104 protein-coding genes, 4 tRNA genes, 1 pseudogene and 1 riboswitch (2 of these 110 only partly in view) are annotated in these 114350 nt (G+C 59.7%); of the genes and pseudogenes, 67 read left to right on the top strand and 42 right to left on the bottom strand.

What is annotated here, in order from left to right; translation table 11 throughout:
• Both AC06G5_RS23830 and AC06G5_RS23825 read right to left on the bottom strand, forming a co-directional pair.
• On the bottom strand, nt 1-466 hold the 5' portion of the coding sequence (locus AC06G5_RS23830; protein WP_413704106.1) for an aminotransferase class V-fold PLP-dependent enzyme. Its footprint begins 716 nt before the window's first position; the window shows 466 of its 1182 coding nt (coding positions 1-466); it begins with the start codon at nt 464-466; the stop codon falls past the left edge of the window.
• 19 nt (nt 467-485) lie between these two features.
• Nucleotides 486-722 (bottom strand): DUF3820 family protein, encoded by a 237-nt coding sequence (locus AC06G5_RS23825; RefSeq protein WP_003227425.1) that lies wholly within the window; start codon nt 720-722, stop codon nt 486-488.
• 203 nt (nt 723-925) lie between these two features.
• Here AC06G5_RS23825 and AC06G5_RS23820 point away from each other — a divergent pair, with 203 nt between their 5' ends.
• Nucleotides 926-1393: a ferritin-like domain-containing protein gene (locus tag AC06G5_RS23820; RefSeq protein ID WP_413427434.1), complete on the top strand. Its 468-nt coding sequence runs from the start codon at nt 926-928 to the stop codon at nt 1391-1393.
• A gap of 122 nt (nt 1394-1515) precedes the next feature.
• Here AC06G5_RS23820 and AC06G5_RS23815 read toward each other — a convergent pair whose 3' ends face one another.
• Both AC06G5_RS23815 and AC06G5_RS23810 read right to left on the bottom strand, forming a co-directional pair.
• The gene (locus tag AC06G5_RS23815) at nt 1516-1986 is read right to left on the bottom strand and encodes a MaoC family dehydratase (RefSeq protein ID WP_096509380.1); all 471 of its coding nucleotides are present in this window, start codon (nt 1984-1986) and stop codon (nt 1516-1518) included.
• A gap of 42 nt (nt 1987-2028) precedes the next feature.
• Nucleotides 2029-2973 (bottom strand): alpha/beta hydrolase, encoded by a 945-nt coding sequence (locus AC06G5_RS23810; protein ID WP_413428726.1) that lies wholly within the window; start codon nt 2971-2973, stop codon nt 2029-2031.
• Nucleotides 2974-3218: 245 nt separating this feature from the next.
• Between AC06G5_RS23810 and fadD2 the strand changes: the two genes are divergently transcribed.
• Together fadD2 and fadD1 are read left to right on the top strand one after the other, a co-directional pair.
• Complete coding sequence (gene fadD2 / locus AC06G5_RS23805; RefSeq protein WP_413428725.1) at nt 3219-4907, top strand: long-chain-fatty-acid--CoA ligase FadD2; 1689 nt, start codon at nt 3219-3221, stop codon at nt 4905-4907.
• Between the two features lie 380 nt (nt 4908-5287).
• The gene (gene fadD1 / locus AC06G5_RS23800; RefSeq protein ID WP_057399018.1) at nt 5288-6988 is read left to right on the top strand and encodes a long-chain-fatty-acid--CoA ligase FadD1; all 1701 of its coding nucleotides are present in this window, start codon (nt 5288-5290) and stop codon (nt 6986-6988) included.
• A 170-nt stretch (nt 6989-7158) separates the two neighbouring features.
• Here the strand turns inward: fadD1 and AC06G5_RS23795 are convergent, their stop codons facing one another.
• Nucleotides 7159-7536, bottom strand: coding sequence for a hypothetical protein (locus AC06G5_RS23795; protein WP_008019269.1), 378 nt, complete (start codon nt 7534-7536; stop codon nt 7159-7161).
• Between the two features lie 356 nt (nt 7537-7892).
• Here AC06G5_RS23795 and AC06G5_RS23790 point away from each other — a divergent pair, with 356 nt between their 5' ends.
• Together AC06G5_RS23790 and def are read left to right on the top strand one after the other, a co-directional pair.
• Nucleotides 7893-8849, top strand: a complete 957-nt coding sequence (locus AC06G5_RS23790; RefSeq protein ID WP_008019270.1) for a YihY/virulence factor BrkB family protein — start codon at nt 7893-7895, stop codon at nt 8847-8849.
• Nucleotides 8850-8851: 2 nt separating this feature from the next.
• Entirely contained in the window at nt 8852-9391 is a 540-nt protein-coding gene (gene def / locus AC06G5_RS23785) for a peptide deformylase (protein WP_413428722.1), read from the top strand.
• A gap of 117 nt (nt 9392-9508) precedes the next feature.
• Here the strand turns inward: def and AC06G5_RS23780 are convergent, their stop codons facing one another.
• Nucleotides 9509-9922, bottom strand: coding sequence for a GNAT family N-acetyltransferase (locus AC06G5_RS23780; RefSeq protein WP_480458447.1), 414 nt, complete (start codon nt 9920-9922; stop codon nt 9509-9511).
• A gap of 328 nt (nt 9923-10250) precedes the next feature.
• Between AC06G5_RS23780 and AC06G5_RS23775 the strand changes: the two genes are divergently transcribed.
• The 7 genes and pseudogenes from AC06G5_RS23775 (at nt 10251) to AC06G5_RS23745 (ending at nt 16349) form a co-directional block, all read left to right on the top strand.
• Entirely contained in the window at nt 10251-11192 is a 942-nt protein-coding gene (locus AC06G5_RS23775; RefSeq protein ID WP_480458446.1) for a fatty acid desaturase, read from the top strand.
• Between the two features lie 157 nt (nt 11193-11349).
• Nucleotides 11350-12141 (top strand): phosphate/phosphite/phosphonate ABC transporter substrate-binding protein, encoded by a 792-nt coding sequence (locus tag AC06G5_RS23770; protein ID WP_413704110.1) that lies wholly within the window; start codon nt 11350-11352, stop codon nt 12139-12141.
• Nucleotides 12142-12281: 140 nt separating this feature from the next.
• Nucleotides 12282-12830 carry a sigma-70 family RNA polymerase sigma factor gene (locus AC06G5_RS23765; protein WP_413704111.1) on the top strand — a complete coding sequence of 183 codons (549 nt, stop codon included), beginning with the start codon at nt 12282-12284 and terminating at the stop codon, nt 12828-12830.
• Complete coding sequence (locus AC06G5_RS23760) at nt 12827-13840, top strand: ABC transporter substrate-binding protein (protein ID WP_480458445.1); 1014 nt, start codon at nt 12827-12829, stop codon at nt 13838-13840. Before AC06G5_RS23765 ends, AC06G5_RS23760 begins: the two co-directional genes overlap by 4 nt.
• Nucleotides 13841-13979: 139 nt before the next feature.
• The gene (locus AC06G5_RS23755; protein WP_480458443.1) at nt 13980-14621 is read left to right on the top strand and encodes a peptidase inhibitor family I36 protein; all 642 of its coding nucleotides are present in this window, start codon (nt 13980-13982) and stop codon (nt 14619-14621) included.
• Between the two features lie 408 nt (nt 14622-15029).
• Nucleotides 15030-15800: pseudogene (locus AC06G5_RS23750) on the top strand (PAS domain-containing protein); the annotation flags it as partial.
• A 9-nt stretch (nt 15801-15809) separates the two neighbouring features.
• Nucleotides 15810-16349, top strand: coding sequence for a methyl-accepting chemotaxis protein (locus AC06G5_RS23745; protein WP_480459922.1), 540 nt, complete (start codon nt 15810-15812; stop codon nt 16347-16349).
• A 604-nt stretch (nt 16350-16953) separates the two neighbouring features.
• On the opposite strand, the gene AC06G5_RS23740 is transcribed toward AC06G5_RS23745, so the two are convergent.
• Nucleotides 16954-17592 carry a glutathione S-transferase family protein gene (locus AC06G5_RS23740; protein WP_413428851.1) on the bottom strand — a complete coding sequence of 213 codons (639 nt, stop codon included), beginning with the start codon at nt 17590-17592 and terminating at the stop codon, nt 16954-16956.
• 374 nt (nt 17593-17966) lie between these two features.
• Between AC06G5_RS23740 and AC06G5_RS23735 the strand changes: the two genes are divergently transcribed.
• The gene (locus AC06G5_RS23735; RefSeq protein ID WP_057713571.1) at nt 17967-18215 is read left to right on the top strand and encodes a DUF6124 family protein; all 249 of its coding nucleotides are present in this window, start codon (nt 17967-17969) and stop codon (nt 18213-18215) included.
• 57 nt (nt 18216-18272) lie between these two features.
• Here AC06G5_RS23735 and gntR read toward each other — a convergent pair whose 3' ends face one another.
• Nucleotides 18273-19304 (bottom strand): HTH-type transcriptional regulator GntR, encoded by a 1032-nt coding sequence (gntR, locus tag AC06G5_RS23730; protein ID WP_413428852.1) that lies wholly within the window; start codon nt 19302-19304, stop codon nt 18273-18275.
• A gap of 215 nt (nt 19305-19519) precedes the next feature.
• On the opposite strand from gntR, the gene AC06G5_RS23725 reads away from it, so the two are divergent.
• Together AC06G5_RS23725 and AC06G5_RS23720 are read left to right on the top strand one after the other, a co-directional pair.
• Nucleotides 19520-20053 carry a gluconokinase gene (locus tag AC06G5_RS23725; RefSeq protein ID WP_480458440.1) on the top strand — a complete coding sequence of 178 codons (534 nt, stop codon included), beginning with the start codon at nt 19520-19522 and terminating at the stop codon, nt 20051-20053.
• Between the two features lie 81 nt (nt 20054-20134).
• Nucleotides 20135-21487, top strand: a complete 1353-nt coding sequence (locus AC06G5_RS23720; RefSeq protein ID WP_413428853.1) for a GntP family permease — start codon at nt 20135-20137, stop codon at nt 21485-21487.
• 126 nt (nt 21488-21613) lie between these two features.
• Here AC06G5_RS23720 and alaC read toward each other — a convergent pair whose 3' ends face one another.
• A complete protein-coding gene (gene alaC / locus AC06G5_RS23715) occupies nt 21614-22825 on the bottom strand; it encodes an alanine transaminase (RefSeq protein WP_413427326.1) in 1212 nt (403 codons plus the stop codon).
• Nucleotides 22826-22962: 137 nt separating this feature from the next.
• Here alaC and AC06G5_RS23710 point away from each other — a divergent pair, with 137 nt between their 5' ends.
• The 3 genes from AC06G5_RS23710 (at nt 22963) to AC06G5_RS23700 (ending at nt 24765) form a co-directional block, all read left to right on the top strand.
• Nucleotides 22963-23625: a LysE family translocator gene (locus AC06G5_RS23710; RefSeq protein WP_413427327.1), complete on the top strand. Its 663-nt coding sequence runs from the start codon at nt 22963-22965 to the stop codon at nt 23623-23625.
• Nucleotides 23626-23692: 67 nt separating this feature from the next.
• Nucleotides 23693-24178 carry a GyrI-like domain-containing protein gene (locus tag AC06G5_RS23705; protein ID WP_413427328.1) on the top strand — a complete coding sequence of 162 codons (486 nt, stop codon included), beginning with the start codon at nt 23693-23695 and terminating at the stop codon, nt 24176-24178.
• A gap of 98 nt (nt 24179-24276) precedes the next feature.
• Nucleotides 24277-24765 (top strand): GNAT family N-acetyltransferase, encoded by a 489-nt coding sequence (locus tag AC06G5_RS23700; RefSeq protein ID WP_413427329.1) that lies wholly within the window; start codon nt 24277-24279, stop codon nt 24763-24765.
• Between the two features lie 146 nt (nt 24766-24911).
• On the opposite strand, the gene AC06G5_RS23695 is transcribed toward AC06G5_RS23700, so the two are convergent.
• A complete protein-coding gene (locus AC06G5_RS23695) occupies nt 24912-25397 on the bottom strand; it encodes a GNAT family N-acetyltransferase (protein ID WP_413427330.1) in 486 nt (161 codons plus the stop codon).
• A gap of 141 nt (nt 25398-25538) precedes the next feature.
• Between AC06G5_RS23695 and AC06G5_RS23690 the strand changes: the two genes are divergently transcribed.
• The 3 genes from AC06G5_RS23690 (at nt 25539) to AC06G5_RS23680 (ending at nt 27611) form a co-directional block, all read left to right on the top strand.
• Complete coding sequence (locus AC06G5_RS23690; RefSeq protein ID WP_085717123.1) at nt 25539-25964, top strand: YybH family protein; 426 nt, start codon at nt 25539-25541, stop codon at nt 25962-25964.
• A 66-nt stretch (nt 25965-26030) separates the two neighbouring features.
• Nucleotides 26031-26375, top strand: coding sequence for a YciI family protein (locus AC06G5_RS23685; RefSeq protein ID WP_007985194.1), 345 nt, complete (start codon nt 26031-26033; stop codon nt 26373-26375).
• Nucleotides 26376-27611 (top strand): RNA polymerase sigma factor, encoded by a 1236-nt coding sequence (locus AC06G5_RS23680; protein ID WP_480458436.1) that lies wholly within the window; start codon nt 26376-26378, stop codon nt 27609-27611.
• Between the two features lie 92 nt (nt 27612-27703).
• Here the strand turns inward: AC06G5_RS23680 and AC06G5_RS23675 are convergent, their stop codons facing one another.
• Nucleotides 27704-28558, bottom strand: a complete 855-nt coding sequence (locus AC06G5_RS23675) for a LysR family transcriptional regulator (protein ID WP_413427334.1) — start codon at nt 28556-28558, stop codon at nt 27704-27706.
• Between the two features lie 90 nt (nt 28559-28648).
• Between AC06G5_RS23675 and AC06G5_RS23670 the strand changes: the two genes are divergently transcribed.
• On the top strand, nt 28649-29083 hold the full coding sequence (locus AC06G5_RS23670) for a multidrug/biocide efflux PACE transporter (RefSeq protein WP_413427335.1): 435 nt from the start codon (nt 28649-28651) through the stop codon (nt 29081-29083).
• Between the two features lie 58 nt (nt 29084-29141).
• Here AC06G5_RS23670 and AC06G5_RS23665 read toward each other — a convergent pair whose 3' ends face one another.
• The gene (locus AC06G5_RS23665) at nt 29142-29900 is read right to left on the bottom strand and encodes an SDR family NAD(P)-dependent oxidoreductase (RefSeq protein ID WP_413427336.1); all 759 of its coding nucleotides are present in this window, start codon (nt 29898-29900) and stop codon (nt 29142-29144) included.
• A gap of 121 nt (nt 29901-30021) precedes the next feature.
• Between AC06G5_RS23665 and AC06G5_RS23660 the strand changes: the two genes are divergently transcribed.
• Entirely contained in the window at nt 30022-30918 is an 897-nt protein-coding gene (locus AC06G5_RS23660; RefSeq protein WP_480458434.1) for a LysR family transcriptional regulator, read from the top strand.
• 131 nt (nt 30919-31049) lie between these two features.
• Here the strand turns inward: AC06G5_RS23660 and AC06G5_RS23655 are convergent, their stop codons facing one another.
• The 6 genes from AC06G5_RS23655 to AC06G5_RS23630 form a co-directional block, all read right to left on the bottom strand.
• Nucleotides 31050-31772: a TylF/MycF/NovP-related O-methyltransferase gene (locus AC06G5_RS23655; RefSeq protein WP_085717129.1), complete on the bottom strand. Its 723-nt coding sequence runs from the start codon at nt 31770-31772 to the stop codon at nt 31050-31052.
• Entirely contained in the window at nt 31769-32635 is an 867-nt protein-coding gene (locus AC06G5_RS23650; protein WP_480458433.1) for a hypothetical protein, read from the bottom strand. The genes AC06G5_RS23655 and AC06G5_RS23650 overlap by 4 nt, the downstream gene beginning before the upstream one ends.
• Before the next feature lie 301 nt (nt 32636-32936).
• Complete coding sequence (locus tag AC06G5_RS23645; protein ID WP_413427339.1) at nt 32937-34550, bottom strand: inorganic phosphate transporter; 1614 nt, start codon at nt 34548-34550, stop codon at nt 32937-32939.
• Between the two features lie 248 nt (nt 34551-34798).
• Nucleotides 34799-35821 (bottom strand): transporter, encoded by a 1023-nt coding sequence (locus AC06G5_RS23640; RefSeq protein WP_480458431.1) that lies wholly within the window; start codon nt 35819-35821, stop codon nt 34799-34801.
• Between the two features lie 318 nt (nt 35822-36139).
• Nucleotides 36140-36445: a PepSY domain-containing protein gene (locus tag AC06G5_RS23635; protein ID WP_413427340.1), complete on the bottom strand. Its 306-nt coding sequence runs from the start codon at nt 36443-36445 to the stop codon at nt 36140-36142.
• Nucleotides 36446-36698: 253 nt separating this feature from the next.
• Complete coding sequence (locus tag AC06G5_RS23630; RefSeq protein ID WP_413427341.1) at nt 36699-37823, bottom strand: glycerophosphodiester phosphodiesterase; 1125 nt, start codon at nt 37821-37823, stop codon at nt 36699-36701.
• Nucleotides 37824-38056: 233 nt separating this feature from the next.
• Here AC06G5_RS23630 and AC06G5_RS23625 point away from each other — a divergent pair, with 233 nt between their 5' ends.
• Nucleotides 38057-38383, top strand: a complete 327-nt coding sequence (locus tag AC06G5_RS23625; protein WP_413704119.1) for a DUF2025 family protein — start codon at nt 38057-38059, stop codon at nt 38381-38383.
• A gap of 123 nt (nt 38384-38506) precedes the next feature.
• Here the strand turns inward: AC06G5_RS23625 and AC06G5_RS23620 are convergent, their stop codons facing one another.
• Both AC06G5_RS23620 and AC06G5_RS23615 read right to left on the bottom strand, forming a co-directional pair.
• The gene (locus tag AC06G5_RS23620; protein WP_085717136.1) at nt 38507-38830 is read right to left on the bottom strand and encodes an antibiotic biosynthesis monooxygenase family protein; all 324 of its coding nucleotides are present in this window, start codon (nt 38828-38830) and stop codon (nt 38507-38509) included.
• Nucleotides 38827-39534, bottom strand: a complete 708-nt coding sequence (locus AC06G5_RS23615) for a CTP synthase C-terminal region-related (seleno)protein (protein WP_480458428.1) — start codon at nt 39532-39534, stop codon at nt 38827-38829. Before AC06G5_RS23615 ends, AC06G5_RS23620 begins: the two co-directional genes overlap by 4 nt.
• A gap of 15 nt (nt 39535-39549) precedes the next feature.
• On the opposite strand from AC06G5_RS23615, the gene AC06G5_RS23610 reads away from it, so the two are divergent.
• Complete coding sequence (locus AC06G5_RS23610; protein WP_480458427.1) at nt 39550-40491, top strand: LysR family transcriptional regulator; 942 nt, start codon at nt 39550-39552, stop codon at nt 40489-40491.
• 6 nt (nt 40492-40497) lie between these two features.
• Here the strand turns inward: AC06G5_RS23610 and AC06G5_RS23605 are convergent, their stop codons facing one another.
• Entirely contained in the window at nt 40498-41031 is a 534-nt protein-coding gene (locus AC06G5_RS23605; RefSeq protein ID WP_413427344.1) for a DUF1003 domain-containing protein, read from the bottom strand.
• A gap of 124 nt (nt 41032-41155) precedes the next feature.
• Complete coding sequence (locus tag AC06G5_RS23600) at nt 41156-41767, bottom strand: TetR/AcrR family transcriptional regulator (protein WP_413427345.1); 612 nt, start codon at nt 41765-41767, stop codon at nt 41156-41158.
• Between the two features lie 216 nt (nt 41768-41983).
• On the opposite strand from AC06G5_RS23600, the gene AC06G5_RS23595 reads away from it, so the two are divergent.
• The gene (locus AC06G5_RS23595) at nt 41984-43042 is read left to right on the top strand and encodes an MBL fold metallo-hydrolase (protein ID WP_413704121.1); all 1059 of its coding nucleotides are present in this window, start codon (nt 41984-41986) and stop codon (nt 43040-43042) included.
• Nucleotides 43043-43188: 146 nt separating this feature from the next.
• Here the strand turns inward: AC06G5_RS23595 and AC06G5_RS23590 are convergent, their stop codons facing one another.
• Both AC06G5_RS23590 and AC06G5_RS23585 read right to left on the bottom strand, forming a co-directional pair.
• Complete coding sequence (locus tag AC06G5_RS23590) at nt 43189-43506, bottom strand: helix-turn-helix domain-containing protein (RefSeq protein ID WP_413427347.1); 318 nt, start codon at nt 43504-43506, stop codon at nt 43189-43191.
• Nucleotides 43507-43626: 120 nt separating this feature from the next.
• Nucleotides 43627-44592, bottom strand: a complete 966-nt coding sequence (locus AC06G5_RS23585; protein WP_413427348.1) for a hypothetical protein — start codon at nt 44590-44592, stop codon at nt 43627-43629.
• A gap of 119 nt (nt 44593-44711) precedes the next feature.
• On the opposite strand from AC06G5_RS23585, the gene AC06G5_RS23580 reads away from it, so the two are divergent.
• The 3 genes from AC06G5_RS23580 to AC06G5_RS23570 all read left to right on the top strand — a co-directional run bounded on the left by AC06G5_RS23580 (nt 44712) and on the right by AC06G5_RS23570 (nt 51344).
• Nucleotides 44712-46502 (top strand): SulP family inorganic anion transporter, encoded by a 1791-nt coding sequence (locus AC06G5_RS23580; protein ID WP_480458424.1) that lies wholly within the window; start codon nt 44712-44714, stop codon nt 46500-46502.
• Between the two features lie 44 nt (nt 46503-46546).
• Nucleotides 46547-50050 (top strand): alkaline phosphatase family protein, encoded by a 3504-nt coding sequence (locus AC06G5_RS23575; protein WP_480458423.1) that lies wholly within the window; start codon nt 46547-46549, stop codon nt 50048-50050.
• A 196-nt stretch (nt 50051-50246) separates the two neighbouring features.
• The gene (locus AC06G5_RS23570) at nt 50247-51344 is read left to right on the top strand and encodes an SRA domain-containing endonuclease (RefSeq protein ID WP_413427351.1); all 1098 of its coding nucleotides are present in this window, start codon (nt 50247-50249) and stop codon (nt 51342-51344) included.
• 138 nt (nt 51345-51482) lie between these two features.
• On the opposite strand, the gene AC06G5_RS23565 is transcribed toward AC06G5_RS23570, so the two are convergent.
• The 4 genes from AC06G5_RS23565 to AC06G5_RS23550 all read right to left on the bottom strand — a co-directional run bounded on the left by AC06G5_RS23565 (nt 51483) and on the right by AC06G5_RS23550 (nt 54910).
• A complete protein-coding gene (locus tag AC06G5_RS23565) occupies nt 51483-52046 on the bottom strand; it encodes a BRO-N domain-containing protein (RefSeq protein ID WP_480458421.1) in 564 nt (187 codons plus the stop codon).
• Between the two features lie 358 nt (nt 52047-52404).
• Nucleotides 52405-53652 carry a ribonucleotide-diphosphate reductase subunit beta gene (locus AC06G5_RS23560; protein WP_008022799.1) on the bottom strand — a complete coding sequence of 416 codons (1248 nt, stop codon included), beginning with the start codon at nt 53650-53652 and terminating at the stop codon, nt 52405-52407.
• A 529-nt stretch (nt 53653-54181) separates the two neighbouring features.
• Nucleotides 54182-54457 (bottom strand): hypothetical protein, encoded by a 276-nt coding sequence (locus tag AC06G5_RS23555; RefSeq protein WP_480458420.1) that lies wholly within the window; start codon nt 54455-54457, stop codon nt 54182-54184.
• Nucleotides 54458-54646: 189 nt separating this feature from the next.
• The gene (locus AC06G5_RS23550; protein ID WP_413428873.1) at nt 54647-54910 is read right to left on the bottom strand and encodes a DUF2790 domain-containing protein; all 264 of its coding nucleotides are present in this window, start codon (nt 54908-54910) and stop codon (nt 54647-54649) included.
• 471 nt (nt 54911-55381) lie between these two features.
• On the opposite strand from AC06G5_RS23550, the gene acs reads away from it, so the two are divergent.
• The 14 genes from acs to astE all read left to right on the top strand — a co-directional run bounded on the left by acs (nt 55382) and on the right by astE (nt 71707).
• Nucleotides 55382-57337: an acetate--CoA ligase gene (acs, locus tag AC06G5_RS23545; protein ID WP_111279962.1), complete on the top strand. Its 1956-nt coding sequence runs from the start codon at nt 55382-55384 to the stop codon at nt 57335-57337.
• A 670-nt stretch (nt 57338-58007) separates the two neighbouring features.
• Entirely contained in the window at nt 58008-58784 is a 777-nt protein-coding gene (locus tag AC06G5_RS23540; RefSeq protein WP_008022793.1) for an ABC transporter substrate-binding protein, read from the top strand.
• A gap of 91 nt (nt 58785-58875) precedes the next feature.
• A complete protein-coding gene (locus tag AC06G5_RS23535) occupies nt 58876-59565 on the top strand; it encodes an ABC transporter permease (protein ID WP_008022791.1) in 690 nt (229 codons plus the stop codon).
• Entirely contained in the window at nt 59562-60260 is a 699-nt protein-coding gene (locus AC06G5_RS23530) for an ABC transporter permease (protein ID WP_413704126.1), read from the top strand. Before AC06G5_RS23535 ends, AC06G5_RS23530 begins: the two co-directional genes overlap by 4 nt.
• 1 nt (nt 60261) lies before the next feature.
• On the top strand, nt 60262-61374 hold the full coding sequence (locus AC06G5_RS23525; protein ID WP_480458418.1) for a M14 family metallopeptidase: 1113 nt from the start codon (nt 60262-60264) through the stop codon (nt 61372-61374).
• A 27-nt stretch (nt 61375-61401) separates the two neighbouring features.
• A complete protein-coding gene (locus tag AC06G5_RS23520) occupies nt 61402-62166 on the top strand; it encodes an ABC transporter ATP-binding protein (RefSeq protein WP_007971015.1) in 765 nt (254 codons plus the stop codon).
• A gap of 248 nt (nt 62167-62414) precedes the next feature.
• The gene (argR, locus tag AC06G5_RS23515; protein ID WP_413428735.1) at nt 62415-63395 is read left to right on the top strand and encodes a transcriptional regulator ArgR; all 981 of its coding nucleotides are present in this window, start codon (nt 62415-62417) and stop codon (nt 63393-63395) included.
• Nucleotides 63396-63782: 387 nt separating this feature from the next.
• Nucleotides 63783-65003, top strand: coding sequence for an aspartate aminotransferase family protein (locus tag AC06G5_RS23510; protein WP_480458415.1), 1221 nt, complete (start codon nt 63783-63785; stop codon nt 65001-65003).
• A gap of 225 nt (nt 65004-65228) precedes the next feature.
• Nucleotides 65229-66248 (top strand): arginine/ornithine succinyltransferase subunit alpha, encoded by a 1020-nt coding sequence (gene aruF, locus AC06G5_RS23505; RefSeq protein ID WP_008022780.1) that lies wholly within the window; start codon nt 65229-65231, stop codon nt 66246-66248.
• A gap of 84 nt (nt 66249-66332) precedes the next feature.
• Nucleotides 66333-67358 carry an arginine N-succinyltransferase gene (gene astA / locus AC06G5_RS23500; protein WP_008004226.1) on the top strand — a complete coding sequence of 342 codons (1026 nt, stop codon included), beginning with the start codon at nt 66333-66335 and terminating at the stop codon, nt 67356-67358.
• Complete coding sequence (gene astD / locus AC06G5_RS23495; protein ID WP_480459921.1) at nt 67355-68824, top strand: succinylglutamate-semialdehyde dehydrogenase; 1470 nt, start codon at nt 67355-67357, stop codon at nt 68822-68824. The genes astA and astD overlap by 4 nt, the downstream gene beginning before the upstream one ends.
• A 164-nt stretch (nt 68825-68988) precedes the next feature.
• Nucleotides 68989-70335: an N-succinylarginine dihydrolase gene (astB, locus tag AC06G5_RS23490; protein WP_413428475.1), complete on the top strand. Its 1347-nt coding sequence runs from the start codon at nt 68989-68991 to the stop codon at nt 70333-70335.
• Between the two features lie 61 nt (nt 70336-70396).
• Nucleotides 70397-70684, top strand: coding sequence for a hypothetical protein (locus AC06G5_RS23485; protein ID WP_057399070.1), 288 nt, complete (start codon nt 70397-70399; stop codon nt 70682-70684).
• A 12-nt stretch (nt 70685-70696) separates the two neighbouring features.
• Nucleotides 70697-71707 carry a succinylglutamate desuccinylase gene (gene astE / locus AC06G5_RS23480; RefSeq protein WP_413428476.1) on the top strand — a complete coding sequence of 337 codons (1011 nt, stop codon included), beginning with the start codon at nt 70697-70699 and terminating at the stop codon, nt 71705-71707.
• 134 nt (nt 71708-71841) lie between these two features.
• On the opposite strand, the gene AC06G5_RS23475 is transcribed toward astE, so the two are convergent.
• Nucleotides 71842-72351, bottom strand: coding sequence for a 6,7-dimethyl-8-ribityllumazine synthase (locus tag AC06G5_RS23475; protein ID WP_413428477.1), 510 nt, complete (start codon nt 72349-72351; stop codon nt 71842-71844).
• A 103-nt stretch (nt 72352-72454) separates the two neighbouring features.
• A riboswitch (FMN riboswitch) is annotated at nt 72455-72625 on the bottom strand.
• Between the two features lie 196 nt (nt 72626-72821).
• Here AC06G5_RS23475 and ltaE point away from each other — a divergent pair.
• The 7 genes from ltaE (at nt 72822) to AC06G5_RS23440 (ending at nt 78791) form a co-directional block, all read left to right on the top strand.
• Entirely contained in the window at nt 72822-73826 is a 1005-nt protein-coding gene (ltaE, locus tag AC06G5_RS23470; protein WP_480458413.1) for a low-specificity L-threonine aldolase, read from the top strand.
• 146 nt (nt 73827-73972) lie between these two features.
• Nucleotides 73973-76594, top strand: coding sequence for an alanine--tRNA ligase (gene alaS, locus AC06G5_RS23465; RefSeq protein WP_085717169.1), 2622 nt, complete (start codon nt 73973-73975; stop codon nt 76592-76594).
• Nucleotides 76595-76685: 91 nt separating this feature from the next.
• Nucleotides 76686-77927 carry an aspartate kinase gene (locus AC06G5_RS23460; RefSeq protein WP_057399075.1) on the top strand — a complete coding sequence of 414 codons (1242 nt, stop codon included), beginning with the start codon at nt 76686-76688 and terminating at the stop codon, nt 77925-77927.
• A gap of 189 nt (nt 77928-78116) precedes the next feature.
• A complete protein-coding gene (gene csrA, locus AC06G5_RS23455; RefSeq protein WP_002554426.1) occupies nt 78117-78305 on the top strand; it encodes a carbon storage regulator CsrA in 189 nt (62 codons plus the stop codon).
• Between the two features lie 62 nt (nt 78306-78367).
• Nucleotides 78368-78458, top strand: a tRNA-Ser gene (locus tag AC06G5_RS23450).
• A 107-nt stretch (nt 78459-78565) separates the two neighbouring features.
• Nucleotides 78566-78642: transfer RNA gene (locus AC06G5_RS23445), tRNA-Arg, on the top strand.
• A gap of 72 nt (nt 78643-78714) precedes the next feature.
• A tRNA-Arg gene (locus AC06G5_RS23440) sits at nt 78715-78791 on the top strand.
• A gap of 20 nt (nt 78792-78811) precedes the next feature.
• On the opposite strand, the gene AC06G5_RS23435 is transcribed toward AC06G5_RS23440, so the two are convergent.
• Nucleotides 78812-79330: a cell envelope protein SmpA gene (locus tag AC06G5_RS23435; RefSeq protein ID WP_480458411.1), complete on the bottom strand. Its 519-nt coding sequence runs from the start codon at nt 79328-79330 to the stop codon at nt 78812-78814.
• A 320-nt stretch (nt 79331-79650) separates the two neighbouring features.
• Here AC06G5_RS23435 and mgtE point away from each other — a divergent pair, with 320 nt between their 5' ends.
• Entirely contained in the window at nt 79651-81093 is a 1443-nt protein-coding gene (gene mgtE / locus AC06G5_RS23430) for a magnesium transporter (protein ID WP_413704130.1), read from the top strand.
• Between the two features lie 224 nt (nt 81094-81317).
• On the opposite strand, the gene AC06G5_RS23425 is transcribed toward mgtE, so the two are convergent.
• Nucleotides 81318-81644 (bottom strand): Arc family DNA-binding protein, encoded by a 327-nt coding sequence (locus AC06G5_RS23425; protein WP_003178899.1) that lies wholly within the window; start codon nt 81642-81644, stop codon nt 81318-81320.
• 110 nt (nt 81645-81754) lie between these two features.
• On the opposite strand from AC06G5_RS23425, the gene AC06G5_RS23420 reads away from it, so the two are divergent.
• The gene (locus AC06G5_RS23420) at nt 81755-81985 is read left to right on the top strand and encodes a hypothetical protein (protein WP_413705532.1); all 231 of its coding nucleotides are present in this window, start codon (nt 81755-81757) and stop codon (nt 81983-81985) included.
• Nucleotides 81986-82055: 70 nt separating this feature from the next.
• Here AC06G5_RS23420 and AC06G5_RS23415 read toward each other — a convergent pair whose 3' ends face one another.
• Both AC06G5_RS23415 and AC06G5_RS23410 read right to left on the bottom strand, forming a co-directional pair.
• Nucleotides 82056-82235 carry a PA3371 family protein gene (locus AC06G5_RS23415; RefSeq protein ID WP_085717172.1) on the bottom strand — a complete coding sequence of 60 codons (180 nt, stop codon included), beginning with the start codon at nt 82233-82235 and terminating at the stop codon, nt 82056-82058.
• A 21-nt stretch (nt 82236-82256) separates the two neighbouring features.
• Nucleotides 82257-82490, bottom strand: coding sequence for a hypothetical protein (locus tag AC06G5_RS23410; RefSeq protein WP_413704131.1), 234 nt, complete (start codon nt 82488-82490; stop codon nt 82257-82259).
• Between the two features lie 292 nt (nt 82491-82782).
• Between AC06G5_RS23410 and AC06G5_RS23405 the strand changes: the two genes are divergently transcribed.
• Both AC06G5_RS23405 and AC06G5_RS23400 read left to right on the top strand, forming a co-directional pair.
• Nucleotides 82783-82859, top strand: a tRNA-Arg gene (locus tag AC06G5_RS23405).
• Nucleotides 82860-83126: 267 nt separating this feature from the next.
• Complete coding sequence (locus AC06G5_RS23400) at nt 83127-89591, top strand: DUF5801 repeats-in-toxin domain-containing protein (protein ID WP_480458409.1); 6465 nt, start codon at nt 83127-83129, stop codon at nt 89589-89591.
• Between the two features lie 273 nt (nt 89592-89864).
• On the opposite strand, the gene AC06G5_RS23395 is transcribed toward AC06G5_RS23400, so the two are convergent.
• Nucleotides 89865-90584: a response regulator transcription factor gene (locus AC06G5_RS23395; RefSeq protein ID WP_480458408.1), complete on the bottom strand. Its 720-nt coding sequence runs from the start codon at nt 90582-90584 to the stop codon at nt 89865-89867.
• The gene (locus AC06G5_RS23390) at nt 90581-90844 is read right to left on the bottom strand and encodes a hypothetical protein (RefSeq protein ID WP_413427702.1); all 264 of its coding nucleotides are present in this window, start codon (nt 90842-90844) and stop codon (nt 90581-90583) included. Before AC06G5_RS23390 ends, AC06G5_RS23395 begins: the two co-directional genes overlap by 4 nt.
• Before the next feature lie 692 nt (nt 90845-91536).
• On the opposite strand from AC06G5_RS23390, the gene AC06G5_RS23385 reads away from it, so the two are divergent.
• The 4 genes from AC06G5_RS23385 to AC06G5_RS23370 all read left to right on the top strand — a co-directional run bounded on the left by AC06G5_RS23385 (nt 91537) and on the right by AC06G5_RS23370 (nt 96729).
• Nucleotides 91537-93141: a tetratricopeptide repeat-containing response regulator gene (locus AC06G5_RS23385; RefSeq protein ID WP_057399081.1), complete on the top strand. Its 1605-nt coding sequence runs from the start codon at nt 91537-91539 to the stop codon at nt 93139-93141.
• Nucleotides 93138-93830: a sensor histidine kinase gene (locus AC06G5_RS23380; protein WP_413704133.1), complete on the top strand. Its 693-nt coding sequence runs from the start codon at nt 93138-93140 to the stop codon at nt 93828-93830. The genes AC06G5_RS23385 and AC06G5_RS23380 overlap by 4 nt, the downstream gene beginning before the upstream one ends.
• Before the next feature lie 201 nt (nt 93831-94031).
• Nucleotides 94032-95276, top strand: a complete 1245-nt coding sequence (locus AC06G5_RS23375; RefSeq protein ID WP_413705523.1) for a glutamine synthetase family protein — start codon at nt 94032-94034, stop codon at nt 95274-95276.
• 70 nt (nt 95277-95346) lie between these two features.
• Complete coding sequence (locus AC06G5_RS23370) at nt 95347-96729, top strand: MFS transporter (protein WP_413427704.1); 1383 nt, start codon at nt 95347-95349, stop codon at nt 96727-96729.
• Nucleotides 96730-96789: 60 nt separating this feature from the next.
• Here AC06G5_RS23370 and AC06G5_RS23365 read toward each other — a convergent pair whose 3' ends face one another.
• From AC06G5_RS23365 to flgA, 4 genes are all read right to left on the bottom strand, one after another.
• Nucleotides 96790-97536, bottom strand: a complete 747-nt coding sequence (locus AC06G5_RS23365; RefSeq protein ID WP_480458406.1) for a flagellar brake protein — start codon at nt 97534-97536, stop codon at nt 96790-96792.
• A gap of 93 nt (nt 97537-97629) precedes the next feature.
• On the bottom strand, nt 97630-98097 hold the full coding sequence (locus tag AC06G5_RS23360) for a flagella synthesis protein FlgN (RefSeq protein ID WP_413427706.1): 468 nt from the start codon (nt 98095-98097) through the stop codon (nt 97630-97632).
• Between the two features lie 48 nt (nt 98098-98145).
• Nucleotides 98146-98472, bottom strand: coding sequence for a flagellar biosynthesis anti-sigma factor FlgM (gene flgM / locus AC06G5_RS23355; protein ID WP_413427707.1), 327 nt, complete (start codon nt 98470-98472; stop codon nt 98146-98148).
• A 167-nt stretch (nt 98473-98639) separates the two neighbouring features.
• The gene (gene flgA / locus AC06G5_RS23350) at nt 98640-99398 is read right to left on the bottom strand and encodes a flagellar basal body P-ring formation chaperone FlgA (protein ID WP_413427708.1); all 759 of its coding nucleotides are present in this window, start codon (nt 99396-99398) and stop codon (nt 98640-98642) included.
• 83 nt (nt 99399-99481) lie between these two features.
• Between flgA and AC06G5_RS23345 the strand changes: the two genes are divergently transcribed.
• The 6 genes from AC06G5_RS23345 (at nt 99482) to flgE (ending at nt 104613) form a co-directional block, all read left to right on the top strand.
• A complete protein-coding gene (locus tag AC06G5_RS23345) occupies nt 99482-100414 on the top strand; it encodes a chemotaxis protein CheV (protein ID WP_015096472.1) in 933 nt (310 codons plus the stop codon).
• Between the two features lie 45 nt (nt 100415-100459).
• Nucleotides 100460-101287: a protein-glutamate O-methyltransferase CheR gene (gene cheR / locus AC06G5_RS23340; RefSeq protein WP_057399089.1), complete on the top strand. Its 828-nt coding sequence runs from the start codon at nt 100460-100462 to the stop codon at nt 101285-101287.
• A 359-nt stretch (nt 101288-101646) separates the two neighbouring features.
• On the top strand, nt 101647-102054 hold the full coding sequence (gene flgB, locus AC06G5_RS23335; protein ID WP_007988729.1) for a flagellar basal body rod protein FlgB: 408 nt from the start codon (nt 101647-101649) through the stop codon (nt 102052-102054).
• A gap of 3 nt (nt 102055-102057) precedes the next feature.
• Complete coding sequence (gene flgC / locus AC06G5_RS23330) at nt 102058-102501, top strand: flagellar basal body rod protein FlgC (RefSeq protein ID WP_007980123.1); 444 nt, start codon at nt 102058-102060, stop codon at nt 102499-102501.
• Between the two features lie 15 nt (nt 102502-102516).
• Nucleotides 102517-103239, top strand: coding sequence for a flagellar hook assembly protein FlgD (gene flgD, locus AC06G5_RS23325; RefSeq protein WP_413427709.1), 723 nt, complete (start codon nt 102517-102519; stop codon nt 103237-103239).
• Nucleotides 103240-103269: 30 nt separating this feature from the next.
• Entirely contained in the window at nt 103270-104613 is a 1344-nt protein-coding gene (flgE, locus tag AC06G5_RS23320; RefSeq protein ID WP_413427710.1) for a flagellar hook protein FlgE, read from the top strand.
• 1329 nt (nt 104614-105942) lie between these two features.
• Here the strand turns inward: flgE and AC06G5_RS23315 are convergent.
• The gene (locus AC06G5_RS23315) at nt 105943-108837 is read right to left on the bottom strand and encodes a ribonucleoside-diphosphate reductase subunit alpha (protein ID WP_413428118.1); all 2895 of its coding nucleotides are present in this window, start codon (nt 108835-108837) and stop codon (nt 105943-105945) included.
• Nucleotides 108838-109577: 740 nt separating this feature from the next.
• On the opposite strand from AC06G5_RS23315, the gene AC06G5_RS23310 reads away from it, so the two are divergent.
• The gene (locus tag AC06G5_RS23310; protein ID WP_413428119.1) at nt 109578-110300 is read left to right on the top strand and encodes a response regulator; all 723 of its coding nucleotides are present in this window, start codon (nt 109578-109580) and stop codon (nt 110298-110300) included.
• A complete protein-coding gene (locus AC06G5_RS23305) occupies nt 110297-111907 on the top strand; it encodes an ATP-binding protein (RefSeq protein ID WP_413428120.1) in 1611 nt (536 codons plus the stop codon). Before AC06G5_RS23310 ends, AC06G5_RS23305 begins: the two co-directional genes overlap by 4 nt.
• Before the next feature lie 126 nt (nt 111908-112033).
• On the opposite strand, the gene AC06G5_RS23300 is transcribed toward AC06G5_RS23305, so the two are convergent.
• Together AC06G5_RS23300 and AC06G5_RS23295 are read right to left on the bottom strand one after the other, a co-directional pair.
• On the bottom strand, nt 112034-112759 hold the full coding sequence (locus AC06G5_RS23300; protein WP_413704136.1) for a 4'-phosphopantetheinyl transferase family protein: 726 nt from the start codon (nt 112757-112759) through the stop codon (nt 112034-112036).
• Between the two features lie 91 nt (nt 112760-112850).
• Entirely contained in the window at nt 112851-113642 is a 792-nt protein-coding gene (locus AC06G5_RS23295; protein WP_413428122.1) for a dienelactone hydrolase family protein, read from the bottom strand.
• 145 nt (nt 113643-113787) lie between these two features.
• Here AC06G5_RS23295 and AC06G5_RS23290 point away from each other — a divergent pair, with 145 nt between their 5' ends.
• A protein-coding gene (locus AC06G5_RS23290; RefSeq protein ID WP_480458399.1) for a hypothetical protein crosses the window boundary here: on the top strand, nt 113788-114350 show its 5' portion. Its footprint extends 40 nt past the window's final position; 563 of the gene's 603 nt are visible here — the first part of the coding sequence; it begins with the start codon at nt 113788-113790; its stop codon lies off the right edge, out of view.

Below are 114350 nucleotides of genomic sequence, written 5' to 3'. Positions count from 1 at the left end.
TGTTGAGCAGGCTGTCGAAGGTTGCCGGGTGGGTGTGTTCGATCTCGATCACTTCGACACCACGATTGCGTGCCAGCCAGCGCATGGCGCCTTTGACCGTGTCGTATTCCAGATCGCAGACCAGTACCTGATCGCCGGGCTGCAGCCGGTTGTAGTTGCGGATCAGCGACTGCAAACCTTCCGACGCGTTACGGGTCAGGGCGATGCTGTCGGCGGGTGCGCCTGTCAACCTCGCCAATTGCGCGCGGATCTTCAGGCTGTCGCCCTGTTCGAAGCGCTGGCGCACGTAGACCGAATTGCTGCGATTGATGAGCTCGATGTTGCGCTGGTATTCCTCGACCACCGTGCGCGACATGCGACCGAAGTAACCGTTCTCCAGGTTGAGCGGGCCGGGTTCGACATCGTAGCGGTCGGCAAAGGTTTGCCAGAAGGCTTCATCACGGGCACGGCGGGTGTTGTCGGGCATGGGCTACTCGGTAGGTGATTCAGTGGCGCGGGGCAGGTTTGCCGTGTTTGGCGCGTAGCGGTTCGAGCAGGTCCGACAAGCCGTTGTGATCGATTTCCTGCATCAGGGCCAACAGGCCGCCCAACTCGCCGTGAGGGAAACCTTCCCGGGCGAACCAGTTCAGGTAAGGGCCGGGCAGGTCGGCAATGATTCGGCCCTTGTACTTGCCGAAAGGCATTTCGCGGGTGATCAGCAGTTCGAGCTTTTCAGGATTCATCGGTCGGTCGTCTTGATTCAGTCAGTCTGGAAAATACAGGCATTCTGCATGCAGGCCAATTGACAGATCATGCAAATAAAACGGATACAGATTTTTTGATAATGGATAAGCGTTTGAAAAATAACGGATAAGTAAGCAGTTCCAGGCTGGCATGCAGGGTGCACCACTCATTGCATCTTTCATCAATCGTGAGGAACTGAAAAATGACCGACATGAATAAAGAAGCGATTTCCGTACTCAACGACCTGATCGAAACCAGCAAGGACGGTCAGGCCGGGTTCAAGACTTGCGCTGAAGACATCAAGCACCCTGAACTCAAAAACCTGTTCATCGCGCGTTCCGCCGATTGTGCTACGGCCGCTACGGAACTGCAGTCCGCCGTGCGTTCGATGGGCGGCGATCCGCAAACCTCCACCAGTGTCCGCGGTGACTTGCACCGTCGCTGGGTCGACGTGAAGTCGATGTTCACCGGCAAGGGCGAGGAGGCCGTACTCAATGAAGCCGAGCGTGGTGAAGACCATGCGTTGAAGGCTTACCGGGACGCCATGGAGAAAATCAACAAGCACAACCTGGTGGGCATTCGTGACCTGGTTGAGCGCCAGTACCACGGCGTGCAACGCAATCACGATCAGGTCAAGGCCCTGCGTAACCAGGCGCGTGCGCGTTCGTAATGTCTGGTTGAAACAACTGTGGGAGCGGGCTTGCTCGCGAAGGCGGCGTATCAGTCACCATTGATAGTGACTGATACGCCGCCTTCGCGAGCAAGCCCGCTCCCACAGGTATATGCGGTGAATCAACCGATGCTGATGGCCGGCAGTTCCGTCAGCGTCACGCTCTGTTGCTTGCGTGGTGCGAGGATTTCCGCCTCGCCATCCACCACCAGTTCATCGCGCTGGTTGAACACGCGAGTGGCAATGCGCACGCGAAACTTCGGCAGTTTTTCGAGAATTTCCAGGCGTACGGTCAGCGTGTCGCCGATCTTCACCGGTTTCTGAAAGCTCATCTGCTGGCCGATGTAGATAGTCCCCGGTCCAGGCAACTCGCAGGCTACCGCCGCGCTGATCAACGCACCGCTGAACATGCCGTGGGCGATGCGCTCCTTGAACATGGTGCTGGCGGCGTATTCGGCATCCAGGTGCACCGGGTTGTGATCGCCGGACATCGCGGCGAACAACTGGATGTCGCGCTCTTCGACGGTCTTGCTGAAGCTGGCGGTCTGGCCGATTTCGAGGGCTTCGTAAGGGGTGTTGGTAACCTGGGTCATCTGTCTCAATTCCTGTGACGAATTAAAAAATTCACAAAAAAACTATTCGGATCGGTGCGGCCGAGGCGTACTCAAGGCCTGTGCGATCCAGTTCAGCACATCGGCGATGATTTCATCGCGGTTGCTCTCGTTGAACAGTTCGTGCCGTGCCTGCGGGTAAACGGTCAGTTGCAGGTGCTGGCTGCCGGCCGCGCGCAGCGCGTCGGCCAGATCCTTGAGACGCTTGCCTTCGCTCACCGGATCACATTCACCGCCAATCACCAGCAACGGCAGGCCCGGGTCGATCTGCGCGAGATTGGACGCTTTGCTGATTTGCTGCAAGCCACCGAGCAAGTCGATCCACAGTTGATTGGTGCAACGGAAACCGCAGAGCGGGTCGTTGACGTACAGATCGACCTGCGCCGGATCACGGCTGAGCCAGTCGAACGGCGTACGTGCCGGTTTGAACTTGTTGTTGAACGAGCCGAACGACAGCCATTCGATCAATGCGCTGCGCCCTTGGCGGCCTTGGCGCAGGCGTTCGAAACGGGCGATTTGCCGTGCCGCACGATAAAGCGCCACAGGCTGGAAGTTCGAGCCGCTGAGGATCGCCCCGTGCAGGCTGGCGCTGTGGTGCAGCAGATAAGCCTGGGCAACGTAACTGCCCATGCTGTGACCGAGCAGTACGATCGGTATGCCAGGGTGCTGTTGGCCGATGTGCTGGTTGAGGCAGGCCAGGTCGCTCACGACCTTGGACCAGCCATGGTCATCGGCGAAATGCCCGAGTGTCCCGTTTTCGGCAGTTTTGCCATGTCCACGCAGGTCCGGCGCGCACACGCCATAGCCCTGGTCACAGAGTTTTTGCGCAAGGGGGCCATAGCGACCGCTGTGCTCGGCCATGCCGTGGGCCAGCAGAATCATTGCCTTGAGGCTGCCCTCGGGTAGCCACTGGTTGACGAAGAGGCGGCTGTGGTCGCTCGTGGTCAGCCAGAAAGTGTCATGGATCATGGCGGTTCCTTTGCATGAGGCTGCCTGGTCGCAATTAGCTCGTTGCAGTTTATAGCGCATCCTTGGCCGGGCGTCTGATCAGCTTGCGCCACGGCAAGAAGATTCATGGGATCAATGACAGCGGTGGGCATATTTGCCTGCTACGTCATAACTGCTAGTGTCCGTGAAGCTCCGCTTTTTGCATTTTTTTTGAAAAATGACAGAAAAGTGGCCCCGGATAGATTCAGGTAAAGAGGACAACAACAATGCAACCTGATTTCTGGAATGACAAACGCCCGGCCGGTGTACCCCTGGATATCGATCTGGGAGCCTACAAGTCGGTGATCGAGGTGTTCGAGCGTTCCTGCAAGAAGTTTGCTGACCGCCCGGCGTTCAGCAACATGGGCGTGACCCTGACCTACGCGGAGCTGGAACGCCAAAGCGCGGCCTTCGCCGGTTATCTGCAAGCCCACACCGACCTGGTGGCGGGGGACCGCATCGCGGTGCAGATGCCCAACGTCCTGCATTACCCGATTGCCGTGTTCGGGGCCTTGCGCGCCGGGTTGATCGTGGTCAACACCAACCCGTTGTACACCGCGCGGGAAATGCGTCATCAGTTCAAGGATTCCGGTGCCCGGGCGCTGGTGTACCTGAACGTGTTCGGCCAGAAAGTCCAGGAAGTGCTCCCCGACACCGATATCCAGTACCTGATCGAAGCGAAGATGGGCGACCTGATGCCCACCGCCAAGGGTTGGCTGGTCAACACGATGGTGAGCAAGGTCAAGAAGATGGTCCCGGACTATTCCTTGCCCCAGGCCGTTTCTTTCAAGAGCGCATTGCGCATGGGCCGTGGCCTGGGTATCAAGCCGCTGAACGTCGGCCTCGACGACATCGCCGTGCTGCAATACACCGGCGGCACCACGGGCCTGGCCAAGGGCGCGATGCTGAGCCACGGCAACCTGGTGGCGAACATGCAACAGGCACGGGCCTGTCTGGGACAGTTCGGCCGCGACGGGCAACCGCTGTTGCGCGAAGGGCAGGAGGTGATGATCGCGCCGCTGCCGCTGTACCACATCTATGCCTTCACGGCGAACTGCATGTGCATGATGGTGACGGGCAACCACAACGTGCTGATCACCAACCCGCGCGACATTGGCGGCTTCATCAAGGAACTGAAGAACTGGCGGTTCTCGGCGCTGCTGGGGCTCAACACGCTGTTCGTCGCGCTGATGGATCATCCGGACTTCAAGACCCTGGACTTCTCCAGCCTCAAGCTCACCAACTCCGGCGGCACTGCGCTGGTCAAGGCGACAGCCGAACGTTGGGAACAACTGACCGGTTGCCGCATCACCGAAGGTTACGGCCTGACCGAAACTTCGCCGGTGGCCTGTACCAACCCGTATGGCGACCAGTCGCGGATCGGCACGGTCGGCCTGCCGGTGCCGGGCACTGCGCTGAAAGTCATCAGCGATGACGGTGTCGAACAACCTTTGGGCGAACGTGGCGAGCTGTGCATCAAGGGCCCGCAGATCATGAAGGGCTACTGGCAGAAACCCGAGGCCACGGCCGAAGTGCTGGATGCCGAGGGCTGGTTCAAGTCCGGTGATATCGCGGTGATCGACCCGGACGGTTTCGTGCGTATCGTTGACCGCAAGAAGGACATGATCATTGTCTCGGGTTTCAACGTGTACCCGAACGAGATCGAAGACGTGGTGATGGCACACCCGAAAGTCGCCAACTGTGCGGTCATCGGTGTACCCGACGAGCGGTCGGGGGAGGCGGTGAAGCTGTTCGTGGTGGCCCGTGAAGCGGGCGTCAGCCTTGAAGAGCTGAAGGCTTACTGCAAGGAGAACTTCACGGCGTACAAGGTACCCAAGCACATCGTGCTGCGCGAATCGCTGCCGATGACCCCGGTGGGCAAGATCCTGCGGCGGGAGTTGCGAGATATCGCCTGATCGGTGAATAGCTGACCCCTGTAGGAGCGAGCACGCTCGCGATGGACGTCAACGATAACGCGCCCTGTCTGAATGATCGCGTTGCCCGGACGTTTTTCGCGAGCAAGCTCGCTCCTACAGGTTTAAGCGAAAGCCCCGAATTTCGGGGCTTTCAGCGACATATAGGTTTTTTGCTCTAAAATGACCGCTTGTAAGTCTTGAGTCATAAAAGTGACCGTAGAGGCCGCTTTTGGCTCTAGTCGACCCTTTGCAAAGCTGCTACTCTCGGCGCGCTTTGTGACTTCTCGGCCTTCTATCAGCCAGATTTACCAATGGCCAAACACCAATAATAATCGCATCAAATGCGGTGCTGAATTCGCGTTGCTGAGGAGTGGGCTTCCATGATCGAAGACTTTTGGAAGGATAAGTACCCAGCCGGGATTGCTGCCGACATCAATCCCGACGAGTACCCGAATATTCAGGCAGTGTTGAAGCAATCCTGCCAACGCTTCGCCAACAAGCCGGCATTCAGCAACCTGGGCAAGACACTCACCTACGGTGAACTGTACGAATTGTCCGGTGCGTTTGCCGCTTACCTGCAACAGCATACCGACTTGCAGCCTGGCGATCGAATCGCCGTGCAACTGCCCAACGTGTTGCAGTACCCGGTTGCCGTCTTCGGCGCGATCCGCGCCGGGCTGATCGTAGTCAACACCAACCCGCTGTACACCGCGCGGGAAATGGAACACCAATTCAACGACTCCGGTGCCAAGGCCCTGGTCTGCCTGGCCAACATGGCGCACCTGGCTGAAACCGTGGTGCCGAAAACCGGCGTCAAGCACGTGATCGTCACCGAAGTCGCCGACCTGCTGCCGCCGCTCAAGCGCTTGCTGGTCAACAGCGTCATCAAGTACGTGAAGAAGATGGTGCCGGCCTATCACTTGCCAAAAGCCGTCAAGTTCAATGACGTGCTGAGCAAAGGCCTGGGCCAGCCAGTGGCGGAAGCCAACCCGGCCAGTGGCGATGTCGCGGTGCTGCAATACACCGGCGGTACCACCGGCGTGGCCAAGGGCGCGATGCTGACCCACCGCAACCTGGTGGCGAACATGCTGCAGTGCAAGGCGCTGATGGGGTCCAACCTCAATGAAGGTTGCGAGATCCTGATCACACCGCTGCCGCTGTACCACATCTATGCGTTCACCTTTCACTGCATGGCGATGATGCTGGCGGGCAACCACAACATCCTGATCAGCAACCCGCGCGACTTGCCGGCGATGGTCAAGGAACTGTCGAAGTGGAAGTTCAGCGGCTTTGTCGGTTTGAACACACTGTTCGTAGCCCTGTGCAACAACGAAGGTTTCCGCAAGCTGGATTTCTCCGCGCTGAAAGTTACCTTGTCGGGCGGCATGGCCCTGCAACTGGCGGCGGCCGAACGCTGGAAAGCGGTGACCGGTTGCGCCATCTGCGAAGGTTACGGCATGACCGAAACCAGCCCGGTGGCGACGGTGAACCCGATCCAGCACATCCAGGTCGGCACCATTGGCATTCCGGTGCCGTCGACCCTGTGCAAAGTCATCAACGATGCCGGTGTCGAGCAGCCGCTGGGTGAAATCGGCGAACTGTGCGTGAAGGGCCCGCAAGTCATGAAGGGTTACTGGCAGCGCCAGGAAGCCACCGACGAGATCCTCGACAGCGAAGGCTGGTTGAAGACCGGTGACATTGCGCTGATCCAGCCCGATGGCTTCATGCGCATTGTCGATCGCAAGAAAGACATGATCCTGGTTTCCGGTTTCAACGTGTACCCGAACGAGCTCGAAGACGTGTTGGCTACCCTGCCGGGCGTGCTGCAATGCGCGGCCATCGGCGTGCCGGACGAAAAGTCGGGCGAGGCGATCAAGATTTTCATCGTTGCCAAGCCGGGCGTGACCCTGACCAAGGAACAGGTGATGGAGCACATGCGCGCCAACGTCACCGGCTACAAGGTCCCGCGCTCCGTGGAGTTCCGTGACGCACTGCCGACCACCAACGTCGGCAAGATCCTGCGCCGTGAATTGCGCGATGAAGAACTGAAGAAGATCAACGCGAAGAAAGCCACCGCGTAATCAACAAAAAGCCCCGCCGATGCGGGGCTTTTTGTTGGTCGGCTGGCAACACCGATCCTCTGTAGGAGCGAGCATGCTCGCGAAAAAGGTACAGACAACGCGTTCATTCAGACAGCCCGCGTCATCGTTGACGTCCATCGCGAGCCAGCTCGCTCCTACAGGAATGACGGTTATTGACGGAACGGCGCGAAGTTGACGTTGGTGCCCGCCGGGCGCATGTCCTGCAGGAAGGAGTCCTTGTCGGCGCTCAGTTCCAGGCTCAATGCAGCCTTGCGCTTGCCTTCATTGCGTACCACCAGGCCTTCGAGCTTCTCGCGCAGGAACACGGTCGGCACTTTCAGGTGCAGCAGCTCGTCGGTGTCCGGCGTGTGCATCAGCAGGTGAATCCACTCGTACTGACCCACGGCCAGGCGCGATACCGGGATGTCGAACCACCAGATATTGCGGTTGCGGTTCAATTCGGTGAAGTGGCAGTTGTTGACGCCAAGCACAGCACCGCCGAGTTCCTGGTTTCTGCGGGCAATGGCCTGCTTTTTATCGAGTTTCATAACATTCCTACGGGATTGGATCTTCAGCGCCATGGCCTGAATGTGTTGCGCATTCTCAGGGGTTGGCCGGCAAACATAAAGCGCAACCTGCACTGAACGATGAAATGTCGTGGTGCAAATAAATGAAACTCCCTGCAAAAGCCCCCGGTCAACCTTATGTAACGACCTTTCCTCCCATTGAAATGCCTTTAATAAAAGAAGAAGCGGTCATCCCCGGATGGCCATTTTTGTGTCAGCCTGAACTTGCACACTGAATTTGTTTCAAAGTCGCCAACTGGGCTACCTTGGTGAAGGAAACGGCCCCCAGAGTCGCCACGACTTCAACCCAAATGCGAATGCGGCGAATGGAGACGCTAATGATTTTTCCGGACATGAGAGGCTTGCCCCTGCACCGTGTGATGATGCGCACGGTCACCGAGTTCATCGCCGACGAGATGTCGACCTATGCCTCGGCGCTGGCCTATCAAATGCTGTTTTCGCTGTTTCCGTTCATCCTTTTCCTGATTGCCCTGATCGGCTTCCTGCACCTGCCGGATTTCTTCTCCTGGCTGCGCCTGCAATCGGAACTGGTATTGCCGCCCCAGGCACTGGAGCAGGTCAACCCGGTGATCGACCAGCTGCAGCAATCCAAGGGTGGCTTGCTCTCGGTGGGGATCGTGATTGCGCTGTATACCGCCTCCGCCGGGGTGCGGCTGATGATGAGCGCGATGAACGCCGCCTACGACGTGGTCGAAGGGCGCCCGCTGTGGAAACGCTTTCCGTTGTCGATCATCTACACCGTCGGCATTGCCGGCATGCTGCTGATCGCCGCAGCGCTCATGGTGCTCGGGCCGCAGGTGATGGAGTGGATCGCCAAGCAAGTCGGCCTTGAGTACTTTATCGTCACGCTCTGGACCATCGCGCGCTGGCCGGTGATCGTGATTTTGCTGATGGTCGCGGTGGCGTTGATCTACTACGTCATGCCCGACGTCAAACAGGAGTTTCGCTTCATCACCCCAGGCTCGGTGCTCGCGGTGGTCGTGTGGATCATCGCCTCCCTGGGCTTCGGCTTGTACGTCAAGGAGTTCGCCAACTACAACGCCATGTATGGCAGTATCGGTGCGATCATTGTGCTATTGCTGTACTTCTACATTTCCGCCGCGGTGCTGCTGCTGGGCGCGGAGATGAACGCGGTGATCGAACACATGTCGCGAGGGGGCAAGGACCCTGGCGAAAAAGTGGCTGGCGAGCATGGTCCCGTCCATGAGGAAAAACACCACGTGTCGGGACTGGGGCGCGATCACTCACACAAACCGACCATTGATGAAACCTGATCATGATTCGTGAAATTCTGAAAATGGGCGATGAGCGCCTGCTGCGCGTTGCCCCGCCAGTGCCGGCCGAGATGTTCGACAGCCCCGAGCTGTGGCAACTGATCGATGACATGTTCCAGACCATGGAAAGTGTGGGAGGCGTTGGCCTGGCTGCTCCGCAGATCGGTGTCGACCTGCAGCTGGTGATCTTCGGTTTCGAGCACAGCGAGCGTTATCCGGATGCCGAGGCGGTGCCGCAGACGATCCTGATCAACCCGTTGATCACACCGCTCAGCCCGACCCTGGAAGAGGGTTTCGAAGGCTGTTTGTCCGTACCGGGCCTGCGCGGCGCGGTGCAACGTTACCAGCAGATTCGCTACGAAGGCGTCGATCCCAAGGGCGAGCCCATCGTGCGCATTGCTTCGGGCTTCCACGCACGGGTGGTGCAGCATGAATGCGATCACCTGATCGGCCGCCTGTACCCGTCGCGCATTACCGACTTCAGCAAGTTTGGCTTCACCGAGGTGATGTTCCCGGACCTGGACCCCAAGGCGGACGACTGATGCAACACAGAACCCTGTGGGAGCGGGCTTGCTCGCGAAAGCGGTCTGACAGTCGGCATTGATGGTGACTGACAGACCGCTTTCGCGAGCAAGCCCGCTCCCACATTTTTGATCCCGTTATTTCAGCTCCAGTCCCATCGCAATCATCGGCTTGCTGCGCGCGTATCGGCTCAAGCGTTCAACCATCGCGTAAGGCATCGGCGGATCGAAAGTAAAGCCGCGGCGCTCGTAAAACCCCCGCAAATCCGGATGACAGAACAGCCACACCGGCAGTTCGCAATCCTTCACTGCGGCCGCAATCAACCCGGCGGCAAGCCCTTGTTCGCGACACTGCGGATCGACAAACAACCCGGTCAGCCAATGCCCACCGGACACGGGGCGCAAACACAGCGCGGCAACGATCCCGTCACGCCGGGCCACCCACAACTGCGCGTCGCGCACGGCCTTCATCGACGATTGGTGAGCGCGGTAGAACTTGTTCATCAATGGCCATAACGGCTCGTCGAGCAGGGTGTATTGGGTGTCGGGCATGGTTTTGGACTATCGGTAGGCAAAGCGGGCGATTATAAAAGAACACACGCGCCGGGATAGGTGTATACCTGATTTCACATCCCCATGAGTGGAGTACGCATCATGTCCAAAGGTATGGATTCAAAGAAAGCGGCAAAAAAGAAACCAGTGAAAACCGCCATTGAAAAGCGTGCGGACAAGAAAGCCAAAAAGGTCGGCGTGTTCGGTCACTGATCCGGCGTTGATTGATCGCTCCCATGCAACATGGGAGCGATCCACCTGAAAATAATCTGCAAGATTTCCCAAGGCCATTGCACAGAAAGGGACTGGTCCCGATCTGAGCAACGCCATGCCCCATTACTTCGATAGCGCCCACCAACAAGAAATCGAAACCCTGCGTCGACGCTTCACCGCACGCACCGAATGGCCGACCTGGTTGCTGTTGACCGGCGTGTATGGCGGCTGGTTTGGCATCGTGCTGAACAGCCATCGGCTGGGTTTGTGGTGGAGCACGCTGTTGCTGATCCCATTGCTGGTGCTGTGGTTATCCGTGCAACACGAACTGCTGCACGGTCATCCCACGCGCTGGCCAACCTTGAACAAAATCCTTGGCTACGCGCCGTTTGCCGTTTGGTATCCGTACACCTTGTATCGCGATAGCCATTTGCTGCATCACCGCGACGAGGACCTGACGATCCCCGGTCGCGATCCGGAAAGCCGTTACCTGAGCGCCGAGCAGTGGCAGGGCAGTTCACTGCTGGTGCGCAGCCTGCACTGGCTGAACAAAACCGTGCTCGGCCGCTTTGCCTTTGGCGCGCCGCTGGCCTTGCTGACGCTGGCCCGCGAAGAACTGCAGCGCCTGAGGGCAGGTGAGCGCCAGGCCTGGCTGATGTGGCTGAGTCACGGCGCGATGACTGGTTTGATGCTGCTGTTCATCGCACGCTTCAGCGTATTGCCGGTCTGGCATTACCTGTTTTTGATCAGCGTGCCAGCGCTGTCGATTGCCATGATTCGCTCCTACTATGAACATCGACCTCAGGCAGCGCCGGAGCAACGCACCGTGCTCAATGAGGCCGCCTGGCCATGGCGCTGGTTGTTTCTGAACCTCAATTTTCATCTGGTGCATCACGAATTGCCGGGGTTGCCCTGGTACGACTTGCCCCGCGCCTACAGGGCCCGCCGCGAGCAATGGCTGGCGCGCAGCGGCGGGTTTCTGGTGCAGGGTTATGGGCAGTTGTGGCGTGAACATGGCGTCAAGGCCATCGACAGCCCGAGGCATCCGTTTCACTGATTTTTGAATCGCCACAGATCTACTGTGGGAGCGGGCTTGCTCGCGAATGCGGTGTGCCAGTCAACTCAGATGTTGGATGTCTGACCGCTTTCGCGAGCAAGTCGAATCGTCGCACCGCCGCTCCCACATTGGAAATTTGCCGCATGGGACTATTTCGATGACCCAACACCTCGCCGAACTACAGATGTACGTCGCCCCCGACCCCATCCACCAGGCCAACGAGCGCTGGCTGGCGCGAATCTTCGAACACTTGGGCGAAACCCGCCGTGATGCCGAAGGCCTGTCACTGGCGGACCTGTGGCTGTCGCCACACCTGCTGCTCACACAAACCTGCGGCTATCCGCTGATGACGGCATTGCGCGGCAAGGTCCGGGTGCTGGGGCGCCCTCGTTATGAACTGCCGGACAGCAGTGGCGGCAATCATTGCAGCCTGATTCTGGGACGAATCGAAGACGCACGGCGAACCCTGCCGGAGTTTCGTGACAGCCGAGGCGTGATCAATGGCCAGGACTCCAACAGCGGCATGAATCTGCTGCGCCACCGATTGGCGCCGTTGCAACGTGACGGACGGTTTTTTGCGCAGGTCGGCATCAGCGGCAGCCATCGCGAAAGTCTGCGCTGGTTGCGCGAGGACCTTGCCGATCTGGCGGCCATCGACAGCGTGACCTTTGCCTATCTGGCGCGCCACGCTGCAGAAGAAGTGGCCGGTTTGCGCGTGATCGCTCGCAGTGCTTTCAGCCCGACGTTACCCTACATCACATCAGCCACCGTCAGCGATCAGCAGGCTGAAGCGCTATTGCAGGCGATGAATCAAGCCTTGCGCGAATTGCCTGACGTCGCCGAAATCCTCGGGTTGCCTGAAGTGTTGCCGGCTAGCGAAAGCGACTATCAGGTGGTGCTCGACTATCAGCGAGAAGCCGAGGCGTTGGGGTATGGGGTTTTGCGCTAGCGGTCCATCGGCTATTTATTTTTAATTCTATTAACGAATATAAAAATAAGTTTTAAGTATTATTAAAGAATAAGGCTCCTTGCTAGGATTCGCCTCACCGGACCACCGGACATTCAGCGACCCCTAACCCAGGAGCCCCTATGTCCGGCGCCGATATACTTCACCGCAAACACGTGGACGGACTGTTCCGCGCTCACTACCACTGGCTCTGCACACGCCTGCGCCAGTCTCTGAACGATGCCGCCGGTGTCGAAGACATTGCCTGCGAAACCTTCGTGCAACTGCTCGAAGCCCCTGGCCTGACGGCAATCCGTGAACCCCGTGCCTTGCTCACCACTATCGCCCGGCGCCTGCTCTATCAGCGTTGGCGCCGAGGTGATCTGGAGCGCCAGTATCTGCAGCAACTGCAACAGGCCGGGTCGATCCACGCCGAATCGCCGGAAGAGCTGGCTCAGTTGTCCCAGACCCTGGCCCGTGTCGATCGCAGTCTTCAGCGGCTGCCAGGCAAAGTGCGCTCGACCTTCCTGCTATCGCGGATCGACGGCCTGACCTATCCGCAAATTGCCGCTGCGCTGGGCATCTCGCTGCGTTCGGTCAGCGACTACATGACCCGTTCCCAGGCCCTGTGCGACCGGCACAGCGCCAATCAATCCCTGAACCGTCCACTCCAGAACAAGAGGTCCGCATGAGATCGATCAAAACCCTGCTCGGCAGTTCGTTGCTGGCCCTGAGCCTGTTGTCCCACCCGGCATCGGCCACGGAAAAAGCCGCACCCATTCACTTCGGTGACATCACCTGGGAAAGCGGCAGCCTGATCACCGAAATCCTGCGCCTGATCGTTGAAAAAGGTTACGGCTACCCGACCGACACGCTGCCGGGCAGCACCGTCAGCCTTGAAGCGGCGCTGGCCAAAAACGATATCCAGGTCATCGGTGAAGAGTGGGCCGGACGCAGCCCGGCCTGGGTCAAGGCTGCCGGGGAGGGCAAGGTGTTCGGCCTCGGCGATACGGTCAAGGGCGCCACCGAAGGTTGGTGGGTGCCGGAGTACGTGATCAAGGGCGATCCCGAGCGCGGCATCAAGCCATTGGCCCCGGAGCTGAAATCCGTTGCTGATCTGGCGAAGTACAAGGACGTGTTCCGCGACCCCGAAGACCCGAGTCGCGGACGCTTCCTCAACAGCCCGACCGGCTGGACCTCGGAAATCGTCAACAGCCAGAAACTCAAGGCTTATGACCTGACCGCCAGCTACGTCAACTTCCGCACAGGGTCCGGTGCCGCACTGGATGCCGAGGTGGCGTCGTCAATCCGCCGTGGCAAACCGGTGCTGTTCTACTACTGGTCGCCGACACCGCTGCTGGGGCGCTTCAAACTGGTGAAACTCGACGAACCGCCGTTTGACGCCGAAGCCTGGAAAACCCTGGCCGATGCCAACAACCCGAACCCCAAAGGCACACGCTCAATGCCGGCCAGCCTGGCCATCGGCGTATCGGCACCGTTCAAGGCGCAATACCCGGATCTGGTGACGTTCTTTGAAAAGGTCGACCTGCCGATTGATCTGCTGAACCAGACCTTGGGCCAGATGAGTGAAAAGCGCCAGAAACCCCGTGAAGTCGCCGAAGCGTTTTTGCGTGAGCAGCCGCAGGTGTGGAAGGGCTGGGTGCCGGGGGAGGTGGCGAATCGAGTCACGGCAGCTTTGTGATCCGGTATCCATGCAGCAAGTACAAGGGCGGCGCTTATTTGAACTGTCATTTCTGACAGTAGACATTTTGTAACAAGAAATCGACTCTGTTCCCCGTAGGCGCTGAATGATTCAGCGTTTTCAGGGCACGGAGTTTTTTATGAACAGAAAATGGTTTGTGGGACTCGCGGCACTGTGTGTTGGCATTGGCGCCATCTACTTTTTTAATCTCAAGCAAGATCGGGATATCAAGTACACGTTGTTCAATCCAACGCTATCGCAAGAACAAAAGGCTTTGGTTCAGCAGCAGATGGATCTGCAGATGGCGAGGAAAGAAGGGGGGAAGCAAATCAGTTCTACCCAAATAGCTTATGACGAAGGGGCTATCGTGATCACGTACCCGGTTCCCGGGCTGACCGGTGATCTCCATACCACGTGCGACTATCGTTATTTTTGTGTTTGGGATGCATGGAATTACTCGGGTTTGAAGGTCTCCCTGCAAGTACTGTCTTCAGGGGTCGTCGATTTGCCGGTGTACATGGCACGGCAAGTTTCCTCGTGGAAATACAACAATGATCGCTATAAAACCGTCGCCTTTGGAGTAGATGGACCGAACGGGGTAGGCAAGATAATGACGAGCACTCTCGAGGAAATCGGAATCGGCGATGAATGCTGTCCATTTGGTAGCCGCGAACAAAAGAGTGGCTGGACTGAGATCTATGAACTGGCGCAGCTACACGGGCAACCAAACGACAGTATTGTCAGCGTTCGCTTCTCTCCGATGTTTGGTGCTGCCCAGTGACGTCGCTGCTGAACCGATTTTGTCCTCAATAGTGGCCGACTAGTGGCCTTGCAAGCCCAAGGTTGCTGTCTATGATCAGTTGTAACCAACTATGTCGACCGCCGTGAGGCGGTCGATGTCTGGCCGCAAGAGTGCGCAATCGAAGGCACCGAGACTTGATGACAGGGAGCTGTCCGCTAAATGGAATTTGTTTGAAACTGTTAGGGCTGGCCCGCATGCGGGCTATCAAGAGAAGGATGTCTTGATGAGAGTGTCGCAATAGGGACCCTTCCGATCGAACATCATTTATCACCTGACCAGTCCTTCTTTTTGGAGGGATGCGTGTGCCTGTTCTGCTGAACGCAGTGGTGGATTTGAAAGACCTGCAACTTTCATCAATCAAGAAATCGCGCGGAAGGTGATACCACAATGTTCAACCTACATCACAAGGCTGACCTGCTGGAAATCGAACGATTCAGCTGTGCGCTGACTGAGGCCAACGCCAAGTTGGCGGCGATCAGTCGTTCGATGGCGATGATTGAATTCACCCCGGACGGCATCGTCATCGATGCCAATGAAAACTTTTGCAGTGCCATGGGTTACAGCGCCGAAGAAGTGCGCGGCAAACATCACCGGATCTTTTGTGAAGAGCAGTATTACCGCAGCGATGACTACACCAGGTTATGGCGCGACCTGGCGCGGGGCGAGCCGCTGAGCGGGACCTTTTTGCGCTTGCACAAAAGCGGCCGGGAGATCTGGCTCGAAGCCAGCTACATGCCGGTGCTGGGCCCCGACCGGCAAGTCAAGAGCGTGATCAAGGTCGCCACCGACATCACCGCCCGGGTCAACAAGGAGCACGAAAACGAAAGCCGGCTCTCCGCGATCAGCCGCTCCATGGCTGTGATCGAATTCACGCCAGAAGGCAAGGTCATCAGCGCCAACGAAAACTTCCTGAAAACCATGCAGTACTCGCTCAACGAAGTGGTGGGGCAGCATCACAGCCTGTTCTGCCACCGTGCCGAAGCCGAGTCGCAGAATTACCGGAATTTCTGGGCGTCACTCAACCGCGGCGAATACCACTCCCATCGTTTCGAGCGCCGAAACAAACAGGGGCAGACCATATTCCTCGAAGCGTCCTACAACCCGTTGTTCGACGCCAAGGGGCGGTTGTACAAAGTGGTCAAGTTTGCCAGCGACATCACCAACCAGATGACCACCCTGCAAACCGCCGCAGAATCGGCCCACAGCACCTCGGTGCAAAACGACGCCTGTGCCCGCAAAGGGTCAGAGGTGGTGCAGCAGACGGTGCAGATCATCCAGCACATTTCCCGGGACCTGAACGAAGCGGCACTGAGTATCGATGCCGTGAGCAAACAGTCCGACATCATCGGCACCATCGTGCAGACCATCCGCGGCATTGCCGACCAGACCAACCTGCTGGCGCTCAACGCGGCGATTGAAGCGGCACGGGCCGGTGAACACGGGCGCGGGTTTGCGGTGGTGGCCGATGAAGTGCGCAGCCTCGCGGCGCGCACCAGTCAGGCGACGCTGGAGATTGTCGAGGTAGTGCGCAAGAACCACGATTTGTCGCTCAGCGCGGTATCGAGCATGCAATCGAGTTTGAGCCGAACCGGCCTGGGCGTGGAATTGGCGAACGAGGCGGGGGAGGTGATCCTGGAAATCCAGCAGGGCTCGCGGCATGTGGTGGATGCGATCAGTCAGTTCAACTCGACGTTGCAGCTGAACTGATAGCGGCAACTGCGATGGTCGATAACGATAACGCGTGTTTTCTGGCTGAACGCGGCGCTCTTGGGTCCATCGCGAGCGAGCTCGCTCCTACAAAAAAAACGCTGACCCACTGTAGGAGCGAGCTTGCTCGCGATGGTCGTTAACGATTACGCGTGTTTCCTGGCTAAACGCGGTGCTCTGGGGTTCATCGCGAGCGAGCTCGCTCCTACAAAAAAACGTTGACCCACTGTAGGAGCGAGCTTGCTCGCGATGGTCGATAACGATAACGCGTGTTTTCTGGTTGAACGCGGCGCTCTTGGGTCCATCGCGAGCGAGCGCGCTCCTACAAAAAAACGCTGACCCACTGTAGGAGCGAGCTTGCTCGCGATGGTCGATAACGATAACGCGTGTTTTCTGGCTGAACGCGGCGCTCTTGGGTCCATCGCGAGCGAGCGCGCTCCTACAAAAAAACGCTGACCCACTGTAGGAGCGAGCTTGCTCGCGATGGTCGTTAACGATTACGCGTGTTTCCTGGCTAAACGCGGTGCTCTGGGGTTCATCGCGAGCGAGCTCGCTCCTACAAAAAAACGCTGACCCACTGTAGGGGCGAGCAACCTTCGGCCATTCAGGGCAAACCGTTGCAGCAATGCTTGAGGAAGCCACGGTGTTGCGCCAGGCGTTTGAAATACTCATCGACGGCGGGGTAGTCCGGACGCTCGATCGAGGTCATCAGCCAGCGGTTGACCGACAGGCCGATGACGATGTCGGCCAGGGTAAACTGCGGTCCGGCGACATACGCCTTGGTGGTCGCGAGTTGATGTTCGAGGATGCCCATTTTCTGGTTCCAACCACGGATGCCGACTTCAAGGCTATGCGGGTCCTGGAACTCCGGGTCCTTGCGCACCAGTGCCATGAATGCATAACTCCACGATGGATTGAGCTCGGTGGCTTGCCAGTCCATCCACTGTTCCACCCGGGCGCGTGCCGCCGGTTCAGTGGGCAGCAACTCGCTGTGATGGTGGTGGTGTTTGCCGGCCAGGTAACGGCAGATGGTGTTGGACTCCCACAGCACACCGGCTTCATCGATGATCACCGGCACCTTGGCGTTGGGATTGAACCGGAGGAACTCCGGGCTGTGGGTGGACGCGAAGCCGCTGCCCCAGTCCTCGCGTTCGTAGGCAATACCCAGTTCTTCGCAGGTCCACAGGACTTTTCTGACATTGATGGACGAGGCTTTGCCGAGAATCTTCAGTGCATGTTCCATTTGAGCAGCTCCATCGCGAATGGCGTGTCTGTAATTGTAGGAGTGGTCTGAAGGAAAGGGGTTTCACCAGGTTTCCGCAGGCTACGGTTTCTTGCTCCATTGCCTACAACTGCGCCAGAATCCGCCGGCTTGTGCGCCTGGTATCCGGACTCTATCGTTCCGTGTCGCTGCAAATTCAGCGATCGGGTTTCGCAGCCCGGGTATCTCTAGACGCAAAGCGTCCACTGTTCGTGATCGAATCACGTTATGGCGGCTGTGCGTGGGAGACCTTCGGGTCTACCGGGTTCTAGAGTCCCGGTCTGCGACCCGCGTACAGCTGCCACCCTTCGTATCGCAGCGAATCGTGGCAGCTCCATCACTCTAGGAGCATTGCCATGTTCAAACCCACGCCCAACCCCCCACGCAATCCCAGCCCCATGTTCTCCATCTCGCCAGGCATCAACAACGAAACGCTGTTGGCGCATGCCTGCGAATCACTGGCCTCGGCGAGCGTCATGACCAATGACTTTGCCGCTTTTCTGGAAGGTAGCCATCGCAACACGGCGCTGGCGATTGCACAGATCATCATGCTGGCCGAGCTGGCGGTGAATCGGGTGCTGGATAACCTTGATCCGCAAGATTGATTGCTGACTTGCAGCCGATCATTCCCACGCGCTGCACGGGAATGATCAAGGACAGGCTCAAGTACTCTCCCGCACCTTCAACTCAAACCCCATGTCCTGCACCGGCCTGGCCACGGTATTGCCGGCCATCAGCGTGAGCATCTGCTCCGCCGCACGTCGGCCGATGGCCTCGCGCGGGGTGTTGATGCTGCTCAGGCGCGGGACCATGTGTTCGGACATGGGCAAATCGTTGAAGCCGAGGATCGCCACCTGCTCGGGAATCTTGATGCCATTGCGCATGGCTTCGAGCAAGGCACCCTGGGCCAGGTCATCGTTGCCGAAGAAGATCGCATCGACATCGGGATGACTGGCGAGCAGTTGCAGGAACAGTTCTCCGCCCAGGCCGACCGAAGACGAGCGCGGCGTCAGCACTTCCAGGTCCGGGTCATACAGGCCGGCCTTTTGCAGGGCTTTGCGGAACCCTTCGCCACGCAGCAAGGTGCGTTGATCCAGTTGCGCGCCGATGTAGGCCAGACGCTTGCGGCCGCGAGACAGCAAGTGTTCGGCCGCCGTTTCGCCGGCCGCCAGTTGCGAAAAGCCAACGCAATTGAGCCCGGCCGCACTGTCCAGTTCCATCATGTACACGCAAGGAATGTTGCTGGCTTCGATCATCCGCCGTGAACTTTCGGTGCGGTCGAAACCCGTCAGCAACAAGCCACGCGGCTGATAGGCCATGTAATTGCGCAGCAGGTTTTCTTCTTCGTCGCGCGAATAGTGGAAGTTGCCGATCAGCACTTCGAAGCCCTTGGGCCGCAGGACCTGATGAATGGCTTCCAGGGTGTCGATGAACAGCAGGTTGGACAGCGACGGCACCAAAACTACCACTGATTGACTCTGGGCCGAGGCCAGGGCACGGGCGGCAGGGTTGACGACATAGTTGAGTTCCAGCGCCGCTTTCTGCACTTTTTCCACCAGTTCGGTGGCCACGGTGCTGACGCCACGCAGGGCGCGGGAAGCGGTAATCGGGCTGACGCCGGCCAGTCGGGCAACTTCGTTGAGGGTAGGGCGGCCAGTGGTGCGGGTATTTTTATCGTTCTTGGTTGTGTTCATCGATGGCTTGCCAAACAAAATTCAAGGCACTAAGGTAGCGCTGTCTCGATGCAGCTGCAAATGCGTGAGCGGGGGTTCGCCTGATCCTCGCTTTTTGGTGTCGGGACTTAACCTGCTGCAACCCACAAAATGACAAGAAAGGCGTCGGCAACTCCTGCTTTTGGTCTAGTGTCATAACTGGCAAAGGTAGCGCTGTCTGCGCGCTGAGGTGTTACATGAATCATCCCATCACCGCCCTGGTCATCATGGGCGTTGCCGGTTGCGGCAAGACGTGCGTCAGCGAGGCCCTGTGCCAACTGAGCGGCGCCACTGCCATTGAAGGCGACTCTTTCCACCCTGCCGCCAATATCGAAAAGATGAGCGCGGGGATCCCCCTGAACGACGAAGACCGCGCCGGCTGGCTCGACAGCCTGTGCGATGAACTGCGTCGTGTCGACGCCATGGGCCAGCGCCCGGTGCTGACCTGTTCGGCGCTCAAGCACATCTATCGCGAACGCTTGCGTAGTGCCTTGCCGGGCCTGGGCTTCGTGTTCCTTGAGCTGACCCCCGAAGTGGCCGCCGACCGTGTGTCCCATCGGCCGGGCCACTTCATGCCGTCGACCCTGATCGCCAGCCAGTTCGCCACCCTCGAATCGCCCAAGGGCGAGCCGTTGACCCTGGCGCTGGATGCTTCGACCCATAGCGTCGAGCAACTGGCTGCCCAGGCTCATGTCTGGTGGCAGGCGAACGGCCTGAAGCAGGCGGTATGAGTGTGCTTGTAAAGACAGCGCTGTCCTCACGGCTTCTGATCAACCCGCTTTAATAACAACAACAACCAGGAGACACCCCCAATGTTTGGCATGTCCCACGAGACGTTCCTGCTGCTCGATGCAGTGGTCACGGTGATCGGGCTTATCGTCCTGATCACCAAGTTCAAGTTCCACCCGTTCATTGCCCTGACCATTGCCGCCGCTTTCCTCGGGCTCACCTCCGGCATGCCGATCGGTACCATCATCAAGGCGTTCCAGGACGGCTTCGGTGGCGTACTCGGTTTTGTCGGCATCATCCTCGCGCTGGGCACGATGCTCGGCAAAATGATGGCCGAATCGGGCGGTGCGGATCAGATTGCACAGACGTTGATCCGCGCCTTCGGCAAGGACAAGGTGCAGTGGGCGATGATGTTCGCCGCGTTCCTGGTGGGTATCCCGCTGTTCTTCGAAATCGGCTTCGTGTTGCTGATTCCGTTGGTGTTCATCGTGGCCCGCCGCACCGGCGTGTCGATCATCAAGATTGGTATTCCACTGCTGGCGGGCCTGTCCGCGGTACACGGCCTGGTGCCTCCGCACCCGGGTCCGTTGCTGGCCATCGGCGTGTTCGGTGCCGACATCGGCAAGACCATTCTCTACGGTCTGATCGTTGCACTGCCGACCGCCATCATTGCCGGTCCGATCTTCGGTACGTTCATTGCCAAGCACATCCCCGGTCATCCGAATCAGGAGCTGGTGGATCAACTGGCGCGCGAGTCGGATTCCGCCGATCTGCCAAGTTTCGGCATCACCCTGGTCACCGTGCTGTCGCCGGTGTTCCTGATGCTGCTCAAGACCTTCGCCGATGTGGTGCTGCCGGATGGCAACTTCTTCCGCACCTTCATGGACCTGATCGGTCACCCGATCTCGGCGCTGCTGCTGGCGTTGCTGCTGTCGCTGTACACCTTCGGCCACAAGCAGGGAATCGGTTCCCAGCAGATCCTGAAATGGCTGGATGCGAGCCTGGCGCCGACCGCCGCGATCATCCTGATCATCGGTGCCGGTGGTGGCTTCAAGCAGATGCTGGTGACCAGCGGTGTGGGTGACGTGATCGGCCACATGGCGGTAGCCGCGCAGATTTCGCCGATCCTGCTGGCCTGGCTGGTGGCGGCGGTGATTCGTATCGCCACCGGTTCGGCAACCGTGGCGACCATTACCGGCGCCGGCATCGTGGTGCCGGTGGTGGGGATGATGCCGGGTGTGAACCGTGAGCTGCTGGTGCTGGCCACCGGTGCCGGTTCGTTGATCCTGTCTCACGTCAACGACGCCGGTTTCTGGCTGGTCAAGCAGTACTTCAACATGACCGTGGCGGAAACCTTCAAGACCTGGACCGCGATGGAAACCATCCTGTCGGTGGTGGGCCTGGGCTTTATCCTGCTGTTGTCGTTGTTCGTTTAAGCAACACCGCAAAACCCAATGTGGGAGCGGGCTTGCTCGCGAAAGCGGTGTGTCAGTCAACGAAGATGTTGTTTGACGCACCGCATTCGCGAGCAAGCCCGCTCCCACAGTGTTTTGTACCGGGTGTCAGGATTTGGTTACTAGCCCATCCGCCCGGAACATCCCGCGAATCCCGCGCACGGCCTGACGGATCCGGTCCTGGTTTTCGATCAGCGCAAAGCGCACGTGATCATCGCCGTATTCGCCAAACCCGACGCCCGGCGAGACACACACCTTGGCTTCGGCCAGCAGTTTCTTGGCGAACTCCAGCGAGCCCAGGTGCGCATAAGCCTCGGGAATCTTCGCCCAGACGTACATCGACGCTTTCGGGTTTTCGACCATCCAGCCCAGCTCATGCAGGCCTTTGACCAGCACGTTGCGTCGCTGCCGATACTGCTCGGCGATGTCGCGCACGCATTGCTGATCGCCTTCCAGCGCGGCAATCGCCGCCACTTGCAGCGGGGTGAAGGTGCCGTAGTCGTGGTAACTCTTGATCCGCGCCAGGGCGTTGACCAGTTCCGGGTTGCCGACCATGAAACCGATGCGCCAGCCGGCCATGTTGTAGCTCTTGGACAGGGTGAAAAACTCCACCGCAATGTCCTTGGCGCCGGGCACCTGCATGATCGACGGGGCTTTCCAGCCGTCGTAGACGATGTCGGCGTAGGCCAGGTCGTGCACCACCAGTACGTCGTACTGCTTGGCGAGGGCGATCACCCGCTCGAAGAAATCCAGCTCCACGCACTGGGCGGTAGGGTTGGACGGGAAGCCGAGGATCATCATCTTCGGTTTCGGGATCGAGCCGCGAATCGCCCGCTCCAGTTCAGCGAAGAAATCCACGCCAGGAATCAGCGGCACCGACCGCACCTGGGCGCCGGCAATCACGGCACCGTAGATGTGGATCGGGTAGCTCGGGTTCGGTACCAGTACGGTGTCACCCTGGTCCAGGGTCGCCAGCATCAGATGCGCCAGGCCTTCCTTGGAACCGATGGTGACGATGGCTTCGTTTTCCGGGTCGATGTCGACCTCGTAGCGATCCTTGTACCAATTGGAAATCGCCCGGCGCAGACGCGGAATGCCCTTGGAGGTGGAGTAACCGTGGGTGTCTTCGCGTTGGGCCACCGTCACCAGTTTTTCGACGATGTGCGGCGGGGTGGCGCCGTCGGGGTTGCCCATGCTCAAGTCGATGATGTCTTCGCCACGACGACGGGCGGCCATCTTCAGCTCGGCAGTGATGTTGAAAACGTAAGGGGGGAGTCGATCGATGCGCGCAAAGCGGCGCGGCGAACCTTGTTCGGCCATTGTTGCCTCGGATAACGTAAGCGCCCGGAACCGTCCGAGCGACGCAGGTCAGCGGTGACCTGTGACGGAATGTACGGGCAGCTGTGGCAGACTGTCCAGCCTCCATGTAAACAAATTTTTCCGAAGGAAATGGGTCGATGGAATTTTCCAGTGGCTTCTTGCTGAGCCTCTCGCTGTGTCTGGATATCGGCGTGGCCAACATCGCAATGATCACCCTGGCCATGCAACGCGGTTATTTCCAGGGCTTTGCGCTGGGCCTCGGCACTTGCGTCGGCGACCTGATCTACGCGGTACTGGCACTGGCCGGCATGACCGTGTTGCTGCAGTACGAAAGCGTGCGCTGGGTGTTGTGGATCGGTGGCTCGGCGCTGTTGGTGTACTTCGCGGCGAAGATGATCTATTCGGCGATTCACCACGAGGCGTTGCTGGCCGAGACGGCGGAGGTCGGGAACAACTCCCACCGCAAGGAATTCTTGCGCGGGATTTTTCTCGCCATGTCCTCGCCCAGCGCCATTCTCTGGTTCGCGGCCGTTGGCGGCACGCTGATCGCCCGTTCCGGTGGCGGTGGCCCGCTCAGTTCGGCACTGTTTCTCGGCGGGTTCCTCTGTGCCGGGCTGCTCTGGTCGGCAGGCTTGTGCTTCGCCGCGAGCCATGGCGGCAAGTTGCTGGGTGACAAGCTGCTGCGCTATTCTTATATGGCATCGGCGGCGATCTTCTGTTATTTCGCAGTCTACGTGATTCTATCTGGCTATAACGAGTTCGTCGGTGCCGCCGCCGTGGAGCAGCTGCACGCGCTGTAATTGGGCGAATCGGGTTTGGCTTCTATACTCCCAGCCGAACCCATTTTTATGCGTCAGGAGTCGAGCCATGGATGAGCAAATACGCGTTGAAGTGACGGAACCACGCTTCGAACACGGACACTTCCTGCTGATTGCAGGGCTGGGCGGACAATTTACCCAGCAAACCACCCAGGACATTCCAGCACTCTGGGATAAATTCATTCCTCACATCGGCAATGTTCCGGGACAGAAGGGCGAAGTCACCTACGGCGTCTGCTGCAATTTCGATGGCAAGGGCGGCTTCGATTACATCGCAGGGGTCGAGATCAGCAAACTCGACGACTTGCCGGAAACCTATCGCTGGGTGGAAATTCAGCCGCAGCAGTACGTGGTGTTTGAACACAAAGGGCCGCTGGACACCTTGCCGCAGACCTTTCAGTACATCCATGGCACATGGCTTCCGCAGTCCGGGCGTGAACTGCTCAACGCCCCGGAGTTCGAGCGCTACAGCGAAGACTTCAACCCCAAGCTCAACACCGGCAAGCTGGAAATCTGGTTGCCGATCAAGCCATGACGCTTGAAACGAGGGGCGGATCAGCCGATTCGTCTCTCGATGTCCCACGACGGCTGATTTATGATCGCCAGCCTTTCCCACGCTGATCCCGAGCTGCCATGAACACCGTCATCCGCAACGTCACCCCTGCCGATCTTGACCGCTGCTTTGCCATCGAAACCCTCGCCTATGAAGGTGACGAAGCCGCGACCCGCGAGAAGATCGCCACCCGCATCGCCACTTGGCCCGAGGGTTTTATCGTCGCTGAAGTGGACGGAGCCGTGGCCGGTTTCATCAATTCCGGCGCGGCGTTTCAGGTGGAAATGTCGGACGAGGCGTTCAAGGAACTGATCGGCCACGACCCGGCCGGGCCGCACGTGGTGATCATGTCGGTGGTGGTGCATCCGGATTATCAGGGGCAAGGCCTGGCCAAGCGCCTGATGGGCGAGTTCATCGAGCGCATGCGTGCGCTGGGCAAGGTCAGCATCAACCTGATGTGCAAGGAACGGCACATTCCGTTGTACGCCGGGTTCGGTTTTGCCTACGTCAAACCCTCGGCTTCCGACCATGGCGGCATGGCGTGGCATGAGATGGTGCTCAAGCTCTGATCCGACGTAGATCCCCTGTAGGAGCGAGCTTGCTCGCGATGGAGTGTCAGTCGACACCACTTATGCTGACACACCTTCGCGAGCAAGCTCGCTCCTACAGAGGGGCAGTGTTGTGTCAGTAATGCCTGTAAAGAACTAACGCGCAGTCAAAACACCAACCCCATCCGCCGCTCATAGCCGATCCGGCCCTTGTACGCCTCGCCGCTGTCGACAAAGCCAAACCTGGCATACAGGGCGATGGCCGCCTCGTTGTCGGCATCCACCGACAGCTCCAGCGCCTTGATTTCCGGCCAGGCCCGGCGCGCCGCCTCGGGCAGCGCCTGCAGGCAGGCCTTGCCGTAGCCTTTGCCCTGAGCGCGTTGATCGACTTGCAGTGCATGCAGGGTGGCGCTGTGTTCATCGGCCCAGGCCGGCAGCACCGGAGGGCGCTTGAGCAGCAGGAACGCGACGGGCACACCTTCGGCCAGCAGGGCGAAGCCCTTGACGCCGGGGCCGGGCCGGGACAGCAGGGTGTGCAGGGCGCCGTGGATATCGCCGGAGAATCTGATTTGCTCCGGGTGCACTTCGATGGCCTCGACCTGTTGGCGCTGCAGCGTGTTCAGGCTTTCATAAGTCACGAGTCGGGCTGTCACGGGATTGTCCTTTTTCCTACATGAATGAATCTCGGATTCTAACGAGTCTGGTCGTTTGGATTATTTTTATTTCACCTGTCGATTTGCCGGATCGCCGGACGACTAAGGGTGTCTTCACTATAAAAACCACGGAGAACCACCATGAACTCGCAAACCCAGATCCAGAACCTCATCGAGAACTATCGTCAGGCGGTCAAGGCCAAGGACATTGAAAAAGTCATGGCCCTGTATGCCGATGACATCGTCTCCTTCGACGCGGTCAAGGCCCTGCAATTCAAAGGCAAGCCGGCGTATCGCGCGCATTGGCAGGCCTGTATGGAAATGTGCCCCGGCCCGCACATCTTCGAATTCCACGAAATCACCATCGAGCCGTCCCAGGAAATTGCCTTCGCTCACTGGCTGGCCAATTGCGGTGGCACCAACGACAAGGGCGAAACCCAGTCCTGCTGGATGCGCGTCACCGCTTGCTATCGGCAGGAAGCCGGGCTGTGGCAGATTGTCCACGAACATTGGTCGGCACCGTTCGACATGACCAGCGGCGCGACGCTGTTCGACCTCAAGCCCTGATCGTCGGGAAGCCGAGCCGGAACGCCAATCAGCGACCATAGTTGATCGTTCGATAAGGAGAGCGTGATGAAGTACTTATGCCTGGTCTACAGCGATGAGCGTCTGCTGCATTCGCTGCCGGAAAGCCCGAAGGACGAAGAGTGCATGGCCTACGCCGAGTCGATCCAGGGCAGCGGCCGGATGGTCGCCGCCGAGGCGCTGGAATCGGTACAGACCGCCACCACCGTGCGCATGCGCAACGGCAAGATGTCGATCACCGACGGCCCGTTCGCTGAAACCAAGGAGCAACTGGCTGGCTTCTACCTGATCGATGCCAGGGACCTCAACGAAGCCATTCAGGTCGCCGGCAACATTCCGGCGGCCCGGGTCGGCAGCGTCGAGGTGCGTCCCGTTCGGCAGTTGAATCCTTAGATGCCGGGGCTGCCGGTTCAGGCGCAGGTCGAGCGGGTCTATCGCGAAGACTCGCGGCGGATTCTCGCGACCCTGATTCGCTTGCTGGGGGATTTCGACCTCGCCGAAGAAGCCTTGCACGAGGCGTTTTTCATCGCGGTCGAACGCTGGCAGCGTGATGGCGTGCCGGACAATCCGCGGGCCTGGCTGGTGTCCACCGGGCGCTTCAAGGCCATCGATGCCTTGCGCCGGCGTGCGCGTTTCGCCGCGTCGCAGCCCTTGTTGATCGCGCAACTGGAGGAGCTGGAACAGGCTGACTGGAGTGTTGAAGACGTGGAAGACGATCGCCTGCGGCTGATCTTCACTTGCTGCCACCCCGCCCTGGCGGCGGACGCGCAAGTGCCGCTGACGCTGCGGGAAGTCTGCGACCTGACCACGGAAGAAATCGCCCGGGCCTTTCTCTCGGCCCCGGCCACCATCGCCCAGCGCATCGTGCGCGCCAAGGCGAAGATCCGCGACGCGAAAATCCCTTATCAAGTGCCGACACTGGCCGAGTTGCCCGAGCGTCTGGACAGCGTATTGCGGGTGATTTACCTGGTGTTCAACGAGGGCTACTCGGCGTCCGTCGGGGCCGAACTGATCCGCGAGGAGTTGACCCGCGAGGCGATCCGTCTCGGCCGGTTACTGGTGGAGTTGTTGCCGGAGCCGGAGGTGATGGGCTTGCTGGCGTTGATGCTGTTGCACGAGTCGCGCCGCCCGGCCAGGACCTCGGCAAGCGGCGAGCTGATCGTGCTGGATGAACAGGACCGTTCGCGGTGGGACGCCGGTTTGATCAGTGAAGGCTGCGCGCTGATCGAACAGGCGTTGAGCATGGGGCGATTCGGACCCTATTGCCTGCAGGCGGCCATCGCGGCGGTGCATGCCGAAGCCCCGACGGCGGGGGAAACCGATTGGCCGCAGATTGTCGGTCTGTATGACGTGCTGCTGCGGGCGGTGCCGTCGCCGGTGATCGAGTTGAATCGGGCGGCGGCGATTTCGAAACGGGACGGGCCGCTGGCGGGGCTGACGTTGGTGGAGGCCATTCTGGAGCGCGGAGAACTGCTTGATTACCACCTGGCGCATTCGGCGCGGGCGGAATTTTGTCGGCAACTGGGCCGCAAGCAAGAGGCGCGGGCGGCGTGGGAGCGGGCGCTGGCGTTGACCCGGCAAGAGCCGGAGCGGCGGTTTATCGAAGGGCGGCTCAAGGGCTTGGAATAATGTGTTCTTACTGGCCTCTTCGCGAGCAAGCCCGCTCCCACATTCAGACCGAGTCAAGTGTGGGAGCGGGCTTGCTCGCGAAGGGCGCGCCACTATTCCAGCATCTTGCCCAGCAACCAGCTCCCCGCCGGCCCCGGTGGGTTCAGTCGCGACCACAACGCATCCACCGACACCGTCTTCGGCCAGCCGCGCACCACCAGTTCCTGCAACGTGCCTGGCCCGAATCGCTCGACCAGCCAGCGGGGCAGCGGCGCCCAGCCGAATCCGCCCTGGGCCATTTCCAGCAGCATCAGATAGCTCGGTGCCGACCAGACGCGACCCTTCGCCCGACTTTCATAGGGATTGATGATGGTGGCCAGGCGCAGCTCGCGGTGCTGTTGCAGTGCGTCCTGATCGACGTAGGCCAGCCTTGCCAACGGGTGGGCAGGGGACACGAACAGGGCGATTTCCGTGCGTTCGTCCACCGTCGAACTGACCAGGTCCGGCGGGTAGCTGTCCTGCATTTCGGCGAAGGCAATCTGCGCCCGGCCGCTTTGCACCAGGGACACCAGGTCATCGCATTCGGCGATCAGGCATTCGAGTTCCAGGTCGGGATAACGCTGTTCGAAGGCACTGAGTGAGGCTTCGAAACGGTCCGACTGATAGGTATCGGACAGCGCCACCGTCAGCTTCGCTTCCACCCCTTGGGACAGTTGGCTGGCGGTCATTTCCAGGCGACTGGTGGCGGCCAGGATGTCCTCGGCCCGTTGCAGCATGACGTGCCCGGCCGGGGTCAGCCCGGGCTTGCGGCTGCTGCGGTCGAACAGCGTCAGGTTCAAGTCGATTTCCAGGCTGGCCACCGCCGCGCTGATAGTCGACTGACTGCGGCCCAGCTTGCGCGCCGCGGCGGAAAACGAGCCTTGGGTCGCGGCTTCGACAAACGCCAGCAACACTTCGTGAGAAGCCATGAACTATCGCCTTGATCGATGGTTATTGGTTATGAAGTATCGGTGTGATGACAGATCATGGCAACCACAGTCACTCAAGGGAGTTCGGCCATGAGCGCCAACAAGTCCATTACTGAACGTATTTTCCAGGCCATCGGTTTCGAACTGCTGGCCATCCTGATCTGTACCCCGTTGCTGGCCTGGATCATGAAGAAACCGATGCTGGAAATGGGTGTGGTCACCCTCCTCATCGCCGCGCTGGCCCTCGCCTGGAACGTGGTCTTCAACGGCATGTTCGACCGTGTGCTCAAGCGCTTCGCCATCGTGCACAACGCCTGGGTCCGGGTGGTGCATGCGCTGTTGTTCGAAGGCGGACTGGTCGCCCTCGGCGTGCCGCTGATTGCCTGGTGGCTGAAGGTCAGCCTGTGGCAGGCATTCCTGCTGGATATCGGCGTGTTGCTGTTCTTCCTGCCGTACACCTACGTCTATCACTGGGTGTATGACGTGGTTCGCGAGCGGATGGTGATGACTCGCGAGGTTTGCTGAGTAGCGTTTGAACCAGGCTTTTGTGGCGAGGGAGCAAACTCCCTCGCAACAGGGCGTTTTACAAAAACATCCCCCCCGACGCCTCGATGCGCTGGCCATTGATCCACTGGCTACCCGGCGCCAACAGCAGCGCAATCGCGGCGCCGATGTCATCCGGCAAACCGGCGCGACCCAGGGCGGTGTTGTTCGCCACCAGCGTGTTCAACCCGGGGTTGTCGCGCACGGCGCCGCCGCTGAAATCCGTTTCTATCGCCCCCGGTGCCAGGATGTTTACCGCGATGTTGCGCGCGCCGAGTTCCTTGGCCTGGTAGCGGGTCAGCACTTCCATCGCGCCTTTCATCGCCGCGTAGGCGCTGTGCCCCGGCAGACTGAAGCGGGCCAGGCCACTGGAAATGTTGACGATGCGACCACCGTCATTGAGCAATGGCAACAGCGTCTGCGTGAGGAAAAACGGCCCCTTGAAGTGGATGTTCACCAACAGGTCGAACTGTTCGACGGTGGTGTCGACGAAGTTGGCGTGCAGGCCGATCCCGGCGTTGTTGACCAGAAAGTCGAAGCGCTCGCGTTCGAAGTGGCTGCGCAAGACCTTCGCCACTTCGCTGCCGAAGGCGTCGAACTGCTCACTCCGGGCAACGTCCAGTTGCAGCATGACGGCGCGACCGCCAAGGCTTTCAATCTCGGCCACCAGTGCCTGCGCCTCGTCGGCGCGGCTGTTGTAGGTGCCGATGATATCGATGCCTTGGGCGACCAGATGCAGGGCTGCGTTTTTGCCGAGGCCGCGGCTGGCGCCGGTGATCAGTGCGATTTTACGGTTCATGGGACTTCCTCAGGTGCAGTGGCGGTTGATGTGAGGAAGTTTATTTATCCGCTTATGGGTGATAAACAGAGTGAAAGCGGAATCACTGGTCGGATAATCCGAACAATAAAAGAGCAGGCTGATGAACAAACTGGAACTGTTGCGCACCTTTGTCCGTGTCAGCGAGATGTCGAGTTTCACCCTGGCCGGCGAAAGCCTGGGCTTGCCTCGCTCAACGGTGTCCGAGCATGTGCAGGCACTGGAGGCATTGCTCGGCACCCGCCTGTTGCAACGCACCACGCGCAAGGTTCAGGCGACCCAGGATGGCCTGGTGTTGTACGAGCGCAGCAAGGACCTGTTGTCGCACATGGACGAAATCGAGGGACTGTTTCGCCAGGACGAGGCGTCGCTGGTCGGGCGCATTCGCATCGACCTGCCGAACATTCTCGCGCGTCGGGTGGTGATGCCGCGCTTGCCGCAGTTCATGGCGCAGCACCCGCTGCTCGAACTGGAAATCAGCAGCACCGACCGCCGGGTCGATCTGCTCGCCGAAGGCTTCGATTGCGTACTGCGCATCGGCGCCCAACCGGATCAATCGGTGGTGGCGCGACACCTGTGTGACTTCACCATGGTCAACTGCGCCAGCCCCGCGTATTTGCAGCGCTATGGCGTGCCCGAGCGGCTGGAAGATCTGGCGCAGCATCGGCTGGTGCACTACGTCGGTGTATTGGGCGGGCGTTCGGAAGGGTTTGTGTACGTCGACAAGGGGCAGGTGCAGCGAATGCCGATGGCCGGCAGTGTCACGGTCAACAGCACCGATGCCTACGAGGCTGCCTGCCTGGGTGGTTTCGGCCTGATTCAGGCGCCGAGGATGGGCATGCAGCAATACCTGCAAAACGGTGATTTGGTGGAGGTGTTGCCGCAGTTCAACGCGCCGTCCATGGAGGCATCGCTGCTCTATGCCCGGCAGCGGCATTTGCCGTTGCGGGTGAGGGTGTTCATGGACTGGCTGGGGGAGGTGATCCGCTCGGAAGCCTGAGATCGGTTTTTTTGTGGGAGCGGGCTTGCTCGCGAAAGCGGTATGTCATTCAGCAATGATGGTGACTGACACTCCGTCTTCGCGAGCAAGCCCGCTCCCACAGGGTTTTGGGTCGGCTCCAGGTCTTTGGGTCAGACGTGGAAGTAACCCACGCACGAATCGAACGGCAGGCGCTTGAGTTCGATCTTGTTCAGGTCGAGCACTTCACGCAGGGCTTTGGTTTCGCCAGGGAAGTTGCGGTAGGCGACTTCATCGAGCACCACGATCGCGCCTTTGGGCATGTACGGCAGGAAGGTTTCCAGCGCGACTTTGGTCGACTCGTACAGGTCGGTGTCGAGGATCAGCATGGCCACGACCAGGTCCGGTCGGGTCTTGACCCACTCCGGTACGGTCTTGACGATGTCGCCCTTGACCAGCTCGCAGCGCGGAATGCGGTTGACCGGGCGCAACAGGTCGTTGGCGTCGATCATGTCCTGGATCAGCGACTGGTCGGTGTCGGCGAACATGGTCTCGTTGACGTCGGCCGGGTCTTCTTTCTTGTCGATGCTCTGGAAGCCTTCGAAGGTGTCGAAACCCACGATCGAGCGGTTGATCGCATACGGTTCGAGAATCATCGACAGGTGCATGTAGAGCATCAACGAGTTGCCCTTGTACACGCCGCACTCGATGATCGCGCCCGGTACTTCAGCGACCTTCTTGAACAGTTCCATGCGCGACAACGCGGCGGTCACGCCGATGCGGTTGGCGAAGACGAATGGGGCGTCGGCCACGTATTCGGCATCGACTCGTTTCAGAACGCCGGAACGGGTTTCGTTGTACTGGGCCTCGGCGGGCGTGATGCGACGCTTGGTCATTGCTGGATTCCTCGGAAATTCGAAAAGTCGTGGGCGTGGAAGTAGTCTTTGAAGCCGGCGCCGACATCCGGGCAGGCGCTGTCGACGTTAATTGCGCCGCGCTGGTGCTTGAGGTCGTCGAGGTGCATCAGGCGAAAGTCCACACTGAAGCGGGTTTGTTGCGTGTAATTGGGTACGGTGCCGTGCAGGTGCGAACCGGAGAACACCAGCATCTCGGCCGTGTTGCCGGCAATGCGCAGTTCGCTGGCATCGTTGATCGCTTCGGTGGGCACCGGGTGTTGGCGCGCCTCTTCCTTGACGTTGTCCTTGGCGCGCTGGCGTTGCACGTCGATCCAGTCAGACAGGCTCCACTGCGCCGAGGTGTTTTGCACCGGGACGTCGAAGTAGGCCGGGTTGATCATCATGGTCTGGTCAGGCTGGATCGTGTAGACCGGCATCCAGGTATTGATCTGGCAGTCGACACCGCCGTACCAGGTATCGCGATGGGGCTTGTAGGCATAGCTGACGCCGGCGTGCAGGTAGTCGTAGTTGGGCACGACACGGATGCGCGGTACGTCGAAAATGAATTCCTCGGGAGCGGCACCGATCTCGTCGGTGAAGCTGCGGATCAGTTCCTTGGCCCGCAGGCTGTTGGTGAACTGGCCCTTGAGGCGAGTCACCAGCACCACGAACTCTTCCACCGGCATCAGCGTGTGCAGCGCCTGGTGGTTGGTTTCGCCATCGAAGGCGGCCGTGATGCTTTCCTGCGCGAACGCACAGAGTTCTTTGGCGGCGCGTAACTGCGTGTTCAGGAAAATATCGCCCGCGTAAATGGCTTCTTTAAAGTCAGCTTTCTGTTGCAGCTGATTGATGTACAGATTCACGGTTCCTCTCCTGAATACATCGAGTGTCTTATGAGTCGGCATCGCGCTAACAAACTGAAGGGCTGCCGGAGGCGTGGTGCGTCAATAAAGCGCAAGCCCTCGAGTTTGTGAGCAAATGCCGTGCCGCTGGACGAAAAAAATCCCGACGGGAAAACCCGCCGGGATGATGTGCTTGGAACCTGTACCCTGTGGGAGCGGGCTTGCTCGCGAAGGCGGTGTGTCAGTCGACTGCAGTGCTGTCTGACACACCGCCTTCGCGAGCAAGCCCGCTCCCACACACACAGACATGTTTTGCAGCGATTCAGAACAACTGCGTGAACAACCAGTACAGGCTACCCGACAGCAGGATCGCCGCCGGCAAGGTCAGCACCCAGGCCATCAGCAGGTTGCGGATGGTCTTCATCTGCAAACCGCCTCCGTTGGCGACCATGGTCCCGGCCACGCCCGAGGACAGCACGTGAGTGGTCGACACCGGCAGGCCGAACATGTCGGCGGCGCCGATGGTCAGCATCGCCACGGTTTCTGCCGAGGCGCCCTGGGCGTAGGTCAGGTGGGTCTTGCCGATTTTCTCGCCGACGGTCACCACGATGCGCTTCCAGCCGACCATGGTGCCCAGGCCCAGGGCGATGGCCACGGCGATTTTCACCCACAACGGAATGAACCGCGTGGCGTTGTCGATCTGTTGCTTGAACAGTTGCAGCTTGCCGCTGGTGTCGGCGTCGAAATTGCCGACCTTGTTCTTGTCCATCAGGCGAATGGTTTCGCTGCTCAAATACATGTCGTTACGCACGTTGCCCACGGCTTCGGCCGGGACTTTCGACAGCGAGCCATAGCTTTTCACCTGGGCGCCGATGCTGCCGGTCAGCGCCGCCAGCGCCGGCACCAATTGCGGGGTCGCTTCCTTGGAACGCACGTATTCGGACAACACCGGACGCGGGTCGGCGGGTGCTGGCAGCGGCGCAGCTTTCACCAACGCTTGCTGGGTGACTTCGGCGACCGCGGCGAACTGCAACGCTTGATCCGCCGGCATGGTGCGGTTCAACGCGTACGCCATAGGCAGCGTGCCCACCAGAATCAGCATGATCAGGCCCATGCCTTTCTGGCCGTCGTTCGAACCGTGGGCAAACGACACGCCGGTGCAGGTCATGATCAGCAGGCCGCGAATCCACCATGGCGGCGGGGTCTGGCCCTTTGGCTCCTTGTACAGCGCACGGTTCTTGACGAACGCGCGCAGGGCCAGCAACAGCAGCGCGGCGCAGCCGAAGCCGACCAGAGGCGAGAGCAGCAGCGCGTAACCGATCTTGGTTGCCTGGGCCCAGTCCACACCGCTGGTACCGTCGCGGCCGTGCATCAGGGCATTGGCCACGCCGACCCCGATGATCGAACCGATCAGGGTGTGCGATGACGACGCTGGCAGCCCCAGCCACCAGGTGCCGAGGTTCCACAGGATCGCGGCGATCAGCAGGGCGAAGATCATCGCGAAGCCGGCGGACGAGCCGACTTGCAGGATCAGCTCCACCGGCAGCAGGGCGATGATGCCGAACGCCACCGCGCCGCTGGACAGCAGCACCCCGAGGAAATTGAAGAAACCGGACCAGACCACCGCCACGTTCGGCGGCAGCGAGTGGGTGTAGATCACCGTGGCCACCGCGTTGGCGGTGTCGTGGAAGCCGTTGACGAACTCAAAGCCCAGGGCGATCAGCAGCGCCACGCCGAGCAGCAGGAACGGCGTCCAGGTGGTCACCACCGTTCCGAGTTCGTTCATGTCGTGCATCAGGCTGTAGGCGGTAAACAACAAGCCGATGGCCAGCACGGCAACAAACACCACAATGGTGATCAGGCCGGGTTTTTTGTCGAAATGCGGTTTGGCGCTACTGGCGGGTGCCGGGGCGGCGGAGAAGGAGGGCGTAGCCATCACGGACATTCCTGAGGAGGGAAGGAGTACCGGTGATAATCGTTGCCAATTGTTACAGGGAGACTGCTCTGGGTCAGTGTTCAGGCTTTTTGCAGGGCCGCTGATCTGAAGTCACCTGCCTGTGGAAGTGAACCCTGGAACCTGTGGGAGCGGGCTTGCTCGCGAAGGCGATGTGTCATTCAACTTTGATATTGACTGACCCGACGCCTTCGCGAGCAAGCCCGCTCCCACAGGGACTGCAGGTGCGCTCAATAATCCTGCTGCTTGCGAAACGCCCAGCGTCCGGCGAACACGGTAAACGTCGCGACCAGCGCCACAAGGATCCAGAAACCTTCCGGATCACCGGCCAGCGGAATACCACCGACGTTCATGCCGAAGAAGCCGGCGATGATGTTGATCGGCAGCGCCAGCACCGTCACCACCGTCAGGGTGAACAGCGTGCGGTTGGTCTGTTCGTTGATGTTGGCGGCGATCTCTTCCTGCAACAGCTTGATCCGCTCACCCAGCGCCGTGAGGTCGTTGATGATCAGCGCAAACTCCTCGGTGGATTTGCGCAATTCCTTCACGTCTTCCTTTTGCAGCCATTGCGGCGGCCGGTTGAGCAGGCGCAGCAACGAGCCTGGCTCCAGCGCCAGCAGCCGTTGCAATCGCACCAGCACCCGGCGATTGGCGCCCAGCTCGGCGCGGTTGGTCGACAACCGCGAGGAGAGCAATTCGTCTTCGATCTGATCCACGCTCTGGCTAGTCTTGCGCACGATCTGGGTCAGCACTTCCCCCTGATCGCGCAGCAGATGCACCAGCAGTTCCAGCGGCGAGCGAAAGCATTCCCGGGCCTTCACCGACGAGCGCAATTTGTCCACCGAGTGCAGCGGTTGCAGGCGGGCGCTGATGATCAGTCGACTGCGGGCGCACACCCACAGGGTCGAGACATCCGACGACACCATGTTGCTGAGGTTGAACACCACGTCGTTGACCACCGCCAGCAACGCAGAGTCGACATGCTCGATGCGCGTCGAGCGTGAGCCTTCGTGCAGCGCTTCGAAAAACTCCTCGGGCAATTCCAGATGACTCTTCATCCAGCGTTCGCACGCGGCGTGCGCGAGGTTCAGGTGCAGCCACAGAAATTGCTCGTCGCTTTCCGGTTGTTGCAGGTACTGCAAGGCCTCGGCGGAATTGATTTCCCGACCGGCCTCACCGGGGCGAAAACTGAAACCGTAGAGCAGGCCGAACAGATCCGTGTCGCGATGGCTTTGATCGATGCTGTGGTTCATGAGGACTCGCAAGGGGAGGCGCCTGTCACGTGTTTTACAGGTTCACTTGAGCGGCATCATCGCAAGCCGGGATGACGTTTTTGTGACAGGAAAATAAACGCATACGATTGCTCTGTCGGCGGACTGGATTGTCTTAAGAACCGCTCTGGCACACCGATCACGCGGGGGGCTGTTGCGCGCAGTCGGCGATCGGCCAGCAATAACCTGCACGGTTTGTCGGGGCAGTTGAACGAGGTGACGGCACGCCTGAGCGCTTGAATCCCGAATGCGCAAAAGCCGCACGACTTCTCAATCGTGCGGCTTTTGTGTGTTTCGGGATCAGGTGTCCTGTTTGTTTTTCAGGACCTTGCCGTTGGAGGCATCGATGTCCACATCCCACTCGACGTTCCTGGCGTCACGCAGTTCGATTTCGTACTCGTAACCGTTGAAGTGGTTGTCCAGTTCGGTTTTGGTGATCGTTGCACCCGGGTGCAGATCCAGCGCGATCTTGTTCAGGTCTTCCAGCGGCTTGATCTTGCCGTCCTTGACCAGTTGCGGGATCGTATCGACCCGCACATCGGCCTGGGCCAGGCCCGCGCCGAGGGTCAGGGTTGCAGCGGTAAACAAAGCAGTCAGGGTCTTCATGGGATGCTTTCCTTGGGCGATCCGTTCAAGTGAGATCAGGTTAGCGTGGGTAACTTAATCCACCCTTAAATCCCCCGGCATGTCCTGCATCAATCCCTGTGGGAATGTGTGTTCGCCGCAAATTTTGCTGGCACACGCATAACCTGTGGGAGCGGGCTTGCTCGCGAAGAGGCCATCAGCTTCAACATCAACATCGACTGACACTCCGCTTTCGCGAGCAAGCCCGCTCCCACAGGTTTTGTGCAATTCTGAATCAATACCCGTTGTTTTTTAGCACCTGCGCCACATTCGCCGCCGGACGTTTATAAAACTTCAACAACTCTCTGGCGCGGTTGGTGAAAATACCGTCGACTCCGGCGTCCATGACTTTCTGGTAGTCCACCGCCTCGTCGACGGTATAGACGTGTACCAACAGGCCCTGACTGTGGGTGTACTGGTTCATCCACGGTTGCACCAGGTCCGAATAGCTCTGGTCGCCACCCTGGGTCAGTGCGGCGGACGGTCCTGTGCCAATGGCGCCCTGGGCCTTGGCGTAGTCGATCCACTGCTGGAATTCGGCCTTGTCCTTCGGTTCCTGACTGGCGTAGTAAGCGGCCTTGTCCTTTGCGCCGGACTCGGCAAATGTCACCTTGGACTTGGGCTCGATACTGCCTTCACCGACCCACAACAGCAGGATCTTCGGCACCGCCGGCATTTCTTTTTGCAGCAGTTCGAGGCTGCTCTTCTCAAAGGTCTGCAGGACCACCTTGCCTTTGCCCTGGCCGACCGCCAGTTCGCTTTTCGCCAGTTTCGAACCGGTAGGGCTCAGCCAGCCACGGTCCTGAAGTTTTTCCTTGAGGTCGCGTTCGATGCCGGGAAACTGCTTCGGCTCCTTGGTCTCGATATACAGGCCTGGCTTGTGCAAGGCGTTGCCCTCGGCGATGTCGATGACTTCATCAAGGGTCAGAATCTTCAGGCCGGCGAAGGCCGGGCGCGCGCGATCCGGGTACGCGGCGTTGAACCAGCTGCCCGCATCCAGGGTTTTCAGCTCGGCCATGGTGAACGCAGTGGCCGGGCTGTCCTTGCGCTCGGGGAATTTGCTGGCGACGTCAGTGGTGCGTTGCAGGTTGTTGTCGTGCAGGGCAAACAGCACGCCATCCTTGCTGCGTTGCAGGTCCATTTCCAGGTAGTCGGCGCCCAGGTCGCGGGCAGCCTTGTAGGCGGCGGCAGTGGATTCCGGTGCATCGAAAGACGCGCCACGGTGAGCGATCACAGCCGGATGCGGAATACCCGAACGGGTTGCCAGCGCCGTCGGGCCGGGTTCGCTGGTGGCCTGTGCCTGGCCGAAGCCGAGCAACAGGCTCAGTAACAGGGCGCTTTTAGTAAAGGGTACAGGCATGGTCGAGATCCTTTCGCAATGAGGGGGGCGGTTCCTTTTAACAACTGATCATTGCACACGCTATCGCGAGAGCGACACAAACCTGTTCAATGCAGAATTTTTTCAGCGCTTTTGTGCGGTTCCTTGCAGTAATCTTGGCCTCGGCCATTTCCCCGGCAGAGGGAAACCCATGCACCTGCCTTGCGTGTAAACCATCGATCAGCGGTCCGTTGTGACCTTATGTGAGGTTTACCATGCGCATCACTTCCCAGCTCATCTGCCAGGCTGCCGACCAACTCAAAGGCTTCGTCGGCCTCAATCGCAAGACCGGGCACTACATCGTGCGCTTCAGCGAAGACTCGTTCGGCATGGACGTGGCGGACGACGGCATCATCCCGACCAGCGAGTTTGTCTGGGGTGCGGGGCCCGGGCAGGCCATGACGCTCAAGCGCGAATTGATTCAGTTGCTGCTGGAGCAGAACATCGATGAGCGGATCAACATCACCGAGCCCTTGCGGGTGTACATGAACCGGCGGGACGTGCCGGAGATTTCGGCGGTTCGCAGCCTTGTTCAGGGCTGAGTTTTTGCGGTGATTTGACGGGCCCCTTCGCGAGCAAGCCCGCTCCCACAAGTCTGATGGCAGCACACGAAACCTGTGGGAGCGGGCTTGCTCGCGAAGACGGCCTCAAGCACACCACATCATTTACAGGCTGAATTCGTAGGCCCGCTCAACCCTGCACACCCGCGTATGACACCGCGCATACCAGGTCGAGCGCCCACGTTCGCGAATCGCACTGTGCTGCGGATGATGCTTCCACGCCAGAATGGCCGCTTCACTGGCCCAGTACGACACAGTTATTCCCAACCCATCCTCACCCCGAGCCGATTCCACTCCGAGAAACCCCGGCTGTTCACGGGCCAGTTCGAGCATGCGTGCGGCCGCCTCGGCGTAACCCAGGTCGCCCTCGGTGCGCACCGAGGTGAAGATCACCGCGTAATAAGGCGTCGCTGGCGTATCGGCGATCATGCTGGCTGCCCCGCACAGGCTGCGACAAAGGCGCCAACCAGCGGCGGCGTGATGCCTTTGAGCGCCGCCCGCTCGGGCTGGAACAAGGTCGCGACAAAGAACGGATGGCCGCTGAGTTCGACCGCGCGCAGGCCTTGTTGCGAATCGTGGCCGACGGCGTGAAGTTCACGCTTGAGCAGCTCCCCTTCGAACTGCGGATTCACCCCATAACGACAGCGATAGCCTTCACGAATCTCGGTGTTTTCGTACGCCTGGGCGATCAACGAGCCTTCAGGCAAATGAATGGTATCGACCGCTTCCACCAGCGCGCACGTCAGCGGTGTCAGCAGCGCCCGTGTTGCATCGGGCGCCGTCTCGCCGTGTTCGGCATCCGACCAGCCCAGTACATTGCGCGCATATTCCAGCACCGCGTGTTGAAAACCACCGCAGGTGCCGAGGAAAGGTCGCCGTTGTTCGCGGGCAAAACGGATCGCTTGCAATGCGCCGTTCATGTTGCGATACGGGCTGGCCGGTACGCACCAGAAGCCGTCGAATCTGTGCAGTGGTGTTTCGGTGTGGATTTCATCGGTGGCCAGCCATTGCCATTGCAGGTTCAGGCCGGTGTACGCGGCGACCCTTTCGAGGGCAATGGGGATGGCTTGGTGGGCGGTGACCTGTGGGTCGTAGTCGCCGATCAGGGCGATGCGAATCGGGCGGGTTTCCATGGATGGCCTCTGCACTTGTTGATTCCTGTTGCCCACTATAGATTGGCGTTCACGCACTCAATATTGGCGTTTTCCCAAGTGATCAATGCAGCCACGCACTATCGACTGGACTACCCGGACCTGGCCCTGATCCTTGCGCTGGTACGCGGCGGCTCTCTGGCCCGGGCCGCACAGCTGTTGAAGGTGGATGTCTCGACGGTGTTTAGAGCGGTTCGCCGGCTGGAGGCTGCACTGGGTCAGCAACTGTTCGAAAAGAGCCGCGCCGGTTACTTGCCCTCCACCCTGGCGCAGTCCCTGGCTGAACAGGCCGAGCGCGCCGAGCAGGCGCTGGAGGCGGCGCGCATCGGTGTGGAGCAGGGCGGTGAAGTGATCAGCGGCATCGTGCGCCTGACCTGTACCGATTCGGTCCTGCAAGGTTTGCTGTTGCCGGCGCTGGCGCAGTTCATGCCGAATTATCCGGCGCTGACGCTCGAACTCAGCACGTCCAATGATTTTGCCAACCTCAGCCGTCGGGATGCCGATATCGCCCTGCGCCTGACCCGATCGCCACCGGAGCACCTGGTGGGACGGCGACTGGCGGATATTTCCTACCGCGTGTGCGCCAGCAAGCGATACCTGCAATCGGTCAACACCACAGACCTGGTCTCATTGACCTGGATCGCTCCGGACGACTTCCTGCCCGATCACCCGACCGTTACCTGGCGTCGCCAGGCCTTGCCGGGTGTAACGCCGGGCTATCGCTGTAACAGCATGCTTTCGGTTACCGAGCTGGTCAGGGCGGGGCTGGGCGTCGCGGCATTGCCGGACTTTTTGATCGGCGACGGACTGCAGCCGCTGGGCGAGCCGTTGCACGGATACGACACCGCACTGTGGCTGCTGACCCGTCCCGACTGCCGCGCGTTGCGCTCGGTGGTCACCTTGTTCGACGAGTTGGGGCGGGCGCTGAAACTGCCGTGAAGCCGTTCAGGCTTTTGGCTCATCCTTGTGCACGAAGTGTTGATGCATTTCCGTGGTCAGGTTTTCGATGCGCTCGGTGAGGGCCTTGGTCATCTCCGTGAGGCGGGTGTTCTGCTCAAGCAGCTCCAACAGTTGCGCGGTGTTTTTCGCGGCTTCTGCCTGTCGTTCGCTGTTGGCGATCGCCAGCGCTTCGCGGTGCTGCGCATCGGCATCGGTCTGGGCTTTGTCCCGCGCGGCCTGACGAGTCTGGGCTAACAGAATCAATGGTGCGGCATAGGCCGATTGCAGGCTGAAAGCCAGGTTGAGCAGGATGAACGGGTACGCGTCGAAGTGGGTGAAACCGGACAGGTTGAGGCACACCCAGGCCACCACGATCAGTGTTTGTGCGCCAAGAAAGGTCGGGGTGCCAAAGAATCGGGCAAAGGCTTCTGCGCGCAGGGCAAACTTGTCATTGCCAAAGGTCGGCGCCAGGTGGGCATGGGGGCGATGGAAACGCAGGTGATCGACGGGGGCTGCGGTTGCTTGGCTCGTGGTGGTCATGATGCTCTCTGTTTGTCTCCGGGACTGAGGCTCACTATAGCCTCAGCGCCAGTTTCATTCTGAAACACATGTACCGTTCAAATCAGCGCCATCAATCGTTCGACACCGCCGTCGACGTTGTCATTTATGACACCTGATAGCAGGCCAGAAACATGTCCAGCGCGGATTCGGCCACCCGGTGTTGTTCTTCGGGTGGCAAGCCCGGCTTGCCCATGGAAATCTGCGGCCAGAATGCAAAAGACTTGAGCAGCCCCTGCACCTGTTGCGCGGCAAAATCAGGGGCAATGGCTTTCAACCGGCCATCGGCCTGAGCGGCGCGAATCCATACCGTCAGCCCTTCTTCGCGTTCGCCCATTCGCGCCACCATGTCCTGCGCCCGTTCGGGGGAATGAATCGTCGCCGCTATCGCCACCCGAGCCAGGTCGAGAAAATTGTCATCGCCCAACATTTGCAGTTTGGCCATCAGCAATCTGCGCAATTGGTCGCGCAGCGGCAGGTCGGGACGGTAGGCCGTTTCCTGTTCTGCCGTTACCCGGGTCCATAACTGATTGAGGATCTCGGCGAACAACTCTTCCTTGCTGGGGAAGTGGTTGTACACGGTGCGCTTCGACACGCCGGCAGTGGCAGCAATCTTGTCCATGCTGGTGATCTCGAAACCGTTGTCACGGAATTCGTTGATCGCGGCTTGAATGATCGCTTGGCGTTTTCGGTCGGTGAGGCGCTGTGGAGCTGTCATAAGTACGCTTCGGCAGGAAAAAGGGGAGAATTACACTCGGTAGTTTACTTGTCATCGACTTTGATGCAACCTAGAAACTACACTGTGCAGTGTAATGTTTTGTTAATCCTGCCCAGTAAAAAATAGAAAGCCCGGCTGATGCGTGCGTGCCTTGGCCATTTATCGTCCCAAAGCGGAGAATCGCGTCATGCGCGGTTTTTCTGGAGTCATTCAGACATGGCCAATTCAATCTCTCCGGCGGACAACGCCTCCACACCCGAAGCGTCCCGACAGGCTCAAGGGCAGTATCAGAACTTCACGCCGATTCAGCGTTTAAGCTTTGGCAAAACCATGGGCATCCTGTGGAACGCGCTGTTCCACAAGCCGCAAAACACCCGCCCGAGCGCGCCCGTCCCGGTGCAAGCCCTGACTCAAGCCGCACTGATCGCAGCGCCCAACCACAGCGTCTATCGCCTGGGCCACTCCACCGTGTTGCTCAAGCTGCGCGACAAGTTCTGGATCACCGACCCGGTCTTCGCCGAGCGGGCCTCGCCCGTGCAATGGGCCGGCCCCAAGCGTTTTCACCAGCCACCGATCAGCCTGGAACAATTGCCACCAATTGAAGCGGTGATCCTGTCCCACGACCACTACGACCACCTGGATCATCAGGCGGTGTTGAAGCTCGCGGACAAGACCAAACACTTCCTTACCCCGCTGGGCGTAGGCGACACCCTGATCAAATGGGGCATCGACGCCAGCAAAGTCCGCCAACTGGATTGGTGGCAAGGCACGGAAGTCGATGGCATCCAGTTCATCGCTACCCCATCGCAGCACTTCTCCGGCCGTGGCCTGTTCGACAGCAACAGCACCCTCTGGGCCTCGTGGGTGATGATCGATGGCAACACGCGCATCTTCTTCAGCGGTGACAGCGGCTACTTCGACGGCTTCAAACGCATCGGCGAACAGTACGGCCCGTTTGACCTGACCCTGATGGAAACCGGCGCCTACAACGTCGACTGGCCGCACGTGCACATGCAACCCGAACAGACCCTGCAAGCCCACCTGGACCTCAAGGGCCGCTGGCTACTGCCGATCCACAACGGCACGTTCGACCTGTCGATGCACGCCTGGTACGAACCCTTCGACCGCATCCTGGCCCTGGCCTGGGAGCGCAACGTATCGATCACCACTCCGCAGATGGGAGAAGCGTTCAATCTGATGCATCCGCAGCGCGGTAGTGCGTGGTGGCTGGCGGTGGAAGGGGAGAGTGATCGGGTGGTGGCGCAGAACGCGTAGAGTGATGGGCCCCTGTAGGAGCGAGCTTGCTCGCGAAAAAAATCTGGACAACGCGATCATTCAGACAGCACGCGTTATCGTTAACGTCCATCGCGAGCCAGCTCGCTCCTACAGGGGGGGCATTTATCGTCAGTCGATGAGTTGGCTCACTCCACCATCGCAAAATCCGCGCGCCCAACCGGATTCGGCGTAGACCCTTTCACATTCATCCCTCGGCCCGGCGCAAACCCCGGGAAGAACACCAACCCTTCGGCTTCAAGCCGATAGGCCAGCGCCAGGCGCGTGACATCCAGCACTTCCTGGCGTGCCTCGAAACGTTGAATGGCCTCCACCGAAACCCGGGACTCCCGCGACAGCTCTTCCACACTCCAGCCCAGCATCGCTCGGGCCTGGGCGCAGTGGGTCGGGGTGAATTGGAAGAGGGCGATACGTTCCAGGGTGATTTTCATCGCTTGAGAGGCCATGGTGTTCTCCGGGCTCGAGAGTGTTGGTTCAAAATATACTGTGTTTTTGTACAGTTGTTTTGAGTCCGGATCAAACGCATTTTTTGATTTGTCTTTTCAGGCAGACGAACGGCGCTGCGCTTACTTGCCCGCCAACCCCGGCGCTTCCCGCACGATAAAGTGATCCAGATTCTCGATGTTGGCGCTGAACACGCCGAACGTCTGCTCGGGGTTTTTCTTGCTCGGCACCTGTTTCAATTCTGGCGTCACCCCATAAAAGAAGCAGTACAACTCCCGCCCGCTCTCGATGGCGTGCTTGATCTCCTCCAGGAACGCCTTGCGTTTGCGGTAGCTGTCGATCAGCTTTTTGCTCAGGTAAACATTGACCGAGTAAGGCTTCTTCTCGAGCCAGACCTTCTTCTCGAAGTCGATACGAAAGCTCTGGGTGTAGTCCTTGATCTCCTTGACCTTGCCCCAGTAAATCAGCCCCTTGTTGTCCTGCAGGTATTCGATCTTCTTGAAAAACGACCCGTAGGGCGCGGTGTGCTCGCCAATCTTCAGCGGCACGCGCTTGAGCAAATCCTTGTCGTCGAAGTTCGACACAAAACACTCCACCGGGTGGGCGAAGATGCTGGTCTTGTCCGGTGCCGATTCCCTGACCGGTTGCTCGACATTGCTTGCCGCCGAAGACGTCAACGACTCATCCCGCCCCCCATCCGCCGCGACCTTCGGGCTGAACGGCTTGCGCACATACTCGCGTCGAGTCAGCAACAGTTCCGATGGGAAATGTTCCTCGCGACTGTCATCCGTTTCTGCATCCTCCACACCCGACGCCGGTGTCTTCAGGCTCGCATAAGGACACCCCTCGACATGTCGCGTGCTCGGCAGGTTCTTGAAGTGTGGCGTGCGCACGTAATTCACATTCTTCGCGTTGAAGGTGCCCAGCTCATTGCTCGCATCGAACGCCAAACGACAGACATCGTTGGGGCACTGGAAATGCTCCCTGGCCGAATCGAACGCCATCGTCTCGTCGAAATTCAGATCCCGAACGTCATAGATCGACAACTTGTCGTTGAGGCTGAGGCAGTAGGCGAGGTCGAATTTCATGTCGGGTTCCAGGTCCTTTATGTGAGCAGCTTCCAGTGATGGCGCATTCGAAGCAATAGCTACACTGAGATCACTTCGGTATCGCCGGGTCTGCACAGTCCATCAAAGAGAGCGGTTTCATGAGCCAATCAGATGCTTCGCCGCCCCTCCCGGAGCCGGGCCGGATAGCACGCCGGGATGAACAGACCGGCTGGCGCCGCTGGCTACCGGGCCTGGGCATGCTGCGCGAATATCAATCGGCATGGTTGCGTTACGACATCGTGGCCGGCCTGGTGCTGACCACGATGCTGGTGCCGGTCGGTATCGCCTATGCGGTGGCTTCGGGCGTGCCCGGCATTTATGGCTTGTACGCGACTATCGTTCCGCTGCTGTTCTATGCCTTGTTCGGCCCCAGCCGGATTCTGGTGATGGGGCCGGATTCCTCCCTTGTGGCCGTCATCCTTGCGGTCATCATTCCACTCTCCGGCGGCGACCCGCAGCGAGCCGTCGCCCTGGCGGGGATGATGGCGATCGTCTCGGGAGCGGTGTGTATCCTGGCCGGTATCGCGCGCCTGGGTTTTGTGACCGAGCTGCTGTCCAAGCCGATCCGCTACGGCTACATGAACGGCATCGCACTGACCGTACTGATCAGCCAACTGCCCAAACTGTTCGGTTTTTCGATTGAGTCTGGCGGTCCGTTTAGTAGCCTATCGGCCATCGCCTCCGCGGTGATGGAGGGAAAGGTCAACTGGACCACCTTCATGGTCGGCGGGCTCACCCTGGCGGTGATCCTGCTGCTCAAACGATGGCCGCGACTGCCGGGCATCCTGATCGCCGTGGTTGGCGCGACAGTCGCCGTGGGTGTGCTCGACCTTGCGACCCGCGCCGGTGTGTCGGTCCTCGGTTCGCTCCCGCAAGGCTTGCCCGGCTTCGCCATCCCCTGGATCACCAGCGCCGATATCGTTCCGGTCGTGATCGGTGGCTGCGCCGTCGCACTGGTCTCGTTCGCCGACACCAGCGTGCTGTCTCGTGTCTACGCGGCGCGGACCCGTACTTACGTCAACCCGAACCAGGAAATGGTGGGCCTCGGCATCGCCAACCTGGCTGCCGGTTTTTTCCAAGGCTTCCCGATCAGCAGCAGCTCGTCACGTACGCCCGTGGCCGAGGCCGCCGGCGCCAAGACCCAAATGACCGGCGTCGTCGGCGCACTGGCGGTGGCCTTGCTGCTGGTGGTGGCACCGAACCTGCTGCAACACCTGCCGTCCAGCGCACTGGCGGCGGTCGTGATCGCTTCGGCCATTGGCCTGATCGAGATCAGCGACCTGCGACGGATCTATCGCATCCAGCGCTGGGAATGCTGGCTATCGATTGTCTGCACGGTCGGCGTGACCGTGTTCGGCGCGATCGAGGGCATCGGCCTGGCCATCGTGATTGCAGTCATTGAATTCCTCTGGGATGCCTGGCGCCCTTACTCCGCGGTATTGGGCCGCGCCGACGGGGTCAAGGGCTACCACGACATCAAACGCTATCCCGACGCGCACCTGATACCCGGCCTGGTCCTGTTTCGCTGGGATGCCCCCTTGTTTTTCGCCAACGCCGAACTGTTCAGCGACCGAGTGCTGGACGCCGTAGCGGCATCGCCCACCCCCGTGCGCTGGCTGGTGGTCGCCGCAGAACCGGTCACCAGCGTGGACGTGACCTCCGCCGACATGCTGGCCGAACTGGACGACACCCTGCATGCGGCAGGTATCGAGTTGTGCATTGCCGAGATGAAGGATCCGGTCAAGGACAAGCTCAAGCGCTTCGGGTTGTTTGCGCGGCTGGGGGAGACGGCGTTTTTTCCTACGGTTGGGACGGCTGTGGAGAGTTATGTGGCGAATTATCAGGTGGATTACAGGGAGCGGGAAGATAAAGGGAAGGGATTGTCGTGAAACCCGCGAGATCGATATAGAGACTTCACATCAAGGAGCGAACCATGCCGAACAACTGGCCCGCCGGGATTGAGCACGTCGTCGTGTTGATGATGGAAAACCGTTCGTTCGACCATTTGCTGGGGGACTACACAAGCATCAATGCCGCGTGTGACGGTATCAACCGCAAGGTGCCCAGCACCAACCCGCTGAAGCTGGCCAACGGCAATTCGACGGTGATCACCCAGGCATCGGAGTTCCCGGAGAACTACAGCCTGTGGGCGCCGCCGCCCCCTCTGCCTCCGGCGCTGCCGCCGGGCAACAGCGAGGGTTTCGACCTTGGCCACGAGTTCGTCAACGTGGAGAAACAACTGGGTGTGTCCTTCAAGACCAGCCCGGCCAACCCTACGCTCGCCGGTTTTGCCCAGGACGCCTACGACAAGGCCCGCAGCGACCTGAAGGTGTACAAAACCTGGTCGCAATCCATGGCCCAGCGGGCGATGAACTACATCCCGTTCGGCGCCACGCCAGCGAAGGATACGTTGCCGGCCATCCACGGATTGGCGCGTAACTTCACCGTGTGTGACCGCTGGTTTTCCTCGGTGCCAGGCCCGACCTGGCCGAACCGTTTTTTTGCCATGCTCGGCAGTTGCAATGGCCACCTGCTGATGCCCTCCGCGGGCACAGTACTGGCCGGTATCAAAAGCCTGATCGCGCAGTTCGGTGGCGAGAGTATTTTTTCGCTGCTGCGCAACAACGGCCACGACGCGCGGATTTATTCCGATGGCGCGATCCCGCTGGCGGCGCTGGTCAAGGGTGGTTTGCAGCACCTGAGCATCGACGACTTCAAGTCGGACGTCGTCGGCGACAAGCTCCCTGAACTGTCCTGGATCGAACCGAGCTATGGCCTGCTCAACGGCAAACTCGGGCCCAATGTGTCGCATCATCCACCCGAAGATTTGCGCTTCGGCGATCAGTTTGTCGGTGAGGTGTTCAATGCCTTGTCGGCCAATACAGCGGTCTGGAACAAAACCCTGTTCGTGCTGCTGTACGACGAACATGGCGGTTTCCATGACCACGTGGTGCCGCCGACCTGCGTGGCGACCGGTTCAACGGCCGATGTCCCGTGGAAAAACCCCTTCACCCGCCTCGGCGTTCGGGTTCCGGCGATCCTGGCTTCGCCGTGGCTCAAGCCAGGCTTGATTCCCTGGACGGGTAACGTCCAGGCCCAGCATTACGATCACACCAGCCTGCTGGCGTTTCTTTGCGATCACTTCAAACTGCCACGTAGCGCCCTCGGCCCGCGGGTGATCGCGGCGCAGCACTTCGGCAACGCACCTATCTGGCGCGCTGCACCGGGCGTAACGGCTGCGCCAAAACTGGCGGCCACCGTGGTGCCCAGTCGCGTCGGGTTGCCATTGATCGAGTCGGAACTGGCGACCCAGAGTCGGCAGGTGGTGGACAGCGCCACCGGTTACCTCGACGGCCTCGATCCAGAGCAGATCTGGAAGAGCAGCGCCCAATGGGTCAGCGGTTTTCTCGGCAACCGCAGCCGCGCCCTGGCCGATCCGGCTCAAGCCGCGCTCACGCCTGCCGCGCCCAGTGCGGACAGCCTGGAGGCGAAACTGCGGCGCTTGCAGGATTTGATGGTCACCGCCCAAGGACAAACCATTCGCCCCGTTGCAGTGCCTGCGAGCAAAGCCTTGGCAGAACCGGGAGCGGAAGTCGCACCAACACGGCTGCGCGTCCTGTGCCTGCCGGGTGTGGGGTTCACGCCAGCGGGCGAGGGGCAGGGCGGCATCGATGCAAACTGGCAGGACCAGTGGCGCACCTTGATCCGTACTCAACTGGCACAGAACGGTCGCCTCATCGATGACCAGGACATCGACTTCCTGTCCTTCGATGAGCAACTCAAGGAGGGGCCGGACTTCGCCCAGATTACCCGAGGCCTGGCGATGCTGAGCGCCGACGCCAGGGGCAAGGCCGACGAGAATTTCGGCAGTTGGGGCCTGCCGGTCAACCAGATGTTGCGCACCACCGTTGGTGCCATCGTGCAATGGATCGAAGACGCCGAGTTGCGCACTGAACTGACGCAGCATCTGTTGGCGAAGGTCGAGGCTTTCAATCCGCAGATCATCTTCGCCCAAGGGCTGGGCAGCCTGATCGGCTACGACGCCCTGCGCCGCTCGGTGGCAAAAAAAGGTACGGCCCTCAAGCGCATCGATGGCCGAGTGTTCGTCAGCTTCGGCTCACCGATCGCACTGCCGCTGGTGATGCGCGAAGTGTGGGGCGGGCGGGTGCTGCGCCTGAGCGAAAACGGCCGAGGCATCCGCCGCTGGTTCCACCTCCACAACCCCAACGACGGCTTGCTGACCCGGCCGATCACCTCGCCGGATTCCGCGCGGGTCGACCTGCAAACCGAATTCAGCGTGCCGCTGCGCGATGACCTGCTCGACCTCAATCACGCCGCCCAGGCCTACTTGTCCTCAGCCTCCAGCCAGAACGGCCTGTGGCCGCAACTGGCCCGCGATGTGGTGGCTGCGCGAGCGCTGGAAGTGCCGGCATTCCTGTCCCGTAGCGGCCAACGCAAACGTCGCGCCCTGGTGGTCGGCATCAACGACTACCTCGACCCGAGCGCACGCCTCGAGGGCTGCATCAACGACACCTACCTGATCAGCCGCATGCTGCAGGAAAGCGGCTACGACGCCGGCGACATCCGATTGCTGCACGACGCCCGAGCGACCCGAGCCAACTTCGTCGAGCGCCTCGAATGGCTGGTGGAAGGCGCCCGTGCCGGCGACGAGCGCGTACTGTTCTACTCCGGCCACGGCACTCAACTGCCGGTCTACAGCAGCAGCGGCGAAGCCGACTGCATGGACGAAACCCTGGTGCTCCACGACTTCGACTGGGACGACGAAAGCACCCACTTCACCGACAAACTGTTCCGCCAGTTCTACAGCCACCTGCCATTCGACCCGGACGGCCACGGCGCCAAACTCACCGTCATGTTCGACTGCTGCTACGCCGGCGGCATGACCCGCGGCAACGGCCGCGTGCGCGGCATCACCCCACCCAGCGACATCCGCCACCGCATGCTGCGCTGGGACCCCTACGCCGGCGACTGGGACCGCCGCGTCTACGCCACCGACGCCGACCGCCGCGACTTCAGCGAACAAGACAACAAAACCCGCGGCCTCACCCGCACCCGCACCACCCAAGGCGCCGCCACCGGCCTGCGCCCCGAGAAAAAAGCCCAACTGCTGCGCCAAGGCAAACTCTACGGCCACCACGGGCCGTACATGCCGCTGATGCTCTATGCCGCGCGGGAGAACGAAAAGGCCAATGAGTATGAGGTGGGGTCGAACAGCTATGGGGCGTTCACCTATGCCTTGGTTGAGCAATTGCGCAAGTTGCATCAGGAGGATGCGACGTTGGGGTTTGATCAGTTGATTGAACGGGTGGGGAGTGTGTTGAGCGCGAGGTCGTTGGGGCAGACGCCGGAGATTGTTGGGCCTAGTGGGGTTAGGGCGGCGGTGTGTCCGTGGCGGATTAGTGGGTTGGGGAGGTGAGGGCGCAGAGTATTGTCGTGGGAGAAATGAGATTGATGTAGCAGGCGAACAGCGGCTGGTCTATTCCACCGCTGCCCGCTATTGAGCAATAGCGCTTAGAAATAGTGGCTTTTCGCCCTATAACAAATTGAAACCCTTTGATACTTTGGTGAGTGTAGGAATTTTCCTACAGCCATTGTCGATAAGGACAGCACTCGTGGTGATCAAAGCGGTTTCGAAGGAACGAATAGACAAAGCGTTGCTGGAGTTTGATCGTAAATTTCGGAGTAAGCACGAGTGGCAGGGCTGGGAAAAAAACCTAGCTCACCGTTACGCCGTTCACTCGGGCGGTGAACTGTATCCGGCGAAGAAAATCGTCTCTCTGGCAACTGGCATTGCTGTAGGAAAATTCTCCGGTGGGCGCCCAACCAACAGTTACCTAGAAAAGCGAGGCTTCACTGTTGTGGAGTTACCGCGTGGAGAAGGCGAGCCTGTTTTGCAGTTCACGAAGGGGGCTGTTTACGACCGAAAAACCGAGATCAATGGACCGTTCGGTGGGAGCCTGCAAAGCGGCATTGCAGCATCCGCAACTTACCCTGCGATATTTTTGTTCACAGGCGATAGTGGTGAACAATACGGGTATGCCGACGATTGGGACAACGGTGCCTATCTTTATACCGGTGAAGGACAACGTGGGTCGATGACTTTGATCCGAGGCAACCGGGCCATCGCTGAGCATGCCGAGGATGGCCGAGCGCTGCACTTGTTTAAGTCTCTCGGCAAAGGTAAAGGCAACGAATACATGGGCGAGTTTTCTTGCGCCGACATGTTTGAGCGGACCCAGCCGGATGTGAGTGGCCAAGATCGGACGGCGATTGTTTTTCGGTTAGTCCCTGTGGGTATTCCTGGTGAATTAATTGAAGCTGAAGAACAGGATGAAGATGAGGCTGACCTTTCCGAGTCTCTGGCTGCGGCGCGGTTGGCTGCGCTGGCTGCATGTAAGCCTAGCAGCGATGATTTGGGGCTATCCGCTCCGCGTAAGATCTATCAGCGCAGCCGGAAGGTTGCGCACTATGTGCTGATGCGCGCCAAGGGCGAATGCGAGAGCTGTGAGAGGCCGGCTCCTTTTATGAAAAAGGATGGCACCCCCTACTTAGAGCCGCATCACGTAAACCGGCTCTCAGATGGTGGGTTAGATCACCCGCGCTATGTGGGAGCCGTGTGCCCAAGTTGCCATCGGGAAATTCATTCTGGAGTACATGGAGCGTTGGTGAATAAGAAGCTGAAGCAGCGGTTGGAAGCAATTGAAGGCTGATTGAAATGTGTGCCGAGGCAGTGAGGTCTGTTGCCTGCAAATATTGAGAGGCTGCGAATTGCTGGTTATGGAAATGAGGACAGTTAGTGAAGTGCTTATTGTAGGAAACCCATGCGTTCTCGTTCCTACAGACTGTCCTTAGTCCGTCGTGCGCTTCGACGACTGAAGCACTTGGGCTACCTTCCGCCACCAAGGCTTAGCTATCAACACCCGTCGCTGCGTTTGATCGTCTGACAGGTAAGGCATGTCCCGTAGCCGAATCCAACTTTCACCGCGCCAGTGCAGCAGATTTAACGACATTTCCGGCCAGTCCAACGAGCTCAACATCGGTCGATCCGCAGCATAAGGCTGCGCGGCATCGCGTAAGGCCTGCACAACCTGATTGGTCAGCCATTCGCGTAACAATCGATTTGCAGGGACATAGTGATACACCAATAGTGCATATACACCGGACTCGCTGAGCATTAGCTGTTTCCGTGGCTGTCGGAAGTATTCAATCCACAAGATACAGCGCTGATCCTTATCCAGTTTGCTGACCATGCGATCACTGAGATGGACACCCATCAAGCGGCCAATGTCACGGGCGCAGAACCACGGTTGATTTTCCAGCAGGAGGGCATGGAGCGGTAGGTTATGGAGGGTAAAGATCATTGGATGGAAAGGATCAGAGATTACTGATCGGTGTGAAGTATCTGCAGGCATACCCATTACCTCTACGTATAAAGTTGAAAAGGGCCAGAGCCCGACGTAGAGGATCTAAGAAATCCCAACAAGCGATTCTCCTACACACAGGATTGCGCAGGCATGGCGGATGCCAGCATGCATTCTGTGTGATGAAGTTGCTTCTACGTTGGGCGTTTCTTAGGCGCTTGCAATAAAGTTTAGAGCTGCTTGGAGTGGCCCTCAATACAGAATGTGCTGGATCTTCTGTAGGCGGTTTAGCTACTACTGAGATTGCTCGTAGGTGTTTTCCTACCCTACAAAAAAGCCCCGATCAGATCGGGGCTTTCAGATGTTCGATTTGTCGATTCAAGTCGTCAAATCGCGGCTAGCTCAGGAATCAATCCCAGCTCAGCGCTCCACCAGTCTGATACTCAATAACCCGAGTCTCAAAGAAGTTCTTCTCTTTCTTCAAGTCCATGATCTCGCTCATCCAAGGGAACGGGTTAGTCGTCCCTGGGTACTCTTCCTTCAAACCAATCTGCGACAGGCGACGGTTAGCGATGAACTTGAGATAGTCCTCCATCATCGCCGCATTCATGCCCAACACCCCACGAGGCATGGTGTCACGAGCGTATTCGATCTCCAGCTGAGTACCTTGCAGAATCATCTGCGAAGCTTCTTCCTTCATCTCGGCATCCCACAAATGCGGGTTTTCGATTTTGATCTGGTTGATCACGTCGATGCCGAAGTTCAGGTGCATGGATTCGTCGCGCAGGATGTATTGGAACTGCTCGGCGACGCCGGTCATTTTGTTGCGGCGGCCCATGGAGAGGATCTGGGTGAAGCCGCAGTAGAAGAAGATGCCTTCCAGGACGCAGTAGTAGGCGATCAGGTTGCGCAGCAGTTCTTTGTCGGTTTCGACGGTGCCGGTTTCGAACTTCGGATCGGAGATCGAGCGGGTGTATTTCAGGCCCCAGGTGGCTTTTTTCGCGACCGACGGGATCTCGTGGTACATGTTGAAGATTTCGCCTTCATCCATGGCCAGCGATTCGATGCAGTACTGGTAGGCGTGGGTGTGGATCGCTTCTTCGAAAGCCTGGCGCAGGATGTACTGGCGGCATTCCGGGTTGGTGATCAGGCGGTACACGGCCAGGACCAGGTTGTTGGCAACCAGGGAGTCGGCGGTGGAGAAGAAGCCGAGGTTGCGCATCACGATGCGGCGCTCGTCGTCGGTCAGGCCTTCCGGGTTTTTCCAGAGGGCGATGTCGGCGGTCATGTTGACTTCTTGCGGCATCCAGTGGTTTGCGCAGCCGTCCAGGTACTTCTGCCAGGCCCAGTCGTACTTGAAGGGTACGAGTTGGTTGAGGTCGGCGCGGCAGTTGATCATGCGCTTTTCGTCAACGGCGACACGGGCGGAGGCGCCTTCGAGTTCGGCGAGGCCTTCGGCGACGTCGAGCGAATCCAGGGCGGCCTTGGCGCGGGCAACGGCGGCGGAGTCAGCGGCGGTCACGGCACGGGCTTCCAGGGCGGCGGCACCGCCAGCGCTGTCGAGACGGTCCATGTTGGCTTCGGCGGCGTGGCCGGCGTTGGCGCTCTTGACTGCTACTTCCGTGTCTTCTTTGTCGAATTCGTCCCAGCTCAGCATGACGTGTCGTCTCCTGCGTGAGGGCCAGTGTGCCCGTGTGAAATTGGATAGGTCGGTTTTTCACACGGCCTTACTGGCCGCGTTGGATCTAAAGGAATCGTTTTTTGCAGCAGCTATACGCAGGCATCAAACAGAATTTTGTACGGGGTTCCGAGAGCCACTGATGGGCGCAGCAAGCGTTGATCGCTTGTGCGAGGCTTCAGACTGGCTTTTCATCCCTGTAAGGGAATATTGCAGGCCCGTTTAACCCCCGCATTATAGGGAAGTTTTGCGTGCTGTGGTGCGACGAAATGGCTCACGGATCGGTCGACGGCGACCGTTTTTCGGTCAGAGCGAGGGTTTACAGGGCTTTGAACGATGTTGGCGGGGGGGAGATTTTTTTTCGTGATTTTTTGCCCTGGATTATTTTTGCTCAAGAAATAACCAAAAAAGGCTTTTTTCACTACATCTTGTGTTTCTGTGGGGTTTTCTCAGGCTCCAGACACAACTAAGCCCGACCGAAGTCGGGCCATGAAGTCACGCTGGCGGCTCAGCTCAGGCGAGCGGCACCGATGTGATCGGCACCATCGGCGGCGAGGCGGGCGGCGCCGGTGTGATCAGCGCCGTCGGCAGCGAGTTTGCCTGCGCCAATGTGGTCTGCGCCATCGGCTGCGAAGGACGCTGAGCCGGTGTGGTCGTAATCGTCGGAAGCGACAGAGGCTTCGCTGGTGTACACGGCCGAGCCGGTGCGGTCGTAACCATCGGCAGCGAAGGTGTTGGCAGCCAGCACGGAGAGGGTCAGGGCGAGGATCAGTTGGGTTTTCATGGTCGTTGCTCCAGTTTCGAAGGCGTTGTTTGTCTTGGGTTGAGATTGATACTACGCCGACTATTTCGATTAAAAAGCGCAAATAAATGCTTAAAATAATCGATTTATTCGATTATTAAGGTTCGGCGCTTCATCTACCTGATTGCGGTGGGTGGGTCGAACCTATTCCGGGGAGGGGTGAAGCAGGGATCAGCCGTTAGAACAGCCGTTGCCCATCGCGCTGTAACGCAGGATATGCCGTTGACCACTGGAATCTTCGTATTCCATTTTCATTGGCACAACTTCACAAACATTCGGGGCTTCGCTCATGGAGATCACTTTGGCGATGTCCAGGTTCATCGAGTAAGTGTATTCCTCAATGGGTGGTTGTTGCTGCGCGACATCAGCCGGGACCTCGCTTGCCATGGCACTTACGCACACGCTGCTGAGGGCCAGAACCAATAAAGCTTTCATTTGAGTTTTACCTTTCTAAGGTCGAGTGGGTTCACGCAACCTTTTTGGGGTTGCGTGTGGAGCTGAACTACTGGATTTGGGTTAACTGCCTTCGTGGGGGCTGTAACTTGGTTAACTCAGGTTGCCGGGTTGGCGTGGCAGATTTTAGGGGGGGCGGATACGTTCATATAGACGTGGTTTTGATAAACACCTTTGACAGATCCTGTAACAATCCCCGAATAACCTCTTCTCTTTTGTAGGAGCGGGCTTGCTCGCGATGAACCTGAGGGCTCCGCGGGGTGTCAGGCTGGGCGCGTTATCGTTGACGACCATCGCGAGCAGGGCTCGCTCCTACAGGGAGCTGTGGGCGGAGTAGAGCTATTCACGACATTTTGTAGGGGCTTGTTACTACCATCGTCGAATGGTTCTATAGGCCCGGCCCGGGCTACAACAGGGTCATACAAAAACAACTATTCCACCGAGGTAAGAAAGATGAGTGCGGCTTCCCTGTATCCCGTTCGTCCCGAGGTTCTGGCCAATACGCTGACCGACGAGGCGACCTACAAGGCCATGTACCAGCAGTCGGTCGTCAACCCGGACGGCTTCTGGCGCGAGCAAGCCAAGCGCCTCGACTGGATCAAGCCTTTCACCACGGTGAAGCAGACTTCCTTCGACGATCACCATGTCGACATCAAATGGTTCGCCGACGGCACCCTGAACGTTTCCTACAACTGCCTGGACCGTCACCTGGCCGAGCGCGGCGATCAGGTCGCGATCATCTGGGAGGGCGATGACCCTGCCGAAAGCCGCAACATCACTTACCGTGAACTGCACGAGCAAGTCTGCAAGTTCGCCAACGCCCTGCGTGGCCAGGACGTGCACCGCGGCGACGTGGTGACTATCTATATGCCGATGATCCCCGAAGCCGTGGTCGCCATGCTGGCCTGTACCCGGATCGGCGCGATTCACTCGGTGGTGTTCGGCGGGTTCTCGCCGGAAGCCCTGGCCGGTCGCATCATCGACTGCCGCTCGAAAGTGGTGATCACGGCCGACGAAGGCATTCGTGCCGGCAAGAAAATCCCGCTCAAGGCCAACGTCGACGACGCGCTGACCAACCCGGAAACCAGCAGCATCCAGAAAGTCATCGTGTGCAAGCGCACCGGTGGCGACATCAAGTGGAACCAGCATCGCGACATCTGGTTCGAGGACCTGATGAAAGTGGCCGGCACCGTTTGCGCGCCGAAAGAGATGGGCGCCGAGGAAGCGCTGTTCATCCTTTACACCTCCGGCTCCACCGGCAAGCCGAAGGGCGTGCAGCACACCACCGGCGGCTACTTGCTGTACGCGGCCATGACCCACGAGCGCGTGTTCGACTATCGTCCGGGTGAAATCTACTGGTGCACCGCCGACGTCGGTTGGGTCACCGGCCACAGTTATATCGTCTACGGCCCGCTGGCCAACGGTGCGACCACGCTGCTGTTCGAAGGCGTGCCGAACTACCCGGACATCACCCGGGTGGCGAAGATCGTCGACAAGCACAAGGTCAACATCCTCTACACCGCACCGACCGCGATCCGCGCCATGATGGCCTCTGGCACGGCGGCTGTCGAAGGCGCTGACGGCAGCAGCCTGCGCCTGTTGGGTTCGGTCGGCGAGCCGATCAACCCGGAAGCCTGGGACTGGTACTACAAGAACGTCGGCCAATCCCGTTGCCCGATCGTCGATACCTGGTGGCAGACCGAAACCGGCGGCAACATGATGAGCCCGCTGCCGGGTGCTCACGCCCTCAAGCCTGGCTCTGCGGCGCGTCCGTTCTTCGGCGTGGTGCCGGCGCTGGTGGACAACCTGGGCAACATCGTCGAGGGCGAGGCCGAGGGCAACCTGGTGATTCTCGATTCGTGGCCAGGCCAGGCGCGTACGCTGTACGGCGACCATGACCGCTTCGTCGACACTTACTTCAAGACGTTCCGCGGCATGTACTTCACCGGTGACGGCGCCCGTCGCGATGCCGATGGTTACTACTGGATCACCGGTCGCGTGGACGACGTACTTAACGTGTCCGGCCACCGCATGGGCACCGCCGAGATCGAAAGCGCGATGGTCGCTCACCCGAAAGTCGCCGAAGCCGCGGTGGTCGGTGTGCCGCACGACATCAAGGGGCAGGGCATTTATGTGTATGTCACCCTGAAAAATGGCGAAGAGCCGAGCGAGCAACTGCGCCTGGAGCTGAAAAACTGGGTGCGTAAAGAGATCGGTCCGATTGCTTCACCGGATGTGATCCAGTGGGCGCCGGGGCTGCCGAAGACCCGCTCGGGCAAGATCATGCGCCGGATTCTGCGCAAGATTGCCACGGCTGAGTATGAGGGGTTGGGGGATATTTCGACCCTGGCGGATCCGGGTGTGGTGCAGCATTTGATTGATACGCACAAGACGATGAATGTTGCGTAAGTAGCGTTTGGCGTCATCGAAACCCCACCAGATGCGAGTCTGGTGGGGTTTTTTGTTGTTTGGTCTGGCCTCTTCGCGAGCAAGCCCGCTCCCACATTTGACCGAGTCGTTTGCCAGAACACGGTCAAGTGTGGGAGCGGGCTTGCTCGCGAAGGCGGTTTGGCAGGCGCTACTGCAACATCTACCAATAATTATCGGGTTCCTCTGTCGGCTTTTTCCTACTGTTACCCACGATCTTTCAGGTTACTGAATGTGTAACCGCATCGCGCCAGTACGGGGCATTGGGAAACGCCAGGCCCGGTATCGGGGCCTCAAAAGTGCCGATGAAAAATAAGACCCTACGCTGTGCTTGCCGGATTAGAAGGGTTTGCCAATAATAGGCCCGCAATTTGCAATATAGATCGGTTCAATGTCTTTTGCCTTCGCATGATTTTGCAGGGCTGTCAACGTGCCAAAGCGGCATTCTCAGTGCTTCTGTAATTAGTTGTCGCATTGAAGAAATATCGGCTTCGGGCCTGTCGTTAGAATGCCGATCACTCGCTCGTCGTTGCCCGTGTTGAATTTCAACACCCGCTTCCCAGGACGCAGCAACGCTTTCCGGTTCCACTCATTCGCATATTGGGCTGTCGCTCACTCTGCCGTTTTAGCCCTTTACCGATGGAGTCCCAAGATGAAGAAACTCGTGCTGCTTGGCGCCCTGGCACTGTCCGTGCTGTCCCTGCCAACCTTCGCCGATGAAAAGCCTCTGAAAATCGGTATTGAAGCGGCTTACCCTCCGTTCGCGTCGAAAGCGCCGGACGGCAGCATCGTGGGTTTCGACTACGACATCGGCAACGCCCTGTGCGAAGAGATGAAGGTCAAGTGCGTGTGGGTCGAGCAAGAGTTCGACGGCCTGATCCCGGCGCTGAAAGTGCGCAAGATCGACGCGATCCTGTCGTCCATGTCGATCACTGAAGATCGCAAGAAGTCCGTGGACTTCACCAACAAGTACTACAACACCCCGGCTCGCCTGGTCATGAAGGCCGGCACTCAGGTCAGCGAAGGCCTGACCGAGCTCAAGGGCAAGAACATCGGCGTGCAACGTGGTTCGATCCACGAGCGTTTCGCCCGCGAAGTCCTGGCACCGCTGGGTGCCGAGATCAAGCCATACGGTTCGCAGAACGAAATTTACCTCGACGTGGCCGCCGGCCGCCTCGACGGCACCGTGGCAGACGCTACGCTGCTGGATGACGGTTTCCTGAAAACCGACGCCGGTAAAGGCTTCGCGTTCGTCGGCCCTGCGTTCACCGACGTCAAATACTTCGGCGACGGCGTAGGTATCGCGGTTCGCAAGGGCGACAAGGCTGAGCTGGACAAGCTCAACGCCGCCATCGCGTCGATTCGCGAGAACGGCAAATACAAGCAAATCCAGGACAAGTACTTCGCCTTCGATATCTACGGCAAGTAATACGTCCCAGCGACAAGTCCGAAATGGCGCAAGCAACAGGATCTCTGAGGTTTGCGCCATTTTTTCATCCCAACTTTCGAGGACCTGAATCATGTTGAAAGGCTACGGGGCTGTCATCCTCGATGGCGTTTGGCTGACGCTTCAGCTCGCCTTGTCGTCCATGGCTCTGGCCATTGTCCTGGGTCTGATCGGCGTGGCACTGCGTCTTTCGCCAGTGCGCTGGCTGGCCTGGCTGGGCGACCTGTATTCCACGGTGATCCGCGGTATTCCCGACCTGGTGCTGATCCTGCTGATTTTCTACGGCGGCCAGGACCTGCTCAACCGTGTCGCGCCGATGCTTGGCTATGACGAGTACATCGACCTGAACCCGTTGGCGGCCGGTATCGGCACCCTGGGCTTCATCTTCGGTGCGTACCTGTCGGAAACCTTCCGTGGCGCCTTCATGGCGATCCCCAAGGGGCAGGCCGAAGCCGGCATGGCCTACGGCATGAGCAGTTTCCAGGTGTTCTTCCGGGTGTTGGTGCCACAGATGATTCGCCTGGCGATTCCGGGTTTCACCAACAACTGGCTGGTATTGACCAAGGCTACCGCGCTGATTTCGGTGGTGGGGCTGCAAGACATGATGTTCAAGGCCAAGCAGGCGGCCGATGCCACCCGCGAGCCTTTCACCTTCTTCCTCGCAGTGGCGGCGTTGTACCTGGTGATCACCAGTGTCTCGTTGCTGGCATTGCGTCACCTTGAGAAGCGCTACTCGGTAGGCGTAAGGGCGGCTGAGCTATGATCTTCGACTACAACGTCATTTGGGAGGCCTTGCCGCTGTACCTCGGCGGCCTGGTGACCACCCTCAAACTGCTCGCGCTGTCGCTGTTCTTCGGCCTGCTGTGCGCATTGCCGCTGGGCCTGATGCGCGTCTCGAAGAACCCGGTCGTCAACATGTCGGCTTGGCTCTACACCTACGTGATCCGCGGCACACCGATGCTGGTGCAGCTGTTCTTGATCTACTACGGTCTGGCGCAGTTCGAGGCGGTGCGTGAAAGCTTCTTCTGGCCGTGGCTGTCCAGCGCAACCTTCTGTGCGTGCCTGGCGTTCGCGATCAACACCAGTGCCTACACCGCCGAAATCATCGCCGGCAGCCTGCGGGCCACGCCGAACGGTGAGATCGAAGCGGCCAAGGCCATGGGCATGTCGCGGGTCAAGATGTACAAGCGCATTCTGTTGCCGTCGGCCCTGCGCCGCGCGCTGCCGCAGTACAGCAACGAAGTGATCATGATGCTGCAGACCACCAGTCTGGCGTCCATCGTGACCCTGATCGATATCACCGGTGCCGCGCGCACGGTCAACGCCCAGTTCTACCTGCCGTTCGAGGCGTACATCACCGCCGGCGTGTTCTACCTGTGCCTGACCTTCATCCTGGTGAAGCTGTTCAAGATGGCCGAGCGCCGTTGGCTGGGCTACCTGGCCCCGCGGAAGCACTGATATGGAACGCATCGATCATGCTTTGCCGTGGAGCCATCTGGGCAGCGAACGCCAAATTTCGGTGTTCCGCTTCGGTAGCGGCGAGCGCAAGGCCTACATCCAGGCCAGCCTCCATGCCGATGAATTGCCGGGCATGCGCACAGCGTTCGAGCTGAAAAAGCGTCTGGCCGAACTCGAAGCCCAGGGCTTGCTCAACGGTGTGATCGAACTGGTGCCGGTGGCCAATCCGCTGGGCCTCGGTCAACTGCTTCAGGGCAATCACCAGGGGCGTTTCGAAGCGGGCAGCGGCAAGAATTTCAACCGCGATTTCGTCGAGTTGAGCGCGCCGGTTGCGGCTGCGTTGGCAGAGAGCCTCGGTGATGATCCGCACGCCAACATTCGCCTGATCCGTCAGGCGATGGCCGATCATCTGGCCGCGTTGCCTGAGGCGAGCAGCCAGTTGCAAGGCATGCAGCGTGTGCTGCTCAGCCACGCCTGCACCGCCGATGTCGTGCTGGATCTGCATTGCGATGCCGAAGCGGCGCTGCACATGTATGCCTTGCCGCAGCACTGGCCGCAGTGGCGTTCGCTGGCCGCGCACCTGAATGTGCGGGTCGGATTGCTGGCGGAGGATTCCGGCGGCAGTTCGTTCGACGAAGCGTGTTCGTTGCCGTGGTTGCGTCTGTCGCGTCTGTTCCCGGAAGCAAAGATTCCGCTGGCCAGTCTGGCGACTACCATTGAATTAGGCGGGCAGGCCGACACCGGTCGCACTGAAGCCTGCGCCCACGCCGAAGGCATTCTGGCGTTCCTCGCCGAGCAAGGCCTGATCGGCGGTGAATGGCCGAAGCCTGCGCAAGATCCTTGCGAAGGCATGCCGTTCGAAGGCACCGAGTTGTTGTTGGCACCACACCCTGGTGTGGTGAGTTTCCTGCGCAAACCCGGTGAGTGGGTTGAAGCAGGCGACGAAATTTTTGAAGTGATCGATCCGTTGGCGGATCGGGTCAGCACGGTGTGTGCTGGTACGTCCGGGGTGCTGTTTGCCATTGAACGGCTGCGTTATGCCCAACCCGGTTTCTGGCTGGCCAAGGTGGCGGGGCGCGAAGCGCTGCGTCACGGGCGCTTGCTCAACGACTGACTGACTGTTTTTGTGAGAACCGACCGCATGTACAAACTTGAAGTCCAAGACCTGCATAAACGCTATGGCAGTCACGAAGTGCTCAAGGGCGTGTCCCTGAAAGCGGCAGCCGGCGATGTGATCAGCATCATCGGCTCCAGTGGCTCCGGCAAAAGTACCTTCCTGCGTTGCATCAACCTGCTGGAGCAGCCGCACGCGGGCAAGATCCTGCTCAACAACGAAGAGTTGAAGCTGGTGGCGAACAAGGACGGCGCACTGAAGGCTGCCGACCCGAAACAGCTGCAACGCATGCGTTCGCGCCTGTCGATGGTGTTCCAGCACTTCAACCTGTGGTCGCACATGACCGCGCTGGAAAACATCATGGAAGCGCCGGTGCACGTGCTGGGCGTGTCCAAGGCTGAAGCTCGCGAGAAAGCCGAACACTACCTGAACAAGGTGGGCGTGGCGCATCGCAAGGATGCTTACCCAGGCCACATGTCCGGCGGCGAGCAGCAGCGCGTGGCGATTGCCCGTGCGCTGGCGATGGAGCCGGAAGTGATGCTGTTCGATGAACCGACCTCGGCGCTGGACCCGGAGCTGGTTGGCGACGTGTTGAAAGTCATGCAGGCCCTGGCCCAGGAAGGCCGGACCATGGTGGTGGTGACCCACGAAATGGGCTTCGCCCGTGAAGTGTCGAACCAGTTGGTGTTCCTGCACAAAGGTGTGGTCGAAGAAAGCGGCAACCCGCGTGAAGTGCTGGTGAACCCGCAATCCGAGCGTCTGCAGCAATTCCTCTCGGGTAGCCTGAAGTAATCAGAACTGCCGTTGTGCACCGCGATAGTGCATGCTTCGCAGTCCAAAGGCTGGCCCCGATCCCCTGTGGGAGCGGGCTTGCTCGCGAAAGCGTAGTGTCAGTCACAACTAATGTTGGCTGACACACCGCCTTCGCGAGCAAGCCCGCTCCCACATTTGATCTTTGCCGGTTTTGCGATTTGTGTACATTTACGGGCTAGCATTGGCCCATGCCTTCATCACTGTTCTTCGCTTCGGATCGCTCGCCCATGACTGCCCATCGAATTGGTTTCCTGATTTGGCCCAGCACTAAAGCACTGACGCTTGCGCTGGCTGAGGAGGCCTTGCGTGTTGCCCAGCGTGTGCATCCGGACGTTGTCTACGAACTGTCGTTCCTGCAGGCCGAACTGCCAACCGAAGGTGCCTGGCAATTGCCGGGTGAACCGTGGGCCGGCAAGCTGGAGAACTTGCAGAAGCTGTTCCTGCTCGCCGACGAACCCCCGACCGCATTGGCGCCGGCACTCAGCAGTGCGCTCAAGCAACTGGTGCGTTCCGGTTGCGTGATCGGTGGTCTGTCGGCCGGTGTGTATCCGTTGGCGCAGCTTGGTTTGCTCGACGGTTATCGTGCGGCCGTGCACTGGCGCTGGCAGGACGATTTCGCCGAGCGTTTCCCGAAAGTCATTGCCACCAGTCACCTGTTCGACTGGGATCGCGATCGTCTGACCGCGTGCGGCGGCATGTCGGTGCTCGATTTGCTACTGGCGGTGCTGGCCCGTGATCACGGTGCGGAACTGGCCGGTGCGGTGTCGGAAGAACTGGTAGTCGAGCGCATCCGCGAGGGCGGCGAGCGCCAGCGCATTCCGTTGCAGAACCGCCTCGGTTCCAGCCATCCGAAGCTCACGCAAGCCGTGCTGCTGATGGAAGCCAACATCGAAGAGCCGCTGACCACCGACGAAATCGCCCAGCACGTGTGCGTGTCCCGTCGGCAACTGGAGCGGATCTTCAAGCAATACCTCAACCGTGTGCCGAGCCAGTACTACCTGGAGCTGCGCCTGAACAAGGCCCGGCAGATGTTGATGCAAACCAGCAAGTCGATCATCCAGATCGGCCTGTCCTGTGGCTTCTCCTCGGGGCCGCATTTCTCCAGCGCCTATCGCAATTTCTTCGGTGCCACGCCGCGGGAAGATCGCAACCAGCGGCGCAGCAGCAGCCCGTTCGAATTGTCGTCGGTGCCGCCGGAGCGCGGTTAACCCTCGGCTGACAAGGGTCATGGGTTTAGCATCCATGACCTGCTCGAGGGTTTAGTCAACTTCTATCTATATACATTGGCATCGTGCCAATCCTTGGGCGCTGAACAATGCCCGGGCAAATCCGTGCGCGATGATAAAGCTGTGGCGCAGGGTCAGAGCGCGAGCCGGTTCGGCAAATCTAATCCTGGCAACCCTGCCGTTAACCTTGTCAGCCAGTTAAACTGCGCCTTTGCGACCCTATATGTCGCATTGCCGTAAACCCGGGAAAATCCGGGGTTTGCGCTATAAGAAGTTGTCGCTTGGCGGCAAGGCCGGGCTGAAAACTGTCCTTACAATCCCCCCATCGCTCGCCAGTTTCAGGCGGGTGTTCCTCTTCAGGAGACTCCGATGTCCGTTGATCACGCTGCGGTAGAACGCGCCGATTTCGACCAGGTAATGGTTCCCAACTACGCGCCTGCCGCTTTCATTCCAGTGCGTGGCGCCGGTTCCCGCGTTTGGGACCAGTCCGGTCGCGAGCTGATCGACTTCGCCGGCGGGATTGCCGTTAACGTATTGGGCCACGCGCATCCGGCGCTGGTCGGTGCCTTGACCGAGCAGGCGAACAAGCTGTGGCACGTGTCCAACGTGTTCACCAACGAGCCGGCCTTGCGCCTGGCCCACAAGCTGGTCGATGCCACCTTTGCCGAGCGTGCCTTCTTCTGCAACTCCGGCGCTGAAGCCAACGAGGCCGCCTTCAAGCTGGCCCGTCGCGTCGGTCACGATCGTTTCGGCAGCGAGAAGTACGAAATCATCGCCGCGCTCAACAGCTTTCACGGCCGTACCCTGTTCACCGTGAACGTCGGTGGCCAGTCGAAGTACTCCGACGGTTTCGGTCCGAAAATCACTGGCATCAGCCACGTGCCGTACAACGATCTGGCTGCCCTGAAAGCCGCCATTTCCGACAAGACCTGCGCTGTCGTACTGGAGCCGATCCAGGGCGAAAGCGGTGTCATCCCGGCCGAACTCGAATACCTGCAAGGTGCCCGCGAGCTGTGCACCGCGCACAACGCACTGCTGATCTTCGACGAAGTGCAGACCGGTATGGGCCGTACTGGCCATCTGTTTGCCTACCAGCATTACGGCGTGATCCCGGACATCCTGACCAGCGCCAAGAGCCTGGGCGGCGGTTTCCCGATCGCAGCCATGCTGACCACCGAAGACCTGGCCAAGCACCTGGTCGTTGGCACCCACGGCACCACCTACGGCGGCAACCCGTTGGCGTGCGCTGTCGCGGAAGCTGTAATCGACGTGATCAACACCCCTGAAGTGCTGGCTGGCGTGAGCGCCAAGCACGACAAGTTCAAGGTGCGTCTTGAGCAGATCGGCGAAAAATACGGCCTGTTCACCAAGGTCCGTGGAATGGGCCTGTTGATCGGTTGTGTCTTGAGCGATGCCTGGAAAGGCAAGGCCAAGGACATCTTCAACGCCGCTGAAAAAGAAGGCCTGATGGTGCTGCAAGCCGGCCCGGACGTAGTGCGCTTCGCGCCGAGCCTGGTGGTTGAAGACGCGGACATCGACGAAGGCCTGGACCGCTTCGAACGCGCCGCGGCAAAACTGACGCAAGCCTGATAGACCCTTCGACGCCTGACCCTTCAGGCGTCGAACCGAATTTTTATGCCGGGCCCGGAACACAATGTGGGAGCGGGCTTGCTCGCGAAGGCGGTGTATCAGTCAACATCGTTGCTGTCTGACGCACCGCCTTCGCGAGCAAGCCCGCTCCCACATCAGTCCGAGTGTTTTCAATGACTACCCGGTTATTTTTCCTCAAAGAGTTTTAGAAAAAGGAGTGACACCATGCTGGTGATGCGCCCCGCGCAAATGGCTGATCTGGGCGAGGTACAGCGTCTGGCTGCGGACAGTCCGATTGGTGTCACTTCCTTGCCGGATGACGTTGAGCGCCTGAGCGACAAGATCGCGGCAAGCGAGGCCTCGTTTGCCGCCGAAGTGAGCTTCAACGGAGAGGAAAGCTATTTCTTCGTCCTCGAAGACACTGCCACCGGCAAACTGGTCGGTTGCTCGGCCATCGTGGCGTCGGCCGGTTACTCCGAGCCGTTCTACAGCTTCCGCAACGAAACGTTCGTGCACGCTTCCCGCGAGCTGAAGATTCACAACAAGATCCACGTGCTCTCGCAGTGCCATGACCTGACCGGCAACAGCTTGCTGACCAGTTTCTACGTGCAGCGCGATCTGGTGGGTTCGCCGTGGTCGGAGCTCAACTCCCGTGGCCGCCTGCTGTTCGTGGCCAGCCATCCGGAGCGTTTTGCCGATTCCGTGGTGACCGAGATCGTCGGTTACAGCGATGAAAACGGCGACTCGCCATTCTGGGACGCCATCGGCCGCAACTTTTTCGACCTCAACTACGCTGAAGCCGAGCGTCTGTGCGGCCTGAAGAGCCGTACGTTCCTCGCCGAACTGATGCCGCATTACCCGATCTACGTGCCCCTGCTGCCGGACTCCGCGCAAGAAGCGATGGGCCAGGTGCACCCGCGGGCGCAGATCACCTTCGACATCCTGATGCGCGAAGGCTTCGAGACCGATCACTACATCGACATCTTCGATGGCGGCCCGACCCTGCATGCGCGTGTCTCGGGGATCCGTTCGATCGCCCAGAGCCGTGTGGTGCCGGTGAAGATCGGCGAGCCGGTCAAAGGTGTCGGTCGCCAGTATCTGGTCGCCAATGCCCAGTTGCAGGACTACCGCGCCGTCATGCTCGAGCTTGACTACGCGCCGGGTAAACCGGTGACCCTGGACCTGGAAGCGGCCGAAGCCCTGGGCGTCGGTGAAGGTGCCAGCGTGCGCCTGGTAGCGGTTTGACGCCTGCTCTGATCGCCAGAGAGTTTTGCCTAGAAAGCAGCGAAGTTTCACGGGTGGCGCAAGCGGCCCGTTTGAGGAGATAGCATGATCGTTCGTCCCGTACGCAGCAGCGATTTACCCGCTCTGATCGACCTGGCCCGCAGCACCGGCACCGGCCTGACTACCTTGCCGGCCAACGAAGAGCGGCTGGCCCATCGGGTCGGCTGGGCCGAGAAGACCTTTCGCGGCGAAGCCGGGCGGGGCGATGCGGACTACCTGTTCGTCCTCGAAGACGACAACGCTCGTGTGGTGGGCATTTCCGCCATCGCCGGCGCCGTCGGCCTGCGTGAGCCCTGGTACAACTTCCGGGTCGGTCTGACGGTCAGCGCTTCGCAAGAGCTGAACATCTATCGTGAAATCCCGACGCTGTTCCTGGCCAACGACCTGACCGGCAACTCCGAGCTGTGCTCGCTGTTCCTGCACGCCGATTACCGCAGCGGCCTCAACGGGCGCATGCTGTCCAAGGCGCGGATGCTGTTCATCGCCGAGTTCCCGCAGCTGTTCGGCAACAAGATCATCGCCGAAATGCGCGGTGTTTCCGACGAAGCCGGGCGTTCGCCGTTCTGGGAAAGCCTGGGCCGACACTTCTTCAAGATGGAATTCAGCCAGGCCGACTACCTGACCGGCGTGGGCAACAAGGCGTTCATCGCCGAGCTGATGCCGAAATTCCCGCTGTACACCTGCTTCCTGTCGCCGGATGCGCGTAACGTCATCGGCCAGGTTCACCCGGACACCGAGCCGGCGCTGGCCATGCTCAAGAGCGAAGGTTTCAGCTACCAGGGCTACGTCGACATTTTCGACGCCGGCCCGGCCATTGAATGCGAAACCGGCAAGATCCGCGCCGTGCGCGACAGCCAGGCGCTGGTGCTGGCCGTTGGCACCCCGGGTGACGACGCCACGCCGTTCATCATTCACAACCGCAAGCGCGAAGACTGCCGCATCACTGCCGCTCCGGCACGTCTGGCCGCCGGCACCCTGGTGGTCGACCCGCTGACCGCCAAACGTCTTCAACTCAACGCTGGCGATCAAGTGCGCGCCGTGGCGTTGTCCGCAGCTCGGGAGTCGAAATAATGAAGTCGCTTTACATCGCAGGTGAATGGCTGGCCGGTCAGGGCGAAGCCTTCGAGTCGCTGAACCCGGTGAGCCAGCAGGTGCTGTGGTCCGGCGTCGGTGCTACCGCCGCTCAGGTCGAGTCGGCTGTGCAGGCTGCGCGTCAGGCGTTCCCGGGCTGGGCGCGGCGCACACTGGAAGAACGTATCTCGGTGCTGGAAGCCTTTGCCGCTGCGCTGAAGAATCATGCTGACGAATTGGCCCGCACCATCGGTGAAGAAACCGGCAAGCCTTTGTGGGAAGCGGCGACCGAAGTGACCAGCATGGTCAACAAGATCGCCATTTCGGTGCAGAGCTACCGCGAGCGTACCGGCGAGAAGAGCGGCCCGCTGGGCGACGCCACCGCCGTGCTGCGCCACAAACCCCACGGTGTGGTGGCGGTGTTTGGTCCTTACAACTTCCCGGGTCACCTGCCGAACGGCCACATCGTGCCGGCATTGCTGGCGGGTAACAGCGTGCTGTTCAAGCCGAGCGAGCTGACGCCGAAAGTGGCCGAACTGACGGTCAAGTGCTGGATCGAAGCCGGTCTGCCGGCCGGCGTATTGAATCTGCTGCAAGGCGCTCGCGAAACCGGCATCGCCCTGGCGGCGAACCCGGGCATCGACGGTCTGTTCTTCACCGGTTCCAGCCGTACCGGCAATCACCTGCACCAGCAGTTTGCCGGTCGTCCGGACAAGATCCTCGCGCTAGAAATGGGCGGTAACAACCCTCTGGTGGTCGATCAGGTCGCCGACCTCGATGCCGCGGTGTACACCATTATTCAGTCGGCGTTCATCTCCGCCGGCCAGCGCTGCACCTGTGCCCGCCGCTTGCTGGTACCGCAGGGCGCCTGGGGCGACTCGCTGCTGGCGCGCCTGGTGGCGGTCAGCGCGACTATTGAAGTCGGTGCCTTCGATCAGCAACCGGCGCCGTTCATGGGCTCGGTGGTGTCTCTCGGTGCAGCGAAAGCACTGATGGATGCCCAGGAACATCTGCTGGCCAATGGTGCCGTGGCACTGCTGGAAATGACCCAGCCACAGGCCCGGTCGGCCCTGCTGACCCCGGGTATTCTGGACGTGACCGCCGTCGCCGATCGTCCTGACGAAGAGCTGTTCGGCCCGTTGCTGCAAGTGATCCGCTACGCTGATTTTGAAGGGGCGATCGCTGAAGCCAACGACACCGCCTACGGTCTGGCCGCCGGTCTGCTGTCGGACTCCGAAGCACGCTACCAGCAGTTCTGGCTGGAAAGCCGCGCCGGTATCGTCAACTGGAACAAACAACTGACCGGTGCGGCAAGCAGTGCGCCATTCGGCGGCGTCGGCGCCTCGGGCAACCATCGCGCCAGTGCCTATTACGCGGCAGATTACTGCGCGTACCCGGTGGCCTCGCTGGAAACGCCGAGCCTGGTCTTGCCAGCGGCCCTCACGCCTGGCGTGAAAATGGCGTAGCGCCCGTTCGCGAGCAAGCCCGCTCCCACAAGGACTGCGTCGAACACAAAATGTGTGAACACTGCTGAACCTGTGGGAGCGGGCTTGCTCGCGAAGGCCGCGACCCGGTCTTACTCAATTGTTACCTGAAGCCTATAACAACAGATTCTCGTGGAGCCTCGCTGATGAAATCCTATGAAGTCAATTTTGACGGTCTAGTGGGGCCGACCCATAACTACGGCGGCCTGTCCTACGGCAACGTCGCGTCCCAGAGCAACAGCCAGCAGTCCTCCAACCCCAAGGAAGCGGCGCTGCAAGGCCTGGCAAAAATGAAAGCGCTGATGGAAATGGGGTTCCAGCAGGGCGTACTGGCACCGCAAGAGCGCCCGGATGTGGCCGCACTGCGTCGCCTGGGCTTCGGCGGCACCGACGCTGAAGTGATCGAACGCGCTGCCAAAGACGCGATGCCGCTGCTGGTGGCCAGTTGCTCGGCCTCGAGCATGTGGGTGGCCAATGCCGCCACCGTCAGCCCGAGCGCTGACACGGCTGATGGCCGGGTGCATTTCACCGCCGCCAACCTCAACTGCAAATATCACCGCAGCATCGAACACCCGACTACCAGCCGCGTGCTGGGGGCGATGTTCGCTGACCAGAAACACTTCGCCCACCACGCCGCCTTGCCGGCCGTGGCGCAGTTCGGCGACGAAGGCGCGGCCAACCACACGCGTTTCTGCCGTGAGTACGGCGAAGCCGGCGTTGAGTTCTTCGTGTTCGGCCGCAGCGCGTTCGATACGCGCTACCCGGCTCCGCAGAAGTACCCGGCGCGCCAGACCCTCGAAGCGTCACAGGCCGTTGCCCGTTTGCATGGCTTGAGCGATGACGGCGTGGTCTACGCGCAGCAGAACCCGTCGGTGATCGATCAGGGTGTGTTCCACAACGACGTGATCGCCGTCGGCAACGGGGAAGTGCTGTTCTATCACGAGGACGCTTTCCTCGAGACCGAGCAGATGCTGGCCGAATTGCAGAGCAAACTCGCCAAGGTCGGTGGGAAATTTCAGTCTGTCTGCGTACCGCGTTCCGCGGTAAGCGTGGAGGACGCGGTTCGTTCCTACCTGTTCAATAGCCAGCTGCTGTCACGTCCTGACGGTTCCATGCTGTTGATCGTGCCGGAAGAATGCCGTGGCAACGAGCGTGTCTGGCAGTACTTGCAGGGGTTGACCAGCTCCGGCGGCCTGATCCGCGAAGTGAAAGTCTTCGATCTCAAGCAGAGCATGCAGAACGGCGGTGGCCCGGCTTGCCTGCGGTTGCGTGTCGCACTCAACGAAACCGAACTGGCGGCCGTCAATCCAGGGGTTATCATGACGGCACCGTTGTACGGCACTCTGACCGAATGGGTCGAGAAGCATTACCGCGACCGCATGACCGAAAACGATCTGGCGGACCCGCAATTGCTGCTTGAGTGCCGGACGGCACTGGATGAACTGACGCAAATCCTTAAACTGGGCGCGGTTTATCCATTCCAGATCAATTGATCGACGGCGCGCTGCCCCGCATGGCGGCGCGTCGCTTCATCTCAAACGAGAGCGTAATTACATGAGCGACAAACTGCAGCTGATCCTTGAAGACACTGACGGCACGCAACTGGAAACTTCCTGCACCCGCGTTGCGGTCATGTGGCAAGGCAAAGAGCTGTGGATCCAGCACGATGGCCGCGGCCAACTGCTGATCGGCGTGGACGTCGAAGAAGGCGATGCCGAATACGCAAACCTGTTGCTGCGCCCATTGGCGACTAATCTGGTAAGTCTGCAACTGGAGATGGAACCTGCCGACCTCACCGACGAGGAACACGTTCACGGCCCGGATTGCAACCACGATCATTAAGGAAACCGCTCTATGCTCGCCCTCGGCAAACTGCTTGAACTGACCCTCGCCGGTCGTGAACCGGCGGAGAAGACTCAACTGACTGTCGAAGGCGTGCGCATGCGCTGGTTGAGCGAAGGTGCGCTGGAAGTCCGGCCGCCCGAAGCGCGTGACAATGGCCTGGACCTGCTGCTGTCAGCGGGGATCCACGGCAACGAAACAGCGCCGATCGAGTTGCTCGATCGCCTGTTGCATGACATCGCCCGCGGCGACTTGAAGCCGCGCGCACGTATTCTGTTCCTGTTCGGCAACCCCGAAGCCATTCGCAAAGGCGAGCGTTTCATCGAACAGGACGTCAATCGGCTATTCAATGGCCGTCACGAACAAAGCAGCGGTTCCGAAGCCCTGCGCGCCTGTGAACTGGAGCGCCTGGCCGCGAGTTTCTTCAGCGTGCCGGATCGCCAGCGTCTGCACTACGACCTGCATACCGCGATCCGTGGCTCGAAAGTCGAGCAGTTCGCGTTGTACCCCTGGAAGGAAGGGCGCCAGCATTCGCGCCTGGAACTGGCTCGCTTGCGCGCCGCCGGCATGGAAGCGGTGTTGCTGCAGAACAAGCCGTCCATCGTGTTCAGCGCCTACACCTACGACAAGCTCGGTGCAGAGGCTTTCACCCTGGAGCTCGGCAAGGCACGGCCGTTCGGACAAAACGCTGGGGTCAATGTCTCGCTGCTGGAGGAACGCCTCAAGCAGATCATCGAAGGTGCCGAGCCGGAACTGACGGAAGCGGCACTGGACGGTTTGCAGCTGTACAGCGTGGCACGGGAAATCATCAAGCACAGCGACAGCTTCCGCTTGAACCTGCCGGCGGACATCGAGAATTTTTCCGAACTGGATGTGGGTTATCTGTTGGCGGAAGACATCGCCAATACCCGCTGGATCATCGAGGAAGAGGGCGCCCGGATCATTTTCCCGAACCCCAAGGTGAAGAATGGCCTGCGTGCCGGCATCCTGATCGTGCCGACCACCGACGAAAACCTGGTCTGATTACGGCATTTAACCTCTTCTGTAGGAGCGAGCTTGCTCGCGATGAATCTGAAAACGCCGCGGGGTGCCAGGCTTCCCGCGTTATCGTTGACGACCATCGCGAGCAAGCTCGCTCCTACAGGGAGAGGCGGTGTTTAGACGGCTACGGCACGCGGTTCAGTGCGGCGCAGCGCACGGATTTTCGACAACGTATCCGCACACGTCTTCGCCGCTTCCTGGCCTTTATGCACGAAATGCTCGAAGAAGAACTTCTGGTGCTCTTCGCCGGCATGGAAGTGGTGCGGGGTCAGGGACACCGAGAACACCGGCACTTCGGTTTCCAGCTGAACCTGCATCAGGCCGCTGACGACCGACTGGGCGACGAACTCGTGACGGTAGATCCCGCCGTCCACCACTAGGGCCGCGGCGACGATGCCGGCATAACGACCGGTCTTGGCCAGCAGCTTGGCGTGCAGGGGCATTTCAAAGGCACCGCCGACTTCGAAGAAATCGATGTCGGACTCCTGATAACCCTGGGCAATCATTTCGGCGACGAAGCCTTTACGGCTCTGGTCGACAATATCCTTGTGCCAGCAGGCCTGGATGAACGCAACGCGCTCGCCGTGGTGGTGTTTGCTTTTGCTGTCGATTGCGGTGGGTTGCATGTTCTGACTCCTGTTTGTGTGAAAAACAGGGCGTTATGAATCGAAGGGGATTCAAGGGTACGCACGCTCGCACGAATGCCGGCGGACGGCCCTTTGCTGGCAATCCCGTTCTCTCTTCATCCGGACTATGACCGTCGGCCCCGGGATCACACCGGGTCTGCTGACCTTGTTGCCAGGCACCGCCGAAGCCGTGCTGTCACCAAGCGCTCGCGGGCTATGCGCATTGCGCGCAATTACCGCCGGTGGGGAGTTGCACCCCGCCCTGAGAACGTTTTTGCCGCCGGAATGTTTGGCGGCGCAGCGTTTTTATCACATATTTGCGGTACGCGCATGGCCCCTTTTGGATGATTGTCATCGACTTTCCCGTTGGTTTAATCGGCCTTTTCCTGCGCAAGGGTTGATTAATCGTCGCCATGCCCGCAGTAATTCTTTCCTGAAAGGGATTTCCCCTGCTTACCGAGGCCAGATTCATGAGCGTTATCGATCTTCGCAGCGACACCGTCACTCAACCTTCCGCCGGCATGCTCGACGCGATGGCCAACGCCACCACTGGCGATGACGTGTATGGCGAAGACCCGACGGTCAATCACCTGGAAGCCGAACTGGCCAGGCGCCTGGGGTTTGCCGCGGCGCTGTTCGTGCCGACCGGCACCATGAGCAACCTGCTGGGGTTGATGGCTCATTGCGAGCGCGGTGACGAGTACATCGTCGGTCAACAGGCCCACACCTATAAGTACGAAGGGGGTGGTGCAGCGGTACTCGGTTCGATCCAGCCGCAACCGCTGGAAGTGCAGGCCGATGGTTCGCTGGACTTGGCCCACGTCGCGGCGGCGATCAAGCCGGATGACTTCCACTTCGCCCGCACCCGGTTGCTGGCGCTGGAAAACACCATGCAGGGCAAGGTCCTGCCGCTGGAATACCTGGCGCGGGCACGCAGTTTTACCCGCGAGCATGGCTTGCAGTTGCACCTGGACGGCGCACGTTTGTATAACGCGGCAGTGAAGCTGGGGGTGGATGCCCGGGAAATCACCCAACATTTCGATTCTGTCTCGGTGTGCCTGTCCAAAGGGCTGGGCGCGCCGGTCGGTTCGGTGCTGTGCGGCTCGGCCGAGTTGATTGGCAAGGCTCGGCGCCTGCGTAAAATGGTCGGTGGCGGCATGCGCCAGGCCGGGATTCTGGCGGCGGCAGGCCTGTATGCATTGGATCACAACGTAGAGCGCCTGGCCGACGACCACGCCAACGCACAATTGCTGGCCGAAGGCCTGCTTGCGGCGGGCTTCGAGGTCGAACCGGTGCAGACCAACATGGTTTACGTGCAGATGGGCGACAAGGCCGAGGCGCTCAAGGCGTTTGCCGCCGAGCGCGGGATCAAGCTCAGTGCCGCCGCGCGTCTGCGCATGGTCACGCACATGGACGTCAGCCGTGCGCAAATCGGGCAAGTCGTCGCGACATTCGTCGACTTTTCGCGCAAGTGATAGCGTTAGCGCTCCAATTGACCGTTTCTATCGTATAAACACGCTGTACCCCGCGCGCAGGGCCGATATAATGCGGCCCTTTGCCGTCGCTTCGTCTGTTGACGTTTCGAACAGGCCTTTGGCCGCAGCCTCCGTGGAAGAACCTAATGAAAAGCGCAGAAATCCGTGAAGCCTTCCTTCGCTTCTTCGAAGAGCAAGGCCACACCCGTGTAGCCTCCAGCTCTTTGATTCCGGGCAACGACCCAACCCTGCTGTTCACTAACGCGGGGATGAACCAGTTCAAGGACTGCTTCCTGGGCCAGGAAAAGCGTGCGTATACCCGCGCCGTCAGCAGCCAGAAATGCGTGCGCGCCGGCGGCAAGCACAACGACCTGGAAAACGTCGGTTATACCGCCCGTCACCACACCTTCTTTGAAATGCTGGGTAACTTCAGCTTTGGTGATTATTTCAAGCGTGACGCGATCACCTACGCCTGGAATTTCCTGACCTCCGACAAGTGGTTGAACCTGCCGAAGGAAAAGCTCTGGGTCACCGTCTACGCCAGCGATGACGAGGCGTATGACATCTGGACCAAGGAAATCGGGGTTCCCGCCGAGCGTATGGTGCGCATCGGCGACAACAAGGGCGCGCCATACGCCTCCGACAACTTCTGGACCATGGGCGATACCGGCCCGTGCGGTCCTTGCACCGAGATTTTCTACGATCACGGCGCCGACATCTGGGGTGGCCCACCGGGCTCGCCGGAAGAAGACGGCGACCGTTACATCGAGATCTGGAACAACGTGTTCATGCAGTTCAACCGCACCGCCGATGGCGTGTTGCACCCGCTGCCAGCGCCGTCGGTCGACACCGGCATGGGCCTGGAGCGGATCAGTGCGGTGCTGCAGCACGTTCACTCGAACTATGAAATCGACCTGTTCCAGAGCCTGCTGAACGCATCGGCCAAGGCCATCGGCTGCACCAACGACGCTCAGGCTTCCCTGAAAGTCGTGGCTGACCACATCCGTTCCTGCGGTTTCCTGATCGCCGACGGCGTACTGCCGTCCAACGAAGGCCGCGGCTACGTGCTGCGCCGGATCATCCGTCGCGCCTGCCGTCACGGTAACAAGCTGGGCGCCAAGGGTAGCTTCTTCTACCAGATCGTCGCGGCCCTGGTCGCCGAGATGGGCGAAGCCTTCCCGGAACTGAAATCCCAGCAGGCGCACATCGAGCGCGTGCTGAAGGCCGAAGAAGAGCAATTCGCCAAGACCCTGGAGCAGGGCCTGAAGATACTCGAGCAGGACCTGGCCGAGCTCAAGGGCGACGTGGTGCCGGGCGACGTGGTGTTCAAGCTCTACGACACCTACGGTTTCCCGATGGACCTGACCGGCGACATCGCTCGCGAGCGCAGCCTGACCATCGACGAAGCAGGTTTCGAACGTGAGATGGAAGCCCAGCGCGTCCGTGCCCGTTCCGCCAGTTCCTTCGGCATGGACTACAACAGCCTGGTCAAGGTCGATGTGGACACCGAGTTCACCGGTTACACCGCTCACAGCGGTTCGGCAAAGATCGTTGCTCTCTATAAGGACGGGCAATCGGTCGACGTGTTGAATGAAGGCGAAGAGGGCGTGGTCGTTCTGAACCAGACGCCGTTCTATGCCGAATCCGGTGGTCAGATCGGTGATTGCGGCTTCCTCCAGGCTGGCGCTGCGCGTTTCGACGTGCGCGACACCACCAAGACCGGCGGTGCGTTCCTGCATCACGGTGTGCTGGATTCGGGTAGCCTGATTGTGGGTGCTCCGGTCGAGACTCATGTCGATGCCGAAGTGCGTCACGCGACGTCGCTGAACCACTCGGCGACTCACTTGCTGCACGCCGCATTGCGTCAGGTGCTGGGCGATCACGTTCAGCAGAAAGGCTCTCTGGTCGACAGTCAGCGCCTGCGCTTCGACTTCAGCCATTTCGAAGCCATCAAGCCTGAACAGCTCAAAGCGCTGGAAGACATCGTCAACGCCGAGATTCGCAAGAACTCCGAAGTTGAAACCGAAGAAACCGATATCGAAACCGCCAAGCAGAAAGGCGCCATGGCGCTGTTCGGCGAGAAGTACGGCGACAACGTGCGCGTGCTGAGCATGGGCGATTTCTCCGTTGAGCTGTGCGGTGGCATCCACGCCAACCGTACCGGCGACATCGGCCTGCTGAAAATCATCAGCGAAGGCGGTGTGGCATCGGGTGTGCGTCGTATCGAAGCTGTCACCGGTGCGCAAGCGCTGGCCTACTTGAATGCGGCGGAAGAACAACTCAAGGAAGCGGCCAGCCTGGTCAAGGGCAGTCGCGATAACCTGATCGACAAGCTGTCGGCTGTGCTGGAGCGCAACCGTCTGCTGGAAAAGCAACTCGAGCAGTTGCAAGCCAAGGCTGCCAGTGCCGCGGGCGACGATCTGTCGGCCCAGGCGCTGGACGTCAAGGACGTGAAAGTGCTGGCCGTGCGTCTGGACGGTCAGGATGGCAAGGCGCTGCTGGCGCTGGTCGATCAACTGAAAAACAAACTCGGCCGCGCAGTGATCCTGCTCGGCAGTGTCCATGAGGATAAGGTCGTTCTGGTTGCAGGCGTAACCAAAGACCTGACTGGCCAACTCAAAGCCGGTGATTTGATGAAGCAAGCCGCTGCGGCAGTGGGCGGGAAGGGTGGTGGTCGTCCAGACATGGCGCAAGGCGGCGGTACCGACGCCGGCGCACTGGATGCGGCACTGGCCCTGACCGTTCCGTTTGTAGAGCAGGGTCTATAAGGCAGTACTTGCGGCTCGCAGTCTAGTGGCGGGCCGCAATGCTGTTTGAGTGATTATTTGGGCGCCCTTCATGGGCAGAGGCGGCTTTGAAATGGCTTTGATCGTACAGAAATTTGGAGGCACCTCGGTCGGCACTGTCGAGAGAATCGAGCAGGTCGCCGACAAGGTTAAGAAATTCCGCGATGCCGGCGATGACCTGGTGGTTGTGCTGTCTGCAATGAGCGGCGAAACCAACCGTCTGATCGATCTGGCCAAGCAAATCAGTGGCGACGGTCAACCGGTTCCGCGCGAACTGGACGTGATCGTCTCCACCGGTGAACAGGTGACGATTGCCCTGTTGGCCATGGCTCTGATCAAGCGTGGCGTGCCGGCGGTGTCCTACACCGGCAACCAGGTGCGGATTCTGACGGATAGCGCTCACAATAAAGCGCGTATCCTGCAGATTGATGACCAGAAGATTCGCGGTGATCTGAAAGCGGGTCGTGTGGTAGTGGTCGCCGGTTTCCAGGGCGTCGACGAGCACGGCAATATCACCACCCTCGGTCGTGGCGGTTCCGACACCACCGGCGTGGCGCTGGCAGCAGCCCTGAAGGCTGACGAATGCCAGATCTATACCGACGTCGACGGTGTCTACACCACCGACCCGCGTGTGGTGTCCGTGGCTCAGCGCCTGGACAAGATCACCTTCGAAGAGATGCTGGAAATGGCCAGCCTCGGTTCCAAGGTGTTGCAGATCCGTGCGGTCGAGTTCGCCGGCAAGTACAACGTTCCGCTGCGCGTACTGCACAGCTTCAAGGAGGGTCCGGGCACCCTCATTACTATCGATGAAGAGGAAACCATGGAACAGCCGATCATTTCCGGTATCGCTTTCAACCGCGATGAAGCCAAGCTGACCATCCGTGGCGTGCCAGATATCCCGGGCGTTGCATTCAAGATTCTCGGCCCGATCAGTGCCGCGAACATTGAAGTCGACATGATCGTGCAGAACGTCGCGCACGATAACACCACCGACTTCACCTTCACCGTGCACCGCAACGACTACCAGGCGGCGCAAGCCGTGCTGGAAAAAACCGCTGGCGAGCTGGGTGCCCGTGAAGTCGTGGGCGACACCAAGATCGCCAAGGTGTCGATCGTCGGCGTTGGCATGCGTTCTCACGCAGGCGTCGCCAGCCGCATGTTCGAGGCCCTGGCCAAGGAAAGCATCAACATCCAGATGATCTCGACTTCGGAAATCAAAGTCTCCGTAGTGATCGAAGAGAAGTATCTGGAACTGGCTGTGCGCGCTCTGCACACGGCTTTCGAACTGGACGCACCGGCCCGCCAGGGCGAGTGATGCGTTTGCCAAAAGGCGCGGTCTGACCGCGCCTTTTGTTTTTTTGAATGGCGTGCCCCCCCGAGCCTGTTCTTTTGCTCGCGCTAGTCAATACTCAGGCATGTAGGGCTGCGACCGCTCCGGTTGTGGGTCGAGTGCCTTTTTTTTGCAGACTGTTGTCCCTGAAATGAAATGCGTGAGGAGAAAGGTATGCTGATTCTGACTCGTCGGTGCGCAGAAAGCCTGATTATCGGTGATGGCGAAATCACCGTGACCGTGCTCGGCGTCAAAGGAAATCAAGTGCGCATCGGTGTTAATGCCCCGAAAGAGGTGGCTGTTCACCGGGAGGAAATTTACCTGCGTATCAAGAAAGAGAAGGACGAAGAACCAAGCCATTAATTTTTATCGTTTTTTATGTTTGCAAACGGGGAAGAAGCTGGTTAATATACGCCCCGTGTTGCGGAGAGCTGGCCGAGTGGCCGAAGGCGCTCCCCTGCTAAGGGAGTACACCTCAAAAGGGTGTCGGGGGTTCGAATCCCCCGTTCTCCGCCATTATTTGCGTAGTACGTTGTAATCTGGCTTCTTCGGTAAGTTGTTGAAATTACTAGAAAAAGTGGTTGACATAGAGATTAGACGGCCTATAATGCGCGGCAACAAATGCACTCGTAGCTCAGCTGGATAGAGTACTCGGCTACGAACCGAGCGGTCACAGGTTCGAATCCTGTCGAGTGCACCATTTAAGAGTTGTTTGCAGTGATGTGAATAACTTGGCTTCAACCAGTTGTGATCTGGTCTAAAAACACAAATTGCACTCGTAGCTCAGCTGGATAGAGTACTCGGCTACGAACCGAGCGGTCACAGGTTCGAATCCTGTCGAGTGCACCATACAAACAAAAAGCCCGCCTTTAAAGCGGGCTTTTTGCCGTCCGGGATTTGGCTTTTCCCTTCGTGCATCCCCTCTCGTCGAACTCCACCTGTGCGCTGCGACCTCTCCGGGTGTCGTAACGGTAGGTCGTGGCTGAATTGCGAATACTGATCTTGTCTGGCTTGCCGAGCGCGCTTTCGACGTCTTGCTGGGTCATGCCCGCGACTACTCGCCGATTGATGATCGCCTCTCGGCGCTCCCTGTTGCTGATCAGGTTTCCACACTTGTCCTGCGTTTGGCCGACGACGGTTGGCTCTCTGCTTTTGATGTTCATCGCTGATGATTCGCGGGGTTCGGCCGGCGGCATAAGCGCCACCGTGCTGCCAGGTGTAAAGGCTCGCACGTCCTGAAGTGAAGCGCGTTCTCCCGCGGCACAGCTCAGCGTGGTGAAGGTGATGCGTCCATCGGCCGCTTCGCAGCGTTGAACAGTGGTGGCGAGCGCCAGGGGCAGGGGGCCGAGCATGCTGAGCAGTAAAAGGGGTTGTGCAATCAATGGCATCGGGCGTCCTCCATGACGTTCCTTTTCAAGAGTAGTGGCTACAATTTTCGAAGGGGGTGTGTTTTCTTTTCAGAATACGTCGTCGCATTTTCATGGATCAGGGCGATGCTCAAGATTGTTGTGCAAGCGCTTGTTTCAGCCACGATTTTTTAACGTTTAAAACCGTCAGGCGGTGTATCATTGCGCCCGTCAGCCCCGCCGGGGCTTGTGGAATACCTCCATGGACTTACCCAGTAGTTACTCAGTACCCCGTTTCACCAATCATGAATTGACTGATTGATCCTTCCGGCGTGCCCCGCTGCTGGGAGTGGAGTTCGCCTATGTCTGAAGTTGAAGTAAAGAAAACGCAGGAAAGCTTGCAGGATCGCCTGGCTCAGGTGGTTGAGTTGCTGCAGCGCCAGCGTGTGGTAGAAGACCTGACTCACCGCCAGGAAGGCCCGCATCATGACCGGGTCGAGAACCTGGTCCACCGGCAGAACCTTGTCGAGCTGCAACGCAAGCTCGATGACCTGCACTCCGCCGACGTCGCCTACATCCTTGAAGCCTTGCCGCTGGACGATCGTCTGACGCTCTGGCAATTGGTCAAGGCCGATCGCGACGGCGACATCCTTCTCGAAGTATCCGATTCGGTTCGTGAATCGCTGATCGCCGACATGGACGATCACGAGCTCCTGGCTGCGGCCAAGGACATGGATGCCGACGAACTCGCTGACCTGGCCTCCGAGCTGCCGCGAGACGTCGTCCATGAGCTCATGGAGACCCTCGACCAGCAACAACGCGAACGCGTGCGTTCGGCACTGTCCTACGACGAGGAACAGGTCGGTGCGTTGATGGACTTCGAGATGGTGACCATCCGCGAGGATGTCAGCCTTGAAGTGGTCTTGCGTTATCTGCGCCGTCTCAAGGAGTTGCCGGGCCATACCGATAAGCTGTTCGTGGTCGATTACGACGGCGTCCTCAAGGGTGTGTTGCCGATCAAGCGTTTGCTGGTCAACGATCCGGACAAACAGGTTGCCGAGGTGATGGCCAGCGATCCGGTGAGTTTTCACCCGGACGAAGACGCTTACGATGCTGCCCAGGCGTTCGAACGTTATGACTTGATCTCCGCGCCCGTGGTCGACAAGAACGGCAAGCTGATCGGTCGTCTGACCATCGATGAAATGGTCGACCTGATCCGTGAAGAGAGCGAAAGCGAAGTTCTCAACATGGCGGGTCTGCGTGAAGAAGAAGATATTTTTGCGTCGGTCTGGAAATCCCTGCGTAACCGTTGGGCCTGGCTGGCGATCAACCTGATTACCGCGTTCGTGGCTTCCCGGGTCATCGGTTTGTTTGAAGGTTCGATCGAGAAGCTCGTGGCGCTTGCGGCGTTGATGCCGATCGTGGCGGGGATCGGTGGTAACTCGGGCAACCAGACCATCACCATGATTGTTCGGGCCATGGCGCTGGACCAGGTGAGTACCGGTAATACCTCGCGCCTGATGCGCAAGGAATTGGCCGTCGCATTGATCAACGGCGTGATCTGGGGCGGGGTGATTGGTGCGGTTGCCTACCTGCTCTATGGCAGTTGGTCATTGGGCGTGGTGATGACCGCCGCGATGACGCTCAACTTGCTGCTGGCGGCGTTGATGGGGGTTTTGATCCCCATGACCCTGGCGAAGATGGGGCGCGATCCGGCAATGGGCGCCAGTGTGATGATTACTGCCATGACCGACAGCGGAGGCTTTTTCATCTTCCTCGGGCTGGCGACCATCTTCCTGCTCTGAGGTCCCGTTCATAGAAAACCCGCCTTTGGCGTAATGCTGTAGGAGCGAGCTTGCTCGCGATGGTCGTTAACGATGCCGCGTGTGTACTGACTAAACGCGGCGCTCTTGAGTCCATCGCGAGCAAGCTCGCTCCTACACCATCACGTTTTTGGCGGGTTTTTTTGGGTCTGAATTTCAGGCAAAAAAAAGCCAGCGATCAAGCTGGCTTGAGCTCTCTGCTTGAATCAGGACGCGTCGGCGGCCATTTCAGCATCATGCGCGATCAGCGAAACCAGGGCGTTCTGCTGTCGGTGGGAGAGTTGGCGGAAGCGCTGCAGCAGCTCCCGTTCGTGCAAGGAAAGCTCCGGGCTGTCCAGGCGCATGCTCAACTCTTCTCCCAGTGCGCCTTCCTGAATAAGACTCTGCTCAAGGCGCGCAATGATTTCGGAGTTCATGCTGCGATGATGATTGCGAGCCACCTCGGCAATGCGTTCACGCATTCCGTCTGGCAGACGTACGACGAATTTGTCAGCCGTACGGCTGGAATAAATTGCCTGTTTCAATGGGCGCATATATTTAACCGGTTAGTTCAGGGGAGCGGTTTTCGGGATTGGCCGCAGGATGTCTGATAGGACAAGCACTCTGACCAAATGTTCAACCTGAATTGATAGAGGCGCACATCATGCCTCAAACCAGCCAGATCCTTGGCGTCAATTCTATGACAAATATTGAACGGTATAAAGGCGTTCTGCCAGCACCAATTATCAGAAATGCGGATTGGTTTGAAAAGTTCGACCGGGCCGTATTGCTTGATGCATCCCCGCCCGACGAAAGATTTCTGACGGGAGGAATAAGCGGACTCGATCCCCGTTCCTTGCCTTTACAGGATAGTGGCAAATGGCCGATTTACTAGGGGAAGTCGTATGGAGGGGGCGAATTCGGGATGGATGGCAGGCTGTTGCAGCGGATTTTCCAGGCCGGGATTAACGCAGTACCGGATCAAACTTGATCTTGCGTCCGGCAATCAGCGCGAGCACGAACAGACTGGTGAAGACACCACAGGCGATCAGGGGGAGGGTGACGACCATGTCCTGGGTCAATGACAGATGAAAAATGCCGCTCGACAAGGCGAGGATGAAAAAACTCGCGGCTGATCTGGACATGCTGTGCTCCTGGTGGGGGATTCAAAATACCAAGCGTTCGGATGATGGCGCCGGTAGCAGGATGTTTTCCTGGCTCGCTTGCTGGCTGACAAATCCGTGCCGATCACTCAATTGCGCCAGTTGCGGTGCCTTCTGCAGCTGAAGGCAATGCGGCATACGTTGGGCAACCTGCGTAACGCTGCACTCGGGAATAAAATGAAATCCCGGTAAGACTGCCAGTACGATTGCATTCGAGAGTAAAAGAACGCTGTTCATGGCGCGGGCCTCGGTTGCTCTGTGAGACCAGTGGAAGCAGCGCGCATGCCAGAGTCTATCGGCAAATAAAATCTTTAAAAACAATGAATTAAGTTATTTTTTGGTAAGGCGCCATATTGCATTTTGCAAGGGTGGCTTTTTGCAGTGATGCAATTTGCACGGTAAACAAGTCCGCCCCCGGCTGAGGCGTCTGCCTACACTTAAAAAGCCCTACGGACGACATGACAAAAGCCGGCCCGGCCGTTAACATGCACGCCGTCCATCGCGCCGCGTTTCGTTGCGCCCGACTTGTGTCTCAGTAGCTCAATTGGATAGAGCATCCCCCTCCTAAGGGGAAGGTTGGCAGTTCGAACCTGCCCTGGGACACCATATTTCGCAGCTCCCCCGCCTGCTTCAACGCTTCATTTTCACGACGTGTAGATAAAGTTCGACAAATTCAGGTACCTGGATTGATCGAATCCATCAACTCTACCTTCGCGGCTTTCCATCTCCTCTCCCAAGTAGTCTGAATCTCCCATCCCGCCTGGGAGTATCGGCCGATGTGCAACCTCCGGTGCCTGTTCATAGTTGTGACCAATAGAACCGAAAATGGTCCACGGTCGGCCCCCGATGACTGGACCCGCTCAGGAGAAAGTCATGACTATGCGCAAGAAAACCTCATCGTCAACGAGTGACCTGGCCAATATCGCCGGTGACCATCCTTCACCCGTCAGCCACGACTGGACTTTTACCTACGTGAGCGATCGATCCCGCCTTTACACTCCGCTCGTCACCACCGACCTGAAAGACTACGCCCCCGGCAGCACCGCCATCATCACGGCCAGCGGTTTCGCCGTCGGCAGTACAGTGACGCTCGAAGTGGACCACGCCATCGGTGCTGGCGCGGATGGCGTATGGGGCACGTCCGACGATGTGCTCAATACCAACACCGGCGCGGGGCACGAGCCCTGGTCCGTGACCGACGGCGGCGCCGGCGATCTCGACGGCCAGGTCAACGGCAGCGTCACCACCTCGTGGTACGTGAATCCCGACGACTCGGCAGGCGCGACGTTTCTGCTTACGGCGGCCTCTGCGGGCGCCGATGGAGTAGTCGGCACCGCTGACGACGTCGTGGCGACTGCGTCGTTTACGGACAGCGTTTTGAGCGTCGTGGCGACTGGCGAGGACGTTACGCTGGACGAGACGGCCGGGTTGCAGAACGGAACTGCCACGCCAGGCTCTGCTGGAGACGCTGACGACAACGACATTCTGGTGGCGTCGCTGCCCTCGACCTTCGCCACCCGTTTGACCGCACTGGGGGCAGGTACCGCCACGGGTGCGGCCTTGAGTGGCTATTCCGGTGCCGTGGGCAACACGGGCAGCAATGCGTTCACCATTACCTCCACGCCTGGAGCAAGCATTACCGATGTCAGCTTCGTCGGCAGCACTGGCGCACCACTCAATGGCGTGGACAGCGGGCTGTTGACCCTCGATGGCATCAGCATCCTTCTCTATACCGATACGAACAACAACATCGTCGTGGGTCGAGCCGGAAGCGCAAGCGGTGCGATCGTGTTCGCTGCCTACATTGAAGAAACCGGATCGCCGGTCACGGGCGGCAAGCTCTGGACCGTGGAGTACCAACCGCTCAAGCATCCGGATATGACGAACGCCGATGATTCACTCAATCTGCTGAACAAGGTTTTCATCGGAGCCAGCCAGGACCTGGAGTTCAGTCTGGCCAATGCCCCCTCCGGCCAGAACCTGTTCCTGATGTTTACGACGGCGACCCCGACCGTTGTCAACGACGCTGGTGTCCTGCGGATTACGGACCCCACCATCATCGCTACCGGCAAGGACCCCGCGGACCAGTCAAGCGGCGCCAATATAACCACTGGCGACACGATCAATACCAGCCAGGCGGGCGGCCCGACCACCTTCGGCACCAATAATCAAATGATTGTGGAGCAGGAGGGCATCCGCTTTTCGTTCGTCACAGGTGCCAGGCAGAATGTGACCATTCCCAATCTGGATCAGAACGAAGCAGATGTTGAATCCAACATCGACTTTACCAGCGTCTTCAACGCCAAATCGGCAAGCTTCGACGTCGTGCAGTTGCAAAGCGGCAAGAGCGCAATCGTAAAAATCAGCGCATTCAGCACCGCGTATGAACCCGGCGTGAATTTCATCAACGGATATGCGGGCGATTCGTCGATTGCAATCACCAATGTTCGCGTCATCAATAAAAGCACCGGGCAGGTGATCGAGAACTCAGACGGATCGGTGAATAGCCCGAGCATTGTCATCAACGTTGTTGGCGGGGTTGCAACCATCACCGGCGTTTTGGCCGGCTACCAGATTCAATACACCACAACGCTGGATCACAACCGCGTGCTTGTCGAAAACGGGGCGGCTGTCGACGCCAAGGGCAATAACCACGCCGACTTTGATATCGGTGGCTTCAAGCTGGTCCAGGCCTCTATTTCGAAAACCGAAATCGGCTCCAAGATCATCTTCGACGACGACGGGCCGAGCATCAGCACCACCGGCACGGAGCCGACGCTGACGGTGGACGAGACGGTATTGGCGACCAACGCCACTCAGAGCTTCGCCGCCAACTTCACTTCGGCGTTTGGCGCCGATGGCGCCGGCACCCTGACCTATGCGCTGGGCGTGGTGGCGGGTGCTTCCGGGCTGATCGACACGGCCACCGGCGAGGCAGTGAACCTGTCGCTCAACGGCATCGTGGTCGAAGGCCGCACGGCCACGGGCAACCAGCTGGTGTTCACGGTCAGCGTGGTCGCCAATGGCAGCGTCACCCTCGACCAGCTCCGCGCCGTGGTGCATTCCAACACAACCAATCCCGATGACTCGACCAGCCTGACCTCGGACAATCTGATAACACTGACGGCAACCAAGACTGACGGGGACGGCGACAGCGCCCAGGCAACCCTCAACATCGGACAGAACCTGGTGTTCAAGGACGACGGACCAAGCATCAGCACCACCGGTGTGGAGCCGACGCTGACGGTGGACGAAACGGTGCTGGCAACCAACGATACCCAGAGCTTCGCCGCCAACTTCAATTCAGCGTTTGGCGCTGATGGTGCGGGCACCCTGACCTATGCGCTGGGCGTGGTGGCCGGAGCCTCCGGGCTAACGGATACGGCCACCGGCGAGGCAGTGAACCTGTCGCTCAACGGCGCCGTGGTCGAAGGGCGCACGGCCACGTCCAGTCTGCTGGTATTCACGGCCAGCGTGGCCGCCAACGGTGATGTCACTCTCGACCAGATTCGCGCCGTGGTGCATTCCAATACCACCAATCCCGATGACTCGACGAGCCTCACCTCGGACAACCTGGTGACGCTGACGGCAACCAAGACCGACAAGGACGGCGACAGCGTCCAGGCGACGCTGAACATCGGGCAGAACCTGGTGTTCAAGGACGACGGACCAAGCATCAATACCACCGGCGTGGAGCCAACGTTGACGGTGGATGAGACGGTACTGGCGACCGACGATACCCAGAGCTTTGCCGCCAACTTCAGCTCGGCGTTTGGCGCCGATGGTGCCGGCACCCTGACCTATGCGCTGGGCATGGTGGCGGGGGCCTCCGGGCTGACCGACACGGCCTCGGGCGAGGCGGTGAACCTGTCGCTCAACGGCACCGTGGTCGAAGGCCGTACAGCCACGGGCAACCTGCTGGTGTTCACGGTCAGTGTGGCCGCCAATGGCAGCGTCACCCTCGATCAGCTCCGCGCCGTGGTGCATTCCAACGCCAGCAATCCGGATGACTCGACGAGCCTGACCTCGGACAACCTGGTGACGCTGACCGCGACCAAGACTGACAAGGACGGCGACAGCGCCCAGGCGACGCTGAACATCGGGCAGAACCTGGTGTTCAAGGACGACGGACCAAGTATCAACACCACCGGCGTGGAACCAACGCTGACGGTGGACGAAACGGTGCTGGCGACCAACGATACCCAGAACTTCGCCGCCAACTTCACCTCGGCGTTTGGCGCCGATGGTGCCGGCACCCTGACCTATGCGTTGGGCGTGGTGGCCGGGGCCTCCGGGCTGACCGACACGGCCACGGGCGAGGCGGTGAACCTGTCACTCAACGGCACCGTGGTCGAGGGCCGCACGGCCACCACCAACCTGCTGGTGTTCACGGCTAGCGTGGCTGCCAACGGTGATGTCACCCTCGATCAGCTCCGCGCCGTGGTGCATTCCAACGCCAGCAATCCGGATGACTCGACGAGCCTGACCTCGGACAACCTGGTGACGCTGACGGCAACCAAGACCGACAAGGACGGCGACAGCGCCCAGGCAACCCTGAACATCGGGCAGAACCTGGTGTTCAAGGATGACGGACCAAGCATCAGTACCACCGGTGTGGAGCTGACGCTGACGGTGGACGAAACGGTGCTGGCAACCAACGCCACCCAGAGCTTCGCCGCCAATTTCACCTCGGCGTTTGGCGCCGATGGTGCCGGCACCCTGACCTATGCGCTGGGCGTGGTGGCGGGTGCTTCCGGGCTGACCGACACGGCCACGGGCGAGGCGGTGAACCTGTCACTCAACGGCACCGTGGTCGAAGGCCGCACGGCCACGACCAGCCTGCTGGTGTTTACGGCCAGCGTGGCCGCCAACGGTGATGTCACCCTCGACCAGATTCGCGCAGTGGTGCATCCCGACGCCACCAATCCGGATGACTCGACGAGCCTGACCTCGGACAATCTGGTGACGCTGACGGCAACCAAGACCGACAAGGACGGCGACAGTGCCATGGCGACGCTGAACATCGGGCAGAACCTGGTGTTCAAGGATGACGGACCAAGCATCAGTACCACCGGTGTAGAGCCGACACTGACGGTGGACGAAACGGTGCTGGCGACCAACGATACCCAGAGCTTCGCCGCCAACTTCAATTCGGCGTTTGGCGCTGATGGCGCCGGCACCCTGACCTATGTGCTGGGCATGGTGGCGGGGGCCTCCGGGCTGACCGACACGGCCTCGGGCGAGGCGGTGAACCTGTCGCTCAACGGCACCGTGGTCGAAGGCCGTACAGCCACGGGTAACCTGCTGGTGTTCACGGTCAGCGTGGCCGCCAACGGCAGCGTCACCCTTGACCAGCTCCGCGCCGTGGTGCATTCCAACACAACCAATCCTGATGATTCGAAGACGTTGACCTCGGACAACCTGGTGACACTGACGGCGACCATTACCGACAAGGAGGGCGACAGTGCCCAGGCGACGCTGAACATTGGGCAGAACCTGGTGTTCAAGGACGACGGACCAAGTATCAACACCACCGGCGTGGAGCCAACGCTGACGGTGGACGAAACGGTGCTGGCGACCAACGATACCCAGAGCTTCGCCGCCAACTTCACCTCGGCGTTTGGCGCCGATGGCGCCGGCACCCTGACCTATGCGCTGGGTGTGGTGGCGGGTGCTTCCGGGCTGATCGACACGGCCTCGGGCCAGGCGGTGAACCTGTCGCTCAATGGCGCCGTGGTCGAAGGCCGCACGGCCACGGGCAACCTGCTGGTGTTCACGGTCGGCGTAGCCGCCAATGGCAGCGTCTCCCTCGACCAGATCCGCGCCGTAGTGCATTCCGACGCCAGCAATCCTGATGATTCGAAGACGTTGACCTCGGACAACCTGGTGACGCTGACGGCGATCAAGACCGACGGGGACGGCGACAGCGCCCAGGCGACGCTGAACATCGGGCAGAACCTGGTGTTCAAGGACGATGGGCCAGCACTCACTTTCGGCAACCTGATCGGGACCGGTAGCGTCCTTGCACAATCCGGGTTCTGGAATATGGCGACGGGAGCCGACGGGCTGGGCGCGGCCGGTCTGGATATCTCGCTGGTCAATAACCAGTTCACCCTCGTCAGGCCGGACAACACGACCACGATCGGGACCGGCACGCTCCACGAGCTGTCGCCATCACCGGATGTCAATGGCGCGTACCAGTTCGCGGGAACCTTGACCGGTGATTTCGACAACAACGTTGCAACGGCGAATACCACCGTCGACTACACGTTGACCGCCTATGCCGATGGTCGCTATGCACTGGATCTGGTGCAAGGCTTCAGTTCGACGATTGTGCTCAGCAGTGCCGACGGCTCGCTCGATGCCGGCGGCCCGGATTCGGTGCGCACATTGTTGATTCCGCAGACGAGTAACCCGGCTATTCCTTCGGCCTCCGAGGAGATTGTGTTCTTTTCCGCGAAGGCGCTGGCGACGACCGCGGACATCCTGACCGGCATCGGGCTCGGAGCACCCGACCCCACCGAAGCCGCGCTACAGACCAACCCGCTGCCATCGTACATAGACCCGGCGGCCATGAACGTCAGCACGTCCGGCATCGGTGTCGGCAATAACGTTTTCCAGGGAGATAACCTGGCGGCAATCAGCGCCGCCGATGAAAGTTTCGTGATCAATCCTGAGAGCCTGCTGACGGGAATGAAGGTCTTCATCGACAACTCCGTGGCGGGTTACAACACCGCGACCGAAGACCTGTACTACCGGATCTACTATGCCGATGGCACGTTTTCGAACCGCGTAGAGGTGAACACCCTGACTCCGGAGGCGGGCGGACAGGTGTCCTTCCTCATCCAGAAGGAGGGTACGACATTGATCGACGCTGTTCAGCTGACGATGGGCCGGGGTGATGTCAAGATTCCGGTGATCCAGTTCATTCAGCAGAGCGAGAGCCTGGCCAGCGATGTCCAGCTGGCGTTCAGCGCGACGCTGACGGACAAGGATGGGGACTCGGCGACGAGTACATTCGACGCCAACCTGTTCGCCAACGACCCGGCCAACGCATCCTTCGACTTCACGCTGGTTGGCACGGCCGGTGAGCAGGATGCATTCAACATCGATCTGTCAGTCAATCAGAACCTGTACCAGGTCAGCGGCTTCGATGTGGGCCCGGGCTTGCGGGACAAGCTGGTGCTCAACGGCGACCCGAACGCCGTTGTCCAATCGATCAACAACACCGGCGCAGATGGCGTCGTGACGGTTGCCGAGACTGGCGGACAAACAACGACCATCACCTTGGTCGGGACCCATATCCAGAGTACCGACATCTTTTTTGGCAGCGCCTGAGGCATTGCGCGCGTGAACGGATGCGAGGGTGGCCCAGGAAACCACCCTCGCATTCTTTTTTGCAGTTCTGATACGAGATCCCCATGATCGCATCCGCTGTGAACTGGCGAGCAGCACAGGGCTTAAAGAACGCGGCGGGTAGATACAGGATGACGCGGCAGGATAGGCCGAGAGCGACTTGAACATTCCGGGCACTCTGTTCCAGGCCTCCGACAAGGACGGCGACATGCTGACGGCCACCCCCACCTAGACCGTCTTGTATTGGCTTGAAATTCAATCCATCTCCACCCAGGAGGACTTGGGCGGTGCTTCGTTGTTGGTGAGCCCGTGTTTCAGCGCATACATCAGCAAGTCGATGCGGTTGATGAGATTCAGCTTTTGATAGATGTTGCTGAGATGGTTGTGCACGGTGTGCTCGCTGATCCCCAGGCGCCCGGCGATGCTCACATATTTGGCCGACGGTTCGCCCACGATGGCGCAAATCAGTTCTCTCTCGCGCAGCGTCAACCGCGCCTGTTTCGCCTTCTCCAGATTGCATTTCAAGGGTGCATGCCCGGACGCGGCATAGCCGGAAAGGCCGCCAGCCCAGGCTCTATCCATTGCGATGTCGCTATGGTGGACCTTGAGGATGGCCTGGGTAATCGATTCCGTCGGGTCTTCCGCCAGCACGATGCCGCGAGCGCCAGCCTCTATCGCCTGGGCTGCGGGAACGGCTTCGTACAGGCCCTTGAACAGCAGCACTTTCATTTCAGCGTTGCGGGCGAGTCCCGCGACGACCTCCAGAGGATTCAGCGCATCCGGAAAGAAACTGAAAAAAATGACATTGGGCCGCAACTGATCGGCAAGATCCAGCGCATGGGAATAGGTGGTGGCCTGGCCTGCCACTTCCATTCGGGGCTTTCTGGCATCAATCAAGTCGTGAAGGCCCTTGAGCACGAGGGGGCGGCAATCGATCAGCATCACGCTTATTGGCGCTTTTGGGTCAGTGATCATTTTCCTGACCCCCTTGAAAAACCAACGATGGCCTCCGCCTGCTGGCCTTTGCGGGTCAGCAACTTGCTTGTCTGGTCGCCGCGATTGAAGGACAGATTTGATCGCCAGCAGGCCGCGATGATGCCCGCCCGGGCATTGGCAACCACCGGCCATGAGGCTATCTCCATCAACAGCGCCGGCAGGGAGGGCGAACATTTCCAGAAGGCAGGCAAAGCCCGAGAGAGAAAATAAATACGAATAATGATCAATGGATTGCACATGACGATGGACTCCCTCACCCCTCAACGGAGTCTAGGTCAGCCCAGGGGGCTGCCAGCCTGACCATCCGTCAGTCGTCAATGCAAGACCAGTGCAGGCTGGCCTGATCGATGCTCTCGAGGGGGGAAGGAACCCTCGAAAATCAAGGCATTAGGCTCGTCACAGGTGACATGCGACCAAAGTCTGATGTTGATCAAAATCGTCAATTAATCGACGAATGGCGTTAACTTGCGAGTGCTATTTTTGGTTGGTCAATTTATCGGCGTATCTTGCCGGGTCGAGCCATCTGCAAGCCGGAGCTTGGCGAAATCAGTGCAGGCACTGGTCGCTCCCGTCCTGCGGGTTCGAAATAACAATCGATGCCCGCGCCACCACGTATGCGTCCGGCAATTGCGGGCATTCATTTATCAGCACTTTCTTGTGCACGATGTCTCGTTTTCAGTAACGCCTTCACCTGTTCGGAGTGAGGGTTGGGGAAGCTTCTCAAGGGAATACCACTGTTGGCCGATAACACGGACAGTCAGGGGCCAATTTGCCTTTTGCGGTTGGCTTGGGGGGCCTCATCTCTGTGAGAAGGTGTTTGATAGCCTAGTGCCACCCGTTATCATCTGCGCGCCAAAACAGGGCTGCGAAGCTGAGTCCGTCCGTGTATTTGCCTTTGGGTTGTTCTTCTTAAATTGCCTGGAAATCTTCGATGCTGTCGTATCACCAAAAGCGTTTTCTGATCGTCGATGATTTCTCCGACTTTCGCAGTTCGGTTCGGTCGATGCTGCGCGAACTGGGTGTCAAGGAAGTGGACACTGCCGATACCGGCGAACAGGCGTTGAAAATGTGTTCGCAGAAGCAGTACGACTTCATCCTGCAGGACTTTCACCTGGGTGACGGCAAGAAAAACGGCCAGCAGGTGCTCGAAGACCTGATGGAGGAAAAACTGATCAGCCATGAAGCGGTGTTCGTCATGGTCACCGCGGAAACCAGCCAGGCCATGGTGCTCAGTGCGCTGGAGCACGAGCCCGATGCCTATCTGACCAAGCCCTTCAACCGTTCCAGCCTGGCCCAGCGCCTGGAGCGCCTGGAGCAGCGCAAGACCCTGCTCAAGCCAATCCTGCAGGCCCTTGACCGCGGCAAGCCGATGGAAGTGCTTAACGCCTGCATCGCCTTGTGCAAGCAAGACATCCGCTATTCGCCGCTGTGCCTGCGCTACCGCGCCGATGCTCTGCGCGACCTCAATCAGAACGAAGCGCTGGAGCGGCTGTACGACGGCATCATTGCCGACCGCCCGTTGCCATGGGCGTTTGCCGGGTTGGGCAAGTTGCTGTTCAAGCGCGGCCAGGTCGGGCAGGCCAAGGGCATTTACGAAAAAGCCCTGAAGGTCTTCCCGATGATGCCGTCGCTGTATGACGGCATGGCTGACGTGCTGGTCGCCGAAGGGGACACCAAAGGTGCACAGCGCGTTCTGGAAGAGGCGATCCGCCTGTCGCCGCTGGCGGTGCGCCGGCAAGCGTTGCTGGGCAAGCTGGCGATGACCAACGAGGACTTCGACACGGCGGCCAAGGCCTATCGCCAGGCCGTAAGCCAGGGTGCGCAGTCGCGGTTCAAGGATGCCGAGAGCAACCTCGGCCTGGCCCACGCATTGATCAGCAAGGGCAGCGAAAGGGGGTTGGACACGCGGACCCGACTGGAAATCAACACCACATTGAGCGCCGTGGCCAAGGAAAATCCCTCCGACCCGGGCCTGCAAATCCGCGCGCGCCTGATGAAGGCCACCAGTCTTTTACTCAACGATGCCGAGACGGCAGACAAGCTCACCGAACAAGCCCTGTTGCGCCTGGATGGCATGGAGCAATTCATGAGTGCTGAAGCTGCGTTGCTGGTGGCCAAGCAACTGAAAATGCTCGGGCAGAGCGAGGCCGGCACCGCGATGCTGAAAAACTGTGTGGAAATCTACGGCGACGATCCGGCGGTCATGAAGGACATCGCCAAGCAGACCGACGACCCGAGCATCCTCAATTCCGGTAACGCCGCTGCGGAACTCAACCGTCAGGGCGTGCGCGTGTACAAGACCGGCAATCTGGTGGAGGCCCGGCAGGTCTTTCGCAAGGCCCTGGCGATGCAGCCGAAGAACATCAGCATCGCCCTGAACCTGGCGCAGTCGTTGTTGCACGGCACCGATACCGGCGCTCCTTCAGCGGAGCTGGAAGAGTGCCGGACCTGCCTGAAAATGGTTGGCCTGATGCCCGACACCGACGCGCGCTATCCGCGTTACCAGAAGCTCAATAGCAAGGCGTTTGGTCAATGAACGACAACCGGCAGGCACTGGATTTCTCCACGGTGATCGCCTCTACCGTGCACGACATGAAGAACTCGCTGGCCATGTTGATGCAGGCCCAGAGCCAGTGGCTGGCGCGATTGCCGGAGTCGGCGCAGCAGACGCCGGAGCAGGGTGTGATCGACTTCGAGTTCGCCCACCTCAACGGCATGCTGGTGCAGTTGCTGGGGCTGTACAAGCTCGGCGTCAACCAGATGCCGTTGCAACCGGCCTACCATGAACTGGACGATTTCATCGAAGCGCAGTTGGCTTGTCATCAGGAAGTGTTCGCCAGCCGCGGCATCATGGCCACCTATGAAGTGGACCCGCTGAGCCCGCTGGGTTTCTTCGACCGCGAGTTGATCGCATCGGTATTGGCCAACTGCATCAACAACGCCATTCGCTTTGCACGGCATGCCGTGTTGATCAGCGTCAGCGACGAAGCCGGGCAACTGATGTTGACCATCAATGACGATGGCGAGGGGTATCCGGCGCAGATGATCGAGCGTCAGGCCGATTACGTGCAGGGCATCAATCAAAGCAGCGGCAGCACCGGGTTGGGCCTGTACTTTGCCGGTCGAATTGCTGCGTTGCATCAACGCAACGGCGTCTGCGGACGCACCGAAATCAGCAATGGCGGTCCGTTGGGCGGCGGGGTGTTCCGTCTTTACCTGCCCTGACAGGCAGCATATTTATCGACGCTGCTTGAAATTCCGAACACGCGGAGCCTATTTTGTACGGTCGCCGTTCGCGGCCCGCACAAAAACAAGGATAGTGTCATGACCACCGTTGGCCTGAGTTCACTCGCGCAGCGATTGACGGGCATTGATGAAGTTGAATGTGTCACGCCGGATTTGAATGGCGTACCGCGGGGCAAAGTGATGACCTGCGAGGGGTTTCTCGACGGTCGACGTTTGCAGATGGCGCGGGGCGTGCTGCTGCAATGCATCATGGGCGGATACCCGCCGGCGCGATTTTACGGCAGCGATGATGGCGACCTGGCGCTGATTCCGGACCCGGCACAAATCCACCGTCTGCCCTGGAGCCATCCGCCGCGTGCCTTCGCCATTTGTGACGCGGTTGAACTGGGCACCACCGCCAACTGCAATCTGTCGACCCGTGGTCAGCTCAAGTCGGTGATTGCCCGTTACGCAGCCCGCGGCCTGGCGCCAGTGGTGGCGACCGAGCTCGAGTTTTTTGTCTTCGCCCCCAACACGGATCCGACCCAGGCTTTTCAACCGCCGCTGGGGCTGGACGGGCGTCGCGAGGACGGTCAGTCGGCGTTCAGCGTCAGCTCCAACAATGGGCTGCGCCCCTTCTTCAAGGAAGTCTACGAGTGCATGGCTGCGTTGGGCTTGCCGCGCGATACCTTCATGCACGAAATGGGCGTCAGCCAGTTCGAGATCAATCTGCTGCATGGTGATCCGCTGTTGCTGGCCGACCAGACGTTCCTGTTCAAGCACTTGCTCAAGGAAGTTGCCCTCAAGCACGGTCTGAGTGTGGTGTGCATGGCCAAGCCATTGGCGCATACGCCGGGCAGTTCGATGCATATCCACCAGAGCGTCGTCGAGATCGATTCGGGGCGCAACGTGTTCAGCGATGAGGCGGGGCAGGAGACGGCCACCTTCCGCCATTTCATTGCCGGCCAGCAAGCTTGCATGGCTGACTTCACCGCGCTGTTTGCGCCGAACGTGAACTCCTATCAGCGCTTGTGCCACCCTTACGCCTCACCGAACAATGCTTGCTGGTCCCACGACAACCGGGCGGCCGGCCTGCGCATTCCGTCCAGTCTGCCGGTGGCCCGTCGGGTCGAGAACCGCTTGCCGGGCGCCGATGCCAATCCGTATCTGGCGATTGCCGCAAGCCTGGCGGCGGGGTTGCATGGCATCGAGAACGGGTTGGAACCGAGTGCGCCGATCCAGGGTGAATTCCAAGTGCCGGACAATCTTTCGTTGCCGTGTACCTTGCATGCGGCCATTGAGCGTCTGAAACGTAGCCAGCTGGCCAAGGAACTGTTCGGTGCGGAATTCATCGAAGGCTACATTGCTTCGAAGACTCTGGAGCTGAGCAGTTTCCAGGATGAAATTACTCCCTGGGAACGGCGTGTTTTAGCAGCCCAGGCCTGACGATCCGTCGACATCCGGCTATCGTTTAGCGATAGCCGATTCTCACTGCAAGGAGCCGCTCGGAACGCCGATGCGCCAAATCTGGAAATCCTTTCGAGCGCTGTATTTCGCCTCGCTGATGATGTTGATCGGCTCTGGCCTGTTGAGTACTTACCTGGGCTTGCGCCTGGCTGCCGATCATGTCGACAGCCTGTGGGTCGGTGCCTTGATGGCCGCCAACTACTTCGGCCTGGTGCTGGGGGGCAAGATCGGTCACCGGTTGATTGCCCGGGTCGGGCATATCCGGGCCTACTCGGCCTGTGCCGGGATTGTCGGCGCGGCGGTGCTGGGCCATGGCCTGATCGATTGGCTGCCGGCCTGGTTGTTCCTGCGGGTGATCGTCGGCCTCGGCATGATGTGCCAGTACATGGTGATCGAGAGCTGGCTGAACGAGCAGGCCGAAGCCAGGCAGCGCGGGTTGGTGTTCAGCGGCTACATGATCGCCTCTTACCTGGGGCTGGTGATGGGGCAACTGATTCTGGTCATGCACCCGGCGCTGGGGCTGGAGCTGCTGATGCTGGTCGCCCTGTGTTTCGCCCTGTGCCTGGTGCCCGTGGCCCTGACCCGTCGGATTCACCCTGCACCGTTGCATCCGGCGCCCATGGAACCACGGTTCTTTATCAAGCGCGTGCCACAGTCATTGAGCACCGTGCTCGGGGCAGGCCTGATCGTCGGTTCGTTCTACGGTCTGGCGCCGCTGTATGCCTCGCAGCAAGGGTTGTCGACGGAGCAGGTCGGCCTGTTCATGGGGTGCTGCATCTTTGCCGGGTTGCTGGTGCAGTGGCCGTTGGGCTGGCTGTCCGACCGCTACGATCGGGCTGTGTTGATCCGCAGTTTCGCTTTCAGCCTGGCTCTGGCGGCATTGCCGTTGGCGATCATGCCGCAGGTGCCGCTGGAGATTCTGTTTGTCGCCGGTTTCGTCTGTTCGCTGGTGCAGTTCTGCCTGTATCCGTTGGCGGTCGCGTTCTCCAATGACCATGTCGAAGGCGATCGCAGGGTGTCCCTGACGGCAATGCTACTGGTGACCTACGGCGTTGGCGCGAGCATCGGGCCACTGGTGGCGGGCGTGCTGATGAAGTTGTTCGGCAGCCAGATGCTTTATGCGTTTTTCAGTTTCTTCGCGTTGGTCCTGGTGTGGCGGATTCGCCCGAAAGCGGTGACCAACCTGCATCAGGTGGAAGATGCGCCGCTGCATCACGTGGCCATGCCGGACAACATGACGAGTTCACCGCTGGTGGCCTGCCTCGACCCGCGTGTTGACGAGCAGGTGGTGCAGGATCAGATGCACAGTCCGGTGAGTACCGGGCCAGAGCCTGAATCAGAACCTGAAACTGTCACCGAAACTGAAACCGATCAGCCGCCGGAAGATCCTGATACAGGGCGGGACCCAAACCTCAGCGAAGTCAGGCCTTAAATTCCGGGCACAAAAAAACGGGCAGCCACCGTAAGGGCTGCCCGTTTTTTTGGCGCTCTGTCAGAGGTCGTCTTTGTCGAAGCGGCGGGCTTCGCGTTGCAACTGGTAGACGAAGCGTTCGACCTGACGCTGCACCAGTCCGCTCATGTTGTGGAAGCGAACGCCGGCGAAGGTGGTGGAAATCTTTTCTTCGAAGTGCAGATAACGCAATTCGACCGGAGCGGTCATTTTGCCAAAGGGCAGGTCGGCGCTGAAGCGGTCGTAAACCTGACCCAGTTGCAGGCTGCCAGTGATGTCGCCTTCGAAACGCAGTTTGCAGCCGGTCGCGGAAATATCCAGCAGTTTGCCGCTGATGGAGGCCTTGAGCTTTTCGCCGTCGAGGTTGACGTTGACCAGTTGTGCCAGCTTCAGTGCCGCACGGAACGCATTGCGGCGCTGGTGGTACACCACTTGATCGGGCAGGGCGCCGCGATAGCAGCGGCTGCCACCGGATTCGTCGATGTTCAATTGGCCGTTGCTTTCCCAGGCAATGCGTACGCCTTCGTGGAAGCCTTCGACCTTGAACGGTTCGCCCGCCAGCAGGTAGCGCTCGCCATCGCGTGGGATCATTTCGTCCAGGGCAATCATGTTGCTGTCACGGTCCAGATCCACCAGATAGCTCTGGAAGCGCTGGCTGCGCTCGTGGAACGTGATGATCAGCGGGTCATGGCTTTCGAGCAGCTGGCGCAGGTTGCCGGAGATTTCCAAGGGCGTGGAGAGCACCTTGGGTGGCTGCGGAGCATCATCCACGGTTAAGGCATTGGACACGGTTAATCAATCTCCAGACAAAATTTGACTACGGCTGGCCAGCATTTTGCCAGCATTTTTTGCGTCTTGGATAGAGCGGGCTCATCGAGCGGGCTAAGCCTGACTGAGCTGGCGTGGCTTGACAAGCTTGGAGAATGTTCCGCTGGCATCGTACAGCGCCGGGGTTTCACCGCCGGTGAGGATTTTCAGCTGGGTGGCCGTAGCGGCCTGCTGAGTGAGGATCGACTGACCGTTGTTGGCGTTGATGGCCTGGCACTGGGCCAGGAGATCGGTCAGCACGTCACTTTGCGCCAGCAACTGGTCGCCAATGCTCGACTGGCTGGCCAATTGCTCAAGACCGCCACGGTTGGTCGGCAGGTTGAGGCTGGCGAGAACTTCACTGCGCTTGCGGCCATGCTGTTCGAGCAGGACGACCAATGCCTGTTTCTGCGCCAGGATGTCCTCGAGCAATGGCATGTCGCGGCCATGCAATGCGAGGGACTCGGTCTGCAGCAATTCCAGCAAGTGTTGCGCTGGAGCAAAGTCGTCGGTGATCAGTTGCAGTAAATTAGTGTCGTGCATGGCTGGCCTTGGGTTTTAAGCGTCCAAAAGCCTGGCGCCGGCGTTGGCCTAGCGCTGGGCTTCGAAGTTGAGCAGTTTGCTGGCTACACGGTTGCTGTCGACCTTATAGCTGCCATCGGCAATCGCTGCTTTCAACTCGGCCACGCGGGCTTTGTCGACGGCAGGCTGATCGCGCAGCTTGTCAGTGACCTTCTGCAACTGTTGAGCCTCATCGCTGAGGTGTACCGATTCCCCGCTTTTGACGGTACCGGCCTGTTCGGCCGCGGACTCCAGCGCCGCGGATTTGCCGGCTTCGGCGCTTTCCTTGCTGGCGCTGGTACGTGTACTGCCCGTAAGGGACGAGGAGCTGTTCAAACGACTGAAATCGATGACCATGATAAAAAACCTCTGGGAATTTGGACGCTTGCCATGGTTTCGGCCATTCCCTGGAAAACTTTAGGTCCATTTATCAATGAACCTCGCGCGCGTCAGCGCTTGCCCTGCATGGAGCACAGTCTAGGGAACAGCCGCGGCAAGCGCCACATTCCGGTGAACCGAGAACCTTACATGGACACTTCTACCTGCCCCGGCGCCATGACCTGCGCCTTGATGACTCGCTGGGAGTTGAGGTTTTTCACCCGGATCTGTTCGCTCAGGCCGCCGTTTGACAGGGCTTCGCCCGGCATGCGCACGCTGAGCGTACCGCTGCGGGCGGTAATCACCACCTGATCACCCTTGCGGATGACCTCGGCCTGTTCGATGTGCACCAGGGTAATCACCTGGTCGGCGACCGTTGGTCGGGTCAGTCGCTGCCCGATCGCCTGATCAAGGGAGGTCAAGTAGCCCTGGCTGATCAGGCTGATATCGCGCTCGCGCAGGACCACGTCCCCGGGTTCGACAATGGCGGCGCGACGCAGTGGCCGGGCGGTGGTCACGACATCGCGAAACAGGCGGACTTGAGCGGGCACGAAGACGGTCCAGGGGGCGGCGCCCTCGCAGCGGACCTTGACCGTGACCCGTCCCAGCGGCTTGGGGCTCTCAAGGGTTGCTGTCAATTCCTTGTCGCACATGGGCATGTGCATGCGCGGATCGAGCGGGTTGACCTGAATCTCGTAGCGACCTTCCGTTTGACTGGTAGCCAGATAGTCTTCTACGGTGAATTCAAGAAAGCCCTGAGTGACGCCGATAAGCATGTCAGGCAAGGTAACCGCGTCAGCAAGGGCAGGGCTGCCAGCGTTGAACAGGCAAACAGCCGCCAGCACGCCGAGCAATTTGCGGCAGGGTGTGGTCAGGCGTCGAAAAAATGTCGGTTCTGTGTTCATAACGATTAAAAAAGCAAGCGCCGTGCCGTTTAGTGATGAAGGCGCGTCGCAACAACACTTGGCGTTGGTGTAGGAGTCTGGGCATGGCTGGTGTAATGGATTCGGTAAACCAGCGCACGCAACTGGTGGGGCAGAATCGCCTGGAGCTGTTGTTGTTCCGTCTCGACGGCCAGCAGCTGTACGGGATCAACGTGTTCAAGGTTCGGGAGGTGCTGCAATGCCCCCAACTGACGCTGATGCCCAAATCCAGTCCTGTCGTGTGCGGTGTGGCGAACATCCGGGGGGCGACCATACCGATCCTTGATCTGGCGATGGCGACCGGCTCCGGTGCTTTGAAGGACAAGAACAATCCCTTCGTGATCATCACGGAGTACAACACCAAGACCCAGGGTTTCCTGGTCCGCTCGGTGGAACGCATCGTCAACATGAACTGGGAGGAGATCCATCCGCCGCCCAAGGGCACCGGGCGCGATCACTACCTGACGGCAGTGACGCGGGTTGACAATCAGTTGGTCGAAATCATCGACGTCGAGAAGGTGCTGGCAGAAGTGGCGCCGACGCCGGAAGCGATTTCCGTGGGTGTGGTGGATGTCGAAACCCAGCACAAGGCACTTTCGTTGCGTGTGCTGACGGTCGATGACTCGTCGGTGGCGCGCAAGCAGGTCACGCGTTGTTTGCAAACGGTCGGCGTCGAAGTGGTGGCGTTGAACGACGGTCGGCAAGCGCTGGATTACCTGCGCAAACTGGTCGATGAGGGCAAGAAACCGGAAGAAGAGTTCCTGATGATGATTTCCGACATCGAGATGCCGGAGATGGACGGGTACACACTGACGGCGGAAATCCGCAACGACCCGCGCATGCAAAAGCTTCATATCATCCTGCATACTTCGTTGTCGGGGGTTTTCAACCAGGCGATGGTCAAGAAGGTCGGTGCCGATGACTTCCTGGCCAAATTCCGTCCTGATGACCTGGCATCCCGGGTAGTCGACCGGATCAAGGCTGCAGATATCAGCTAGGGGCCTGCACCCCTGGCAGTCAACACGATTTAAGAGGCGGCATCATTGTCTACGGGTAATTTGGATTTCGAACAGTTCCGGGTGTTCCTGGAAAAAGCCTGTGGCATTTTGCTCGGTGAAAACAAGCAGTACCTGGTCTCCAGCCGTCTCAACAAACTGATGGAACAGCAAGGCATCAAGTCTCTGGGGGAGCTGGTTCAGCGCATGCAGACCCAGCCGCGCAGCGGTTTGCGCGAGCAGGTGGTAGACGCCATGACCACCAACGAAACCCTGTGGTTTCGTGACACCTACCCGTTTGAAGTCTTGAAGAACAAGGTACTGCCCGAAGCGATCAAGGCCAGTCCCGGCCAGCGCCTGCGCATCTGGTCGGCGGCGTGCTCCTCAGGCCAGGAACCGTATTCGCTGTCGATGTCCATCGACGAGTTCGAGCGGGTCAACATGGGCCAGTTGCGGATGGGCGTGCAGATTGTTGCCACCGACCTGTCCGGCACCATGCTGACCAACTGCAAGACTGGCGAGTACGACAGCCTGGCCATCGGCCGTGGTCTGTCGCCAGAGCGCCTGCAGCGTTATTTCGACCCGAAAGGGCCGGGGCGCTGGGCGATCAAGGCGCCGATCAAGAGCCGGGTGGAGTTCCGTTCCTTCAACCTGCTGGACAGCTACGCGAGCCTGGGCAAGTTCGATATCGTGTTCTGCCGCAACGTGCTGATCTACTTCTCCGCCGAGGTGAAGAAGGACATCCTGTTGCGCATCCACAGTACGTTGAAGCCGGGGGGGTACCTGTTCCTCGGTGCTTCCGAAGCGCTGAACGGTTTGCCGGATCATTACCAGATGGTCCAGTGCAGCCCGGGGATCATTTACCAAGCGAAGTGATTTTTGCGGGTGTCATCGAAAAAGGGAGTCCTCATGGACTCCCTTTTTTTATGCCTGCCGATATCCCGCTAACAGCGCATACACCTGTAGGAGCGAGCTTGCTCGCGATGGTGTGTCAGCGGACACGGGTGTTGATCAATCTTGCATCGCGAGCAAGCTCGCTCCTACAGGGATGGCGGTGTCCTTTGGATTGGAGGAAGCGGCAGAAAAGCGGCATACGGCGGAAAACCGTTGCCGCTTTTCTGGCATTGCCGCGTTGCCATGACCGGCAAAGCCCCGGTTTCCGGGCTTTTTTGAATTGGCATGGGGCTTGCTAAGTTGATCCTACGAAAAATCAGGTCACCCGAAGGTTTCCCGACATGAGCATCAGCTTCGATAAAGCGCTCGGTATCCACGAACAAGCCCTGGGCTTCCGCGCCCAGCGTGCCGAAGTCCTGGCCAACAACATCGCCAACGCCGATACCCCGAACTACAAGGCTCGGGATCTGGACTTCTCGAAAGTGCTCGCCGAGCAGAACGAGAAAACCAAAAACGGCACGTTCGCCTTGAACATGACCAACAGCCGTCATATCGAAGCTGAAGGTCTGGGCAATGGCGATGAGTCGTTGCTGTATCGCACGCCGATGCAACCGTCGATCGACCAGAACACCGTGGATGCTCAGCTGGAGCAGTCGAACTACGCGGAAAACGCGATCGGCTTCCAGGCCAGCTTCACCCTGCTCAACAGCAAATTCAAAGGGCTGGTATCAGCCCTGCGCGGAGAGTAAGCCATGTCTCTATCCAGTGTTTTCAACATTGCCGGTAGCGGCATGAGTGCGCAGACCACGCGTTTGAACACCGTCGCTTCGAACATCGCCAACGCCGAGACCGTCTCGTCGAGCATCGATCAGACCTACCGCGCGCGCCACCCGGTGTTCGCCACCATGTTCCAGGGCGGCCAGAGCGGCGGCAGCGACTCGCTGTTCCAGAGCCAGGACGCTGCCGGGCAGGGCGTGCAGGTACTGGGTGTGGTCGAAGACCAGAGCAACCTCGAGGCGCGCTACGAGCCGAACCATCCGGCGGCCGATGCCAAGGGCTACGTCTACTACCCGAACGTCAACGTGGTTGAAGAAATGGCCGACATGATTTCCGCGAGCCGTTCGTTTCAGACCAACGCCGAAATGATGAACACCGCCAAAACCATGATGCAGAAGGTCCTGACCCTCGGTCAGTGATAAGGGGCGACTCAGATGAGTGTTACCGATTCCACCAGTGGTTTGAGCCTCAACGACATCCTGGCCAACTCCTCGATCAAGACCAACACCACGACTGACGGCCTCGCGTCGGCAGCCGGCAGCGCCACGGGCAACAAGGCCCTGGGCAAGGATGCGTTCCTGCAGTTGCTGGTGACCCAGCTGAAAAACCAGAACCCGCTGGAGCCCCAGGACAACGGCGCGTTCGTGGCCCAGCTGGCGCAGTTCAGTAGCCTGGAAGGCATTACCACGCTCAACAACACCGTGAGCGGCCTGGCCAGCAACTACAACTCGTCCCAGGCACTGCAGGCGTCGTCGCTGGTGGGCCGTTCGGTCATCGCACCGGGCGACAAGGCCGTGGTCGATACCACCAAGAGCCTCAGCGGCACGGTGGTGGTTCCGTCTTCGGTGGCGTCCGCCACCCTGAAGATCACCGACTCCAGCGGCAAGACCGTGCGCACCATCGACCTCGGTTCGCAGAAGGCCGGCAATGCCAGCTTCATCTGGGACGGCAAGAACGATGCGGGTGAGACGGTACCTGCGGGCACCTACACGTTCGGTGCCACCACCACGATCGATGGCAAGTCCGTCGCGTTGATCACCAACCTGCCCGCGACCGTCAACAGCGTGACCATCAGCCAGACCGGCGGTGAGTTGATGCTCAATCTGGCCGGGCTGGGCAGCGTTGCCCTGTCCAAAGTTCAAACCATTGGTATGTAGAGCCGACTAACACGGCACAAAGGAGTGATGATGTCTTTCAATATCGGCCTTAGCGGTCTCTATGCAGCCAACAAACAACTGGACGTGACCGGCAACAACATCGCCAACGTCGCGACCACCGGTTTCAAATCGTCCCGTGCAGAATTCGAAGACGTGTACTCGGCGACCCGCCTGGGCACTGGCAGCAAGACCGTCGGCAACGGCGTGCGCCTGTCCAACGTTTCCCAGCAGTTCGGCCAGGGTGACGTGAACAACACCGGCAACGTGCTCGACATGGGTATCCAGGGCAATGGCTTTTTTGTCCTGAGCAACAACGGCTCGCTGACCTACACCCGTGCCGGTACGTTCAAGACTGACAAGGACGGCTACGTCACCAACAGCGACGGCACTGCCCGCCTGCAAGGTTATGGTGTGGACTCCAACGGCAAGATCGTCAACGGCGTGCTGACCGACCTGCGGATCGATACCTCCAACCTGGCGCCGAAGTCCACCAACCTGGTTTCGTCGACCATCAACCTGAACTCCACGTCGCCGGTGATCGACCAGACAGTGGCTGCCAACAAGTTCGATCCGTCCAAGACTGCGACGTTCACCAAGTCGTTCAGTACCCCGGTTTTCGATACTCAGGGTAACCAGCACCCTATGGATCAATACATGGTCAAGACCGGGCCGAACACCTGGGATACCTACACCCTGATCGATGGTCGCAATCCTGACGGCAGCGATCCCAAGGTGACCGCGCCGATTCCTTCGACCATGACGTTCGACTCTTCCGGCAAACTGGTCTCGGTCAGCACGCCGGTGCCACCGACCGTGCCGCCAACCGTCCCGACACCCGCGCCGATCATCAGCAGCGACCTGAAAATCAGTAACTGGACGCCGGGTACCGTGACCAATGGCGTATGGACAGCCAACGGTGCTGCCGCCGACCCGGCCGGTGTGACCATTTCCATGGCCAACACCACCCAGTTCAACGCCGATACCGCACGTTCGATTCCTTCGCAGAACGGTTACGCCACTGGCCAGATCACCAACCTGACCATCGACGGCAGCGGCGTGCTGCTGGCCAACTTCAGCAACAACCAGACCAAGCCGATCGGCCAGATTTCCCTGGCCAGCTTCACCAACGAGCAAGGCCTGCAGCCGGTAGGTGGCACCAGCTGGAAAGAAACCTATGCGTCGGGCATCCCGGGCTACGATGCGCCGGAAACCGGCACCCTGGGGTCGATCGTTTCCAACTCTCTGGAAGAGTCCAACGTCAACCTGACCAACGAACTGGTCGACCTGATCAAGGCGCAGAGCAACTATCAGGCGAACGCCAAGACCATCTCCACCCAGAGCACCATCATGCAGACCATCATTCAGATGACTTGATGCTGGGTCGCGCTGTATGAAAAGCCCCTCGATAGAGGGGCTTTTTTGTGGCCTGAGGTTTGGTGTTGGATGTGATGCGCTCCTGTAGGAGCGAGCCTGCTCGCGATGGACTTAAGAACGCCGTGTTTAACCAGTCAGCACGCGTTATCGTTAGCGCCCATCGCGAGCGAGCTCGCTCCTACAGTCGATGGTGTTTATCCAGGAAAAACCTGGCCCCCTGTAGGAGCGAGCCTGCTCGCGATGGACTTAAGAGCGCCACGTTTAACCAGTCAGCACGCGTTATCGTTAGCGCCCATCGCGAGCGAGCTCGCTCCTACAGTCGATGGTGTTTATCCAGGAAAAACCTGGCCCCCTGTAGGAGCGAGCCTGCTCGCGATGGACTTAAGAGCGCCACGTTTAACCAGTCAGCACGCGTTATCGTTAGCGCCCATCGCGAGCGAGCTCGCTCCTAAAGTCGATGGTGTTTATCCAGGAAAAACCTGGCCCCCTGTAGGAGCGAGCCTGCTCGCGATGGACTTAAGAGCGCCACGTTTAACCAGTCAGCACGCGTTATCGTTAGCACCCATCGCGAGCGAGCTCGCTCCTACAGTCGATGGTGTTTATCCAGGAAAAACCTGGCCCCCTGTAGGAGCGAGCCTGCTCGCGATGGACTTAAGAGCGCCACGTTTAACCAGTCAGCACGCGTTATCGTTAGCGCCCATCGCGAGCAAGCTCGCTCCTACAGTCGATGGTGTTTATCCAGGAAAAAACCGGCCCTTTGTAGGAGCGAGCTTGCTCGCGATGGACTAAAAGGCGCCGCGTTTAACCAGTCAGCACGCGTTATCGTTAGCGCCCATCGCGAGCAAGCTCGCTCCTACAGTCGATGGTGTTTATCCAGGAAAAAACCGGCCCTTTGTAGGAGCGAGCTTGCTCGCGATGGACTAAAAGGCGCCGCGTTTAACCAGTCAGCACGCGTTATCGTTAGCGCCCATCGCGAGCAAGCTCGCTCCTACAGTCGATGGTGTTTATCCAGGAAAAACCTGGCCCCCTGTAGGAGCGAGCCTGCTCGCGATGGACTTAAGAGCGCCACGTTTAACCAGTCAGCACGCGTTATCGTTAGCGCCCATCGCGAGCAAGCTCGCTCCTACAGTCGATGGTGTTTATCCAGGAAAAACCTGGCCCTTTGTAGGAGCGAGCTTGCTCGCGATGGACTAAAAGGCGCCGCGTTTAACCAGTCAGCGCGCGTTATCGTTAGCGCCCATCGCGAGCGAGCTCGCTCCTACAGGCAGGTAAAAGAAAACCCCCGACAAGCCGAAGGCCTGTCGGGGGGTTTTGTGTTACCGGCTCAGCTTATTGGCAAGCTTCGCAATCCGGCTCGTCGATGGCGCAAGCCTTCGGCACTGGAGCAGGGCCGGCTGGCGCTGCCAGGACCGAATCTTCACCGTGGTTGCCACCGCTGGAAACAGCGTTCAGCTTGCCGGTGTTGATGGTCGACTTCTCGGTGCTGGTCGCAGCCAGGGCACGGAGGTAGTAAGTGGTCTTCAGACCGCGGTACCAGGCCATGCGGTAGGTCACGTCCAGCTTCTTGCCCGAAGCGCCGGCGATGTACAGGTTCAGCGATTGAGCCTGGTCGATCCACTTCTGACGACGGCTGGCGGCGTCGACGATCCACTTGGTGTCCACTTCGAATGCAGTCGCGTAGAGCTCTTTGAGTTCTTGCGGGATGCGCTCGATCTGCTGCACCGAACCGTCGTAGTACTTCAGGTCGTTGATCATGACCGAGTCCCACAGGTCGCGAGCCTTCAGGTCGCGAACCAGGTACGGGTTGATCACGGTGAATTCGCCCGACAGGTTCGATTTCACATACAGGTTCTGGTAGGTCGGTTCGATCGACTGCGACACGCCGGTGATGTTGGCGATGGTCGCGGTCGGTGCGATGGCCATGATGTTCGAGTTACGAATGCCTTTCTGTACACGGGCGCGAACCGGTGCCCAGTCCAGGGTTTCGTTCAGGTCGACATCGATGTACTTCTGGCCGCGAGCCTCGATCAGGATCTGTTGCGAATCCAGCGGCAGGATGCCTTTGGACCACAGCGAACCGTTGAAGGTCTCGTACGCGCCACGCTCGTCGGCCAGGTCGCAGGAAGCCTGGATCGCGTAGTAGCTGACCGCTTCCATCGACTTGTCGGCGAACTCTACGGCAGCGTCGGAACCGTAAGGAATGTGCTGCAGGTACAGCGCATCCTGGAAGCCCATGATGCCCAGGCCGACCGGACGGTGCTTGAAGTTGGAGTTCTTCGCTTGCGGCACCGAGTAGTAGTTGATGTCGATCACGTTGTCGAGCATGCGCACGGCGGTGTTCACGGTGCGTTGCAGCTTGGCGGTGTCCAGCTTGCCGTCGACGATGTGGTTCGGCAGGTTGATCGAGCCCAGGTTGCAAACGGCGATCTCGTCCTTGTTGGTGTTCAAGGTGATCTCGGTGCACAGGTTCGAGCTGTGGACCACGCCGACGTGCTGCTGCGGGCTGCGCAGGTTGCACGGGTCTTTGAAAGTCAGCCATGGGTGGCCGGTTTCGAACAGCATGGACAGCATCTTGCGCCACAGGTCTTTGGCCTGGATGGTCTTGAACAGCTTGACCTTGCCCGGGTACTCGGTGAGGGCTTCGTAGTACTCGTAGCGCTCTTCGAAGGCCTTGCCGGTCAGGTCGTGCAGGTCCGGCACTTCGGACGGCGAGAACAGGGTCCACTTGCCGTCATCGAAGACGCGCTTCATGAACAGGTCAGGGATCCAGTTGGCGGTGTTCATGTCGTGGGTACGACGGCGGTCATCACCGGTGTTCTTGCGCAGCTCGATGAACTCTTCGATGTCCATGTGCCAGGTTTCCAGGTAGGCACACACAGCGCCTTTGCGCTTGCCACCCTGGTTAACGGCAACGGCGGTGTCGTTGACGACTTTCAAGAACGGCACGACGCCCTGGGATTTGCCGTTGGTGCCCTTGATGTACGAACCCAGCGCACGAACCGGCGTCCAGTCGTTGCCCAGGCCGCCAGCGAATTTCGACAGCATGGCGTTGTCGTGGATCGCGTGGTAGATGCCCGACAGGTCATCCGGCACGGTGGTCAGGTAGCAGCTCGACAGCTGTGGACGCAGGGTACCGGCGTTGAACAGGGTTGGAGTCGACGCCATGTAGTCGAAGGACGACAGCAGGTTGTAGAACTCGATCGCGCGGTCTTCACGGGCTTTCTCTTCGATCGCCAAGCCCATGGCCACACGCATGAAGAAGATCTGCGGCAGTTCGAAACGCACGCCATCCTTGTGGATGAAGTAGCGGTCGTACAGGGTTTGCAGGCCCAGGTAGGTGAATTGCTGGTCGCGCTCGTGGTTGATTGCCTTGCCCAGTTTTTCCAGGTCGAATTCGGCCAGCACAGGGTTCAGCAGTTCGAACTCGATGCCTTTGGCGACGTAGGCCGGCAGTGCCTTGGCGTACAGGTCGGCCATTTCGTGGTGGGTGGCGCTTTCGGCCACGCCGAGGAAGCCCAGGCCTTCGGCGCGCAGGGTGTCCATCAGCAGGCGCGCGGTCACGAACGAGTAGTTCGGCTCGCGTTCAACCAGGGTACGGGCAGTCATCACCAGGGCGGTGTTGACGTCGTTCAGGGCCACGCCGTCGTACAGGTTCTTCAGGGTTTCGCGCTGGATCAGGTCGCCGTCGACTTCTTCCAGGCCTTCGCACGCTTCGGTGACGATGGTGTTCAGGCGGCCCATGTCCAGCGGCGCCAGGCTGCCGTCGGCACGGGTGATGCGGATCGACGGGTGAGCGTTGACCGCTTCTTCGGCCGGCGCACGCACGGCACGTTCCTTGGAGCGGGCATCACGGTAGATCACGTAGTCGCGAGCCACTTTCTGCTCGCCGGCACGCATCAGGGCCAGTTCGACCTGGTCCTGGATTTCTTCGATGTGGATGGTGCCGCCCGATGGCATGCGACGCTTGAAGGTCGCGGTGACCTGTTCGGTCAGGCGGGCAACGGTGTCGTGGATTCGCGACGAGGCGGCAGCGGTGCCGCCCTCAACTGCGAGAAACGCTTTGGTGATGGCGACGGTGATTTTGTCATCGGTGTAGGGAACGACAGTGCCGTTACGCTTGATCACGCGCAGTTGGCCAGGCGCGGTGGCGGACAGATCCGAATTCGAATCAGCGGCCGGCGGCAAGGTGCCCTGCGGGTTCTCGCGAGTTGTGTCGGTTTGCATGGGGGAGTGTCTCCACATTCTCTATGTTTGTTTGGGCACCATCACGGTGCCCACCGTTCCGTCCTGAAGCACTACAACCGGCGAGCGCCGGGCATAACAACTTCGGGACAGTAGGAAGGGGGCTTTATCGGGCGCCGCTTCCATGCCGAAGTCTTTGGTCTCACGCCTTGGGCCTGAAACCGGGATCCATTGCAGGTGACAGTCGGGACTGCAACACCCGTACCGTTTTCGCCACTCGGGGCCGAAATACAGTAGCCATCCGCACGCGCGTTTTGGTCTTTCGAAAATACGTTTGGTTCAACCGGACAGAGGCAATAATAGCGCTTGAAATTGGTGTCTGGTTTGTGTTTGGTTTTTTGCGCAAAACCCCATATCTAGGGTTTTTTTAGCGCCGGGCTACAAGATAATGCGTTTTAGGGGGGGATTGCAACGTACTACCTGTGGATAAACCTGTGCGTAAATTGTGTGTGAAAGAGGGAACCGGCGTGTAGGCCGCGACACTGCTGGACCGGACCTTTTTTCAGCAATTTTCTACGATCGAAAATGCTCGTTCGGATTTTTAAGGGCGCGAACCCTATCACAAAAAACCCTGTTGTCCGAACGCATTTACCCGCTTGTGTTCTCGACGGGCGGCGTTTATACAATCGGCCCAGCGTGTATACATATTTATCTTCCCGAATCATTACAAAAAGACGGGCGGATCCTTCCTTATTAGTGTTTTTGGCAAGCAGAGGTCACCCGTGGAGCAAGAAGCCTGGCAGGTATTGATTGTGGAGGACGACCAGCGACTGGCCGAACTGACCCGCGATTACCTGGAAGCCAATGGCCTGCGTGTATCGATCGAAGGCGATGGAGCGCTTGCTGCGAACCGCATCATCAAGGAGCAACCGGACCTGGTGATCCTCGACCTGATGCTCCCCGGTGAAGATGGCCTGAGCATTTGCCGCAAGGTCCGCGCCCGATATGACGGCCCGATCCTGATGCTCACCGCCCGCACCGATGACGCTGACCAGATTCTCGGCCTGGACCTGGGGGCTGACGACTACGTGTGCAAACCGGTACGCCCGCGTCTGCTGCTGGCGCGCATCCAGGCCTTGCTGCGTCGCAGTGAAGCGCCCGAAGTCGCCCCGGAAAAACAGCGGCGCCTGCAGTTCGGCCCGCTGATCGTCGACAACGCCTTGCGCGAAGCCTGGTTGCAGGGCAACGGCATCGAGCTGACCAGCGCCGAATTCGACTTGCTCTGGCTATTGGTGGCCAATGCCGGTCGCATCCTCTCCCGGGAGGAAATCTTTACCGCACTGCGGGGCATCGGCTATGACGGCCAGGACCGCTCCATCGATGTGCGCATCTCGCGCATCCGCCCGAAGATCGGCGATGATCCGGAGCATCCACGGCTGATCAAGACCGTGCGCAGCAAAGGCTATCTGTTCGTTCCCGAGGCTTGCGTAGACCAGACCCTGTGAATTCGATCTTCCTGCGCATCTATGGCGGCATGTGTGCCGCGCTGATTCTGGTGGCGGTGCTCGGTGTGCTGGCGTTGCACCTGCTCAATCAGGTGCGCAGCGAGCAATACCGCGAGCGCCTGGCCCACGGCACGTTTTCGCTGATGGCCGACAACCTGCAACCGATGAACCAGACCGAGCGTCACCGGGCCTTGCTGGTGTGGGAGCGGCTGCTGGGCATTCCGCTGGCGCTGAAAACCTTTACCGAGACTGACCTCGACCTGACCCAGCGCACTCGTGTGTTGCGCGGCCAGGCATTGGTGGAACAGACCGGGCCGCACGCGGCGAAGGTGTACAAGCTGGTCAGCGACAAGGAGCAGTTGATGCTCACCGGGGAAGTGCAGCAGATCAGCGAACAACTGGCCCGGGCGACCATCTACCTGTTGACCGATGAACTGGTGCGGACTCCGGTAGCCGACCAGCCCTTGCGCCTGGCGCAATTGAAGGAGAGCAAGGGCTTCGGCTTCGAGCTGCGCCTGGTCACGGTTGACGAGGCGGACATGGACGAAGACCAGAGCCGCCGGGTGTCCGAGGGCGATACGGTGATGGCGCTGGGCAAGGGGGGCGATTCGATTAGGGTGTTTGCCGGCATGGTCGGCACGCCGTGGGTCCTGGAAATCGGCCCGTTGTACCAGATGAATCCTTATCCCCCGGAATGGCTGGTGCTGATCGCCGCGCTGGGCCTGACGCTGATCGGCCTGATCGTTTATCTGTTGGTGCGTCAGCTCGAGCGCCGCTTGCGTGGCCTGGAGGCCGCGGCCACGCGCATCGCCAAGGGCAGCCTGGAAACCCGCGTGCCGGCGCGCGGCGCGGATTCCGTAGGGCGCCTGGCCTCGGCCTTCAACGGCATGGCTGAACACCTGCAACAGTTGCTGGCGATCCAGCGTGAACTGGTGCGCGCGGTGTCCCACGAATTGCGCACGCCGGTGGCGCGCCTGCGCTTTGGCCTGGAGATGATCGGCTCGGCCACCACGCCACAAGCCCTGGAAAAATACTGCCAGGGCATGGATCACGACATCGAGGACCTCGACCGGCTGGTCGACGAGATGCTGACCTACGCGCGGCTCGAACAGGGTTCTCCGGCGCTGAACTTTCAGCGGATCGATCTGGATGCCTTGGTCAATCAAGTGATTGAAGAGCTGGCGCCGTTGCGCGCCGACGTCACGGTACAGCGCGGGTTGTGCCTGTCGGCAGCCGATAACGACGATGCCTGGGTCGAGGCCGAACCGCGTTATCTGCACCGGGCGATCCAGAATCTGGTGAGCAATGCCATGCGCCATGCGCAATCACGGGTGACCATCAGCTATCAGGTGGGGCAGCAGCGATGCCGGGTGGATATCGAGGATGACGGGCCGGGGGTGCCGGAGTCGGCATGGGAGAAGATCTTTACACCGTTCCTGCGTCTCGACGACAGCCGTACCCGTGCTTCTGGAGGCCATGGGTTAGGCCTGTCCATTGTGCGACGCATCATCCATTGGCATGGCGGGCGGGCGTTGATCGGCAAGAGCAAAAGCCTGGGTGGTGCGTGTTTCAGTTTGAGTTGGCCGCGGAATCAGGAGAAACGCTGAGATTTTCGGTGAATGTTCAACCGCTTTCGCGAGCAAGCCCGCTCCCACATTGGGCTTTGTGAACACTACAGATCCAGTGTGGGAGCGGGCTTGCTCGCGAAGGGGCCCTGCCATGCGCAAAAAAACTCAGGCCCTGATGCTGACCAGACTCAACAACTGCCCATCCTTGACCCCGAACTGCGCATCCAGCTCGGTGCCGTTGCGCCATTCGCGGGACAGATCGGTGAGCAGCCGCAACCGCACCTCTCCCGACTCAGACCACTCCAGCACTTCGGCGTGTTCGAAATAAAACCGTTGCTGAACGATCGGATAGAGCGCCTTGAACAGGCTTTCCTTGACCGAGAAAGTCAGGGTGACCAACAACGCCCGTAGATCGTGATCACCGGCCGCCATGCGCTGTAGCTCCGGCGGATTGAGGATTTCCCCGGCCAGGCGTTCGGCCCGATCGGCATTGAGCAGGACTTCCAGATCCATGCCCAGGCCGCGCCAATGGCTTTTGTTCGCGACAATCGCCGCGGCCCGGCCAGTGCTATGGGTGATCGAGCCAGTGATATGGGCAGGCCAGACCGGTGCCCGGTCTTCACCGATGGCCGGAATGTAGCCCAGGCCTTCGAGCCGCTGTAACGCGGCCCGCGCGCACACCCGCCCGGCGAGAAACTCCGCCTGCCGTTTGGCGACAGAGCGCTGAATGCTCGCCGGTGCCTCCACAGCACTGCGCTGAAAGTCATCGCTGGCCAGTCGGGAGCTATCGAAATGAGTGCTCAGCAGGACCGTATCGGGCAGCACAAACGGCAGCGGCCAATGGTCATCGAGGGGGGTGCAGCAGACGGGCAGGGCATGAGTGGAGTTCATGCGGGGCATTTTGCCGGGTTGCCCTGGGGCTGGGTAGTAGCAGACGGCTTTTGTGGCGAGGGGGCTTGCCCCCTCGCCACAAATATCAGGGTTAACCAAAGATCCTTTTGAAGAACGCCTGCATGTCCGCCCAGGATTTTTCATCCGCAGTCTTGTTGTAGCCAATGTCCGGCCCGCCATGATCGCCATGGCCAAGTCGATCGGCATCCGGGTTGGTGAAGCCATGCCTGGCGCCGTCGAGGCTGACGAATCTGTAGTCGGCGCCGGCCTTGTCCATCTCGCTCTTGAAAGCCGTGATGTTTTCCTGGGTGACGATGCTGTCCAGTGCTCCGTGCTCCACAAGGATCTTCGCCTTGACGCTGCCTGGCGTTGCCGGTGTATTGGTCGTCAGCGCGCCATGGAAACTCACCACGCCTGCCAATGGCACGCCCTGTCTTGCGGCATTGAGCACCACGCCACCACCGAAGCAGTAGCCGATGGCGGCGATTTTATGCGGATCGGTTTGCGGTTGTTGCTTGAGCAGGTCGAGCCCGGCCTGAAACCTCGCGCTCGACACGGCACTGTCTTTTGCCACGGCTTGCATGAAGGCCATGGCGTCTTTGGGGTGCTCGGTGTTTTTGCCGTCACCGTACATGTCAATGGCCAGGGCGCTGTAGCCCAGGCCGGCAAGGTCACGGGCGCGGCGCTTGGCGTAGTCGTTGAGTCCCCACCATTCATGCACCACCACGACGCCGGGGCGCGGACCCTTGAGGGCATCGTCGTAGGCGTAATAGCCGATCATTTTCGTGCCATCGGCACTCTGGTAGGGGATTTCCCGGGTCTGGATGGCAGCCTGGCTGAGCCCGCTCAAGGCCAACAGGAGGACGGCGAAGAACATGCGCATGATCGGAACTCCTCTTGAAAAGTGTCGAAACATTCGGGAGGGGGCGGTTCAGCCCGGGTTCAGAGTGCGTTCAGGGGGAGTTCAGGGCTCGGTGCGTAACCTTGCCCCGTACCCAATAAACAAACGGCACATGAGGACACTCCCAATGACTGGATTCAAAAAACTGCTTCTGGCATTCACTGTACTGGGCGCAAGCACCGCAGCCTTCGCATCCGACGATAACTTTGCCAGCATTACTCTTGGACAGACCAGCGACAAGGTCAAAAAGTCCCACGCCCTGAACGACAACCTGAACCATCCGAACGCCGATGGCGTGATCGGCAAGGACACCACCTGGGGTGTCCGTCTGGGCCAGCAAAACACCAAGGGCCGGTACTACGCCACTTACGACAATGTGTCGGGCTCGCACAACGGCATTAAACTGCGTCAGGAAAACCTCCTGGGCAGCTACGATCTGTTTTACCCGGTGGGCGGTAGCACCAGGCTGTTCGGTGGTGCCACGGCCGGCCTGACCAAAATGACTCAGGAGTCGCCAGGCTTCAGCCGCGACAGCGATATCGGTTACGCCATCGGCGCCCAGGCGGGTGTGCTGCAACAGGTTTCGCAGAACACCTCGGTTGAACTGGGTTACCGTTACCTGCGCAGCAACGCCAGCACCGAGATGAGTCAGCGTGGTGGCAGCAAGCGGGGTTCGCTGGACCTGACCAG

This window comes from Pseudomonas sp. WT-JTC (genome assembly GCF_056711565.1).
The sequence above is the reverse complement of the archived record's forward strand: the minus strand, read 5'-3'. Positions and strand labels throughout refer to the sequence as shown.

Coding starts and splice junctions, on each gene's coding strand:
- AC06G5_RS23825 (WP_003227425.1), bottom strand. CDS start 722: ATGAATCCTGAAAAGCTCGAACTGCTGATCACCCGCGAAATGCCTTTC.
- AC06G5_RS23820 (WP_413427434.1), top strand. CDS start 926: ATGACCGACATGAATAAAGAAGCGATTTCCGTACTCAACGACCTGATC.
- AC06G5_RS23815 (WP_096509380.1), bottom strand. CDS start 1,986: ATGACCCAGGTTACCAACACCCCTTACGAAGCCCTCGAAATCGGCCAG.
- AC06G5_RS23810 (WP_413428726.1), bottom strand. CDS start 2,973: ATGATCCATGACACTTTCTGGCTGACCACGAGCGACCACAGCCGCCTC.
- fadD2 (WP_413428725.1), top strand. CDS start 3,219: ATGCAACCTGATTTCTGGAATGACAAACGCCCGGCCGGTGTACCCCTG.
- fadD1 (WP_057399018.1), top strand. CDS start 5,288: ATGATCGAAGACTTTTGGAAGGATAAGTACCCAGCCGGGATTGCTGCC.
- AC06G5_RS23795 (WP_008019269.1), bottom strand. CDS start 7,536: ATGAAACTCGATAAAAAGCAGGCCATTGCCCGCAGAAACCAGGAACTC.
- AC06G5_RS23790 (WP_008019270.1), top strand. CDS start 7,893: ATGATTTTTCCGGACATGAGAGGCTTGCCCCTGCACCGTGTGATGATG.
- def (WP_413428722.1), top strand. CDS start 8,852: ATGATTCGTGAAATTCTGAAAATGGGCGATGAGCGCCTGCTGCGCGTT.
- AC06G5_RS23780 (WP_480458447.1), bottom strand. CDS start 9,922: ATGCCCGACACCCAATACACCCTGCTCGACGAGCCGTTATGGCCATTG.
- AC06G5_RS23775 (WP_480458446.1), top strand. CDS start 10,251: ATGCCCCATTACTTCGATAGCGCCCACCAACAAGAAATCGAAACCCTG.
- AC06G5_RS23770 (WP_413704110.1), top strand. CDS start 11,350: ATGACCCAACACCTCGCCGAACTACAGATGTACGTCGCCCCCGACCCC.
- AC06G5_RS23765 (WP_413704111.1), top strand. CDS start 12,282: ATGTCCGGCGCCGATATACTTCACCGCAAACACGTGGACGGACTGTTC.
- AC06G5_RS23760 (WP_480458445.1), top strand. CDS start 12,827: ATGAGATCGATCAAAACCCTGCTCGGCAGTTCGTTGCTGGCCCTGAGC.
- AC06G5_RS23755 (WP_480458443.1), top strand. CDS start 13,980: ATGAACAGAAAATGGTTTGTGGGACTCGCGGCACTGTGTGTTGGCATT.
- AC06G5_RS23745 (WP_480459922.1), top strand. CDS start 15,810: ATGACCACCCTGCAAACCGCCGCAGAATCGGCCCACAGCACCTCGGTG.
- AC06G5_RS23740 (WP_413428851.1), bottom strand. CDS start 17,592: ATGGAACATGCACTGAAGATTCTCGGCAAAGCCTCGTCCATCAATGTC.
- AC06G5_RS23735 (WP_057713571.1), top strand. CDS start 17,967: ATGTTCAAACCCACGCCCAACCCCCCACGCAATCCCAGCCCCATGTTC.
- gntR (WP_413428852.1), bottom strand. CDS start 19,304: ATGAACACAACCAAGAACGATAAAAATACCCGCACCACTGGCCGCCCT.
- AC06G5_RS23725 (WP_480458440.1), top strand. CDS start 19,520: ATGAATCATCCCATCACCGCCCTGGTCATCATGGGCGTTGCCGGTTGC.
- AC06G5_RS23720 (WP_413428853.1), top strand. CDS start 20,135: ATGTTTGGCATGTCCCACGAGACGTTCCTGCTGCTCGATGCAGTGGTC.
- alaC (WP_413427326.1), bottom strand. CDS start 22,825: ATGGCCGAACAAGGTTCGCCGCGCCGCTTTGCGCGCATCGATCGACTC.
- AC06G5_RS23710 (WP_413427327.1), top strand. CDS start 22,963: ATGGAATTTTCCAGTGGCTTCTTGCTGAGCCTCTCGCTGTGTCTGGAT.
- AC06G5_RS23705 (WP_413427328.1), top strand. CDS start 23,693: ATGGATGAGCAAATACGCGTTGAAGTGACGGAACCACGCTTCGAACAC.
- AC06G5_RS23700 (WP_413427329.1), top strand. CDS start 24,277: ATGAACACCGTCATCCGCAACGTCACCCCTGCCGATCTTGACCGCTGC.
- AC06G5_RS23690 (WP_085717123.1), top strand. CDS start 25,539: ATGAACTCGCAAACCCAGATCCAGAACCTCATCGAGAACTATCGTCAG.
- AC06G5_RS23685 (WP_007985194.1), top strand. CDS start 26,031: ATGAAGTACTTATGCCTGGTCTACAGCGATGAGCGTCTGCTGCATTCG.
- AC06G5_RS23680 (WP_480458436.1), top strand. CDS start 26,376: ATGCCGGGGCTGCCGGTTCAGGCGCAGGTCGAGCGGGTCTATCGCGAA.
- AC06G5_RS23675 (WP_413427334.1), bottom strand. CDS start 28,558: ATGGCTTCTCACGAAGTGTTGCTGGCGTTTGTCGAAGCCGCGACCCAA.
- AC06G5_RS23670 (WP_413427335.1), top strand. CDS start 28,649: ATGAGCGCCAACAAGTCCATTACTGAACGTATTTTCCAGGCCATCGGT.
- AC06G5_RS23665 (WP_413427336.1), bottom strand. CDS start 29,900: ATGAACCGTAAAATCGCACTGATCACCGGCGCCAGCCGCGGCCTCGGC.
- AC06G5_RS23660 (WP_480458434.1), top strand. CDS start 30,022: ATGAACAAACTGGAACTGTTGCGCACCTTTGTCCGTGTCAGCGAGATG.
- AC06G5_RS23655 (WP_085717129.1), bottom strand. CDS start 31,772: ATGACCAAGCGTCGCATCACGCCCGCCGAGGCCCAGTACAACGAAACC.
- AC06G5_RS23645 (WP_413427339.1), bottom strand. CDS start 34,550: ATGGCTACGCCCTCCTTCTCCGCCGCCCCGGCACCCGCCAGTAGCGCC.
- AC06G5_RS23640 (WP_480458431.1), bottom strand. CDS start 35,821: ATGAACCACAGCATCGATCAAAGCCATCGCGACACGGATCTGTTCGGC.
- AC06G5_RS23635 (WP_413427340.1), bottom strand. CDS start 36,445: ATGAAGACCCTGACTGCTTTGTTTACCGCTGCAACCCTGACCCTCGGC.
- AC06G5_RS23630 (WP_413427341.1), bottom strand. CDS start 37,823: ATGCCTGTACCCTTTACTAAAAGCGCCCTGTTACTGAGCCTGTTGCTC.
- AC06G5_RS23625 (WP_413704119.1), top strand. CDS start 38,057: ATGCGCATCACTTCCCAGCTCATCTGCCAGGCTGCCGACCAACTCAAA.
- AC06G5_RS23620 (WP_085717136.1), bottom strand. CDS start 38,830: ATGATCGCCGATACGCCAGCGACGCCTTATTACGCGGTGATCTTCACC.
- AC06G5_RS23615 (WP_480458428.1), bottom strand. CDS start 39,534: ATGGAAACCCGCCCGATTCGCATCGCCCTGATCGGCGACTACGACCCA.
- AC06G5_RS23605 (WP_413427344.1), bottom strand. CDS start 41,031: ATGACCACCACGAGCCAAGCAACCGCAGCCCCCGTCGATCACCTGCGT.
- AC06G5_RS23600 (WP_413427345.1), bottom strand. CDS start 41,767: ATGACAGCTCCACAGCGCCTCACCGACCGAAAACGCCAAGCGATCATT.
- AC06G5_RS23595 (WP_413704121.1), top strand. CDS start 41,984: ATGGCCAATTCAATCTCTCCGGCGGACAACGCCTCCACACCCGAAGCG.
- AC06G5_RS23590 (WP_413427347.1), bottom strand. CDS start 43,506: ATGGCCTCTCAAGCGATGAAAATCACCCTGGAACGTATCGCCCTCTTC.
- AC06G5_RS23585 (WP_413427348.1), bottom strand. CDS start 44,592: ATGAAATTCGACCTCGCCTACTGCCTCAGCCTCAACGACAAGTTGTCG.
- AC06G5_RS23580 (WP_480458424.1), top strand. CDS start 44,712: ATGAGCCAATCAGATGCTTCGCCGCCCCTCCCGGAGCCGGGCCGGATA.
- AC06G5_RS23575 (WP_480458423.1), top strand. CDS start 46,547: ATGCCGAACAACTGGCCCGCCGGGATTGAGCACGTCGTCGTGTTGATG.
- AC06G5_RS23565 (WP_480458421.1), bottom strand. CDS start 52,046: ATGCCTGCAGATACTTCACACCGATCAGTAATCTCTGATCCTTTCCAT.
- AC06G5_RS23560 (WP_008022799.1), bottom strand. CDS start 53,652: ATGCTGAGCTGGGACGAATTCGACAAAGAAGACACGGAAGTAGCAGTC.
- AC06G5_RS23555 (WP_480458420.1), bottom strand. CDS start 54,457: ATGAAAACCCAACTGATCCTCGCCCTGACCCTCTCCGTGCTGGCTGCC.
- AC06G5_RS23550 (WP_413428873.1), bottom strand. CDS start 54,910: ATGAAAGCTTTATTGGTTCTGGCCCTCAGCAGCGTGTGCGTAAGTGCC.
- acs (WP_111279962.1), top strand. CDS start 55,382: ATGAGTGCGGCTTCCCTGTATCCCGTTCGTCCCGAGGTTCTGGCCAAT.
- AC06G5_RS23540 (WP_008022793.1), top strand. CDS start 58,008: ATGAAGAAACTCGTGCTGCTTGGCGCCCTGGCACTGTCCGTGCTGTCC.
- AC06G5_RS23535 (WP_008022791.1), top strand. CDS start 58,876: ATGTTGAAAGGCTACGGGGCTGTCATCCTCGATGGCGTTTGGCTGACG.
- AC06G5_RS23530 (WP_413704126.1), top strand. CDS start 59,562: ATGATCTTCGACTACAACGTCATTTGGGAGGCCTTGCCGCTGTACCTC.
- AC06G5_RS23525 (WP_480458418.1), top strand. CDS start 60,262: ATGGAACGCATCGATCATGCTTTGCCGTGGAGCCATCTGGGCAGCGAA.
- AC06G5_RS23520 (WP_007971015.1), top strand. CDS start 61,402: ATGTACAAACTTGAAGTCCAAGACCTGCATAAACGCTATGGCAGTCAC.
- argR (WP_413428735.1), top strand. CDS start 62,415: ATGACTGCCCATCGAATTGGTTTCCTGATTTGGCCCAGCACTAAAGCA.
- AC06G5_RS23510 (WP_480458415.1), top strand. CDS start 63,783: ATGTCCGTTGATCACGCTGCGGTAGAACGCGCCGATTTCGACCAGGTA.
- aruF (WP_008022780.1), top strand. CDS start 65,229: ATGCTGGTGATGCGCCCCGCGCAAATGGCTGATCTGGGCGAGGTACAG.
- astA (WP_008004226.1), top strand. CDS start 66,333: ATGATCGTTCGTCCCGTACGCAGCAGCGATTTACCCGCTCTGATCGAC.
- astB (WP_413428475.1), top strand. CDS start 68,989: ATGAAATCCTATGAAGTCAATTTTGACGGTCTAGTGGGGCCGACCCAT.
- AC06G5_RS23485 (WP_057399070.1), top strand. CDS start 70,397: ATGAGCGACAAACTGCAGCTGATCCTTGAAGACACTGACGGCACGCAA.
- astE (WP_413428476.1), top strand. CDS start 70,697: ATGCTCGCCCTCGGCAAACTGCTTGAACTGACCCTCGCCGGTCGTGAA.
- AC06G5_RS23475 (WP_413428477.1), bottom strand. CDS start 72,351: ATGCAACCCACCGCAATCGACAGCAAAAGCAAACACCACCACGGCGAG.
- ltaE (WP_480458413.1), top strand. CDS start 72,822: ATGAGCGTTATCGATCTTCGCAGCGACACCGTCACTCAACCTTCCGCC.
- alaS (WP_085717169.1), top strand. CDS start 73,973: ATGAAAAGCGCAGAAATCCGTGAAGCCTTCCTTCGCTTCTTCGAAGAG.
- AC06G5_RS23460 (WP_057399075.1), top strand. CDS start 76,686: ATGGCTTTGATCGTACAGAAATTTGGAGGCACCTCGGTCGGCACTGTC.
- csrA (WP_002554426.1), top strand. CDS start 78,117: ATGCTGATTCTGACTCGTCGGTGCGCAGAAAGCCTGATTATCGGTGAT.
- AC06G5_RS23435 (WP_480458411.1), bottom strand. CDS start 79,330: ATGCCATTGATTGCACAACCCCTTTTACTGCTCAGCATGCTCGGCCCC.
- mgtE (WP_413704130.1), top strand. CDS start 79,651: ATGTCTGAAGTTGAAGTAAAGAAAACGCAGGAAAGCTTGCAGGATCGC.
- AC06G5_RS23425 (WP_003178899.1), bottom strand. CDS start 81,644: ATGCGCCCATTGAAACAGGCAATTTATTCCAGCCGTACGGCTGACAAA.
- AC06G5_RS23420 (WP_413705532.1), top strand. CDS start 81,755: ATGCCTCAAACCAGCCAGATCCTTGGCGTCAATTCTATGACAAATATT.
- AC06G5_RS23415 (WP_085717172.1), bottom strand. CDS start 82,235: ATGTCCAGATCAGCCGCGAGTTTTTTCATCCTCGCCTTGTCGAGCGGC.
- AC06G5_RS23410 (WP_413704131.1), bottom strand. CDS start 82,490: ATGAACAGCGTTCTTTTACTCTCGAATGCAATCGTACTGGCAGTCTTA.
- AC06G5_RS23400 (WP_480458409.1), top strand. CDS start 83,127: ATGACTATGCGCAAGAAAACCTCATCGTCAACGAGTGACCTGGCCAAT.
- AC06G5_RS23395 (WP_480458408.1), bottom strand. CDS start 90,584: ATGATCACTGACCCAAAAGCGCCAATAAGCGTGATGCTGATCGATTGC.
- AC06G5_RS23390 (WP_413427702.1), bottom strand. CDS start 90,844: ATGTGCAATCCATTGATCATTATTCGTATTTATTTTCTCTCTCGGGCT.
- AC06G5_RS23385 (WP_057399081.1), top strand. CDS start 91,537: ATGCTGTCGTATCACCAAAAGCGTTTTCTGATCGTCGATGATTTCTCC.
- AC06G5_RS23380 (WP_413704133.1), top strand. CDS start 93,138: ATGAACGACAACCGGCAGGCACTGGATTTCTCCACGGTGATCGCCTCT.
- AC06G5_RS23375 (WP_413705523.1), top strand. CDS start 94,032: ATGACCTGCGAGGGGTTTCTCGACGGTCGACGTTTGCAGATGGCGCGG.
- AC06G5_RS23370 (WP_413427704.1), top strand. CDS start 95,347: ATGCGCCAAATCTGGAAATCCTTTCGAGCGCTGTATTTCGCCTCGCTG.
- AC06G5_RS23360 (WP_413427706.1), bottom strand. CDS start 98,097: ATGCACGACACTAATTTACTGCAACTGATCACCGACGACTTTGCTCCA.
- flgM (WP_413427707.1), bottom strand. CDS start 98,472: ATGGTCATCGATTTCAGTCGTTTGAACAGCTCCTCGTCCCTTACGGGC.
- flgA (WP_413427708.1), bottom strand. CDS start 99,398: ATGAACACAGAACCGACATTTTTTCGACGCCTGACCACACCCTGCCGC.
- AC06G5_RS23345 (WP_015096472.1), top strand. CDS start 99,482: ATGGCTGGTGTAATGGATTCGGTAAACCAGCGCACGCAACTGGTGGGG.
- flgB (WP_007988729.1), top strand. CDS start 101,647: ATGAGCATCAGCTTCGATAAAGCGCTCGGTATCCACGAACAAGCCCTG.
- flgC (WP_007980123.1), top strand. CDS start 102,058: ATGTCTCTATCCAGTGTTTTCAACATTGCCGGTAGCGGCATGAGTGCG.
- flgD (WP_413427709.1), top strand. CDS start 102,517: ATGAGTGTTACCGATTCCACCAGTGGTTTGAGCCTCAACGACATCCTG.
- flgE (WP_413427710.1), top strand. CDS start 103,270: ATGTCTTTCAATATCGGCCTTAGCGGTCTCTATGCAGCCAACAAACAA.
- AC06G5_RS23315 (WP_413428118.1), bottom strand. CDS start 108,837: ATGCAAACCGACACAACTCGCGAGAACCCGCAGGGCACCTTGCCGCCG.
- AC06G5_RS23300 (WP_413704136.1), bottom strand. CDS start 112,759: ATGAACTCCACTCATGCCCTGCCCGTCTGCTGCACCCCCCTCGATGAC.
- AC06G5_RS23295 (WP_413428122.1), bottom strand. CDS start 113,642: ATGCGCATGTTCTTCGCCGTCCTCCTGTTGGCCTTGAGCGGGCTCAGC.